Here is a 115,343-nt window from a genome sequence, read left to right on the forward strand (position 1 = left end):
TATCTGCCAATGTTTGCAGTGTTCGATAAGTTAGGCTAATCGATAGAGATGCCGTTTGTTTGGGCTATCTAAAATAAGAAAAGAATTTGGCAAACCATCGCAGTTCCAATTAGGAAAATGTCGCAGCAGATTCATTACGAAGAGTTACTTGCAGAGTATAGTAGCCAAATAGGGGCGATCGAGCTACTGAAGCAACATCGACCCTATTTTGAGCTAATTCCTAGTCTGCGCCGACCACAAGAAAGTTTAATCACTATCCCTTTGCCGATCGTAAGATTAAGTCAAAATATCTTATCGACAAAACATAGTGGTGTAATAAAACCAGGACGAATTGCAACTTGTTTACCCTGCGATTTAGCAGTTTTAATGTGTGACCCGGAATGGAAAATTAAAACGGGTGCAGAAATTTTAGTATTTATCCATCGTCCTGATGAAGAGTTTTCGGAATTACTAAATCGGTGGCGACAAACTCAGGTTTATTTGGATAATGGTTACGAGTGGGTGATGCCCTCCCGATACAATCATATTTTGAGTGAGGGCGCTGATAAAGTACATCCACTGTTTGTGATTTATGCGGAAACTCCAGAGCGAATTAAGTCGGGTTTAAAGGGTGCTTATTTGCCGTTTGTGGTGCAAAATTTGACTGTAACTCAGGAGGAAATTCCGCCTGCTTTATCTCCTGAAACTCCAGCAAGTTAGGTGTTCTTGGAGCAGGGGAGAGGATTAAAGCAATTTGTTCTGTTTTGCACTCGTAGGGGTAATTCATGAATTACCCCTACGCCGTGATTTCATGCTCCATTGAGATAAGAGGACTTACGTTGCCAGATTAGTTTGTTGAGTTATACTGCGTAAGTCCTCAATAGTTTGTAGTTTTTGGAGCGGGTTATAATGGCGCAGGATTCGGTGGTGGCATGGCAAAAGTTAATTGAGGTGGTGGCGCAGTTGCGATCGCCTAATGGTGGTTGTCCTTGGGATTTAGCCCAAACTCCTCAATCTTTAATTCCCTACGTAATTGAAGAAGCTTATGAAGTTGTAGATGCGATTAGGTGTGAAGATAAAAATGCGATCGCCGAAGAGTTAGGAGATTTACTGTTACAAGTAGTTTTACAATCACAAATTGCTAGCGAATCTGAACAATTTACAATTAAAGAAGTGGTTGAAGGAATTACCGAAAAGTTAATTCGCAGACATCCTCATGTTTTTGGTGATGTGGCTGTGGAAAGTGTTGAGGAAGTGCGGCAAAATTGGTCACAAATTAAAGCGGCTGAAAAGGGAGAAACTCCAAAGCAGCAAGAGTTACTTAGTGCAAAAATTAGCCGTTATGCTCGGACTTTGCCACCTTTAACTGCGGGAATGAAAATTTCCCAAAAAGCGGCGGCTGTGGGTTTTGAATGGGACAAAATTGAGGATGTTTGGGAAAAGTTTAATGAAGAATTGGCAGAGTTTCGCTATTCTATTCAACATGAAAGTAAGGAACGGCAACAAGAAGAATTAGGCGATTTGTTATTTGTAATTATTAATTTGGCGCGGTGGTATGATTTAGATCCGGCGGCAGCTTTGCAGGGAACAAATCAACGTTTTATTCAAAGAATTGTGAAAATGGAGGCAGCGACAGACCGCCCGCTTTCAGATTATTCTTTAGAAGAGTTGGAGCAACTTTGGCAACAAGCAAAGGCTAAGTTGGCGGCGCAAAAAAATGGCGATCGGACTGATAAATAATTTTTTGTTTATAGATAAAAAATAAAATACTTCTGTAATAGCTAAACTTACTATTGAATAGTTTCAGTAGATTTGCGGAGAAGCTATGTTAAATTTTGTATCAAAAAACCTGAGATTATCAGCTGCTACTATCAGTATGGTGCTGGGAATCCCAGCGGTTGCTCAAGGCGCTTACTTAAAGCTGTGGGATAATGGCCCATCAAGTAACCGAGTGGATATAGTTTTTCTGGGAGATGGGTATACAGCAGCAGATATTAATACCACCTACAACAGGGATATTAATGCGATGCTCAATTGGATGTTTTTTGGCAATGAAAATCCCTATCCCAGGTATAAAAACTTTTTTAATGTTCACCGTTTGGATATTATTTCCCCGGAAAGGGGAGCAGATATTCCTCCTGCAGGTATCTTCCGCAATACTGCATTGGATGCGAGTTACTATTTTGACGGAGTAACCGATCGTTTACTTTATATTAATGAAGCCAAAGCTAAGCAAGCTTTAGTAAATAACTTACCCGATCCTTCGCTAGCAGAAGTTCGCTTAGTCACTGTGAATGATACTAAATATGGAGGGGGTGGCGGAAATTTTGCTGTTTATGCGGGTGGAAATAGCAATTCTACAGAAGTTGCACTCCATGAGTTAGGACATAGTTTTAATAAGTTAGCTGATGAGTATGATTATAACGATTTAGCAATTTATAGGGGTCTAGAACCCACAGCAATTAATATTACTAAATCTGCTACTGGTAATAAGTGGTCGCAGTGGTTAGGTTATGTTCAGCCGGGTATTGGAGTTATTGGTGCTTATGAGGGTGCTGGTTTTTACCAAAGAGGTTTGTTTCGACCTTCTATGAATTCAAAAATGCGGAGTTTAGGTCAGCCTTTTGATGCGGTAAACCGAGAAAAGATTATTTTAGATATTTATGATTTAGTAAATCCTTTGGACAGTTGGCTGGACAATACTATTACTTTATTTAATCCCGATCGAATTTGGGTAAAGCCTATAGATCCCAATGTGATTAATGTTAACTGGTATGTGAATGATATTTTAATACCTGGTGCTATAAATCAGTGGTTTGATTTGGCAAATTATGGTTTCGATCCAGGTTTTTACAAGATTACAGCTAAAGCTTTTGATCCTACAGATTGGGTAAGAATTAACCGCGATCGTTTAGAGCAAAGTATTACATGGAATGTGGAGGTTTCTGTTTCCAAACGAGTTCCTGAACCTGGAACTTTGTTAGGGTTATTTAGTATGAGTATTTTCGCTTTGGTTAGTTGTGCTAAAAAAGGCAAAGATTTATCTTAAACTGTAATGTAGAGACGTTATATATCTTGTAGAGACGTTATATATAACGTTTCTACAAGGTTTTGGATGAAGGGTATTATGGTTGGCGCAAAAGCTGGATAATAGCCAAGCCTAAAATAATTGCGCCACTGCCAAAAACTAATGCCCAAAAACGATGGTAACTTCTAACAATTGTGCCGCTGGTACTTTCTAAACTGATTAAATCCATCCAAGATCCTATACCGCGACGGAACCAACCTAAAGTTTTCACTTCCGATCCAATTAGGCTTTTAACTCGTTTCATGCCGAACAAGAAATTACCGATCGCACCAAACCGAGAAGCATAATGTAAATACATTAAACCACTGCGTTCTTGCAGCATCAAATCTGAACCAAAGGCGTAACCTGCGTCGCCTCTGCCGATCAGTTTGCCTTGTAATTTTGCAGGTTTACCACGCAAAGGACTGTAGTAAAACTTTAGGAAACGGGATTTTACACCAAACTGGGGGTTGTTAAACTGACCATATCTCGATAATAATCAATGACTTCACTGGCTGAACCAATACATTTGATTTTCCCTTTATCTAACCAAATTACGCGATCGCAAAATTGCTCAACTAAATTCAATTCATGGGATACCAGTAGAACTGTAGCATTAGCATCCCAGAAATTTTTTAAGCGCTGTTTGCATTTCTTTTTAAATCTTTCGTCACCGACAGCTAACACTTCATCTAAAATTAAGATATCTGGTTCGATATCAGTGGCGATCGCAAAACCCAACCGCGCTACCATCCCCGATGATAAACCTTTTAAGGGTACTGAAACATATTCTCCTAATTCCGCAAAAGCTAAAATCGAATCGATTTTTTGGCGCATTTGTTTTTGAGAAAATCCCAGCATTACCCCATACAAAATGATATTATCAATCACCGATAAGTCTGGATCGAAACCTGCTTCTAATTCAATCATCGGCGCGATTTTTCCCCAGACTTTTACCTGACCATGTGTGGGTTTTAAAATTCCACAAATCACTTTTAGCAGGGTGGATTTTCCTGAACCATTGACACCAATGATGCCTACTTTTTCGCCTGCTGTTATGGTTAAATCAACCCGATCTAAGACTAACTTTTTGATGGGTTTATGATATTTGCCTTCCAGAACTGACAAAATTGTTTTCTTCAAGTCATAAGAAAATTCTTCTTGGGTTCTGCGCCATAAGGATACTTGTTCTAAGCAGATTGCTTGCATTTATAATAAATCCATAAATTGCGATCGCCAACTATCAAACAATTTACATCCTACAGCTAAAACTACACAACTAGTGAACAAAGAAGTGCCAATTAAGCTGAAGTCAGGCAAATCTCCCGACAAGGCAATCTGACGAATACTGCCAATAATCCAAGTGAGGGGGTTAAGGGCTAAAATTGGTCTAATATTTGCCGGAACAATCTCTATTGGGTAAAATATGGGAGAGCTAAACCACATTAGGGACACAACTAATTCATAGAAATATGGCAAATCCCGAAAGAAAACAAATAGCGCACTGACAATCAATCCCACTCCTGCACAAAAGCAAACTAACGATAACAATGGCAGGATCAAAGCTAACACATTAATTAAACTTTGGGAAGTTACTAATGTGGCAATTACTAAAAATGGCAAGGAACCGCAGACAAACTGAAAGACATTCGCAGCAATCATGGATAGGGGAAAAACATTGATTGGCAAGCGAATTTTATTCAATAATCCCCCGTTGCAGACTACACTAGTTAATGCTTGGGTAGTGGCAGCGGAAAAAAAGTTAATTACCACTAAACCAGTAAACACTTCTAACATATAAGTGGCAAGGGAATTTTCGTAATATCGTAAAAATGCCATGCCAAAAATTGTGGTATAAGCTGCGGTCATTAGTAAGGGGTTTAACAATGACCAATAGATGCCTAAAAAGGAACCGCGATAACGGACTTTAAGATTTCGCGTTACCAATACCTGCAACAATTCCAGATAGCGGACTAGGTTAGCATTCTGGAAAATCGATATTTTACTCACTCGCACCACTCTACACCTGTCTCTGAAAGACCAATCTTGTACTAAGCTTGGACTATACGCCGCAAATCGAGAAATGTCCATGACTGTTTCCCAAATAGCTACGAGTTCGCTAATTGAGATTGCCCAAGTTACCCGCTCTGCAGCAAGAGAGTTGGCGATGCTTTCTGCTGCTGCTAGGAATGATGCTATTGAAGCGATCGCCCAAGCTTTAGAATCGATGATGCCTGAGATTTTGACTGCCAATAGTGCCGATTGTCAAGCAGCTGAGGCGGAAGGAATCTCGAAATCCCTTTATGCAAGGTTAAAGTTGGATGAGACTAAGCTCAAAGGTGCGATCGCAGGGGTACGCGATGTGGGACGTTTACCCGATCCTGTAGGCAAGCTGGAAATTCATCGCCAGTTGGATCGGGGATTAATTTTAAAACGAGTTAGCTGTCCTTTGGGCGTTTTGGGGATAATTTTTGAAGCCCGTCCTGATGCTGTGATGCAAATTACTAGTTTGGCAATTAAGTCTGGGAATGGGGTAATTCTCAAAGGTGGTAAAGAAGCAATTCGTTCTTGTGACGCTTTGGTAAAAGCGATTCGTTTAGGTTTAGAAAAAAGCGAAGTTTCGCCAAATGTGGTGCAGTTACTCACGACGAGAGAGGAAATTTCTGCATTATTAAAGTTGGATGAATATGTAGATTTAATTATTCCCAGAGGTTCTAATAGTTTTGTGCGGTTTGTGCAGGAAAATACCAGAATTCCAGTTTTAGGACACGCTGAAGGAATTTGTCATTTATATATAGATGCGGCGGCGGAAATTACCAAGGCGGTGGATATTACTGTGGATGCGAAAACTCAATATCCGGCGGCTTGTAATGCGATCGAAACTTTGTTGATTCACAAGTCAATTGCCCCAGATTTTCTACCTTTAGCAGCAGCGGCTTTACAAGGGCGAAATGTGGAATTGCGGGGGGACGATCGCGCTAGGGAAATTGTGGATATGTTCCCGGCAACTCAAACAGATTGGGCAACGGAATATAGCGATTTAATTCTATCAATTAAGATCGTGGATTCTTTGGCAGATGCGATCGCTCATATTAACACTTATGGTTCTCGGCATACTGATGCGATCGTCACTGAAAATAACGAAGCTGCCAAAGTTTTTCTCGCCCAAGTTGACGCAGCTGGAGTTTACCATAATTGTTCCACTCGTTTCGCTGATGGTTATCGTTATGGCTTTGGCGCAGAAGTAGGAATTAGCACCCAAAAAATGCCTCCTCGCGGGCCTGTTGGTTTAGAAGGTTTGGTAACATACAAATATCAATTAACTGGAGATGGTCACATTGTCGAAAATTATAGTGGTAAAAATGCTAAACCTTTCCATCACCAAGATTTGCCCCTAGAGTGAAAGAGGCAGAGGGGCAGAGGGGCAGAGGGGCAGAGGGGCAGAGGGGCAGAGGTGAAATTTAATTCTCCATGTCCTCTTGTTTTCTGTTCGCGTTCACGATTCAATAAATTTCATGAACGAAACGATGAGTTGGTTTCAAATGGCTTTGCAATTAAAAGGTTCGGTGGCAATAAAAGTGCTACCTCGTGCTTTTATTTGCAGCTTGTTTGGACTATTAATTTCCTTAATTTATGACTCGAAATTACCCTTCCCTTGGCATAATTTGGGAACCATTACTACTAATGTAGTATTCAGTTTAGTATTAGGTTTGTTGCTGGTTTTTCGGACTAATACAGCTTACGATCGCTTTTGGGAAGGGCGCAAAGCTTGGGGTACATTAGTAATCAATATTCGCAGTTTAGCTAGACAAATTTACACAGGTGTTGCCGCAGAGTCAGAAACAGATAAAACCGAGAAAAATCAAAAATTAAAATTATTAGTTGCTTTTGCTATTGTGACTAAATTGCATTTGCGAAGAGAACCTGTAACAGAAGAATTAGAACCCTGGCTAACTCCCACAGAATTAGTCAAGCTAAAACAGGTAAAAACCCCACCATTAGAAATTATTTGTTGGCTAGGAGAGTACCTGGAAAAACAGGGGAAAAAGGGTTGTTTAAATTATTATCAGCTAACAGCGATGAATCAGTTAATAGATAAACTAGTAGAAGGGTTGACTAGCTGCGAACGGATTTTAAATACTCCGATTCCTTTAGCTTATGTGATTTATTTAAAGCGATTGTTGCTGATATATTGTTTCTTTTTGCCTTTTCAGTTAGTGAGTAATTCCGAATGGTTAACCGCTTTTCTAGTATTTTTAATTAGTTTTGCTTTGTTTGGTATTGAAGAGATCGGTAATGAAATTCAAGAACCATTTGGTTACGATCCAAATGACATACCATTAGACCAAATTTGTCGGACAATTCAAAGTAATATAGAAGATTTAATAGATTTGTCCGATAGTAATAATTTAGAAAAAGAACTAGAAAATTTAGGTTAGGTAATTTTTATGGACTCTATTGAAATTACTGGAATTCGTTGTTACGGTTACACGGGTTATTTACCGGAAGAACAGGTTTTAGGGCAATGGTTTGAGGTAGATGTTACTTTGTGGTTAGATTTAACGCAGGCGGGGAAAAGTGACGCTATTGGCGATACTCTGGATTATCGCACGACAATTGAAAAGATAAAAAATTTGGTGAAGACTGCTAAATTCGCCTTGGTGGAAAAATTGGCAGAGGCGATCGCAGCGACTATCCTAGAATCAGCTAGGGTGAGCCAAGTTAGAGTAAGATTAACAAAACCTGCTGCGCCAATTCCCGATTTTGGCGGTAAAATTACGATCGATATTACCAGGGTGCAACACTACTAATTTAAGGAAAATAAAAAGATGCCTTTTCGGATATTGAGTTTGGATGGAGGAGGAATTCGCGGTGTTATTGAAGCCGTTATTTTGGCAGAAGTAGAGAAGATTGTCAAAGTACCTTTAAATCGTTACTTTGATTTAATTGCAGGTACTTCTACTGGGTCAATTTTAGCAGCTGCGATCGCATTAGGTAAAAGCAGCGAACAAATTATTCAACTGTATCGCCAAAGAGGGAAGATAATTTTTCCCTATACAAATATTTTTTCACCCCAACGGTTGAAGTTAATCCTAGAATATGGACTTTCTGCACCTAAATACTCAGATCGAGGTTTAATAGAAGTGTTACAAAGAGAATTTGGTAACACCAAATTAGGAGATATAAAATCACCAAAATTGTTAATTACAGCTTACCATACGATCGATCGACAATTCATAGTTTTTAAGAACTGGCAAACCTACAAACCCTGGATCAATAATCCCATCTGGGAAATATGCGTTTGTTCATCATCAGCACCTACTTTCTTTCCCGCCCATCTACTCACAGCTGAATCAAAAACCTACTCATTAATTGATGGTGGTATTGGAGCAAATAACCCTTCAGCTTGTGCAGTTGCAGAAGCATTGCGACTAGAAAATCCGATCAAAGATATTGCGGTACTTTCTATTGGTACAGGAGATGCTACTCAAACTATTCCTTTTGCCAAAGTTCGCTCCTGGGGATTAATTCAGTGGATTTGGCAAGGGCGTTTAATTGAAGTACTTATGGACGCTTCTGCTGATGTTAATGATTACATTAGTAGGCAAGTTATGAATCCTCCAGAAATGGGAAATGAAGCCTCGCCTCGTTATTTTCGCCTGCAACCCAAAATAATGAAAGGTGCCATAGATGATGCCAGTGATGGAAATATTAATCGGTTAATCACACTGACACAAACCTATGTCCAACAGAATCAAGGCTTACTCACAAGCTTTTTGGAAAAAATTAGTTCTTAGGAAATTAAATTTATTAATTTCAAAAAACAGTGCAGAATGTGAATATTAAGTAAATGATGAATCAACTGATCCTATCATGGAGGTTTTGTTATGTATTGGCATTCACAATATATTAGTTTGGTCAGTACTATATTTTTCCTCTGGTTGGCAAATCTTTCACAAACCAATAAACTATATGCACAAACGAATTTACCACCATCACCCAGTCAAGCTTTAGAGGGTAATATTTTACGGGAGGATGAGAGACAAATTAATCAAACTCAGTTGCCTTGGGTAATAGTTTCTAATCAACCAAATCTAGTAATTCCTTTTGCTGTTACTAACAAAATTTCAGCTTTTTTCACTAAAGAAGGTTTAACTCCTGTTTCCTGTAGTACCAATCCAGTAGTCGTAATTTCTGTTAATAATAAGTATGTAGCTTGTAGCTCACCGACAACAAAATTTCCCCCCGGAACTTATAATACAAATATACCTGATTTAGAAACTTCTAATAAGTGAATTATGAAATATAAGTTGGTAATTTGTCTTGCCAAGTACGTAGTTGCGCTTGGGCGCCAATAAGAGCGCCCAAGCGCAACTACGTACCTATAAAGACTCATAAGTGAGTTCCTGATTAGCCCAATTAGTTTCTTGCAAAAATTCCTTAAAAGTAGTCAACAAACCGGGAAATTCCTCTTCTCTTAAATACTTAACATCCGCTTGATAACCTTTATTTCGATACCACTGAATTAAATCAAACAGTTCTTTTCTGAACAAGAGTAAGAAAATCCAAGGAGGTATTTCTTTATGAACTACAGGAATTCCTTGTACTTGGGAAAATTCTGCTGCCATTTGTTTTGGTGTTAGCATATCCCCAGCAAGTTCAATCTCTTTACCAATATATTTTTCGGGATGTTTCATGACATAAGCAGCAACACGACCCAAATCTTTGGTTGTAATTAAATGTAATGGTTTATTTGGCTGAATAGAAAAGGGAAAACTACCTTTGAGAATTGATGGTCTTGTGTATTTTTTCCAAAATTCTTCCATAAACAAACAAGCACGCAACATAGTAGTTGGTAAACCTGTTTCTTGCAAAATTTGTTCTACTTTATATTTCTGTTCAATATGACCAATTCCTGAATTTCTTTGAGCCCCACCTGCGGAATTATAAACAAAATGTTTGATGTTATTTTGCTTAGCAATTTGGGCAACTCGCTTTGCTCTTTCAATTTCTAAAGGATCGGTTTTAGACAAATCAGCTGAAGTGGCATGACAATAAACATGAGAAATTCCAGTAAAAGCAGCTGCTAAAGATTTTTCCTCATCTAAATTAGCCTCAAAAAGTTCGACTCCGGCATCATTTATTTTGGCTAAAGAAGGGCGACTCAAGTCAATTTTCCGGGTAGTAACACGCAGATTGGTTATTCCTTGTTCCAAAAATCCCTTGACTACGTTTCCACCAGTGCCGCCTGTAACACCAATTAGCAACACTTTATCGATGTTAAAATTAGGAGAATTCATGAGTTTCACAGTGATTCTCAACAGGGAAATTTTAATTATTTCTGAGTGCGATCGCATACCTCTAAAGAATTATTTTACCCAAATCGAGAAAACTCTTGACGAAACATACTTAAAAGTATGCCAATATAGCTAAAATTGAGAAAACATGGGAGACAAGATGATGAACAGTGAATTACCCTTAATCATTGAATGTCGCTGCAATGATATGGATTACCGGAAAGATAATTCTGAATTTCCTTACAGTCCAAAAGAAATTATTCGCGAAGCTGTTCGCGCTTGGGAAGCAGGGGCATCAATTTTTCATTGGCACGGACGCGATACTGTTAGCGGAAAATGGTTAAATGATGTAGAACTTTATTTAGAAGTTATCGAAGGAATTAGGGAGAAAACTGATTTAATTGTCGATCCTACTTTGGGCTACGTTACTACTAAAAATAGTGCGTCAGAGCGCGTCAGACATATTCTTGCAGCAGTGGCAGATCCGGCTTTAGGTGTTGACATGGTGCCATTGGAATTTGGCTCTTTTAATGTAGATTTTTGGGAACCAGAAACCAAGCAATTTACTACATACGATCAAGTTTACAGTAATTCACGCGATCGCATTCGAGAAGTGCTGCAAAAATTGAATGAACATAATATTTTTGTTAGCACAGTTTGCTGGGATATTGGACAAATTCGCACTGCACTTTGTTTTCAAGAAATGGGCATTCACTCCAAAAATACACTGTGGGAATTAGTATTTACTGGAGAAATTATCCCCAGTGGATTTTTGCCCACACTCCCCAATTTACAAGCAGCAATTAGTTCTATTCCCTCTGATGCTCAATGGTTAGTAATGTGTTGGAATGGTGATGTTATGCCTTTAGCTTCTTGGGCGATTACTTTAGGAGGTCATGTTGGTATTGGACTAGGAGATTGGCCTTATAGTCGCTTTGGTAAACCCCATAATGGTGAATTAGTAGATAAGATAGTAAAAATGGCAGAAACTTTAGGTCGGGAGGTAGCAACACCAGCACAAGCGCGGGAAATTTTGAAAATGCCTCAAAGGTCAAAATTGCAACCTTTAACTGTGTAATTACCAAAGTTTTTTGATGTCTGACGTTAGCATTATTATTCCTACTTTGAATGAAGCAAGCTGTTTAGGTCGCACTTTACGAAACCTCAGCTTGCTTGATCCTTCACCTAAAGAAATAATCATAGTTGATGGGGGAAGTAAAGACGAAACGATCGCCATTGCGGAAGCGGCAAATGTGCGGGTAATTACTTGCGAAAAGCGGGGACGTTCTCGACAAATGAATCAAGGTGCTTTGGTTGCTACCGGAGATTTTCTCTGCTTTTTACACGCTGATACTTTAGTTCCTGATGACTTAGTTACAGTAATAGAACAAACTTTAACTAACAAAAATATTGCCTGTGGTGGTTTCATTTCTTTAATGACAGGTGCTACTACAACTCGTTGGGTAATTTCTCTACATAACTATCTCAAAACATATTATGCACCGCTAATTTTTAAACCCCATTTGTTTGTTAAAGGTTTGCGGCTTTTGTTTGGCGATCAAGTGATGTTTTGCCGTCGCAGTGATTTTTTAGAAACAGGGGGTTTTGATGTTAATATTGCGATTATGGAAGAAGCAGATTTGTGTTTGAAATTGGTGCAGAAAGGCAGAATTAAACAAGTAAATCGGATTGTGCAAAGTAGCGATCGCAGAGTCGCCCATTGGGGTTCTTTAAAAGCGACAGCTATCTATCTTTACATTGGTATTTTATGGGGTTTAGGTGTCTCGCCTGAATATTTGAAAAAGTTTTATCAAGATATTCGCTAAAGTTTTACCTATTGTTCGTTTAAACTCCAATCATAATGTAAATAAGCAATGGGAGTTTTAGCATCGATAGGTAAATCAGTTTTTACATAAGTGCGAAGCAAAAGTTGATCCCAAATAGTGAAGTCAATCATGATTAAAGTTAAAATAGCGATCGCTTAAACAATAAACATAGCAGAGATAATTGACAATGGTTAATCCACAGCCAAACCTAGATAACGCCGTAGTATTTACACAGCTTTGGCAAATTACCAACGAACTTCGCCAAAAAATAGAAGCACGTTTTACACTACATCCAGATCCTTCGACAAAAGATTTAGAAGATTATACTGGACTCGATCCTAATGTTAAAGGTTCAATGAAAAATTTTTCGGGATCGGAAATTGATTGGTTGGTGCATTCTTGGCTGCGTAACACCAAAACTGGTTTTAGCATTGTGCGTCTAACTAATTGGTTAAAACCTCATATTGCTGTTCCCCATTTAGCGTTTGAATTTAGCACTTTTGGGAATATTCTTTTTTATATTGATTACGTTCCTCGCCACGATCTTTTGATGAATTTAGATGATTTAGAACGCTACTATGAACCAGTTAATCAATCATTTTTAACCTTACAAGCTGATTCTCGTCTGTCTCCATTTATCAGTAAAAGTTTGCACGTTCGATTATTTCAGTCGCCAATTAGTTTATGTTATACTTGTCCGCCTACAGAAGATTTGTTGGCGCTGATTCGCACAATTTCTCATGAAATGTTAGAGCGTTGGTTAGGTTGGATAGATGTCGCTGAAGCTGTTCCCGAATCAATGCAAAAAGCTTTGTTTGAACGCGATTTATTTATCCGTCGTAGCAGTGCTGAACTCGATCCAGGTAACAAAAAGGCGGCGCAAATGTTAGGAAATGAATTAACAGATAAGTTGGTAAAAGCGCTGTGGGGTGGCGATCGCATTCTCCGTTAAAATTTTTCTTGATTCTGCTATTAAATTAATAGCAGAATCACAGCTAATCAAAAGAAAATACAGACAAACTCAAAATAAACATCTATACTAGTATTTTAAGGATATTTAGTATTTGGGTGTGGATACTTATTAAGACATTGCATGAGCAAAAAGCAGGAAAGATTCAATGAATCTCAAAATCTTTTATCATCCGCAAGTATTTGGGCAAAAAATACAGCAATTAGGCGAAAAATTTCAACAAACATTGCTGAAACTGCTCTACAAACGGACTATTTTAATCTTAGCAGTTCTTTTCTGCACGGGAGTAGCAGGCGCATTGTGGAATGTCTCTCGTTTATCATGGAATTTAATCGAGTCTCAAGCGCTGGAAAATGCAGCTTTATACGCACAAACTATCCAAACAGCACGCACACTTTATAGTTCTGAAGCTGTTAATCGAGTCAAAGAAATACACGGAGTTACTATCACCCACGATTATAAAAATAAAAAAGGCGCAATACCTTTACCAGCTACATACTTAATTGAACTTGGTAAAGAAGTAATTGAAAGAAATGCCGGAATGTCGGTTAGATTATACAGCGATTATCCATTTCCTTGGCGAGAAGCAGAAGGTGGTGCAAGAGATGAATTTGAATTACAAGCATTACGTTATTTAAGATTACACCCCGATCGCCCTTTTTTTCGGTTTTTCAAATCAAAAGGTAGCCTAAAATTGCGATACACCCAAGCCGATATTCTGCAACCTAGTTGTGTAGATTGTCATAACAAACACCCCAGTAGCCCGAAAACAGATTGGAAAGTTGGGGATGTGCGAGGAGTGTTAGAAATTAGTAGTTCTTTAGATAGTTTAATGCAGAAAACTAATGAAGGTTTGCAAGGAACTTTCATTACTTTGGGAATGCTCTCAATGTTTGGACTTCTTGGGTTAACTTTAGTAATTACTAGATTGCGCGAAACTTCCAAAGAATTAGAGTTGCGGGTGATTGAGCGCACTTCGGAATTACAAAAAGCTAACAATCAATTAGCAAATGAACGAGAAAAATCAGAGCGTTTATTACTAAATATTTTACCAGAACCGATCGCTAATCGCCTAAAAGAGGGACACAAAAGTATTGCCGATGGTTTTAGTGAAGTCACCATTTTATTTGCAGATTTAGTCAACTTTACTGAACTTTCAGAAAAAGTAACTCCTTCTGAACTTGTATCCTTACTCAATGAGATTTTTTCGGCGTTCGATCGCCTCACAGAGAAGCACAGTTTAGAAAAAATTAAAACAATTGGTGATGCTTACATGGTAGCTGGCGGTATTCCTAAACCCAGGAAAGATCATGTGCAATGCGTAGTAGAAATGGCTCTAGATATGCAGCAAGAAATTTTAAATTTTAATGCCAAAAACGACTATAATTTAAGTATCAGAATTGGAATTAATACGGGTCCCGTAGTAGCCGGAGTAATAGGCACAAAAAAATTCATCTATGACCTTTGGGGCGACACAGTTAATGTTGCTAGCCGCATGGAATCTCATGGTATAGTAGGAGAAATTCAAGTTACAGAAAGAATTTATGAAATGTTAAGCGGTCGCTACCATTTCCTGTTAAGAGGCTCAATCCCCGTTAAAGGCAAAGGAGAGATGATTACCTATTTACTTATAGGCAGAAAAGAGTAATATTATCTTAAATCAACTACAGCCAAAAATATGGAAGCCGCCAATAAACAAGACTCCTTTTTTGCTTTAGCACTTCAGGTAACTTGTCATGCAGTTAACCAAGTGCAGGATCGGAGTGAGGCGCGATCGCTAATCCAACAATCAATTAACCGCATAGAAAAACAGATTGCTGGTAGCATCGCCTTTATTGGTTCTGATTGTAAACTAATAGTATTGCCAGAATATTTTTTAACAGGTTTTCCGATGGGAGAGTCGATAAGTGTTTGGGCAGAAAAAGCTTGTTTAGAAATGGCTGGTGCAGAGTATGAAGCATTAGGAAAAATAGCGCAAAAGTATAAAATATTTCTCGCCGGAAACGCTTACGAACTCGATCGCAACTTTCCTAAATTATACTTTCAAACTTGTTTTGTAATTGACCCTTCTGGCGCAATTGTTTTAAGATATCGTCGGTTAAATTCAATGTTCGCTCCCACTCCCCACGATGTTTGGGATAAATATTTAGAATGTTATGGATTAGAAGGAGTTTTTCCTGTTGCTAAAACAGCAATTGGAAATTTAGCCGCCTTAGCTTCCGAGGAAATTTTATATCCCGAAGTTGCCAGATGTTTGGCAATGCGAGGCGCAGAAATTTTCCTGCATTCTACATCAGAAGTATTTGGCAAAGATCGATCGCCCAAAGAAGCCGCCAAAATCACCCGTGCAGTGGAAAATATGGCTTACGTCATATCAGCAAATACAGCCGGAATAGCCAATATTTCTATTCCCATTTCTTCCGTCGATGGCGGTTCTAAAATTATAGATTATCGGGGATTAGTATTAGCAGAAACAGGTGCAGGAGAAAGCATGGCTGCATTTGCCGAAATCGATTTAGCTGCTTTACGAAGATATCGCCGTCGCCCAGGACTAAACAATTTGCTGTCTCGCCAAAGATTTGAACTATATGCAGAAAGTTACTCGCAATCTCACTTTTACCCAGCTAATACAATGGAAAATGCAGAAATAGATCGGAAGCATTTTATCAAGACTCAACAAGAAGCGATCGAGCGTTTATCAAACTTAGGAATAATTTAAATTTGATTTCTGCCCTTTAATAGTTAATCACCAAAACTATGAAAGAGAAAATTGAAGTTCGCAATCCTCGCACAGGCAAGATAGACTATTGGATTACCCCGCCAACATCAGAAGAATTGGCTGGTAAATGCGCGAAATTGCGGGAAGCACAAATTAATTGGCAAAATGCAGGATTAGAAACAAGAATTGCCGCATTACAGCAATGGAAACAAGAGATTATCTCCAAAAAAGATCGACTGATTGAAGCTTTGGTAAATGACACAGGTAGATTATCAGTCACAATTTTAGAAATAGATTCTGTTATCTCTAGTATCGATCGCTGGTGTAAACTAGCCCCAGAACTACTATTAGAAACCGAAAAAACCACAGCCATTCCATTCATTAAACTGCAAAGTCAACTAGTTCCCTACTCATTAGTTGGTGTAATTAGTCCTTGGAACTTTCCCTTATTACTATCAGTAATTGATACAATTCCCGCATTACTAGCAGGTTGTGCAGTCATTATAAAACCCAGTGAAATAGGGTCTCGTTTCATTCAACCACTATTAGAAACCATTGCCTCTGTTCCCGAATTATCACCAATATTAACCTATATTGAAGGTGCAGGCGAAACAGGAGCAAATTTAATACAATTGGTAGATTTAGTATGTTTTACAGGTAGTGTTGCCACAGGTAAAAAAGTAGCAGAAGCAGCAGCCAAGCAATTTATTCCAGCTTTCTTAGAATTAGGAGGAAAAGACCCAGCAATTGTTACAGAAACCGCTAATTTAGAATTAGCAACGTCAGCTATTTTATGGGGTGCAATTGTTAATACAGGACAATCATGTTTATCGATCGAACGTATCTATGTTGCTGAAGCAATTTTTGATACCTTTGTTGCTCAATTGGTTGCAAAAGCCGAACGAATAAAGTTAGCTTTTCCCAGCATTGAAGATGGCGAAATTGGCCCGATTATTGCCGAAAAACAAGCCCAGATTATTGCGGAACAATTGGAAGATGCAGTTGTTAAAGGTGCGATCGTTCATTGTGGAGGTAAAATTGAGGAATTAGGCGGAGGTTTGTGGTGTAAACCCACAGTTTTAACCCAAGTCAATCACACCATGAAAATAATGACCGAAGAAACCTTTGGTCCGATCGTGCCAATCATGAAATTTAATCAAATTTACGAAGCAATTGACTTAGCAAATGATAGTATTTATGGATTAAGTGCCGCAGTTTTTGCAGATACAGAAACCGCAGCAATAGAAATAGCACAACACTTAAATGCAGGGGCAATTAGTATTAACGATGCCGGATTAACAGCTATCATACATGAAGGAGAAAAAAACTCCTTTAATTTTTCCGGGATGGGTGGTTCGCGCATGGGTGCAGCAGCAATTAAAAGGTTTATGCGAAAAAAAGCCTTATTAATTAAAACTCAATCAATTGCCAACCCTTGGTGGTTTAATCTTCAATAAACGGAGGAATTAACTATGTCAATACATGAAAAAATACCCATATTTGTAGTGTGCGTCAGAACAAAAATTTAGTAGCCTCACAAAAAATTATAATGTCTGACGCACCTTACTAAAATCTTAGTAATATTCAACAAATGGAGTGATTAACTATGTCAATACGCGAAGGAATGCCAGTACTAGCGAGACACGAAGGCGACTGGGTAGGAACATACACTTTAATTGACCTTGAAGGAAATGTCCTCGACAAACACAAATCCCATTTAAGCTGCCAATTTCCCGAAACAGGCGACTATCCTTACTATCAAATTAATCGCTATGAATGGGCTGATGGCAAAAATGAAGAACATCAATTTCTCGGCACATATCATGATAATAAACTGTGGTTTGATACAGAAAGAATTGAAGGGCACGCTTGGGAAGTAGATGACTCAACTGTTATTTTATGGTTTGGCTATAAAACCATGCCAGATATGCACTTATATGAAATGATTCAGATTAGCCCTTGTAATAATTATCGCGCTAGGACTTGGCATTGGTTTAAAAACAATCAAATATTTAGACGCACCTTGATTCAAGAAGAACGGATGAAATAAAACTTTTTAGTTTAGTAAAAATCAAATGCCAAAACCAATCAAAAGAGCATTTTTAGACACAGAAGACGGGCAAATTTTATATAGAATTGGTGGAGAAGGAGAACCCCTACTTTTACTCCACATGAACCCGCGAAGCAGTGACGAATATCGCGAATTAATGCCAATTCTTGCCCAAAAAAGGCGCGTCATTGCAATGGATCTAATGGGATTTGGAGACTCTGATAAACCACCCAGGCTTTACTCAGTTGCAGACTACGCCAAAACAGTCATCGCCCTTTTAGACGAATTAAAAATAGAAAAAACCTGCATTTTAGGCAACCATACTGGTGCTTTTGTTTCGGGAGAAGTCGCCGCAACTTATCCCGAAAGAGTAGAAAAGCTAATTGTTTGCAATGTTGCTGGTTTTGGAGAGGATGGAAAAGCTGATTTAATGAGGAGATTTGACGAAGGTTTTAAAATCAAAGCAGATGGTTCTCATTTAATGGAAAGATGGTTAGCACGTTCTAGATATGTCGGTTCTGCTGAGTTAAACCATCGCTGGGTTTTAGATGATTTAAAATGTTTTGGTCATCCTTTGTATGCAGTTTGGGCGGTAGGAAATTACTGTTTGGATGCGCCAGAAAGGTTTAAATTAATTAAATGTCCTGCGTTGATTATTTGGGGAATTGATGACATGGAAGAATTTGAAAGATTAGGTTTAGCAAAAGCTAAAGATAGATTCTTCCTTTCCCAAGCATTACCACAGGCGAAAGTCGTTGAATTTCCTGGAGGAACAATCTGCATGATGAATCAAATTCCTGAAGAAATAGCGCAAGCAGTAACGGAATTTTTGGACAGTCCAAATAATTTATAGTAATCCTAAATGAATCATAAGATACTTCTCACTTCTTCTTACCTTCGTGTCCTTCGTTTCTTCGTGGTTCAATAAGATTATTTACGTTTGCCAAGTATTATCAGAGGAGATTAATTAAGTGATTGTTACGTCAGATTTATTGACTTTTGATTTTGATGTGGTAACAGTTAATCCGCAAGGTGAAGAAGTCGAACGGATTCGCAGTTCCGCTAAATATCAAGTGGAAGAATTAGGACAGGGCGTAACTTTAGAAATGGTTGCTATTCCTAGTGGTACTTTTTTAATGGGGGCAACTAAAACAGAGGAAGGCAGGTTAAAAAATCAAAATCCCCAGCATTTAGTAACTATTCAACCTTTTTTCATTGGTAAATATCCGGTTACTCAAGAACAATGGGAAGCAGTAGCCAATTTGCCAAAAATTAATCAATTTCTACATCCTGACCCATCAATTATTAAAGCACCGGATAAACCTATTGAACAAATTTCTTGGGATGATGCGATCGAATTTTGTGCCAGATTATCTCAACATACAGGAAAACAATATCGACTTCCCAGCGAAGCAGAATGGGAATATGCTTGTCGCGCCGGAACTACCACACCTTTTCACTTTGGAGAAACTTGCACAACTGAGTTAGCAAATTATTCAGGAATAGACTGGGAATATATGGGAAAAATTTGCAGTCGTGGTGCTTATGGCGCAGGGCCAAAAGGACAAGATAGAAGAGAAACAACACCTGTAGGAAGCTTTCAGGTTGCTAATAGTTTCGGACTCTATGATATGCACGGAAATGTTAGAGAATGGTGTGCAGACTTCTGGCATGAAAATTATCAAGATGCGCCGACAGATGGTAGTGCTTGGGTGACAGGTGGAGATAGCGAAAAACGGGTGTTGCGTGGTGGTTCTTGGAATACAGGGCCAATCAAATGTCGATCGGCTTTTCGCAGTGTTTTAGAGGCAAATGCTTCCCTTTATGATGTCGGTTTTCGGGTTGCTTGTTCTTAGGATTAAAGATTATGAGTGTAAACAAATACCGAAAACTGATTGCTAAAAGTTTGAGTAATGATTTTAAATCTGCTATTCAAATTGTAGAAGCTGATATTCCCAATTTGTCGGCTAATCAAATCCTAATTCGTAATAAATACGCTGGCATTAATGCAGGATTTGATACATTAAGTTGTCGAGGTGAAGTTCCTTATGTTAACCTTACGCCACCTTTTGATTTAGGAGTCGAAGCAGTTGGGGAAATAGTAGCAGTTGGAAGTGAGGTTAAAGATTTACAAATAGGCGATGCAGTAGCAACAACTGTCAGGGGTGGCGGATATCGAGAATACCAAGTTTTAGATGCTAAATTAGCTGTGAAAATTCGCGAAGTTAGTCCAGAAATTTTAACTTTAATGCCTACAGGCGTATCAGCTTTAGTAGCGTTAGAAAAAGTCGGAGAAATGCGAAGTAATGAGGTAGTTTTAGTTACTGCTGCTGCTGGTGGAACTGGACATATTGCGGTACAATTAGCTAAGTTAGCGGGTAATCATGTAATTGGGATTTGTGGATCGGATGCTAAGGTAAATTTGCTGAAGGAGTTGGGGTGCGATCGCCTAATCAACTACCGCCAAGAAAACCTAAACACAGTTTTACAACAAGAATATCCCCAAGGCATTAACTTAGTATTTGAATGTATTGGCAAACAAACCTTTGATACTTGCGTAGACAATTTAGCAGTGCGCGGAAGATTAGTAATTGTCGGGTTTATTTCCGAATATTTAAATGATTTTGAATTGGTAAATCAACCCAGAATTTATAGTAAAATATTTTGGAAAGCTGCTTCAGTGCGAGGTTTTCTGATGCCGCATTATGCAGAGTTTGGGGGGGAGGTGTGCGATCGGCTTCTCAACCTCTACTATTCCGGCAAAATAAAAGTAACAGTTGACCCCACCGAATTTAAAGGATTAGAATCAATTCCAAATGCCGTAGAATACCTACTTAGTGGAAAAAACTGTGGCAAAGTAGTAGTTAGTTTTTAATCTGAAAAAACAGCAACACATTTAATTTCTATAATCAACCCAGGAGTAGACAAAGCAGTAATCCCAAAACCAGTCCAAGTCGGAAAATTCTTAGTAAAATATCTATCCTTCACTTGCATAAACAATTGCAAATGTGGAATCGTAAAATTTTGTTGTTCGCCTGGAATAATAGGCGGTTGTCCAGTAACATGATAAGTAACCATTTCTACCACATCATCAAAAGTTGCACCTGCTGCCGTCAACACCTTTTTCACATTCTCAAAAGCTTGGACAAACTGCGGTTCAACTCCCTGGACAACTTGCATATTTTCATCTCTACCTACTTGACCAGAAATGTATAATGTATTATTAATTTTGATACCCGGACAATAATGATACTTCTCATACAAAATCTCCATTCCTTTAGGGATAATGACTTCACGCTTAGACATATAACCAGCAACCTAAAAATTGCAAACCCAATTAATTAGATCCCCCTAAATCCCCCTTAACAAGGGGGACTTTGAATCCGGTTCCCCCCTTGTTAAGGGGGGTTAGGGGGGATCAAAACGACAATTTGTGAACTACTAAATTGTGTTAGATAGATTCTACAATAATTGACTAAAGGAGGAAAGGTAAATGACAGAACAACAGCAAAAAACATTGGAAGTTGGTAAAAAAGCATTTTCTCACTTAACTCATGGACTGAAAACCGGAGAATGGGACGATTTTTTAAATATGCTAACTGATGATTTTAGCTTTTGGTTTCCAATGGGTAAATATCACGGATTAAATGAAGGTAAACCGAAAGCCAAAGAATTTTTAGAATACGTTTCTCAATCCTTCGCTGAAGGACTTTCCATCACTTCTGTAGAACGAGTAACTAGTAGCGATACAACAGTTGTTTTTGAGTTCTTAGACGAAGGAAAATTGCAAGGAGAACCTTATAAAAATCGGGTTGCAGCTTCTTTCGATATTCGGGGAGATAAAATTTGTGGATATCGGGAATATTTCGGTAGTGATGGGAAATCGAATTAGGTATGGTAAAACTTCTAGATTTGCTCTATTTAATACAGTAAATCATGGTAATGCTCAGATCTTGCACCAGTCCCAAAATCCGCCTGCGAATTGATTCGCAGGCGGGCTCGCATCGCAGGTGCAAGATCTCAGTAATACATTGCTTTACTAAAGGCTAAATCATCTAATGGGCTGGGTAGCACTTGGAATAGACATCTCCAAAAAACAATGTAGAGACGTTGTATACAACGTCTCTACATTCATTCCAGGTAACGCACCTTGAATTTCTGGAAATTTCTAATGATATGTCACAATTAAATCTATGAGTTTCGACCTTACACGCAATGGCTTGGAACAGAGGGGATACATTAAAAGATGGTAAATACACCATCCGGGAAGTGCTGGGAAAAGGGGGTTTTGGCATCACCTATCGCGTTAGAGATGAAAATGGGCGACAGTTTGCGCTGAAAACTCTCAACGATGATGCAATTGCTGAACCGAATTTTGCTAAACTGCATGAAGATTTTATGAATGAGGCGCTACGGTTAGCGAAATTTAATCATCCTCGTATTGTTAAAGTTTATAAATTACTGCAAGAAACGGTTCGGAAAAATAATTTATTTTCTAGCATTTCCCTCAGCTGCATTTTGATGGAATATATCGAGGGAACAACTTTAGAGAAATTGGTGGAAAAGCGAGGTGCAATACCCGAAGCAGAAGCGGTACGATATATTCAGCAAATTGGTGATGCTTTGACGGCGATACATAGCGAAGGTTTGCTGCATCGAGATGTGAAACCAAGTAATATCATTTTACGGGCTACTAATTCGGAAGCAGTGTTAATTGATTTTGGCATTGCACGGGAGTTTACAGGAAACCGAACGGTAAAACATACTGAATTTGTCACGCCTGGATTTGCACCCATCGAACAGTATGATCCAGATGCAAGGCGGGGGGAATATACTGATGTTTATGCTTTAGCGGCAACGCTGTATTATTTGGTAACAGCTACAGTGCCAACTACTGCATCTTCTAGGGTAATTAATGTTCCTTTAAAACCAGTAAAACAGATTGTACCGAGTTTGAGTGATAATCTACATAATGCAATTGTTTGGGGGATGGAATTGTTACCCGAAAAACGTCCTCAGTCGGTGCAAAGTTGGTTAAAATTATTTAGCAAATCTGCCGCAATTCCTCAACCTCAATCTGCAAAAGTTTCTCCTATTCCTCCTGCGGTTAATATTTCTTCTCCCCGACAACCTCAAGTACCTATCTCACCACCACCCGCAGATGATTTAAGTTCGGAAAAAGGGGTAGATTATCGGAAATTGCGAGATTTATTGAAAGCGGGAAGTTGGAAAGAGGCGGATGAGGAAACGGCGAGGGTAATGCTGAAGGGGGCGGGAAGGAAAAAAGAATATTGGCTCAGAGAGGAAGATATCGACAATTTTCCTTGCACGGATTTGCGTACTATTGACCGACTTTGGGTAAAATACAGTAATGGGCGCTTTGGCTTTTCTGTGCAGAAGCGCATCTGGGAAAGCGTCGGGGGGAAACCCGGTCAGTACGATTACCAAACTTACAAGAAGTTTGGCGAGAAAGTAGGTTGGTATGAGAAAGAGAAACACGACTGGAAATTAGAGCGTGACCTCACCTTTTCCATGAATGCCCCACAGGGGCATCTCCCCAAGGTGTGTCCCTTGTCATCAACCAAGTGGGAACCAAAGTGGTGGGTCAACCCGTCATACGGTGGTGCATCTCCCTTCGATGAGTCGTGGGGGGCGGTCTCTTCTCTCGCGTCGAGACTTGTAAATTGTAACCTATAAGGCTTTCCGAAAATTTTTAACAATTGCAACAGAGGGAATTTCCTCGAAGCTATGAGGATTCTGGGTTTCCGATACCTGGCTCCGAGGTCAGATAATTGAAATAGATGAGGATAGAATCAACTTTAAAAGGTTTGCTAAATTTCTCTAGTCTAGTCTTTAAATAAATAGTAAAAACATGGTAAAAACACCTTCAACTTGGAAACCTCGCCCCATTCCTGAAAAATATAAAAAACCGCCTCTTTCTCCCCAAGAAAAAGCAAAACAGGAAGCAGAAAGCGAAGCACGTTGGCAGCGTTGTCGTCCAATATTTGAGCGAGTTCGTGATGAATTAATGGAAACACATTACAACTGGTACATTGTTATAGATCCGAACACTGAAGAGTATTTCATTGAAGAAAATGAATTAGTTGTTATGCAAAAACTTCTCGAAAATCCTCCTCAAGAAGAAGCTGTGATCCGTCGTTTGAATGAAACAGGAACCTGCGGCAGTATATGATTGAAGGCAGGTTTGATGAGGAAGGCAAGTTACTGTTTGAAATTGGTTTAGTAGCTGCTGATGGGGAAATAATAATAACTGATGCGCTACTGGATACAGGTTTCACAGGTTGGGTAGCAATAAATTCCCAAGATTTAGATTAATGAGAAAAAGTTTTGATTAGTAACAAAAATTTAAAATAACTTAACCATCCCGTAATTTTTATTCTTACAAAAGTAACAACTATCAACAAATCCCCGTATCATCTAATACGTTTTTTCCCAAAGGATTATAGTTTCATAATCACCATAGCAATTTGTTAAATTGCCCAAAATCACCCAAATTCATCATTAATAATCATGTCAGAACAAACTCCAGAACAGCGCCAAGAAGAATATCTTAGTGTTATCGATCGACTATTAAAATGCCCCAACGGACAAGAACCGGAAATATTAGATGCACACTTAGACTTAATCGATGAAAATTTCATCAACACAATGGTACAAGTGGCAGCCGGATTCGCACATAATAATAATCATGATGCAGCTAAATTCTTAATTCATGTCGCCCGTGAATTGGCGAAACAATTGGGTTTATATCCCGAACAACCAACTACTGCTGTTGCTAGTGAAGCATAATTAGGGGAAGCTATGACTGGGGAAGAAGCAGGAGAAATTGCTCTGGAATTTCTTATGACAGATTGGGAAATTCCGGCAGAAGATTGGGAGTGGTTTACTGTTTTGAACTCTCGCTATGTGAAAAACAGTTGGTTCGTGGTAGAAGTTGGTATTGAAGGATTACCTGATAAATGGGTTCTTCAGGTTTACGAACATGGAGAATGCGACCCAAATTATACTTTTAATACTCCAATGAAACCCGGATCGGAAACTACTGAACTGGAAGAATTTCCCGAATCAGTAGCAGAGATGATCGCCAAAGAACGCAATGGCGGAATTGTAAGTATAAGTGCATAATCTAGATCCCCTTTCTAGATCCCCGACTTCTTCAAGAAGTCGGGGATCTGGGGATTTAGGCGATCGAAAACTTGCGATGAACATTTTCCTAGTGCTACCTTCTTATAGCTAACTGGAAAAAGGAGTTATCTGACTCAAATTCATCATGAAGCGATCGCTCATCACACTTCCGCTCACATTAATCCTGCTAGAATCAACAATGCCCTTGGCTCTAGCCGCACCACCGAGACAACCAGACAAAACCGAAGAATGCGAACTTTTGATAGTTGGCGGAGGACTTTCTGGTTCTGCTGCGTCTTATGAAGCCTTACTCGCTGGGAGAACAGTTTGTTTAACTGAAATTACCGACTGGGTAGGCGGACAAATTTCTTCTCAAGGAACCTCCGCACTCGACGAAAAAGCTACCCAACGACGACTACTATTTTATCCTCGCGGTTACTTAGAACTTCGCAAACGAATTGAAGAACATTATGGTAGACTCAACCCTGGAAAATGTTGGGTGAGTGAATCTTGTTTTTTCCCTTATGACGGGCACAAAATCCTGTTTGATATCTTAAAAGATGCTGCCAAAAAAGGTGATGGAAAACTTAAATGGTTTCCTGCAACAGTAATTAAAGAACTTGATATTAGTTCTGATGGTAAACAAATTCAAAGTGCGATCGCAATTCAACACCAACCCGCCAAAAACACACCACCATTAAACACCCTTCCTCTATCTCGCACAATTGAAGAAGCTTATCGCTACGAAAATTCCCCCCAATTTGATAAAACGATCATTCGTTTTGTCCCGAAAAAATCCAAAAAATTAAATCAAAAACCCCGTCCCACAGACTGGTATGTAATAGAAGCCACCGAAACCGGAGAATTAATTGGTTTAGCTGATGTTCCTTATCGTTTGGGTATCGATCCTCGTTCCTATTTAGAACCTTCATCCTCCACAGAAACAGGCGACAAATTTTGCACCCAAGGCTTCACCTACACCTTTGCAATGGAAGCAACGGAACAGCCACAACCGCAAACAATGCCTTCATTTTATCCCCAATACGAGCCTTATTACAGTTATGAATTACCTCGTTTAGCCAGCTTCAATTTAGTATTTTCCTATCGTCGCATTTTCAGCGCCAAACCAGACCAACCATTACCAGGAGACTTCAAACAATACCCCATAAATCCTGGTGATATTTCCATGCAAAACTGGACTTGGGGAAATGATTATCGTCCCGGAACTTCACAAGATAACCTCATTTATACGAGGGAACAATTGCAAGAAACCGGACAATTAAACCCTGGTGGATGGATGGGAGGACTTCGCACCGAAACCTTACGCCGAGGTGAAGAAAATGCCCTTGGTTTTTATTATTGGTTAGCCAAAGGAACCACAGATTCCCAATTAGGTGCTAACGTCAAAACACCTTATCCAAACTTGCGTTTAGTCAGTGGGTTAAACTCACCAATGGGAACTGTACATGGTTTATCCAAATATCCTTATATGCGCGAAGGAAGACGCATAATTGGAAGACCAAGTTACGGACAAGCAGAAGGTTTTACTGTTTGGGAAATTGATATTTCTCGCAACAATTTCCGCCAAGAATTTTACAGCCAAAACCTTTCCACAGAAGAGTATCGCCGTTTATGGGCAACTTTATCCGGTTTAAATGCTGCTGCTGTAATTGCAGGTGAAATATCTCCAGAACAAGTGAAACCCCGATCGCGTTCTGCTATTTTTCCTGACTCGGTAGGAATTGGATTTTATGCGATCGACTTTCACCCCTGCATGGAAAAAAGTCCCCCAGAAACACCCGGAAACAGAGAACGAGAAGGTACCAGAAAAGCACAAGGCGGAACTTACCCCTTTCAAGTACCTTTAAGAGCAATGATTCCCCAAAAAATCGACAATATGTTAGTAGCAGGAAAAAGCATTGCCACCAGTCACACCGCAGCCGCAGCTTATCGCGTCCACTCCTTTGAATGGTCAGTAGGTGCAGCAGCAGGAACTACCGCCGACTTCGCTTTAAAAAATAACATTCTTCCCTATCAATTAGTAGATCAATTACCTTCACCAGAACCACAATTAGAAGCATTGCAACGCCGTTTAGAACAAAACAAAAACCCCGTTGCTTTCCCCAACACTTCAATTTTGAATCAATCCTGGGAAGACTGGAAGTAAAGTACGTTGTTGCGCTTCAGCGCTATACTTTAGCGCTGAAGCGCAACAACGTACCCTAGTCTCTATCCGTAGGGTGCGAAGCGTGATAACGTAACGCACCATATCCCAAGCTAAATAGGGCTTGCTTCAAAAATGTAAAAGGTAAGATATGCAAAGGTTTTACCCATTTTTTGCTCACAATAAATGCAAGGCTATCACAATCTTTTAGTGCAAAAACCTTGCCTTTTTGGGGGAAATTGTAGGGACACGGCATTCAAAAGATAACGCAGGAGTTGCAAATATTAATGATGCCGTGTCCCTACCCTCACCAACAGACTTTTTCCGCAAGTCCTAAATAGACCTCTGGCAAAAATAGACAATCTTTATGTTTTATCTGTGTTTATCTGTGTACCCTTCGGGAAGCTTTTCGCCAACATCTGTGGTTATCTGTGGTAAAAAATCCTAGATTTGGGACTTTTGCCAGCCCGATCGTATAATTTCTGCTTGATTACCCATAATAATGTAGAGACGTTATATATAACGTCTCTACAAGGTTTTGGATTCAGGATATATTACTCTATTTGTCGGGTGCGTTAAGTAGCTGCAAATAAATAAAGTAATAATAGTTATCTAAGGATGGGGCGGGCAGGATGCCCACCCCACAAGATTTACAGCTTTTTTGTGGGGGGGCGGGGCTCTCCTGCCCACCCCACAAGATTTACAGCTTTCTTGTGGGGCGCGGGCTCTCCTGCCCACCCCACAAGATTTACAGCTTTCTTGTGGGGCGCGGGCTCTCCTGCCCACCCCACAAGATTTACAGCTTTCTTGTGGGGCGCGGGCTCTCCTGCCCACCCCACAAGATTTACAGCTTTCTTGTGGGGCGCGGGCTCTCCTGCCCACCCCACAAGATTTACAGCTTTTTTGTGGGGGGCGGGCTCTCCTGCCCACCCCACAAGATTTACAGCTTTCTTGTGGGGCGGGCATCCTGCCTGCCTTGGTTTTCGCACAAATTTAGATCATTGAGAATAAATCAGAGCGCTGTAAGGTGCAAGCGCAAAACCTGCACTATATGCCATTCCATCTTTAGGTGAATATTCAGCACTAACCGCATATCCGCCAAAATTGCTGAAGTCATTACTGTAACCTTTCCAATCGCTAGAAAAGCGACACCACCAGGTACCCAAACGAGGTAAACCTACTCGGTAAGAATCCCAATAGCGATTAGAAAAATTCAAAATCACAATTACATCATCACCGGGTCCACCTTGATCCCAACGATGATAAGCAATCACCTTATTCAAATTATCAACTAATTGACAATTAATATGTTGTCCTCTCAATCCGCGAGTGTTATTTTCCCAATTTCGCCGCAACTGACAAAGACGTTGATAAAGATCGTGAATACCAGCAAAGCGATCGATTCTATCCCACTCTAATGGGTCTTGATCGCTAAAACTATCCACTTCCAGAAACTCTTGACCTTGCCAAATCATGGGAATTCCAGGTGCAGTGAGAACTATTGCTGCGCCTAAAGTCGATCGCTTTTTCGCCACCCAAGACTCAGGGTTATTGGGGTCTATTTGTCTGTTGACGCGAGTTTTCCCATTAGCAGTTTCATCGTGAGATTCTGTGTAAATCACTCGCTTAAAAGCATCGCCATTGTTACGAGCATAAAGTGCAGTGGCAATTTCGTTCATATTGCGATACTCATCCAAAGGATTTTCTAATTCATGGCGAACACTATGAACAAACCAATGCCATTCCGCATCCATTCCTGCACCCCATTGAGAAGTTGATTTAGTCAACCACCCATCGTTATTCCAGTCTTCAGCAATCACAATTTTGTGTCTGGGATATTTAAAAAAGTGTTTAACTTCATCGCTAATCCAACGTAGCAAATTGAAGCCATCATTATTCCATCCTTTACCATTATCAAATCCCCAAATGTTGCTGGTACTATCTAATCTCAATCCATCACAATGACACTCATCCAACCAAAATATCGCATTGTCTCGGAGATATTGGCGCACTTCTGGTCTGCCAAAATCAGGTCTAGTATCTCCCCAAGGCGTTATGGCACGCCCATCATTATAGAAATAAATACCACCCCATTTGTCTAAGCCCCATCCATCAAAACGCCACAATCCATCCCCTAAATCACTAGGCCCAAAATGGTTATAAACGCAGTCCATAATCACAGCAATACCATGATTATGAGCAGTATTAACAAAATGTTTGAAATCATCTAAGTGACCGTAGGCGGATTCGAGAGCAAATGGAAAAGCTGGGTTATATCCCCAAGAAAAACTTGCCGCAAATTCACCAGTCGGCATAATATTAATGCAGTTAATTCCCAGATCTCGCAAATATGGTAGTCGCTCGATCGCTTTTGCTAAAGTTCCCGGTTCTCCTTGAGGCGTATCATTAAAAGTTCCCAAGTGCAACTCATAAATCACCAGAGAATTGTAATCCGGCATCCGAAAGTCTCGATCTGTCCAACCAAAATCAGAGCGACTAACGATCGCTTTCCCAACAGAATTTGTTACATCTTTAGCATAAGGATCTATTTTCCAGAGAACCTCGTTTGAACTATTATTAACTAGTCGATATCTGTAAAGTTGACCCGGTTTAATCCCTTCTACATCACCTGACCAGTAACCATTTCCCTCAGAAGCTAATTCTACCAGCGTTTGTGGCTCTGATTCTTTTTGATTTTCATCTTTGTAAAAAGCAACATCAACTTGCTTGGCAAATGGAGCCCAAACTCTAAAGGCAGTACCATTCTCAAACACAATACTACCCATGCCTTGATGTTTACTAGTTACAGGAGTTTTTGCAATTAATGAAGAAGGTTGTACGTAAACCATATTAATTTCGTCCTCGAATTGACAAAGGATAAGTTGATAAATTTATGAGATACTGTGAGGCTGTTTTCTTTGAGACGTTAACTGAGGTAAAACAACCTTAACCAGCTAGAGCAAATTTTTAAGCCCTACGCATAAATATCTACTCTTCTTCTTATTAATACAACTCTACCTATAGTATGATCCGAAAATTTTACGAATAAAGGAAAAATAATTTGCCAAAAGTTGTTAGATTGGCAGCGGATGTAGAGATAGCCAGCAACCTCAACCTCACTTTGAGCAGTCAGGTAATTTTTACTCAACCTCGACCATTGTCCATTAATATAGACATATAACTAGTTGTATCAATTTGTTAAGTTAATTCGGGAACTGCACTATGACTAAAACACTTTCAGCAGCAATCTTTGGGATGGCAACCGCGCCGACTCAAGCTCCTGAACGCTCTAGTCAAGTTACCCGCAAGCTTTACCCCAACTACAAAATAATTGTGCTGGACGATGACTTCAACACCTTTGAGCACGTTCATGATTGTTTGGTGAAGTATATTCCTGGGATGTCGAGCGATCGCGCTTGGGAACTCACCAATCAAGTACACTATGAAGGTCAAGCTATTGTTTGGGTTGGCCCGCAAGAGCAAGCGGAACTCTACCACCAACAGTTGAGTCGCGCCGGATTAACTATGGCTCCCCTAGAAGCAGCATAAAATTATGAATAATTCCCCTGGCGGTAGGTTAGTTCTCACTCATTCCACCCATATTCCCGGTTTAATAGCCGTTTTGGATCGTCTCACTAAATATAATGGCATTCAAACCATTACTCCGGCAGTAATTGGTAGAGCCAAAGGACATTCCCCACGCTTGCAATTAAAAGTTTCCGTACCAATCCGAGGTGGATTTAAATTAATCGCCCGTCAGGGTAAAACTTTCCAAGAGGTTTTTATTATTACTAGCTGCCCAAAAGATGAGTTAGAAGCAGCAATTTTTCAAGCTATGAAATGATAGCGAAAATTGTAGATTATCAATTGATAGTCTGCTATTTTTTAATTAACTCAGATCTTGCACCAGTTTCAAAATCCGCCTGCGAATCAATTCGCAGGCGGGCTAAAACCACAGGTGCAAGATCTCAGTTAAGTTAAACCCATATCTTACCTCCGATCGCGCTCCCAGCGATCGATCGCACTTTGCAAAAGGTCGGCACGGCTGGAATTTGGGCTGCGTCGCCGTTCGTAATCAATCAATCTGTCTACCTGTTTGCGATCGCCTTGGCTTCTTTGCAGCAGTGAATTGTAAAGCTGTATTTCCTTACCATTACCAGTATTTTTGTCAAGCTGCGTTTTTTTACTAATACCTGTGTTTGAAGACTCTTGAAGTGCATACTTAGCTAATAACAAAATTATGATAAATGCGAATATTAGATAAAGTATTTTATCTGTAAAGTGCGTCACAAAGTAAACTGACAGCACGAATATTACTATCCCAGCTATTAACTTATTAAGCGAATTAAGCGAAGGTTTATACATACTACTTGTTGCGATTTGGTTTCCGGGCTATTATATTTTTGTATTTAATTTTGATCCTAAAGTTTACAATTATTTGTTGTCATCGGTAGTTTCACCCAGTTAATTAAAAAATTGAGGATTATATCTAATGTAAATCAGCTGTTAAAGCGAAGATAGGAAATAGTTAATTGGCTATCTCCTATTTAATAGACTTATTACCTGTTATAGTTAACCATTGCTCGTCAGCGTCATAACTCTAAATTTTAAGTATTAATACTGATTTTATTAAAGCGATCGCTGCAATTCCTAAGTATTAATACTTTTTTATTTATTACTTAAAGAATTCGGAAATCAAAACATCGCGATTGAATTACATAAATATACTAGGGTGTTTTCTCAGAGCTTAATTTATATGAAATCCGCTTAAAGTCTTGTCAGAAAAATAGATACTACTCCTCGCGTAGAGGTGCTTTAAAAATAGGTATTTAATAGGATTTCATATTACTCTGTTTGATTTCAAATTACTCAGTTTGTTTGAAAATAAGAAGGATGTTTTACTATGGAAACCATACCTTTAGTAGAGGTACCAGTAATTGATGTACCCATTTCTGAAGTGCCTATTTTTACTCCAGATCTCCCTCTATTTATAGATGAAGACCGCGATCTTGGTGTAGTGAATGACCCGCAAAAGGTAGTAGGTTATCTCAATGAAACCGATACTACTGATGTTTTTTCTTTTAGCCTTAATGCTACTAACAATCTCAATTTAGCACTGACTAAAATCACCGCAGGTGATGATGCCGATCTGTCTCTTTATAAAGATGTAAACGGCAATGGTGTACTTGATAAAGGTATTGACTCATTCATAGGAAGTTCCTCGCGTGGTAGCAACGCAGATGAAGCGATTAACTTGCAAGCTCAAACAGCTGGCACTTACTTTGCTGAGGTCATGCGTTACGCTCCGGGTAGCATTGGTTCTGTGCGTTATAATCTCAGTTTATCAGCCACACCACCTGGGCCTTTTACTACATCGCCGAGTAACTTGTTGCCTACAGAAGTTGAGGTGGCAAATCTGAGTGATAGCAGTAAAACTCTTTATGGTTCAGTAGGCAATAGTAACACTGCTGATGTTTATCACTTTAGCTTAGGGCCTTCTACTTATGGCTATTCGTTCCGGCTTAACCTCAGTGGGTTAAGTAACGATGCTGACGTGCGACTGATAAAAGACTTCAACAGTAATGGTATTGTTGATGTAGGTGAGGAACTGGCTCGCTCCCAACAGGGTGGCACCAGTCCTGAATCAATTAGCCAGAAATTGCTTCAAGGTGACTACTTCGTTCAGGTTTATCAATACAACGGTGATACCAGCTATCAGTTAGATATGAGTGCTAGAGGTATCATCGGTTAAGCAGTTCAGTTGTCTTCAATTTAGAAATAGTTGGCAAGATAATCAACGAGATTAAAATTGCAGATTGTCAATTGACAGTCTGCAATTTTAGAATTAGCCATTACTTTGCGACTTGCTGTAAAGAAAAGCGGTGTAAAGGGAGAATGATTACACAACAAACAGTCAAAAAGTAAGAGATAGCTGCCGTTATTTGCAGGCTCATCACTAAAATATCCCAATTAGGTAATTGCAGCTTTTGAGAAAAATCAGCAACGCAATAAACTATCCAGTAGGTGAAGATCATCAAAAATAGCGATCGCTCTGTCTGTTCTGTCTCATTTACCTGAGTTTGCTTCTCACTATTAATCAACCAAAGCCCAGCAATAGAGCCAATCAAAGAAGCTAAAAGTAAATAATCATGCCAGTGCAAATTTTCGATTTGCATATCCTGTTTATTCCAAAAATTTTAATTGGACATCAGTCTAAGGGATTACAGTTCGTAAAACAAAGCAATAGTTACAAAAATAAATACCCCTTAACACTTTGAAATCTAAAGCGGGTTCCCCGATTTCTAAGAGAAGTGGGGGAACTCCTTTGAAGTTTTCTGAGCTTTGGTTATCAGAAATCCGCCGTAGGGGAGCGTCAAAAATCAAAAGTTGCTGTGACAGGTGCATGATCTGAGCTAGGTTTGCCGCGTCGTTGCGTTGGCTCATCGTTGACAGAAGGTAGTATGTTTATAAAATCGACATAGCTATCTACTTCCGGCAATTTCCGAGGCTGACCAAACAATTCCTGACTGACAAGAATATGATCGATTAATTCTTTATTGTTTTGATAAATCCGGGAATAACGTCTGTTTTCGGGAATCAATGCAGCTAGATTAAATAACCTAGTGTCATCTCCCTTGTCTGGGATATTGAAGCCGCTTGTACCAATTTCACTCCCAGTTGGGCCTTGCAAAATTTGAGTAGTTGCCGCAGATGGCACGTCATTCAAATCCCCTAAAATGATTAGTCCCTGTTTATTATTGTTCTCCAGAATCTGGTTTGCTTTAACACGCAATGCCACAGATTCGGCTGTCCGCCTTAAAAGTGCTAATCCAGCAACTTGGCTACGTTCGTTCTCATTTTTAGGAGCGAATCGTGCTTTTCCTGTTGATGAGGGAAAGGTCAGCAGTTTAGATTTTAAGTGTGCATTGATCAGATGAATGGGGATACTTTGTTTAGGTTTAACCAATATCCGAAGTGCACCCCGACCCATTTTATTAATTTCTGTTACGCTTTCTTCAGTCACAAAGCCAAGTACTTTGATCAAACCACCTTCAGGAAAAGCTTCTATATCTTCATTTTCCTCAATTTCTAGTTTGGAAATAAAGCTAACACGAATTCCGCGAGCATCTGGCGATGTAGATACACTCTTGTATGGATAACGTCCTTTTAAAAGAGCAACAAGTTCTTCGAGCGCTTCCAAACTGCCTATTTCTTGAAGAGCCAGTACATCAGGATCGAGATCCAAAATCACATTAGCTAAACTGATTAGCTTTTGCCTGTATTCTTCTTGTGTTTTGGGGCCAAAGTCACTACCGACTAGAAATAGATTCTCTACATTCCAAGTCATGACTTTAAACTTAGCCATGATTACCTCCAAATATTTTGAGCTTTTTTTTGCTAAGTATATTTACGCGCTCATTTGTTAAACGATCGCGATGCCTTTGATTATGTGTACCACACAGGCGATGCTTTAGATAGCAACGTCCAGCGGCAAAAACCCCAATTTCAAAGAAAAGTATGTCGAAGCTAGATCTCATCTTAGCAGCTTTCACCATGTAGGTCATGCGATCGCTCTAATTTTACCAAGTAAAAATTAGTGGCAAGGTTTAATTAATTTCTCTGTTCATTGGCGCTGGCATCACTAAATCTTTCAATTCCCTATTTTGATTTCCTTCCTCTTAATTACCCATTGTTTTGGTGAGGAAAATTTGTTTGGCTTGCTGATAGTATCGATCGCCATTGTCGATCGCATTCCCCACCCCTGCCCTTTTTTTATCTATTAAAGCATGAGCGATGGCTGTCCGAATCGGATTTACTTGAAAGTAAAGTTGCGCTAGTTCTCGATTTCTATTATCAGGATGATGTAAGAAATCTTTCATGGCGTTGCGATCGTTTTCCGAACCCGGATTTTTTCCTTCTAGTTCACAAAGATAAGTGATGATGGCTTCGGCAAGTGTTATATAGCCTGTGGCATAGCGTTGATTTTCAAAGTACCAACCTGCTAATTCTAATTGATATTCAGCTTCAGAAATGGTACTGCGGGTAAATTTTTGGGCGAATTTTTCTAAGATTCCTCTGAGATAATTAAAGGGCTTGCTTTGCGAGGGTTTGGCTAGAGAAGTTTTTAAGGCTGTACTATTTTGTTTGATAGCGTTGACATAATTGATATTAATTGATTGGGATAGTAAAGCAATGCGATCGGCTAAAGTAGTTTCTCCCTGTTCCCTCAGAAGTTCGGCAATTAAATCGCCATTACCATAGTTTTTTAAGCTATATGCTCCTTTAATCCAAGCGGTGATTTCAAATAAGGGATTTAAGTCTACTACTGGTGTATAGTTTAGTTCCGCTGTTACGTCGAGCATTCCATAAAAAACTCCGGCTATTTTTATTTGCTTTTCTGAGAGCAGTTCTTGGATAAATGTCACGGTGAGAAATTGGAAAACTGATAAGGAACGAAAGGAATGGGTAATATCAAGGTAAAGTTCATCTCCGGTTTCTAGGGAATCTATTACTTGAATGATTTTGTCGAAGTTTGACCATAATTCGGCTTGGTCTAGTCCATAATTGATCAAGATACAGCGGGATTTGGCTCCTAATACTGATTCGATTAAGGATAAGTCTAATGAATCAAGGGGACTGCGATAATCTAGTTGGGCGATTTTATCAACTAATTGGCAATAGTAATTTTCATCACAGTTGACGTTTTTTTCTTGGCAAAATGTCTCATAAACTTCTTCCCACATTGATTTGACCGTGCCAATAAAGATGATTCCGTCTAGCTTTAAGTGTTCGTAAAGTACTGAGGCGATAAAGCTTTTTTCGTAATCTTTGCCTTCGATTCGATATGTAGCGGTTCTGTATTTTCGGGTGGCTGAGTTGTTTCTATTCAGTGAGCCACTTCCTAGCGGTGAGATTAGTATTTTAGCCATTGGTTGTCCTAGAATTTCGTTTTTTCGGTGGATGTTTGAGAGTAGGGACACGGCATCATTAATATTGGCAACTCTTGCGTTATATTTTGAATGCCGTGTCCCTACAATTTCCATGAAAAAGGCAAGTATTTAACGCAAGTTTGTCCTGTGCGTCAGACAGAAAAATTTGGGCAAGTAACAGTAATTTTTAGTTCTGACGCACCCTACGGATGATAACTGTTGGTGATGAATTAGTCATACCTCAGCTGATTCAGTACTATTTTCTGTAATTGGCTGAGTTAGTAACACTTCATCAACTCGATCGTTAAATGCTGCCGCTAGTTCTTTGCTATTAATTGCTATAGCACTTTCCTGCCATTCATGAATCAGTGCTTCGAGATTATCCCATGCTTGAGGGTCTGAACTTGCAAGGCGGTAGGCATTCTTTACTTCTGCGATTAGTTCGCGCAGTTCGTCATTATCAAAAGCTTTTACCCATCCTAATGGATGTTCGGAACTGATTTGCTCTCCTAAACGCGATCGATAAGCAACGTCGATTAGCTCAATCACAACTTGGCTCATCTTAGCAGCTTTCACCATGTCGGTTATGCGATCGCGTCGCAGCAAGGCAAAGTGTTGCTCGTTGCGAGTGATGGTGACAGGACGTTCCCAAGCTTTATCTAGAACTCGTCCCGGTTGCTGATTCAATTCTGTTGCTGTGATTAATTCATCACCGTAAACACTAGCTGACGCTTCAATAAGCATAGTCGGGCTGCGAAAAGGTTTTTTTATCGATATATGTAGATTATACGTAGTCATCGATCTTCAGTAACTCGAATCGATCGAACCTGTTCCTAGCGGTGAGATTAGAATTTTAGCCATTGGTTGTCCTAGAATTTCGTTTTTTCGGTGGATGTTTGAGAGTTTTTGACTTGGCTAATCTGGGTTTTTCCTGGGGTTGGGAAATTTAGATTGCCAAGTCTTTTGAGTTGATTTAACTCAGTCGTTAGAAGAAACTTCTTTCTGGACTGAGATCTTGCATTTGTGCTGTTAGCCCGCCCGGAAATCAATTCCTTAGCTAATAGCTCAAGTCCATTAAAATGGACTAAAAGCATAAGAATTCTTAAATATTTAGTCCTATGATAGAGGAGTTTAGCTATTAGCCTGCGAATTGATTCGCAGGCGGATTTTGGGGCTGGTGCAAGATCTGAGCAGTCCAAGCTTGAGGACTGGCAGATCAAGGTTTCCAACAAAGCAACTTGACCCAGTTGCTGGGAGGAATCGGGAGCGACTCATTGTTGTTGGCATCTCCTACGTTTCCAACAAAACGACTTACCCCAGTCGTCGGCAGTTAGTTAACAACTTCCGTGACGGCAAAGACTTTTTACGGTTTCCAACAAAACGACTTACCCCAGTCGTCGGGAGGATCGATAAAATCCTCATAAACCAGATCAGATTCAAGTTTCCAACAAAACGACTTACCCCAGTCGTCGGGAGTTAACAATCACAAATCGTTGATTATCTTTGCTAACTTGTTTCCAACAAAACGACTTACCCCAGTCGTCGGGAGTGCAAATAGAGTAGCGCTGGAAGCTAATCACAAACCGGTTTCCAACAAAACGACTTACCCCAGTCGTCGGGAGAGATAATTCAGCCTACTATCAACTTTTTAGTGCAAGTTTCCAACAAAACGACTTACCCCAGTCGTCGGGAGACTTAACCGTGCAAAGGTTGGTTTCTGATGAATGTTTCCAACAAAACGACTTACCCCAGTCGTCGGGAGATAGATCCAAATATAATTGTTAGTTTTACCGAAGCCTTTGTTTCCAACAAAACGACTTACCCCAGTCGTCGGGAGAATAGATATTTACTACGCTGGCGACCAAAGATGGATGGGTTTCCAACAAAACGACTTACCCCAGTCGTCGGGAGTTAAGTCCAGAACAGGTAGCGAACCTATTACCTAAACTTCCCGTTTCCAACAAAACGACTTACCCCAGTCGTCGGGAGTAATTTATTTTGTTCTTGTTGCATCATCAAGCTTTGAGTTTCCAACAAAACGACTTACCCCAGTCGTCGGGAGAAAAGATTACCTACCCCCCCATAAAGAGATTAACTCTATTAGTTTCCAACAAAACGACTTACCCCAGTCGTCGGGAGACCTTAACACCTTTTGGTATTGGCATCCTCTCTGATTTAGTTTCCAACAAAACGACTTACCCCAGTCGTCGGGAGTCCTTAGATTCTGCGCTTTTAGAAACTGTCCCATTAATAGGTTTCCAACAAAACGACTTACCCCAGTCGTCGGGAGTCATAAATGATAAATTAAGTATTATCTATGATTTATTATCGTTTCCAACAAAACGACTTACCCCAGTCGTCGGGAGAGCGAAACGGGTAGCTGAAAGCATTAAGACCCAATTGGTTTCCAACAAAACGACTTACCCCAGTCGTCGGGAGTGCATCCCCGTCAAATTTCAATGGAACGTAGTTGTTGTTTCCAACAAAACGACTTACCCCAGTCGTCGGGAGAGCTAATCAATAATTTAAAAGGCGATCGCCACACAACGTTTCCAACAAAACGACTTACCCCAGTCGTCGGGAGCCGCAGCAGATGCTTACGATCGTTTAGTTGAGCAAGGTTTCCAACAAAACGACTTACCCCAGTCGTCGGGAGTGTTAGCAGTTCCTACCGAAGAAATCCCCCGGCATTTCGTTTCCAACAAAACGACTTACCCCAGTCGTCGGGAGTGCTATCAATAGAACCCTTACCCAGCATACCATTGAAAACCGATTTGCGAACCCCCCAAAATTTGTGACCACAAATTAACGAAAACGCCGAGAAAAAATCGCTCAAACCCTTACCAGACAAGGCAGCGACCGCCTCAACGAAAGAATCGCACTTTCCGGGATTTTCTCACCCCCTCGCCAAAAACTTTTTAGTCGATCGCAATTCTTAGAGTATAAAGGGGAACTCTAGAAAAAGACAAGGTTAGCCTTATTCACCTAACTTTTTTTTGGGAAAACCCCTCTTCCAGACCACTGTTAAAGTAGCAAGACCACTAAAAAACCAAAATAGCAAACCAGAAAAAAATCAACTTCATGTCAGACACCACCTACACCGCTATTACCTTCGCCCCAGTGCAAGGTTTTATCGAAAAATCCCGCAAACTGCGAGACTTATACGGTAGTTCCTTTATCCTTTCCTACCTTGCTTATGCTTTGTGCAAAACTGCCGAACAACAAAATTATCAGGTAATTTCCCCAGCGATCATTAATGTAGTGCAGGGAACGCCTAACCAGATTATCATTGCTGGAGATTTCTCGCGCCCGGAAGCAACTGCTGTGTTTAACCGCGCTTGGAAAACACTTACTTGCACTTGTCAGCATTGGATCGAAAAGCAGATTTCCCAAAAATATCAATGGCAGCGAGAATGGGATTTATGGACAAATCATGCTTGGGAGTTCTTTTGGGCACAAGGGGAAACTATCAGCGAGGTGCGGAAAAATTTAAACAAAATTAAGCTAAAACGGGATTGGATTGGGATTAATTGGATGGGCGAAAGTTCGACTTTATCGGGTACAGATGCGATCGCCTATCCCGCTATGAGTCGTTCTATGAATGCACGCGATCGCGATCTTAGCGCTGAAGATCAAGAAATTCGCCAATTTTATCAGCAACTTAGTGAATTAAAACCATTAGGAGAAGCTTTTGTCGAAGAAAGGGAACAATTGAGTCTACCCGAACTGATTAAGCGACTGATTACTTATCATATTATTGCCCGACAACTTAATCTTAAAACTGAAGAACTTCCTAAAGTCGAAATTCCAGACAAATTTACGGATCTCGATCGTCATCAAGATAATCGATGGACAGGTTGGTTTCAAGGGGATGGCGATAGTATCGGTAATCATCTGCAAACATTTAAGGAAAAGAATGACGAAGCGGAAAAGTTAAAAGAATTTAGTAAAGCGATGTTGGAATGGGCAGAAAACCAGTTAAAACCTTCCCTTCCTGAAGATTTAGGTCGGATTATTTATGCAGGTGGCGATGATTTTCTGGGCGTTTTTTATCGTAACGATGGTAACTTGTCAGCGCAAAAATGCCTGGATTGGTTTTATCAATTCCCTCAAGTTTGGCAGAAACACGGAGTACCAATTACCGTCAGCGTTGGTTTTGTTTGGGCGGCGGGTGGTGTACCGCAGCGAGATATTTTACAACACTGTCGGGAAGCGGAAAAGTCTGCGAAAAAACACGGACGTTCCCGCCTTGCTTTGCGGGTAGTTTTCAATGGTGGTAACTGGATAGAATGGGTTTGTCCTTGGTGGTTTTTGCCAGAAGTGTTGGGGGGATATGGCGATCGCAATGATGGAAAAAATTGGACACATATATATAATGATGTCGCAGTTTTAGCATCCCGTCACGCCTTCGAGGGAAATCAATCTCAAGTAGCTTTAGGTTTGTTTGAAGTTTATTTTGGTGCCAAAAATCGCCAGAAATTATGTAAGCATCTCTGGGATTTAGAAAAAGATAAAACTGGAATTTTGGGGAATCGAAAAGAAGATTGCCCAAATGTTGATGCTGCTTTGAATGATTGGATCGTTAACCTTGCTAAAGTAGGTTTTCACTTATGTCAAGAACTTTCGAGTATCTGATTATTATCGAACCCCTTGGTTTTCTATATGGTAGCGCCGGAAGGTTTCTTTCTCCAGAAAACTTAGTCGGTCGTTCTGGTAATAGTTTCCCTCCCTCTGCTGCTACAGTTTCCGGGTTATATGCTGCTAATTACCATCAAAATGAATTGTCAAATTTGCGAATTGCTGGCCCTTTTTGGGCATTTAGTAATAATTTGCAAAACTTTTTTGTTCCCGTTCCCTTTAACTTTTTAGTAGCAGATGGTAAAATAAAACATCAGCTAAATTGGTATGCAAATCTGCAAGAGTGGCAAACAGAAACAGGTGAGTCACCCATTGGCAAATTTGACAAACAAGGTAGTTGGATCGGCATTAAAGAATGGCAGAAACCGCAACAGGTTTTCGGCAAACCTTGGGAATATTTACCCCATTTACACCCGCGTTTGGAAATAGGAGAACGCAAGGTAGATGTAAATAGCGATCGCGGTAGTCTCTTCCTAGAAAATGCCGTGCAAATGAATCCGAATACCTGCTTAATTTACCTTAGTAATACCGAACTAGCAAAAGGTTGGTATCGTTTCGGTGGGGAAGGACATTTGGTAAATGTAGACTGGGTGAAAATAGATGAGGATACGAAACAATTACTCAACCAACCAGTAGGCGATAAATTTGCTTTAATCACCCCGGCAATTTGGGGTTCCAATCGTCTATCATACCGCGAACCAATGATTTTTCAAAATCACCAAAGCGAGGTAGCTTGGAAAAGCGAAACCTTTTTAACCGATCGACCAATTCCCTATCGCTATCGACTAGGCGGAAAAGGCAAAACTAAACGCTTATCTCGTGGTCGTTACGCTGTCCCCGCAGGTACAGTTTACCTATTAAAAGAACCCCTGAAAGAACCTTGGCATAATTGGCCGGAAACTTGGTTTCCCACTGAAGGTTATTCCTTCCAACGTTGGGGTTGTGGTTTAGCATTACCACTATCTATAAAATAGGGAAAACTGTAGTTGTAGGGTGCGTCAGACGATCGATCTACTCGACAGCACCAAGGTTTGAAAATTTGACGCACCGCTATAAAATAGGGAGAAAAATCAAATGGCGTACAGTGATTTTACCTTAGAAAAAGTACAAAAAGCTTTTGATTTAACTATTTCGGAAGATGTAGATTTGTTTGCCAATGTTCCTCAGTTAGAACCTAGTCCGTTACTTGGAGAATTTTTACAGGACAATGCACAATTAGCTCTAAAAATTAATACGGAAAAAGCGCGATCGGAAATGATTATTGCGCCAATCTTACTGGATTTAAGAAAACAGCTTGCCTCAAAAATCAGCTTGTTTTCAGGAGTAGATTTTAACGTAGATTTAGCACAGGGTTTAAACGGAACCTGCGACTATATAATTAGTAATTCTCCCGAACAGTTATTCGTAAAATCGCCTGTAATTGTTCTGGTAGAAGCTAAAAAAGAAAATATTGTCGGAGGTTTAGGTCAATGCGCTTCTGAAATGTTAGCGGCTCAAATTTTTAACGAACGGGAGGGAAATGAAGTTCCAGTTATTTTAGGAGTAGTTACTTCGGGAAATATTTGGAGATTCTTGCAATTGTCAGAAAAACAATTGCGAGTTGATGCCACAGAGTATTATCTCAAAGATGTCAGTAAAGTTTTAGGAATTTTTGCCCAAGGAGTCCAATAAATGTATCACAAAGCTTACGGAATTATTGAAGCATTAGCACCCCTTCATATAGGTGCAACCGCCGGAGAAGAAACGGGAAATTTAAACTTAATTTTCCGCGATCAGTTTACACAAACTGGGATTATTCCTGGTAGTTCAATTCGGGGAAGATTTCGGGCGGATATGCGCGGAGAACCTGCAAATGGCGATGTTGCTATTTGGTATGGACATGAAGCAATATCGGGACAAAAAGATGGCGGAACAACCGAAGCTGCGGTTAAATTTGAATATGCTTCTTTAGTGTGGTTGCCTGTATTTTGTCCAGGTCAACCTGTGGTTTGGGTAAGTTGTCCGTCACTGCTGAAACGTTACAAACAAATTACTAAAATTGATGCAGAAATACCGAAACCTTATACAGCTGATTTGGAGTTACAAGCGCGAGTTGTACCGGGAACAACTGAAAAAGTTTTGTTCTTTAACTTGGGATTTTTGGGAATTGAACATCAGGAAAATTTAGCAGTTTGGTTGCCTGTGGGAACTGATTTACCAAAGAAACAATTGGTGGTAGTTGATGATAACGACATTTCCATGTTACATGATATGGCTTTGTATCGCCAAAGCCGAATTAAAATGCTGGATGATATGAAAAAAGTAGATACGAAAACAGGTGCTTTTTTTAATGTGGAAGCTTTACCTGTGGGTAGTATTTTGGTGTTTCCCGTAGCTTTGAAACAACTAGGTTGGCAACCCTTTGGAGAACAGAAAGCTAATCAACCTTATGCCCAAGAACTTTATTTTGGCGGGTTGGAATCGATCGGGTTTGGCAGATGTCAAGTGACGCTAGCAGGTGAAGCTTTTAATCAGAAAGAAATGGCTATTTCAACACAGGAGGTTAATCAATAATGGCTTGGAAAACTTATCGTTTGCAATTAGAAAATCGAGAATTGCATAGTTTGGATGAAATTGCCCAAAAGTTGGTTTTAGATGCTAGGGAACGCGATCGCGATTCCTTAAATCAATCTTTTAAAATGCGGGAAGCAGTTGCTTATGGTTTAGAACGTTTTTGGGGCGAACATTTGCGCTTATTAGCTAAGTCCAAGCGAAACAATGATGAATTTGATTGTAAGGCTAAATATTGGCTAGCTACTTGGAATGCTTTAGTCGGAATTATGCACCAAACTGGGGTAATTATTCCTAATGATGCAGTGAATATTGATGATGTCAATTCTGTGAAAACAATGGCGGGGAAATTGTGGACTTTGAATTTAGAAGACCAGCGAATTACTTTAGCGGTGTTGACTCAATTGTGTGATGCGATCGTCTGGTGGACGCAACGTTATAAAGGTTCTAAAACTTTGGTTAACGATCTGGATGATGGAGAAAATTAATTATGGTAAATATCAAGAATGCTGCTAACTTAGTGCCATTGATGTTTCAGGCGCAAGTGAAAGGGCGATCGCAACTTCAGTACATTGATTCAAACAAAGCACCAGAAGAACAAGATTCTTATAAATGGGCAGAACAATGGACAGAAAAAGCTTATCCCCAACCGCCAGAATTTGGGGAAAAAACTTCGACAAACACCTATCAAATTCAATGGCGTTTTGTGACTAATGGCGGACAATTTGAAGGCATAATTTTTCCGGCGCTTGGTGCTTTTGGCTTACCTTTTTATCCAGGTAGTAGCATGAAAGGTGCGTTTTGCCAAGCTTGTACAGAGGAACAGAAAAAACGCTACCGTTTGACTAAAAATGGTGATGAACCGAGTTTATTACGGTTTCATGGTGGTTATCCGATCGATGATTGGAAGCAAAATTTAGTTGATATTGTTCATCCTCAACAAAAATGGCAGGTGAAAACATCCGATACTAATCAAAAGCCTAGTGGTGAGACAGGTTTTGCTTTGATTTCTTTAGATCGACCTGCGATCGAATTTGGGATTTCTAGTTTATTACCGGAAACTGATTGGCAGGAAATTTGGCAAATTTGGGAAAAGGCATTAGGTTATGGAATTGGTTGTCGTACCAGTAGCGGTTATGGAATGCCGAAAGCACGTTTAAATGAACAGGGAAAAGTTGATTCTCCGATACCAGTTCAAGGAGAAGTACTCTATAAAGTTTACTTAAAAGGACAGGGACAAGCGCCAACTTCGATCGATAAAACTCCTGAATTTCGTCCGAATATTTTTCGGGGTAGTTTGCGGGGGCATGGTTTGCGAATTTTTGGGGGTTTAACAAATTCCGAAACCGCAGAAAAGTTAGTGGAAAATTTGTTTGGTGGGGTGGAAGATGGGGGAACGCAGGGTTTATTAACTTGTGTTTTTCAAGAGTCCAATTTGCAAATAAATCGGTTTAGTGATGGATATGATGAACCAATTTACAACGTAGAAGGGGAGTTGCGTTGGTTATTAATGCCTCCCCGGAAATTAGATGAAACTAAAAAGGAGGTGTTGCAAAATTTATTAAGGTCGTTAATGCAGTTTGCCATGCTGTTTGGTGGGTTTGGTAAGTCATGGCGACGATCGGACCATCGTTTATTTTATCAGGATTACTATCAGGGCGATCGCGCCAAACCTCTGATTGGTTGTCATTGGAGTTACGATAAAAAGTCTTGGCGAAATGGGGCAAAAATTTTTAATTTGAATCGCGTTGCGCCGTTTATTGATGAACTCAGAGATTTGGCAACTCAATGGATGCGTCTGCATAACCTAGAACCCGATCCAAATCGCTACTCAAAATGGCGGGAAGTATGGCATCCTAAAAATGTGCAAGTTTGGGGACGGTTAGCTGAAGGGAAAGATTCCGAGGCGATTCAATGGCTACACGAACCTTATCAAAAAGCGAATCGGCAATTTAAGGAAGTTGAAAGGAGTATTAAGCAATCTTCTGTGACTGGTCAAATTAGTCAAGTTGGTCGGCTTTGGCATCGGATGTATCCTGTAGTTAAGCTGGTGGAAGATCCCAATAATCCGGGGAAAAAGATCCCCAAGTTAACTCCTAATTATCTGGAATTGTTGACGATTTTTCCTGATGATTCCCCAGAGTGCCAAGATTTTCTCGATTTTCTCAAGACTAACCCAGAAGGGTTTCGCCAGCTTTGGCCCGTTTCGTAAAATCCAGCTGTGCTTTTCAGGTGTGTCGATCGCTCAACTCTGTTTCTCCATCCGCTAAAATTGCCCCAAATCCTTACCAGATCTAGTTTTGTCTGCTTTGCTGAAGTTAGCTACTGCGATCGACGCACCTATTTACCCCCCATCCTCGCTGTTTGAGTGGAGGTGTGCAGGTAGGTCTAAAGCACTGACTTCCAGAGGAATCGAAAGCGCTCAAACTATTGTTCTATCTAGCTTTTGGTAAATTTGGGGAGTTGAGGATAAGCGATCGACACACCTCTGTCTATTCCCAAAACCCACAAAAAATCGTTAACCTGCGTCGATGCCTTGTCTGGGCTGCATTTGAGCTATGTTATTGACTCCACTTTTACTGCCGATCTACAATCTTTTTACTAGGTGCGTCGATTTGAGGTCCCAAACCCTCTCTGGGTAAAGGCTCTGCGGCGAACTCCCCACCGATTGGGTTAATTCGGATTAGTTGGAAACATAATACCGATTTAGCTCATCGCTGTATTTAACTCCCCACCGATTGGGTTAATTCGGATTAGTTGGAAACCAGTACTTGTTCTTCAAGCTGAGAAAGCTGTTCCCCACCGATTGGGTTAATTCGGATTAGTTGGAAACACTAATTGCCAATCATTTGGGTCAATCTCTTTGGTGAACCCCACCGATTGGGTTAATTCGGATTAGTTGGAAACCGTTTGACAACTGTTCAAAAGCCAAACAGTTGTCAAACTCCACCGATCGGGTTAATTCGGTAGTATCGAAAAAGAATACCGTGCCGAAGCTTGGAGATTTGATTTTTACAAACCACAAGAATTGCTGTTACTGCGGTTCGATCGCTATTTCCATTCTCGTTACATTGAGGGAACGGAACGGGACGAATTATTTACGAAAATACCTTATAACTATGCTGAATCTCAGATTATCAATGCACGAATAGACTCAGAACAAAAGTCAGAAATTTTAAAGGTTTTCTATTCTCGTTCTCCTGAAGATATTTACTGCCGAATTAATTATCGCACTGACGATAATAAGTAGGTAGATGTAAATAAAGTGAAAACCAGGGCGGGCAGGATGCCCACCCCACAAGAAAGCTGTAACTCTTGTGGGGTGGGCATCCTGCCCGCCCCATCCTCATATAACTATTATCACTTTATTTATTTGCACCTACTTAATGTAATTAAAGGAAACGGGGTTTTCCTATTGTTAGGTTTTGGCATTCACAATGCGAAGGTGAACTAATTTAACCTCCCGAAAATTCAATATGGTTGACCATCTTTATGAGTAAATTGCCATTTCCCATCTACCAGCATCGCTTGTAGATCGTCATCAGGATAAGTGACTACATCACCGGAGGTGCGATCGCCAATTTCTAGGTAAACAACTTCCTCATTGGTATTGTTGATTAAGTGATGGGCATTACCAGAACCAGCCGGAAAACCTGCACACATACCAGGGGCTAGCTGTTGTGAGCCTTCATTTGTAATTAATGTGGGACAACCTTGCAAAACATAGATAAACTCATCTTGGGTAGTATGGGCATGGCGAAGAGCAGATGATGCCGATGGCTTTAATCGTGTGAGGTTAACACCAAAATTCTTTAGACCAAACAAATCGCCCAAAATGCGTTTCTCTTTTCCTTCCATTCGGCTAGCAAATGGTTCTGGGTAAATACTTTTCTTCGCACGGGGATCTACTTCACTGGCTGTAATTGCGATCGGATAGTTGCAGTCTGACATATCATTATTTGTAAAAACAGATAATTTGTTCAGTATATAACAGATTTAAAAGTAGATATTCTCATCAGTTAAAAGATAAAACATAAACTAGCATCGCCACAGCTAAGAGGCATAAACTAAACTTACTTATTTGTTTATGTACCCGGATGAGAAACATGAATAAAAATTTAGCTGTTATCTTGGGTGAACTCCAAGCACAAATATATTGGTTGCATGATGCTCTTGAGTTTACAGAATTAGCAACCGCCGCCGCTAATATCTATACAAAACTTGGCTATAGTCAACAACAGTCAGCAACCGCAGGTAAATTAATCAGTGAAGCATATCAATTAGCTGATGATGCCGATCGCGCTTATCAAGCAGGTGATTACGATCGAGAATTGCAGTTTTATGAAGAAGCTAAAGATAAATTGACTCAAGTAGAAACTACGCTCAATTACCCAAATAGTATTGCCATACATCAAATGCAATGGTGGCGACACTTTCGACATAAACAGAAATTACAAATTATTCTACACTTGTTTTTACAACACTTAAAGGCTGTAGGGTTTGTTCATTTATTTACGGCGATTAAACTGACATATTTTCTTATGGAAATATGTAGAGTTCACAAACAGCGCGATAAAGAAACCACCAAACGCAATGCGATAAAATACTGGGAAGAACTACTGAAAACTAAACCCCAACAATACCCTTATCTTGGGTAAATTTTAGTTGTTAACAGTTAATTGAATGCGATCGGATCGGTTACGCCAGAACCAGAGCGATCGCAAAAGTTTTCGATTTACTGAAACTGTGATTAACTGCGATCGCATTCCAGTATTTTGGTCATCAACTAAACATTGGAGTTTAGACTAAATAGCCTTTTTAGCGGGTTTTAGTTCTCTCGGACTCTACCAATAGAGTTTTTGTCTACCAAAGAACCTCTACTGGTAGCTTCCGGGAGAATTACTCTAAACTCCAGTAACTATGGGAAAGCCGATTCGATCGTCTTTATGATGGTGAGATTGGCAGTCGGATGCAGAACTCGGTTTTGCAACCAACTGTTGACTCGACTTCGATCGTCCCCTGATGTTTTTCGACGACGATTTGACGAGCGATCGCTAACCCTAGCCCCGTACCTTTGCCGACAGCTTTGGTCGTAAATAAATGGTCAAATATTTTGGCTTTGACTGCCGATGTCATCCCTTGACCATTATCAGCAATCCGAATTTCCACCTGGTTATCTACTAAGGATGTTTGAATGCTAATTTGATTGGGACTTGCCTTGATCTGTGCAAAAGTTCGTCCCATATTTGATTCCTCTACCGCATCGATCGCATTAACAATAATATTCATAAATACCTGATTTAATTGACCGGGAAAGCATTCAATGTCAGGTAAATCACCGTAATTAGTTATTACTTCAATCGCTGGACGTTGTTCGTTGGCTTTCAAGCGATGTTTGAGAATGAGAATGGTACTATCGATACCAGCGTGAATATTAAATGGCACTTTTTCATCTCGATCGGCACGCGAGAAAGTGCGTAAACTGGTGCTGAAATTTTTTAATCTGTCGCAGGCTATAGACATGGAATCTAGCATTTTGGGCAAGTCTTCTAAGCTATATTCCAAATCAATTTCTTCAGCATGATCTATAATTTTATCAGTTCGATCGGGAAAACTTTCTTGATAGAGTTTTAAGTGTTCGATAATATCTATGAAGGTGGGTTTAGCTTCTTGGAGACTCGCAGAAATAAACCCCAAAGGATTATTCATTTCGTGAGCGACACCAGCAACTAAGTTACCCAAAGTAGACATTTTCTCGCTTTGTACGATCTGTAATTGAGCTTGTTGCAAGTCTTGTAATGCTTGTTGGGATTTTTGATAAAGTCGGGCATTCTCTAATGAAATGGCGGCTTGGGTGCAAAGTAGATTCAGGATTTCTACCCGATCGCTAGTAAACGCACCCACTGTTAAATTATTTTCGAGATATAAAATGCCCATCAACTTCCCTTGGTGTAAAATTGGGCTGCACAAAATACTCTTAGGTTGCTGATGAATAATATAGGGATCGTTGGCTAAAGTTGGCTCTGCTGTCGCATCCACTAGCACCACAGTCTGCTTGTTGTGCTTGACTTTATAAATGAGCTTCAGGGGAATTTCCTGACTATCTTCAACCGGAATCCTTTGCAATACTACTGGGTCGCTTCCCTCAGTAATTGTTCCTTTAATTAGCAGGCGCTCATCTCGCCACAGCATTAACACGCATTTATCAGCCCCCGCATTTTCCATGACGATTCTCAGCAACGATGACAGGAGTGTTTCTAGTTCGATTTCGCTGGAGATAGTTTGGGAAGCTTTAAGAATGGCAGCTAAATCTAAAGCCACAGAAACACTAGTACTGGATGTGGCAGTACTCGCAGAGGTGACGGTTTCCATAGCGAAGATAGTTTCGTCGGTGGAAAGGGTCGAACGGCTTTGCTGTAATATAGGGGCGAGTAATTGGGAATAGCGTTTTTCTAAGTCGGCGACTTTGGCTTTGGCACCCCAACGGGCATAACAATAGTAGGCTTCTTGCATATATATTTGAGCGATTTTTTCTTTATCCCAATTGAGATAAAATTTAGCGGCTAATTCATTTGCTAAAGCTTGTTCTTGAATATATTCGTTTTCTTTGGCTCCCAAAATTGCCCGATCGTATAGCTCAATGGCTGTGGATTTCTGTCCTAAAACTCGACATTTTTCGGCTTCTACGAGATCGACCTTATGCTGGTGATTCATGGGAGCATAATCCGCCCAATGCTGTAACTTATTTTGGTTTTCTGCCACCCGTTCTAATAGAGTCGATCCTTCCGATGACGGTTGACTCAATAGTGCTAGAGCTACCAAAGAATCATAGAAATAAAACCCAGGTTCGGCAACTGTTCCCGCACCCGCCATAAAATATTTTCTGCATTTAAAGGCATAGTTATTAGCTGGCTCAACTTCCCCAAACAAAAAGCAAAGCATCAACTTATACGAATAGAAAATATATAATCCACATATATCGTTTGCAGACTGCAACCGGGGGAGAAATTCTGTCTCTTGAAAAGCCGATCCAGACAAAATGGTGGGATGCTCTGCCAAACCGAGTAAATTTAAAATAACTTGCCAATAAATCAGACAGTAATTAGCTGTTCCCAATTGCTTTAGTTGCACTAAAGCATGGTAGTAAGTGCGTGTATCTTCCTCCAAGTTAGCCAGCGGTTGACCGCACCAAGAAGAAATCCAACAGAAATTGTGAACCGCATATCCAGAGTATTCCAGGTTTCCAACTTCTAGCCCAAGGGTATAACTCTCACTCAAGAGGGGTAACATTTCTTTGAGGTGAGATTTGCGGTGGAGGATATAACTTGCCAGCAGGAAAAATACTTCCAATTTAGTTGCTTTATCATCGAACTTTTCTGCCACATTCAATGCCAAATTTCCAAACTGTGCAGCTAAATCTATATTCTGCATATTACAGAGAACTAAGCTGTAACAAGTATAGTTACTAGCAGAAAGAGATATATTGCCATGTCGCAGGAATAATTTGACTAACAAGGTAGCTAGTAATGGATACAAAAGAGATCCACGGGTGTAAGCTGCTCCCATGATGCTGCTGGCAATCTGGGTAATGGCGATTTTATTTGCATCTGTCATCACAGGAAGGTAGACAAAATCTGCAATTTGGCGATCGCCAATCAATTCCCTAATTTCTTGGATTGATTGTTGAATATCTTCGGGTGTGGGTGATTCGGTAATGTTTGCGCCCAACTGTTGCAAGATATTGATGCCGATCTCCAGCACTTCATTGAGTTGGCGTTGGGAAGTCTTACCTTGAATCCTAATGCGGTAAACATTGACTTGTTCTAGCAACGAATGTGCCTGTTCGGTGACAATATCGATCGACTTTTCCATCGCCTCAAAGTCACCGCATAGCATGGCAACTTCCGCCGCTAATTCATGAAAAGCAAGGCTCATTTCATACTGCTGTTGCCAAGGATTTTCTCCCAATAAAGACAGTCCCACTGTGGCATATTCACGCGCTGCTTGATAGGCGGTGGCAGTTCTAGCTTTGCGACAGGCGGTGAGGTTAAGTCGTGCTAGTTCATTTCGTTGTGTTTGTTCGCTAATTAAAGAAGTTCCATAATTTAATTGATTGACTATTTCAAAAATGCGTTCTTCTCTGGCTTCTTTTGAAACTTGTTGCAGGAGTAGTTGACCAATTTGGTAATGAGTTGCCTGTTTTTGGCGATCGGGAATCAGAGCATAAGCTGCTTGTTGGACGCGATCGTGTAAAAATTTATATGTAACAGTTTCTTGATTTTCTGATGTAGTTTTTGTGGTTTCCTGCCAGACGTAAAACTTATAAAAATCACCGATCGGTACGATAAATCCTTCTTGTAATGCTTTCCATAAACTGGCTGCTGTTTCGATTTGAGATTGTTCTGAAACAATTGCCAAAGTTGCTAAATCAAAAGTGTTACCAATGCAAGCTGCTAGCTGTAAAATCTGTTGAGTTGATGGCTGGAGTTTGCGTAATTGAGAACTCATAAAAGCTACAACGTCATCTGTCACTGCTTGAGTTCTTATTTGCGTGATGTCGCATTGCCAACAGCCTAACTCAAAATCAAATTGAATCAGTCCATCTTGATACAATGCTTTGAGAAACTGGGTGGTAAAAAAAGGATTGCCTTGAGTTTTTTGATATATTAATACCGAAAGATTACCAGCTATATCTTCTGAAGTTTTGAGCGTGTCAGCAATTAATTTATTTACTTGTACTTGACTTAACGGTGCTAAAGTAATCGTATTAATTGTCGATCGTGATTTAGCAATGTCACTCAAAGTTAACATTAATGGATGACCTGGGTAGACTTCGTTATCGCGGTAGGCACCAATGATGAAAAGATAACCCGTATCAGCCATTAATAGCTGCATTAAGTTCAAAGATGCTGAATCTGCCCATTGCAAATCATCTAAAAATATCGCTAAGGGATGTTCTACTCTGGTAAAGACTTGGGTAAATTTTTGAAATAATAAGTTAAAGCGATTTTGCGCCGCCGTTCCTGATAATTCTACTACTGCTGGTTGCGGGCCAATAATGCTTTCTAATTCAGGAATTACTTCAATAATTACCCGTGCGTTTTCTCCCAGAACTCCTAAAATCTGTTGTTTCCATTGTTGAATCTGGGCATCGCTTTCGCTTAATAATTGTCCCATTAAATCTCGAAAGGCTTGGACAAATGCCGAAAAGGGAATATTGCGCCCAAATTGGTCAAATTTGCCTTTGATAAAATATCCTCGCTGTCTGACAATTGGTTTATGCACCTCATTGACAACAGCAGTTTTCCCAATTCCAGAAAACCCAGCAACCAGCATCATTTCTGTTGCGCCAAGGCTGACTCGATCGAATGCTTGAAGGAGGATTTCTACTTCGGTTTCTCTGCCATAGAGTTTGTCAGGGATGATGAAGCGATCGCACAAATCCCGTTGCGCGATCGGGAAGGTTTCAATTTTACCTTTTGCTTGCAATTGTTGCCAGCATTGTTCTAGATCCCATTTCAGTCCTAATGCGCTTTGATAGCGGTCTTCAGCATTTTTCGCCATCAATTTGGCTACTATTTCTGATAGGACGGCAGGAATGTCTGGATTGATTTGATTAACTAATTTTGGCGGTTTGGCAATATGACAATGCACCAACTTCATAGGATCGTTTGATTGAAACGGTAACTCTCCTGTCAATAATTCGTAAAAAGTTACACCTAATGAATAAAAATCAGTCCGGTAATCAATTCCCCGATTCATTCTGCCAGTTTGTTCGGGTGAAATATAAGCTAATGTTCCTTCTAGTACATTCGGGTTTAATAGGGTTTGGGTTTCTCTGGGTAACAGGGAAGCAATACTAAAGTCGATTAATTTAACTTCTTTGGTTTGAGGATTAATCAGAATGTTGCTGGGTTTAATATCTTTATGAATTACCCGTTCTCGGTACAACAGATCTATGGCATCGCACAGAACTAGGGCGATCGACAAAAATTCTGGCAGCAATTGGGCAGGTAATTTTTCCCGAACTTGGAAATAATCAGACAAAGAAACTCCCCCAAAGTCTTCCATTACCAAGGCATAACCATTTTGGTAAGTTTGTAAACTATAGGTTTTGACAATTCGGGGAGAATTTAAATTTTTGGCAATGGTATACTGATTGCGAAATTGGACTAATTCACTGAAATTTGGATAAGGATTTTTCATTAATTTAATGGCGACTGGTAAACCATCAAATTCTCGTTCACCTCGATACACAATAGTTCTCGAACCATTGTACAGTTGTTTGTTGAGTTGATATCCTGTTAGATTCATTATGATTATTCTCTTACTTGCCAATGATTTATTTCTGAGATTTACTAAATTTGAAACCTAACAAGTTAGGGAGATAGATTAACATTTCTTTTTTGATTACCTGGATAACTATTATACAAAAATTTTGGAAAAAAGTAGTGAATTTAGCTGTTTTATAGTGGATGGCAAGCAAACAATGTCCCGACCTGCGATACTCAACAGTTTTGCTTGTCTTAGTAACGTTTGCTTTTTTATCTTAAAATTGGATACCAATGAGCGATACGCTCATCGGCACGCTACGCGATCGCAGTGCACGTCAAAGCTTACGTCCATCACAAATTCGGGTGTTGGAGCAATTTCTGATTGCTCAAATTCCAAGCCGTGATTTGCAGGTTATTAATCAACTATGGCTGAGTGCTAGTAATGGAAAATTCGGCTTTTCGGTACAAAAGGAAATCTATCAATCTGTGGGTAAAGATTATCAGCAATTAGGCGATCGCGTTGGTTGGAGAGTCAACCGAATTTGGCGAGTCAATACCAAGTTATATGTATCCACGATATCGGGATTGGATTGGTACATTGCTTGAGCGTGTCGATGCTTGTGGAATGTAGGATTAAAGGCTATTAATTAGTATTAACAAAGTGCGATCGTAGATCCATATATTCGCTGCTGTTTACCTAAATTCAGTACTGATTTTTAAGCGTTTAGCTAAAAAAGTGTCAACTGAGTGTATTTTTTATCTTTAAGGTCTAAAAAGCGCTGTATTATTTTATCCCACTTTCTTGCTAATTTAGGGATTTTAAGGGTAAGGACTTTTCTGGCAATAATTTCTGCTCGTCTCCCAGAGACACCGTAGATTGCAATTCTTTCTTTTGCTCTAGCTTGTGAACCTTCACGGCCAGAAATTGGTGGTGCTATTTGATCGCAAAGCTTTTGAATCCATACCATCATTTCTAGAGTACCAACGAAAGTTAAATTAATCCGAAGCCCTCGTCCCTTTTCAATTAAACTGACACAACCATCTCCATCAAAGTAACCTGTCATAAAAGCTAACGATTGATTCAAGTTGAGGCTGGCGGGTGGCTTAAGGGTTAAACTCTTTCTCCTAGTAATATTGAAATTTCGGTATAGTAACTTACTTTCCGAAGAGTACCCTTAAGGGTACTGTCTCATCGATTAAATCTTTTATAAGGTGAAATTGTCAAACAAATTGTGTGGTGAGGGAAAAACCTTCTAAGAAATTGCATAAGTAAAACTTGGTTTCACCTATTAAATCAGAGGAAGAGTTCATTTGACTGACATTTCTTCTCACACATTTTTTATTTTTGCTGACAACAGTTTAATGACATTTAACTGATGAGGGATAACTCGTTGAGGCTGACTATGAACGAAGAACAATACCAACCCTATCTCAATCTGATTGATGTTCTACTGAGATGTTCCGATGGCGAAGAAGCAGCGATTTTGAATGCTAATCAAGACCTGATAAATGCTGAGTTAGTGCAGATAATGCTACAAATTGCAGCCAATCTGAAAGTGCAGGGAAACATAGATGCTTCTAATCGCTTAAGGAACATCGCTGTTCAGCTATTAGTTGCTATGGGAAATTATTTCTTACAGAATCAGAATCTTTCGCAAGCTAGAGAGTTCTATGAGCAAAGTTTGACTATTGTTAAGCAGATAGACACCAACATTGGTAGGTTTCTACAGGTAGACATTCTGAATAATCTGGGAAACTCTTACCATCCCCCGCATGACTGGAACTTAGGCAAAGCAATAGACGTTTGCAAAAAGAGTTTGGACATTGCTAAGGAGATAGGCTATCGCCACGGAGAGGCAATTGCTCTAACCTGTATAGGAAAAGTTCATTATTCGGCTCCTAGAGAGTGGAGGAATTTTCCTGAGGCAATTAGGTGTTATGAGCAGGCTAAAACTATATTCCAAGAGACAGGAAACCTCCAAGGAGAGCTGAATGCTCTGTACCATTTGCAAGATTCTTATAATTACACGAGCAATTATGCCCAGGCAATAGAGTGCAACCAGAGGCGTTTATCCATTGCGCGGGACTTGAACGATAGCCTTTTAGAGGCTGGAGCTTTATTCGATCTGGGAAGGAGTTACGATGCCTTGGGTCACTTGCAGAAAGAGAAAGCGAAAAATTACTACGAGCAGAGCTTGGAGATTGCCAAGATTATAGACAGTGAATCTTGCTGGTTGCAGATACGTAGTCTGCAAGGTCTGGGAAGCTATTACAGGGTTAAGGGGTATTTAGCTGATGCAAAAAAAAATTACCAAAAGAGTTTGGAAATTGCTGAGAATATAGGCGAAAAACAGGGACAAGCCAATGCTCTACAGGATTTGGCTGAAATTTACTATGATGAAGGAAATTTAGAGCAGGCGTGGAATTACAACGAACAGAGCTTGGAGCTTAAGCAGAAACTCGGGGATCAGATCGGTACAGGGAACTCTATAGGCTTTCGGGGAAGCATTTGTCTTGTACGAGGCCAATATATCGAAGCGTTGAAGCACTTCGAGCAGAGTTTGATAATCATGGAGCAACTCAAAAACTTCTCTGGAAAAGCAAGTACTTTGACTGATATAGGGCTTGCCTACCTATACTTAAATCAAATCGAGGAAGCAGAAAATAGGCTACGCGAGGGAATTGAACTTTGGGAGCGCGTTCGGGGAAGATTGGGCGAGCGTGATGACTTTAAAGTGTCAATCTTTGAGCAGCAAGCTAGAACCTATCATTTACTGCAAGCTGCCCTCATTGACCAAGAGAAACCCTTGGCAGCTTTGGAAATTGCTGAACGTGGTCGAGCTAGGGCACTGGTGGAGTTATTGAGCAAGGAGTTAGAGGGGCAACTCGCTGAAAAAACAGAAATTACTTCTCCCACTCTCCAGCAGATTCAACAAATCGCTAAAGAGCAAAATGCCACCTTGGTTGAATATTCAATTTTGTGGTCAACTTTATTTATTTGGGTTATTAAACCCACTGGCGAAATTGCCTTTCGCCACGTTAACCTCAAACCTCTATTGCAGGAATTTAATACTTCTCTAGAAGATTTGGTTGCGATCGCCCGTCAATCCATTGGTGTTAGGGAAACGCGCTTTGTTGGATCGGCTGAGAAAGAAGTGTATAGCGAGGTCGATCGAGAAAAACGATTAGATCAACTTTATCAAATACTCATCGAACCTATTGCTGACCTTCTGCCAAAAGATGCAGATGAGCGGGTCATTTTTATCCCGCAAAACAGCCTGTTCCTCGTTCCCTTCCCAGCCCTCACAGATGCTTCTGGTAAATATCTGATTGAGCGACACACTATCCTTACGGCTCCTTCTATCCAAGTCCTAGAGCTAACTCGCAAACACCAACAACGAGTTCAAGAGGTAACCGGGAACGATGTACTGCTAGTCGGTAATCCTACTATGCCGTTTTTTAAGTCTCACCAGTTGAGTTCTCTTCCAGGAGCACAACAGGAAGCTGAAGACATTGCTCCGCTTTTGAAGACTAAAGCGCTTATAGGTGATGAAGCTACCAAGGTTGCCATTGTCGAGCGGATGCCAACAGCAAGAATTATTCATCTAGCAACTCACGGGTTACTTGATGAGGCTGAGGAATCAAAGGTGCCAGGAGCGATCGCCTTAGCGCCCTCACAAACAGATGATGGTTGGCTTACGGCTACAGAAATCATTAACTTAAAGATGCTGAAAGCTGAGTTAGTTGTTCTGAGTGCTTGTAACACTGGACAGGGAAGATTAACAGGAGATGGTGTGATTGGGTTATCTCGCTCCTTTATTTCTAGAGGCGTTCCCAGCGTGATTGCCTCCCTGTGGTCAGTACCAGATGCTCCCACTGCCTCCTTCATGGTTGAGTTTTATCAAAATCTGCAACGTCGTCTAGACAAAGCCCAAGCATTGCGCCAAGCAATGCTAACGATCAAGGCAAAACATCCCAATCCAGCGAATTGGGCTGCTTTTACGCTCATTGGTGAAGCCGAGCAAGCCCTTTTCCAGGAAACTGCATAAGTTGCGCTGCGCTTGGTGTCATTTATTTTCTTAGTTCAGTAGAACGGTCAAAGCAGAGAACTAGGAACAGCTGTTAATACCTACAAATTTCAGGAGATGAATTATGGCTGCACAACAATCTAACATCCCAAATGGTTCTTCCCTATGGGCGCTATTAATTGGCATTGATGAGTACCTGAAGAAAGAGGACAACCTGCGTGGCTGCGTCAATGATGTTGAGGCTATGCGGATCTTCCTCATAAATCAACTGGGCGTTCCCGAAAATCACATCCGTCTATTAACTAATCAAGAGGCGACCAGGGCAAATATCCTTCAAGCCTTTGAGGACTTAATCAACAATCCAGACATTCCGCCTGGAAGCCAGATTTTCTTCCACTACAGCGGTCACGGTTCTCAGATGCCTGACCCAAAAGAGCCTGATGGACAAAAAGAAACTATAGTCCCCCATGACAGTAGAGTAGATGGAGTTTTTGATATCCCTGACAAGACTCTTGCCGCCTTGCTAGATAGACTTGCAGAAAGAAAGGGCAACAATATTACCGTAATTCTCGACTGTTGCCATTCGGGTACTGGAACTCGCGATCCAAATCGCAACCCCAATTTAGCTAAAACTCGCAATGTTCAACCTGATAATCGCATCCCACCACCAGACTTGGATACTGACATCCGAACAGGTGTAAAAAGTCGAGGGAAAGGTGCGAGTGGCTGGGCTACTGAAGGGATCACCCATGTTCTTCTGGCAGGTTGTCGCGACGACGAAAAATCGCAGGAGTATCTCAGCCGCGATCAAGGGAAGGAGGTCTGGCATGGTGCTCTAACCTACTTCACGTTGCAAGCCCTGCGTCAAATAACCCCCAACACAACCTATGCCGACCTCTACGAACAGGTAGCAGTTAAGGTAAATAGTTATAATGATAAGCAGATGCCGCAGTGCGAGGGCGATCGCGATCGTGTGGTCTTTGGAGGGGTGCGGGTCGAGCGAGACCCTTTCATTATTGTGCAGAAGGTAGAAGGAAATGAAGTTACTCTAAGCTCTGGTCAGATTCATGGATTGCTTCAGGGTACTGAAGTAGCTCTCTACCCACCCGAAGTGCGTACTAAGAACGATTTGCCTACTCCTTTGACTACGGTCGAAGTTACCTCAGCGTTGGCAACCACAGCCATTGCCAAAATTAAGGAGGGTATGCCAATAGTTACTATTCCCAAATTCGCTCGTGGTCTAATTACCAAACACATTTATGCTGGACTGCGCCAGACGGTAGCTTTGGAGGCAGATCTAGGAGAAGAAAACGAGTTGGCGATCGCACATTTGCGTCAAGCCATTCAGGGAGCAAGCCCCGATAGCGGTTCACCTTACCTGGAGGTGCTGGAAAATCCCGATCAAGTAGCCGATTTACGGGTGAAAGCGGCTAATGGCAAATTAAGCATCTACAACAGCACAGGTGAGCAGCTGGTTGTTCCAGAAGATATCAAAGATGAGGGTGGTAATGAGATAGCTGTACTTCATTCTCTAGAAAGTATTGTTCGCTACCGTACTCTCCAGAAACTTGTTAATAATGAGTCATCGGAGCTAGTGGGCAAAGTGAAACTCCGCCTACTTCGCTATATGTACGACGGTTCTCTGACTGAAGAACTTCCGGCTGGAGCTGTTGGAACTGGAGGGGAAATCACTCTCACCTTCAACCCCGAACGTGAAGAACTCAATGACTACGTTCTGGAGGTAATTAACGAATCGTCGCAACCTATCTATGCTTACCTTTTGCTCCTGAATCCTGACTATAGTATTACACTTCAGTATCCGCAATTGCGTCAACAAGATGAGATCAAAGCAAAAGGTGGAAAACTTACCATAGGTTTTGATAACCGGAAGGAACGGTTAAATTTTAGCTTGCCTGAAGGGTGGGATTCTTGTCGGGATTATTTGAAAGTTATCGTTACCACCAACCCTACTGATTTCAAGTTGCTGGAACAGAAAGGGTTAAACGTTCCACCTCCTCAAAAAATGAGAGCAGCTTCTTCTGCTCTAGAGCAACTATTGGACTGTGTTCTCTCTGGCAAACGCTTTGCCAGCTCTGCGGCAAAGAAAAACCTAGAAGACTGGGCAACAACGTCTCTTTCTGTTACTGTCGTGCGTGGCTTTCAAAGAAAAACGTTGAAAGCCTCCGCTGAAACTATTACTCTGAACGACGGACTAACTTTAGTCAAACCTGAAGGTTTTCAGGGTGAAGTGTCTGTGACCACCTTGAGCCAAGGAACTCGGAGTATAGAAGGCGATCCCAGCTTGAAATTACCACCAGGTCTCGATCGCTTTCCAGACCTCTTCCAGCCTGTTGGACGTACAGGAACTCGCAGTGTTGAGAGCAGTTTCGGTTCAAGAGCACTCGTCATCGCTTTTGATGTAGATGAGGCATCGCGCCAAAGTATAACGCCGGAAAACCCACTCCGCTTGGAACTGCCAGCCGTTGCTAACTCTGAAGGGGCAGACCTTTTGCCCATAGCTTTCGATGGCGAGGACTACTTGCTAGTCGGCTATGGAGCCCCTGGCGGAAACGCGGTGGACGTGGTAAAGTTGCCATCACCTGTTGCACCCGGTAAACGCGGCCTTGGTCGTACCCTTCAATTGTTCATTTATAAGAAGATGGGGCGTTACACCGGAGATATAGGTCTGCGGCGTGCAGAACTGGTTAACGGCAAGGTTGAATACCGCGATATTCAGCGCAACGAGTTCAAACCTGGGGATAAGGTAGCTCTTTTTGTCCACGGCTTTACTGCTGACACACGAGAGATGGTTGAGACGTTTGCTCCCTTTTTGCGCGATCAAGTTCTCCCTTATGACCATCTATTAACTTGGGACTACGAGACTTTTGGCTCCAGCGTTGAAGAAAATGGTAAACAGCTAGCCCAGGACTTACAACAGAAATGTGGCTTTGGCTCTGACGATCAAATTACTGTACACATTTATGCCCACAGTATGGGTTGTCTGGTTTCTCGTTGTGCGATCGAGCTTTCAGGCGGTCACGAGTTTGTTGACAAATTGGTAATGGCGGGTCCTCCCAATAAGGGCTCAACACTCGCCACTCTTGGTCGAGGAATAGTCTACCTGTTTACGGTACTCATCAATCGCGCCTCGGTTATTGCACCTTTGGGGATGTTTAACTATTTGTTAGAGCAGCTTTACCAGCAGGGTATTGGTGCTACCGATTTGACAGTCAACTCCCCGATCCTGGATCGGCTCAACGCTCTCAAAGAACCATCAAATGTTCCATACCTGGTGTTAGCGGGAGAGAATCAGTTGAGCGAGGAAGAGCACGATCGTCTCAACCGACTTGCTCAGAAACTGCTCGATCGAACTCTTGATAACTTATTTGGGGAACAAAACGATATTGCAGTTGGGTTATCTAGTATGCGTGGTGTCAGGGGTGGAGCATATTCCAACTTGAGAGTTGAAGTTTTGGATTGCGATCACTTCCATTATTTCCAAACCCTCCAAGGGCGGGAAGCAGTCAAGCGTTGGGTAATAGGTTAATCGGTCAATGTTAGCACTGGTGGCACGTTATCAGTAACTTGCTACCAAAGTTAACATTGTAGATGTGAATGGATTTCAGAGTATTTGACGAATAATCATAATGTCAGTAGACCGAAAAGTTTTCGGTCTACTGAATGTTAGTCAGAGCGATCGCCAAGTTCTCTGTTAAGAAAATTTTCCCGCTCTCAAATACGTTTCCCAAAAGTGGATTTAGCCCTGAGATTTAGTTTTATTACCCTTATTCATGCTCCTATCAATAGGAGCTTTTTTATTCAGCAGCACCTCCCCATTAAGGAATACCAAACCATCCTCCCGTATCCCCTCCTGCCCAACAATCTCCTTGACAAGCAGAGAAGGTTTCGTCAGCCAGTTGCTTAAATTCTTCTAGAGCACTTATATCTTGTCCCTCGTATCCCGCTGGGTGAAAAATCCTGCCAACATACTTTCCTTGCAAACGAATTTGTCCAATGACATAAATGCCTCCTCCAACGCTGTAAACCCCATGAACAGGATTACGGGAGTAAATAGCAATATAACCTCCATCCTTACCTTGATAACGATTTACCGTAGGCAAAATCCGCTCTTGGTAGCCAGGGACGGGATGATTAATCACACTTCCCTCACCCACATATACTCGAAAATCTTGAGGAAGCATCGGGTATTCCATCTAATGTCTCACAATTATTATGGTTTATTTCAGTTTATTCTTTATAGCCCTTTACAGGCTACCTCATCTACTCACCAGCCCAGTTGACAACTATCACACTGAAAAATCAAATCAAACAGTTCTAGTTCAAGATCACATCCAGACAAACAACCCCAAGGACTTGACTGAAACTTTCGGTTGTTGCTAGAGATCGCATCTCTGGTCTGAGGATTATTTGAGACTTTTCCATTCTGATGTTGTTGTATCAGACTCAAACAGTTCCCATAAACCAACCGTACCCACAAAAAAAGTATAAACGCCATATTGAATCGGCTGGTGTTTTTTTGCTGGTGCATAAATAGCCGCAACAACTGCCTCGATTAAATGAACTGCAATTGCGAAATGTCCTAACCACAGAATTGGCATCAAGCTGCTCTTGAACTGATTGGTCGTTAGTCTGGCTTCAAGATTCCATAATTCTAATGCGATCGCAGCGACTATCACAACTGGAGATATTACTTTGAGCAGACTGACAAGTTTTTTCTTGCCTTCGTTTAAAGTCAGGGGTTTCATTGCAACATTTTCGGGAACAACTTTTCTATCATGAACCAGGCGATCTTGCCTGTAAAATTCCACCTCCAAACCAAATCGTACTCTTGCTCTACCATGACTCGATTTGTTTTATGTACCTGACGCAAAAGAACCAAATCAGAGAACTGAATAAGTCTGAATTTGTTGCTCTGCGTGAGTTGTGCCGACTGAGCAAGAACCTCTACAATGTAGGTTTGTATGCGGTGCGGCAATACTTTTTTCAGGAACAAAAGCACTTGCGCTATGAATCTGCCTACCATCTGTGTAAAACCAATGAGAACTACAAGCTTCTCAATACAGATATTGCACAGCAAACATTGAAAGTGGTAGACAGAACCTTTAAAAGCTTCTACGGATTGATAAGTGCAGTTAAAAACGGGAGTTATCACCAAAAAGTGAAACTTCCTGATTACCTGCCTAAATATCGTTATTTCTTATTGAACTACATTGAACAAGAGGAATCTTACACCTCTAAAGCAAGTGCAATAGACGGTGATGAGATACCGATTTACAATGCCGACAATCCCAAAGAATACCAGTTTTCTGGTAAACGAATTAAGCGCGGATTGTATAGGACAAAAGAGGGATATTTGGTTAACGCGGATCTAAATGGTTCGCTAAATGCGAAACTCCAGATTATAATCCCCTTTTCCTTGGATAGCGTCTTCGATTGCAGTTTCAACTTTTTTTTGATCGTCGGGATGTATTGCATCAAGGGAGTTACGAATCCGGTTGGCAATCTGAGCGACTAATTTTTCCCGTTCTGCCTTAGTTTGAATCGAACGCTGAAAAATTCGGTTGGCAGCAAAAGTTTTATCAACAAAAATCAAACAGAGAAGTGGCAAGCGCACCACTGCCTCATAAATAAAAAATCCCTACGATCGAGGGATTGTCCAGGGTGTTTAAGTGGCTATACGGCACGCTACGCGATCGCACTGCACGTCAAAGCTTACGTCCCTCACAAATTCGTGTGTTAGACCAATCAGAAATTGCTCAAATTTCTTGTCTCATAAGTTGAGAGTGGTGTAATCCATTGCAAGGACTGGATTTCAACCCAATCTTGTTTCAACAATTCAGGATAGTTACTGATTTCTGGCAAGTCACCGATCGCTTCCCATACCGTAGGCGGCATTTTGCCAAAAGGCTGGGGCTGATGGCAAAGCAGATTTGGTGGGTTCCGAGATGCCACTTAACGCAAATCCAGCCGCATTCATGTCGAACAATTCCCAAACAGCAGCCTTTTTGTCTTTGCTTCCCAAAAACCAAGTTCGCAGATTTTCGAGCGAAGGTTGGTCATATTTCTCAACTTTGCAGCAATAGGATTTATTACCGCCTTCACCTTCTTTGATGCCTTTGAAGTCACAGCGAAACGCAACCAGACTGCGCCAGCGATCGTTCTTTCCACTAGCCCGCAGTCCCGTAAATTTAGAGAATGCTAACTCAGCAGCGGAATAATATTCATCAAGAGCGTCTGTGAGACTCCACAAAGCGACATTTCTGAATCTGACTCGGATAGGTCAGATAACGATCGGGAGTAAGGGATGACCAAGGCTAAAAGGCTTGCTGTGAAAGGGATTGAGGGAATGGACACAACTGGGCTCGAACCAGTGACCTCTACGATGTCAACGTAGCGCTCTAACCAACTGAGCTATGCGTCCTCAGATTTATCACTATAACACAGATTCTCCAGTTAATACATAAATTTCTGAAAAACGCTTCGCGGGATTTCTGTAATTAATCCTACCAATTAGCAATGCAAAATGTGTCTTCTATAACAAGGAATAAAAAGGATATTCCTTAAGATAGATTTAAGATTTACCATTAAATTTGTTAAATAGATATTTAAGATTTGTAAATACATACTCGATCGATCGTTAAATAAAACTAGTAAGTCACCGCTTACACAAGCATTACACCTACTGAGTCGAGTTCCCTAGCCCAAATTTTTAGCCTAAAAACTATGCCATTAAAAGGATATACCCACAGCCAGGAAAATAGGGTTAACCAGCCCCAAGAAATTCCAGGTGAACAAAAAGAAAGCCATAACGAGACTAATAACAATCACCGTCATGGCAAAGTCGTACCACTACAAAATTTCCTCTTCCGAGAAGTACATCAGGCAGTTAAACTTTTTGCAGGTGGAGAAGAAGCTTTACTTCGGCAAATCATCAGTAAAGCGCCTGTATTTTTTTACTCTTTGGATGGGAACGGTGTGTTTACTCTTGCTGAAGGTAAAGCACTAGAGACTTTAGGGTTAAACTCACAGCAAGTAGTCGGGGAGTCAATATTTGAGATTTTTCATGATTTACCCGACTTTTTAGCTAATGTTCGGGCTTGTTTAGCGGGCGAGGAGATTGTTTGGCAATCAACGATCGCTAATATGGTGTATGACAATCACGTTACACCTTTAGTGCAGGCAAACGACGAGGTAGTTGGTTTAATCGGAATTTCTGTACTTAATATCACTAAACATCAGCAAACAGAGGAACAGTTACGACTCTTAGCCGAAGCAGTTAAACATACTGAAGATGCGGTGATCATTACTTCTACTGACTTGGAACCTCCGGGGCCCAGTATAGTATTTGTTAATCCGGCATTTACTAAAATGACGGGTTATACTGCCGAAGAAGTGATGGGTCGAAATCCGCGTTTTTTGCAAGGGCCAAATACTGACCGGACTGTTTTAAGTAGATTGCGAAAAACTTTAGAGGGTGGCGAAGTATTTTACGGGGAAGCGATTAATTATCGCAAGGATGGTACAGAATTTTATAACGAATGGCATATTGAACCAATTCGGGATGCCCAAGGTAGAATTACACATTATTTGGGAGTACAAAGAGACATTACTGAACGGAAAAAATCGGAAGCGCAATTAATTCATAATGCTTTGTATGATAGTTTAACAGGTTTGCCGAATCGGACATTATGGGCAAGGCGTTTAGAAGAAGCAATTGCTAAAGCTAAAGAATGTCAAGATTACTTGTTTGCTGTGTTATTTTTAGATTTAGATCGCTTCAAGTTAGTGAATGATAGTTTAGGGCATTTAGCCGGAGATGAATTGCTTAAAACGATCGCCAAACGTCTGCAATCTAGCCTGCGACCTAGTGATACTGTAGCGCGATTGGGTGGGGATGAATTTGGAATTTTGCTCACCAATATTCAAGAATTGGAAAATATTACCGCTGTTGTCAACCGCATTCAAAATAGCGTTAGACAACCGCTAAAATTAGAAGGACAAGAGGTATTTACTACTGCTAGTATTGGCATTGCTTTATCTTCGGCTGGCTACGATTCTGCCCAAGATTTGATGCGAGATGCTGATATTGCTATGTATCGGGCTAAAGTATTGGGTAAAGCTCGTGCTTGTCTGTTCAACAAAACTATGCACCAAATAGCGGTGAATAGATTACGTTTAGAAACAGATTTACGCAGGGCTTTAGAACGACAAGAATTAAGATTACATTATCAGCCAATTGTTTCTCTGACCACAGGCGAAATTACTGGGTTTGAGGCATTATTACGTTGGTCACATCCCGAAGATGGTTTAATTTGCCCATCCCAGTTTATTCCTGTAGCTGAAGAAACGGGATTAATTAATCAGATTGGTTGGTGGGTGTTGCGGGAAGCTTGCCTAAAATTACGAATTTGGCAGTTAACTTTTGCCAAAGAAACGCCTTTAACCATGAGTGTAAATCTTTCGGGTAAACAATTTGCTCAACCTGGATTAATTGAAAAGGTAAATTTAATTTTGCAGGAAACTGGGTGCGATCGCAATTCCCTAAAACTCGAACTTACCGAAAGCGCCATCATGGAACACAGTAATGCTAATTACGTATTGGAAAAGCTGCGGAGTTTAGGAGTCAACTTAGATATAGATGATTTTGGCATTGGTTATTCTTCTCTCAATCGGTTGTATCAATTTCCCATCAATACTTTAAAGATAGACAGATCTTTTGTTAGTCGGATTGATGCGGGTGGCAGAAATGTAGAAATTGTCAAAGCTATTGTTACTTTAGCTCATACTTTAGGGATGAATATAGTTGCAGAAGGAGTAGAAACTGTCCAACAAGCAAGTCTATTACAAATCCTTAATTGTGAATTTGCCCAAGGCTATCTTTTCTCTAAACCTTTGGATGAAAAAGCCGCCGAAGCATTATTAAAATCTCAACCAAATTGGTGTTATAAAATTAAACCAGAAGATAGCTGCCAGTTGCCGCAATCGGCTAATCATATTAGTTCGGTATGCAAAATAGCTACATCACCACAGATTCAGTCAATTCAAGCTGTCAGTTAGAAGTTTGTAGGACTTACGCACTGGCGATCCCCCAACCCCCAAAACACAAGGGGGCTCTCTTAAATTCCCCCCTTGTGTTTTGGGGGGCTAGGGGGGATCTGGGTTTGGGCAAGAGAGTGCGTAAGTCCTAGTTTGTTAGTGGATTTTCAGGAAGAAATTCTCAGGAAAGTAAGGTGGGCTATGCTTACCTTACTATCTGAAAAATCACTTAATTGATGTTAAGAACTTAAGCAAAAGTTGAGTTTCCTAAATCTGGGGGTACATCTTGGTAACGCCCAGAACCTACGGCTTGAATTGCTTCTTTGAGTGAAACATCTCCAGTATATATGGCGCGTCCAACGATCGCACCTCGCACGCCCAAAGGTTCTAAAGCGAGTAAACTGAAAAGGTCAGTTAAAGAACTTACGCCACCAGAAGCTATTACGGGAATGGAAAGATTGCTGGTCTAATTCTCGCAATGCTTCTAAATTTGGCCCTTGAAGAGTACCATCCCGATGAATGTCAGTATAAATAATTTCCGCTGCACCCATTTCGGCCATTTGTTGGGCTAAATTTTGGGCGGTAACTTCGGATGTTTCTAACCAACCTCTGGTGGCAACTTTACCATTCCGGGCATCAATTCCGACAATGATGTTACTGGGGAATTCTTGACAAAGTTGTTGGACTAATTCGGGTTTTTCTACGGCAACGGTTCCCAAAATTGCCCAACGAACTCCGATATTTAATAGTGTGGCAACGCTGGTGCGATCGCGCAATCCCCCGCCAACTTCTACGTCGATTGGTACTGCTTGGACGATCGCTTCAATACTTTTTAAATTAACCGATTCTCCGGTTTTTGCTCCATCTAAATCTACTAAATGTAATCGAGTTGCCCCTTGTTCTACCCACTGTTTAGCAACAGCAACCGGATTTTCATCAAAAACTTGCGACTGCGAATAATCTCCTTGATACAGTCGCACACATTTACCATCTAATAAATCAATCGCTGGGATTACTTCCATTTCTAAGAGTTTTGAATTTTGAGTTGGGATTGGGGACTCGGAAGAAGGGGGGGGGGTGGGGAGGTAGGGGGGTGGGGGGAGTCGAAGAGGTAGTTAAATTGTTTCCCCCCATCTCCCCATCTCCCCATCTCCCCATCTCCCCATCTCCCCATCTCCGAGAGTCCCTAAGAAGGTGGTAGTTCTGATAGAATTGTAAACCGGATGTGATTTAGGGCTAAATCTCCGATCGAAACAGATTCTTTATTCAAAAGTACACTGTTAGAAGTGATATTTTCAAAAGAGATACCTTTGCCAATTTCTACATGATACCAAGATAAGCCCATAAAAAATCTAGTGGGATATGGGCCTCCTTCTACTGTGTCATCGGGGTTAGATTCCATTGGCAACCAACCAAAACCAGGGACGTAGAATTCCATCCAAACATGATTAAAATCGGGGGACAAAGGTACATTTTGATATTCGGGATTTTTCGGACATTTGTAACGTCCGACTGTGCGACAGGCGATCCCATTTAAGCGGGAAAGGGCTAATAAAATCCCTAAATATTCGCCGCAAGAACCAACGCCTCTTTGTAAGGCGACATCTGGGGGATCGATGTGAGGTTTGATGCCGTAGGAAAGTTTATCATAAACGAAGTTGCGAATTTTATAGATTTTCCGCATGAGATTTGTTTCTGTGCCGATCGCTTCTTTGGCAGCATTACGGATAATCTGTGTATCCATTGCCAAATCGTCATTATCTACCAAATATTTCTCTTGAAGTTCTGGTGCTAATTCTGGCAATTTTTCTACATCTCTTGGGGTCAACCGATATTTAATGCTGTAAACTTCTAGCAGTGCTTTCCACCCAAAAATGTGCCTTTCTTGTGGTGTAAGTTTGTCAAATTTAAACACTGCTACCCTTTGTCCGTTAATAATTTCTTCGGTAAAGGGACGACCTATGGGGTAAATTTCCCTAATTTTTTGGCGCAAGGTTTCTGATGGCAGGGCGATCCGCCATTCTAAGTTTTCTAAATGCACGTCTTCTAGTTGTGAGAGTTCTTCAACGTAGCTGACTTCCATTAAATAACCATTAGATAAGGCGTAATTTCCTTCGGGATAATAGTGGAAATAGAGGGGATGAATGAAGGTGCGATCGCGATAATCTAATTCTTGTGGTGGGTCGGAGTTTGGGTCATCTCTAACGTAACATTCTTTATAGGCATAAGCAACATAAAGTACTTCTTTGTCAGTTTCGGGATCGTGATAAAAAGCTAACCCTGTGGGATTTTCAAAAGGTGTTAATAAGCTAAATTTAATTTCCCCTGTCGCCCGTTCTAAACAGAATACTGTTTGTTCTTCGTCATCAGCGACCCAAATTTCTTCGCCTTTAATTGTCAAATGTTCTCGACCGATTCCCGGTGTATAGAATCTGGTAATTAAGTTTCCTTTTTGAGCATCATAAATGTAAATGTAACCCGTTTTTTGGCAACTAACATAAAGTGTTGATTCCCAAACTGTTATGCCATTGGCGGTGTAAGGCAAACTTACAAAATGTTGGGGCGTAAAGTCTGTCAAATTACAAAAGTAAACATCTTCATCTCTAGTAAACCACAGCTTGTCTTCCCAAACAGCAAACCCCGTAGCATCTAAGAATTCCCCAACCCGATCGGGATTTAAAATAGTGGTGTCGTCATTTTTTAGATTAACTTGTAAGAGATATCCGGTTGTATGATCTAGGGCAATTAAGCGATCGCCCAAACAGCTAATATCTTGAATTGCATAAGCTGCGAATGGTCTAATTGTTCTAAACATAAACTCTTGGGTTGAAGAAACCATAGCCTGATCGGGTAAAAGTTGGTTAGTTAGCGCCCCTTTGTTAAACTCTCAACTTGGGAAAGGTGGCATCCAAGTCCAAGTTTGAGCATGGCTTGCTCATGGTTAACAGTTAAATTTGTTACAATAAACTATTGACCAGTAGTTACCTTAACAAATAAGCTAGATAGCTCTGTGAGCAGAACAAAGCCAGATCAGATTTTATACAACTTTGTGGCTTTTGAACTGCTCAGATGGAACACCAAAGGGAAGAGATATCGTTTCTCGTTAATTTTGCTAACAGATGATTCAAACTCCAGATAGGGGATATTCCTGATGCGGAGATTGCTCCTAAGCATTATTGTAGAGAATAGATATTAAAAGATAAATCAGTCGAGTAGCTTAATTTCCAGAGTGTGTTTCATTTGGGTTAAGACGAATGAACTGCCTGGGAGTAAGTCGCTACTAAAAACTAGAAACTCTAAGTTAGATTCACTCGTCTGTTACTATTAAACCTTTGCTCAGTACTTTAGGGGTACTGTTATTTTAACTATGATTCGGATTTTACAGTTTACTAATCCTTGGATCTTATTATTTTTGGCTTTGGCGATCGCTTCTCCCGTCCCCCTCCGAGTTGCTGCACAATCACCAAGACCAAATAACCAAAGTTTACCAACAAATTGGGGCGCTTACGAACCAGATGGTAATATTGGTAGTCCTGGGAGGCGAGAAGGTGGAGGCACAAGAGGCCCTTGTGTTCAGAAAAGTGCCAACGATAAAGTCATGCCTTTGGTGCCAGTTAACGGTTTTGGTACTACCACAGCCGAGTATCCTACTTTCTCAGTTTATCTGCCTCCCCTATTACCAGAAAGTAACCCAGAGATAGAATTTGTGCTAAAAACACCTGCGGAAGAGGAAAAGAAGATTCCGGCAAAGGAGATTTACAAAACTAAATTTAAGATTAATCGAGGAGCGGGAATTATTAGTTTTAGTCTTCCTAATACTAGCAATTTACCAGCTTTGGAATTAAATAAAAATTATCTCTGGTCAGTGACTTTAATTTGCGATCCAGAGGCGGTAGATTCCGGTGATTTAACTGGTAACGAAGTAGCATCAGGGGCGATTCGCCGGGTGACTCCAAAACCTAATGTGCAACAAGAGTTAGCCACAGCAAAATCAGCGATCGATCGCGTTACTATCTATGCAAAAGCCGGGATTTGGTACGATGCTTTAAGTAATTTAGCCGAACTCCGACGGCGCAATCCCAACGATCCAATGGTCATCAGAGATTGGCAAGAATTGTTAAAGTCAGTGGGTATGGAAAAACTTGCCCAAGAACCACTATCTCAACCTGTGGTAGGTAGAAATCAATTGAATTCATCGGTGTCTGGCGATAATTAAATTCAGCTAATGGAGGAGTTAAAATATCTCTACTCACAACTAGAACACCGATTCAGTAATAATCAAGAACTTGATTTTGCGCGGGCTAGGAGAGCCCACCCCACAAGAGTTACAGCTTTCTTGTGGGGTGGGCTCTCCTAGCCCGCCCCATCCGAATATAACTCTTATCACTTTATTTATTTACACCTACTTATTAATTTCTACCTAAAGATTGATGTTTGTCTAAGAATTCATCTTTAAAAAGCCACAGCAGGCTTTCTAACTCTAGCCAGATGCCTAAAGCTACTAGTTTTGGTTAAATAATTTAAGAAAAGGTGTTAGCAACAATACATACTTTATTATTGGCGAAAACTTTTACTTAGAAATCTGGCAATGCAAAACTCAATGTTGAATAATGACCCCCTTTGGTTCAAAAATGCCATCATCTATGAAGTACCAGTGCGTGCTTTTGCCGATAGCAACGGTGATGGAATTGGTGACTTTCGGGGGTTGACCGAAAAACTAGATTATCTGCAAGATTTAGGAGTTACAGCATTATGGATCTTGCCATTTTTTCCTTCACCATTGAGGGATGATGGTTACGACATTGCTGATTATACAAATGTCAATCCTATCTATGGCAACCTAGCAGATTTTCAAGAGTTTTTAGCAGCTGCCCATCAAAGAGGCATTCGGGTAATTATCGAGTTAATCATTAATCACACTTCCGATCAACATCCTTGGTTTCAAAGAGCCCGTAGAGCACCCAAAGGTAGTAAAGAAAGAGATTTTTACGTCTGGAGTGACACCCCAGAAAAATATAAAGAAGCAAGGATTATTTTCCAAGACTTTGAAACTTCTAATTGGACTTGGGATTCACTTGCCCAAGCTTACTATTGGCATCGGTTTTACTCCCATCAACCCGACTTAAATTATGATAATCCAGCAGTGCAACAAGCAGTGTTTGAAGTATTAGATTTCTGGTTGGCAATGGGTGTAGATGGACTGCGGATGGATGCGGTTCCTTACCTCTACGAACGAGAAGGAACGAATTGCGAAAACCTCCCAGAAACTCATGAGTTTTTAAAACAACTTCGTCGCCATGTAGATGAGAAATTCCCGAATCGAATGCTGCTTGCTGAGGCTAATCAATGGCCCGAAGATGCAGCACAATATTATGGATATGGCGATGAGTGCCACATGAATTTTCATTTCCCCTTAATGCCGCGTTTGTTTATGTCATTAAGGATGGAAGATAGCTTTCCAATTTCAGATATTTTACAACAAACTCCGACAATTCCAAATAATTGTCAATGGGCGTTATTCCTGCGAAATCATGACGAATTGACCTTGGAAATGGTAACAGATGAAGACCGGGATTATATGTATCGGGTTTATGCCCAAGACCCGGAAATGAGAGTAAATTTGGGAATTCGTCGGAGGTTAGCGCCACTATTAGGAAATGACCGTCGTCAGATTGAATTATTGAATAGTTTGTTGCTATCTCTTCCAGGAACTCCTGTGCTTTATTATGGTGATGAAATTGGCATGGGGGATAATGTTTTTGTGGGCGATCGCAACGGTGTTCGTACACCAATGCAATGGAACGCCGACAGAAATGCTGGGTTTAGTCGGGCAAGTGCTCATAAACTTTATTTACCAGTGAATGTTGATTCAGAATATCACTATGCCACAGTGAATGTAGAAGCACTAAGGGCAAATCCGAATTCTTTGTGGTATGCAATGAAACGCCTAATTTCTACAAGAAAACATCTGCAAGCATTAGGTAAAGGTAGCTTTGAATTACTCCATCCTGAAAATCGCAAAGTGTTGGCTTTCACCCGCACTTATGAAGATGAACATATTTTAGTAGTGGCGAATTTGTCTCGGTTTGTGCAAACTGTAGAATTGGATTTATCGCCATTTGAAGGCATGGTTCCTGTAGAAATTTTTGGTAGAACTCAGTTTCCCCAAATAGGCAATTCTCCCTATTTTCTGAGTATTGCCCCTTACGCTTTTTACTGGTTTAGCCTGAAACTGGAACCAAGCTTAATTCCCTTACCAAAACGGCAGAAAAATTTAACAACTTTGGCAGTTAGTGGCAAGTGGCAAAACATCTTTTCCCAACGGGATTTGAAAAATACTTTAGAGTTAATCCTCTCCGATTATTTGTACAGTTGTCGCTGGTTTAATGGTAAAAATCGCACGATACAATCAACACAAATTACAGAAACTATTCCTGTAATTTACAAAGATTTATCAGCGCAGATTGTTTGGTTAAAGGTGGATTTTATTCAAGGAGAACCAGATACTTATCTGTTGCCTTTAGCTTACAGGGAAGGAGAAGAAGCTAGAGAAATTGAGGAAGAAATGCCCCAAAATATAGTCGCCCGTTTGCAAGAAGACGGGAAAGAGGAAGCGGGGATTTTGTTTGATGCGATCGCAGATAGTAACTTCCTAAATACAATGTTAGATGCGATCGCCAATAATCGTTCTTACAAAGGAATGGCAGGAGAATTAATTGCCTCTACTACTGATATCTTCCCCGCAGAAATTACCCCTTTAGATCCCGTTTTAATGAAGGGAGAACAGAAAAACACTTGTGCTATTTACAGCGATCCAACAAAAAGCGGATCTGCCTTACAAAATCGCCTGATGTTAAAGATTTATCATCAAATTGAAGAAGGTATTAATCCAGATTTAGAAATCCGGCGTTTCCTCAGCGAACAAAAAACTTTGCAACACTTTGCCCGCATTGCAGGTGCATTAGAATACCGCAATGGTAAAGGTATTCAAACTGTAGGATTGTTGCAAGACTTTATCTCAGATGCGAGGAATACTTGGGATTATACACTTGATAGTTTGCGCGACTATTTTGAACGGATTACAGTTCAACAAAATGAACTTTCATTGGCGACAATACCATCTAGATCGCTGTTAGATTTACAACCGGAAGATCTCCCAGAATTAGCACAGCAAACAATCGGTTCTTATCTAGCAAGCGCTAGTTTAATCGGTGAAGTTACCGCCGACTTACACATTGCTTTAGCCGCTAATGCTGAAGATCCAAATTTTGCGCCGGAACCTTTTTCTTCTTTCTACCAACGTTCAATTTACCAGTATGCGCGTAACCTCACAGGACAGGTTTTACTGGACTTGAAAAAGCAGCTAAAAACCTTATCACCTGAGACACAACAATTAGCCAAAGCTGTGATTAACCGCCAAGAAGAATTTTTTGGACGCTATCAATTAGTTCTCAATCAAAAAATCACAGCCAAGAGAACTCGTTATCACGGAGATTATCACTTAGGACAATTGCTTTACACTGGTAAGGACTTCATTATCATTGATTTTGAAGGAGAACCTGGGCGGAGTTTAAGTGAAAGGCGGATGAAGCGATCGCCTTTACGAGACGTAGCCGGAATGTTGCAATCTTTCAATTATGCCGCTATTCAAGCCCTTCATAATGAAGTGGAAAACGGCACAATTAGTTCTGAAAATCTTCCTTTAATGCAACAATGGGCTGAATTTTGGTATCGCTGGGTGAGTGCAACTTTCTTAAATAGTTATTTGAAAATTGCTAGTCAGGATTCTTTCTTACCAAAAACTAAAGCCGAATTGCAAGTACTTTTAGATGCTTACTTGTTGGAAAAATTGATCTACGACTTAAGTTATGAACTGAAAAATCGACCAAATTGGGTAGGAATTTCTTTACAAAGATTGCTGCAATTTTAGTGATGAGTTTAAAGCTGGTTTGTTGTATCGACTTTAGTCGTTTTCTTTAGGAATGTACGACTAAAGTCGCTACAACGAACCTAATCAATGGTTTGTTGTATCGACTTTAGTCGTTTTCTTTAGGAATGTACGACTAAAGTCGCTACAACGAACCTAATCAATGGTTTGTTGTATCGACTTTAGTCGTTTTCTTTAGGAATGTACGACTAAAGTCGCTACAACGAACCTAATCAATGGTTTGTTGTATCGACTTTAGTCGTTTTCTTTAGGAATGTACGACTAAAGTCGCTACAACGAACTTAATTCACTACTAATTAACCATGATTCAACTAACACTCAACCACAATCAACAGGAAACTACCTTGGATCATGTCAGTTTAATTACTGACCATGATATTTATTTGTTCAATGAAGGAACCCACTATCATTTATATGAAAAACTGGGTTCTCATCCATTAGTTGTTAATGGTGTAGAAGGCACTTATTTTGCAGTTTGGGCACCTAACGCCGGACAGGTATTTGTTAAGGGTGATTTCAATGATTGGAGTGATGAAGGTTTTTCTCTCACTTTAAGAGGACAATCAGGAATTTGGGAAGGTTTTATTCCCGGAATGACTAAAGGTAGCCTCTACAAATATCGCATTATTCACCGTTACAATGGCTATGCAGTAGATAAAGCCGATCCCTTTAATTCCCATCAAGAAGTTCCCCCAAGAACTGCATCAATTGTTTGGGATACTGAGTATCCTTGGCACGATCGCGAATGGATGGAAACTCGCGCCAAAGCTAATTCTTTTGATGCGCCAATTTCGATTTACGAAGTACATTTAGGTTCGTGGATGCGGATACCGGAAGAGGGAAATCGCTTTTTAACTTACCGGGAAATTGCTACTAAATTGGCGGAATATGTGAAGCGTTTGGGCTTTACTCATGTGGAATTAATGCCAATAACAGAACATCCTTTTTATGCTTCTTGGGGATATCAAACTACTGGATATTTTGCCCCGACTAGTCGCTACGGAACTCCCCAAGATTTCATGTATTTGATCGATCATTTGCATCAAGAAGGTATTGGCGTAATATTAGATTGGGTGCCTTCTCATTTCCCTACAGATCTACATGGATTGAATTATTTTGATGGTACTCACCTTTACGAACACGCCGATCCTAGACAAGGTTTTCACCCTGATTGGCAGAGTAGCATTTTTAATTATGGGCGGCGTGAAATCAGCAGTTTTTTAATTAGTAGTGCCTTCTTTTGGTTGGATAAATGTCATATTGATGGACTGCGGGTAGATGCTGTTGCATCGATGCTTTATTTGGATTATTCTCGCAAACATGGAGAATGGGTTGCTAATAAATATGGTGGGAGAGATAATCTAGAAGCGATCGACTTTTTAAAACAATTCAACCAAGCAGTTTATCAACACTTCCCCGATGTCCAAACTATTGCCGAAGAATCAACCGCTTGGGCAAAAGTTTCGCGTCCAATTTATGATGGTGGATTAGGTTTTGGTTTAAAGTGGGACATGGGTTGGATGCACGATACTTTAAAGTATATGTCCCTCGATCCCATTGCTAGAAAACATCATCATAACCTGCTAACTTTCCGAATGCTTTATGCTTTTAATGAGAACTTTGTTTTACCACTTTCTCACGACGAAGTTGTGCATGGTAAAGGTTCTTTAATTGGCAAAATGCCGGGAGATTATTGGCAGAAATTTGCTAATTTACGGGTGTTATTTGGCTATATGTATGCCCAAGCTGCCAAAAAACTTTTGTTCATGGGCGGAGAGTTTGGACAGTGGCAAGAATGGAGTCATGACAGAAGTTTAGATTGGCATCTTTTAGATTACCCAATGCACGCAGGTTTGCAAAGGTGGGTAACAGATTTAAATCACATTTATCGCCAAGAAAAAGCTTTGCATGAACTAGATTTTAGTTGGGAAGGTTTTGAGTGGATTGATTGTAATGATTCACAACAAAGCGTAATGAGTTTGATTCGTAAATCAAAATCAACCGATGAAATTATTTTAGTAGTGGCAAACTTTACTCCTGTACCTCGCTACAATTACCGTTTAGGTGTGCCGAATAATGGTTTTTGGCAAGAGTTACTCAACAGCGATTCGGGGGATTATGGTGGTAGCGGTGTGGGTAATTTTGGCGGTGTTACAGCAGAAGAAATTCCCTGTCACGATCGCGCTTTCTCACTCAACATTCACTTACCACCTTTGGGAATCCTGTTTTTTAAATTAAAAACCGATCTCCCAGAAAATTCTGTAACAGAAAATGCTTTTGTGTAAAACAAAGTAGAGCTTTTCCCAAAGTCAACTTAGCCAATTGTATCAGTAATCACAAACTTAATTTCCCTGAAGAACCTATCTTTAGGGAGATTTTTTTAGACATAAAAAAAGATTACCTTCACTATTGTCTATCCCATGATTTAACCAACTCAATATAGCTTACCTGGAAAGCATGATTCTGACTTTTCCAGGTAACTATTCCTATTTGAAAAAAGTAACTTTACAAAAATTTACCTCTTGTGACAGATGGTAGGAACCGATATATTTCTTTACATTGTGTAAGCAATAGGGAAAACTAATCAGCAGATCGTTTATCAAAAGTCATGCACTCAACAGCAAAGTCAGCAAATTGTAAGTAAAAGTTTGTTTTTCAATTAGCTTCAAAAAGCTACAAAACTATTTTCTCAAAAAAGTTCAGAAAAACCATTAGCATTGATTTAGGATAATCTATGTACGTAGCACTTTGGCCTGGAAATGTTTATCCTTTAGGCTCATATTGGGATGGCAAAGGAACAAACTTTGCGTTGTTTAGCGAAAACGCTACAGCTGTTGAGCTTTGTTTGTTCGATCGCAACGACAAAGAAACGCGCATTAAACTAACAGAACTTAACAACTTTGTTTGGCATGGTTATTTGCCAGGAATTGGCCCCGGACAACGTTACGGATTTCGCGTACATGGCCCCTGGAAACCGCAAGAGGGTCATCGTTTTAATGCTAACAAATTGTTAATTGACCCTTATGCCAAAGCAATTGATGGCTTACTTCGGGGTAATGGTGCGGAAATATTTGGTTATTCTTGGGAAACGGAAGAGGCAGAGAAAGATTTAGTTTTTTCTGAGTTAGATGATGCTCATTTAGTGCCAAAATCTGTAGTAGTAGACCAGTCTTTTGATTGGGAAGGAGATCAATTATTAAGAACTCCTTGGCACGAAACTGTTATCTATGAAACTCACGTCAAAGGTTTTACCAAATTACATCCAGATATTCCCGAAGAACTGCGGGGAACTTATGCCGGAATTGCCCATCCAGCCGCCATTCAACATTTGCAACAGCTAGGAATTACAGCCCTGGAATTAATGCCAGTGCATCACTTTATAGCCCTACCGGGATATCTCACAGATAAAGGGTTAACTAACTATTGGGGCTATGATTCAATTAATTACTTTGCTCCCTTTTCTGGTTACAGTGCTAGTGGTACTTTGGGACAGCAAGTAACCGAATTTAAGAAGATGGTGAAAGCGCTACATCGGGCGGGAATTGAAGTTATTTTAGATGTGGTTTATAACCATACTGGTGAGGGAAATCATTTAGGTCCAAGCTTGTCTTTACGAGGCATTGATAACACTGTTTACTATCGGTTGATAGACGATGATAAGCGTTTGTACATGGACTTTACAGGCTGCGGAAATTCTCTTTATGTTGGTCATCCGCAAGTCTTAAAGTTAATCATGGATAGCCTACGTTATTGGGTGACAGAAATGCACGTTGATGGCTTCCGATTTGACTTAGCAGCGGCTTTGGCAAGGGAGTTATTTGAAGTTAATAGTTTATCAGCTTTCTTCGATATTATTCACCAAGATCCGGTGTTAGCAGATGTGAAATTAATTGCTGAACCTTGGGATTTAGGAGAAGGTGGTTATCAAGTAGGTCAATTCCCTGTTCTTTGGTCTGAATGGAATGGCAGATATCGCGATACTGTGCGCGATTTTTGGCGGGGTGAAAAGGAGACTTTAGGGGAATTTGCTTACTGTTTTACTGGTAGTCCAGATCTATATTCGTTGAATGGAAGACGACCAAATGCTAGTATCAACTTTGTCACTGCCCATGATGGTTTTACCCTGAATGATTTAGTTAGTTACGAAGAGAAACATAACGAAGCAAACGGGGAAAACAATTGTGATGGTGATGAACACAATCGTTCTTGGAATTGTGGTGTTGAAGGCGAAACTGATGACCCAGAAATTTTGGATTTACGGGAACGATTAAGAAGAAATTTCCTAGCAACTTTGATGCTGTCTCAAGGTGTCCCTATGCTGCTAGGTGGGGATGAAATGGGGCGGACGCAGAAGGGTAATAATAATACTTATTGCCAAGATAATGAGCTTTCTTGGTTTGATTGGAATTTAAATCAAGACAATGAAGAACTGGTCAATTTTACCCGTGAATTAATTTATTTCCGTCGTCAACATCCCGTATTTCGGCGGCGCAAATGGTTCCAAGGTCGTCCTATTCACGGCAAGGGTGTTAGTGATATTGCTTGGTTCAATCCTGATGGCACTGAGATGACAGATGAACAGTGGAATATTGGTTACGCTAAGGCGATCGCAGTTTTTCTAGATGGCGATCAACTTGCCTGTCCTAGTCCTAGAGGTGAGCACATTAGAGATGATAGTTTCCTGATGTTTTTTAATGCTCACTCTGAAACAATTGAGTTTAATTTACCTACTGTTTTTGGGCTAGATAAGTGTGATTGGTCTTTGGTAATTGATACTAAGGAACCGCGCTTTATTCGGGAAGAAAAAATTTACACTGGCAACCAAGCTGTGCCTGTGGTTGGGCGATCGCTAGTATTGCTGCGTCGCTTGGAATAAAAAACACAATCAGGATTTATGGATTTACATGATAGTCAGGATTAATTTTAGGATTGATGAGGATTAATCCTGTTTATCATGTCAATCCTTCTTTACCAACAAGTGACAATTTAATTATGATTGGGGACGATTAGGATTATGTTTAATATTGGAGATTATGTCCAAAACCAAAAAAGTAAAAACTTGGGTAAAGTAATTGGTTACGGACATCAAATATTGGATAGTGGTTTTACAACAACAGTAAAAGTATTGGTGGAAAGAAATCGCTAATTACAAAACACCGATCGAAGGATTGTTTTTAACAGGTGCAGGAACTCATCCAGGGGGAGCAATTTCGCGAATACCAGGGCGTAATTGTGATCGAGTTTTCTTACGCGATCGGCATCCGATAAGTTCTACTTTGCAAGACACCGGAAATACTATTAAAACCGGAGTTAAGTCTGTGCTAAACGTCTTCTCTTAGATTAGGTTAATTGTGATAATATGTCCGCTTATTTAGACATATTATCCTAACACAAAACCTTGTAGAGACGTTATATATAACGTCTCTACATTATGTCTAATTAACCTGATCGTGATATGAAGAATAAATTTTGAATATTTAATTCGGAAAAAAGTCCTCACTTACTTAAATAGTGAGGACTCGAAAACTGTTACCACCAAACTCGATTTCCGTTTTCGTCAACTCTCGCTTGTCTGATTACATCGGAGATTTCTTCTGCATCTTTTACGTGGTGGAGTGCTTCTTTGTTACCATCGGAGTCTTCGACAATAAAGTAAGTCGGAACTGTAATATGATCCCCAGTAATATCAGGCGAATCAACAGCAACTTGTTTCGCTTTTTCTTCAATGGATTGAGGTTCGTCAGAGATGCGATCGCCCGGATTAGCTGTTAAGTTTTTTTCCTTTGCTCTGGGTTCTTCTTTAGAATGCCAGTCTACACTTACAGGTTGTTCTATCTGCTTCTCTTGTTGGTTATCCATGATGTTTTTCCCATTTAAACAATTTATTCTTTACTAAACTCAGTCTAGAAAACTGAAATTGCCATATACTCTTTCAAAGGAAGTAGTTTCGGCAGCTACAAGTGGTATTTAAGCTGGAGAAAAAATCTGCCTATTGTCTGGACTGGTTGTTTATTTGATTGTTTGATTTAGCTCTTTCTTTAGTGAGAGATCCAAAAAAATACCTTATTTCTTTAGCTAGTAGTTTTACTTTGATTTTGATGATTATGGTCCCTCACTAAACGGCCATTAATTCAACACAGCATCAATTTCTGATTCATTTAGCAAAATTGTTGTTTCATAACCAATTCTGCCAAAATCTGGTTCTGGCCCCAACTCCATTTGTACAGCATATTGCCAACTATTAGGTTCAGGGTAATAATTAATTATCTTTCCCATACCTCCAAGGAAAGATACCATTTGATTTTTGGGATATCTGGGTAAACCTGATAGGTGAAGCTTCATAAAATTACCACCTTTACTAATAAATAGTGTTCTTATTCAACAAAATAACTAACCTAAAATAATTCAACTTCTAACTGGAGTAAGGGTGTAGTTTCTATCACAAGGATTGGCTTTATGTAAAATATATTTGTAACGATAAATACTTGCCAACAAAAAACCCCAGTTGCTTTCCTGGGGTGAAAATTAAGATTATGTACGTTGTTGCGCTTCAGCGCTCTTATTACTTTTGGGATAAGAGCGCTAAAGCGCAACAACATACTTTAATTAACTAGGTAAATTATTGCTGGCATAAGCATCCATGCTGTAAGCAGGAACGCGCTCGTTGTAATTAATTTGAGTTCCAGTGACGGACTCAGCTAACTTTTCAAAAGACTCAGAACGCCAGTTGCGATCGTGAATGGGTTTAGACTGTTCGCCACGAAAATAAGCTTGAGTACCAATTACAGAAGCAGCTAACCAACCAACGATAAATAAAGCAATCAGGATAGTCATGATTTATAGTTCCTCTTGTTTGTTTCCTTATGTAAACTAATATAACAGATTATTACAAGATGTAAAGTAAATCTTGACTAAAAAAGGTTAATTAGGTATATAAGCGCATTAAATATCTATCTGTAGGGTGCGTTAGTAACGCACCATTCCCGCTGCTGGGGTGATAACTGGTTAGTCCTGAATCGGCTAAACTGGCGTAGTAGGTAATTGATGGGCTTTCCATGCTGATTCGCCCTGCGAAACAATCGGATGTTCCAGCGGTTTTGCCGATGGTGGGCAAAATTTGTGCTTTGCATGAAACTTGGGATGAGGCGAAGTACGGGTTTTTGCCTAACCCGGCTCAACGTTATGATTGGTGGTTGAGTAAACTGGTGAAAAGCGATCGCGCAGTCTTTTTAGTAGCAGAAGACCAAACCAAAGCGCAATTAGCCGGATTTATAGTCGCTACGATCGAGCAAGAAATACCCATTTATCGACTCAAAGAATTTGCCTTTATTCAGGATCTTTGGGTAGAACCAGAATATCGTCGTAGTGGTGTGGCGCGACAGTTAGTAACCCAAACAATTGAGCAATTTCAAAAGATGGGAATAACACAAATTCGCCTCGATACTGCTGCAATTAATGAACCTGCGAGAAAGTTATTCTCAGAGTGTGGTTTTCGTCCTAGCGTTGTGGAAATGTTGATAGAGTTAAAGTGAAATATGAAACCGAAATTATTAATTACTAAAACTATTGCCTTTCTGACCTTCTCCCTTCTGCCTTCTACCGTAACATTGGGAGGAACTTGTGCAGGTCGAAGTTGTCCACCACCGCCCATTGGTTTTACACCCGGACAATGGATTAATTATGAAGTAGTTAATCGTACAGGCTTCATTGTTGAATTACAAAATGTACCAAGAACTCCTGTGCTTTTTTTACGTCCGGGAGAACAAGTTAGGTTTGCCAGACAAGCAGCAACAGAACCAAATCTTTCTTCATTATCTTGGAATGCTGTACCTTATTTATTAAGAGCAAGACTTTCTAAACCTAATGCCAATACGCTACGAGTGGAGATAGCACCAGGGGGACTTCCGGGCGATCGCGCACTCTACATCCGCGATGATGGTCGAGTAATTATTCTTTAGAGAAGGCGGTAATTTGGCAAAACAGTTGGTTGTTCCCTCTTCCCTGTTCCCTTTTTTGATGAGATAATACTTTCGCTTGCAGAATCACCTTTTGCCAAAAACAAAAGCACCTAAGTAGGTGAAATTATGTATAAGAAATTACTAAGAATTTTAGGAACAACTTGCTTAGTTCTAGCTGGTATTATCATCACAACGGAAACTATAGCAGGGCCAAAATTTGTCAAGACTGGGAAAACGCTAAAACAAGATGATTTTATTACCTTGCAGGTAAGCAATCAAACTGCAAATCCGATTAGTATGGAAATTCCATCTTATACTGACCAAATTACTATGCAGCCGAAAGAAAGGCGGAAACTTCGCTTTAAACTGCGGAACAAAGAGTATGGTCTTTCAGTTTTATATTGGAGTCCCACAGGCGAGCAAGCATTATTAGGAAAAGTCAACAAACCGAATTCTCAAACAGTGCTTTTAGACTTACAACCTGGTAATTTTGCTCAAGAAGACGATCGCGCAATTTACGACACAGAAAGTCCGGGTCAAGTATTGGTTTTTTAAACACCTAATGTATCGATTACCTTTGCAACGTTGGGAATTTTACCCAGAAAGACCGCAACAAGTTAAAGAAATAGCCGAAAAGTTCCCTGTTTCTCCTTTATTAGCGCAAGTACTAATTAATAGAGGAATGGAAACACCAACCCAAGTCAGAGAATTTTTAGAGCCAGAAACGCAATTTTTGCCTGAGCCTATCGATGAATTTCCTGACTTGGGAATTAGTTTAGAATTGTTAGAAAATGCGATCGCTTCCCAAGGCAAAATTGCCATTTGTGGAGATTACGATGCTGATGGCATGACTAGTACGGCTTTGTTGTTGCGATCGCTCCGTACTTTAGGTGCTGATGTCGATTATGCCATCCCCAGTCGCATGACTGAAGGATATGGAATAAATTGCCGAATTATTGAAGAATTTCATAGAGAAGGCGTACAATTAATTTTAACAGTAGATAACGGCATTGCCGCATTTGAACCAATTCAAAGAGCCAGAGAATTAGGTTTACAAATCATCGTTACCGATCACCACGATATCCCACCCAAATTACCACCAGCTAATGCAATTCTTAATCCAAAATTAATTAGAGAAACGTCACCTTATCGAGGAATTGCTGGCGTAGGAGTTGCTTATATTGTAGCAGTTTGTTTAGCCCAAAGACTTGGGCTTGCTAAAGGTTTAGTCAAACCAATGTTAGAGTTATTCACATTGGGAACAATTGCCGATTTAGCACCTTTAACCGGAGTCAATCGCCGTTGGGTAAAACGCGGATTACAACTCTTACCCTACTCTCAATTAGCCGGAGTACAAGCATTAATTCAAATTTCTGGAGTAGAAGGTAGCCGTAATTCAAAATCTGCAACTCAAAACTCCCTAAATCCAGAGGATATCGGCTTTCGACTTGGGCCAAGAATTAATGCAATTGGCAGAATTTCCGATCCACAAATCGTTATTGAACTGTTAACTACTGATAATATGGGTGTAGCTTTAGAAAGAGCTATGCAGTGCGAACAAATAAATCAAAAGCGTCAGCAACTTTGTGAAGAGATTGAGCAAGAGGCGATCGCCTGGTGCGAACAAAGTCAAATCGATTTACAACAAGAACGAGTTTTAGTTGTTGTCCAACCAAACTGGCATCATGGCGTAATTGGAATCGTCGCTTCTCGGTTAGTTGAACGCTACGGAGTTCCGGTTTTTATTGGTACTTACGAAGAGGAAGATGAAGAACGCATTCGCGGTTCAGCTAGGGGGATTCCCGAATTTGATGTTTTTGAAGCCTTGTTATCTTGTGAAGATTTACTAGGGAAATTTGGCGGACATAAAGCAGCAGGCGGCTTTTCTTTACCTGCAAAAAACCTAGTAGAATTTCAGCGCAGGCTGAGTAAATTTGCTCATAAATTACTTCAACCAGAACACCTCAAACCTTTATTAAAAATTGATGCCAAAGCAGAAATTACGGATATTAATTTAGAATTATATCAACAAATTCAGGCTTTACAACCTTGTGGCATTGAGAATTCAGCACCAGTTTTTTGGATGTCTGATGTACGAATTGTGGAACAACAAATAGTTGGGAAAGGTCATTTGAAGTTAACAATTTCTCAGTTTAGCTCACCGGATAAAATAAAAGCGATCGCATGGCGTTGGCGCGACTATTTTCCCCTACCCACCAGGATTGATATAGCCTATAGACTCAGAGAAAACAATTTTAACGGCAGCAAAACGGTAGAATTAGAATTATTAGGTGTCAGACAAGCAAAACCATTATCTTGGCAAACCTTCACCGCAGAAAATCTTCCCTTGAAAGCAGAGTTTTATCACAATCAAAAACGTTACACTTGCGGATTATATCCCAATGATTCCTTAACCGAATTAAGAATTAGAAATGCTGAAGGCAAAGTTTTAGCCGTTCCTTTAGGAAAAACCACAGGTTTGTTAGGTATAACTCGTGAAGACGCAGTAGAAGTAAACATTTTTCAACCACCTTTCTCGACTTTAGTAGAATCTGCACAAATAGCCTTAGAAAAAGCCAAATAAATTATCATAATTGTTTGTTGTAGCGACTTTAGTCGCACATTCCGAAAATAAAAGCACGCTCAGTGCTCACAACGAACCTGGTTTGTTGTAGCGACTTTAGTCGCACATTCCGAAAATAAAAGCACGCTCAGTGCTCACAACGAACCTGGTTTGTTGTAGCGACTTTAGTCGTACATTCCGAAAATAAAAGCACGCTCAGTGCTCACAACGAACCTGGTTTGTTGTAGCGACTTTAGTCGTACATTCCGAAAATAAAAGCACGCTCAGTGCTCACAACGAACCTGGTTTGTTGTAGCGACTTTAGTCGCACATTCCGAAAATAAAAGCACGCTCAGTGCTCACAACGAACCTGGTTTGTTGTAGCGACTTTAGTCGTACATTCCGAAAATAAAAGCACGCTCAGTGCTCACAACGAACCTGGTTTGTTGTAGCGACTTTAGTCGTACATTCCGAAAATAAAAGCACGCTCAGTGCTCACAACGAACCTGGTTTGTTGTAGCGACTTTAGTCGTACATTCCGAAAATAAAAGCACGCTCAGTGCTCACAACGAACCTGGTTTGTTGTAGCGACTTTAGTCGTACATTCCGAAAATAAAAGCACGCTCAGTGCTCACAACGAACCTGGTTTATAGCCCAAAAAATTAAAGGGGGGATTAACTCCCCCCCTTGTTAATTGTTAAGGACTGAACTCGCAGAAGCTTTTACAGATTGCCGTTGCGAGAAGCTAGTACTACAATCACGGCTGGTCCAGCAAGCATAATTAAAGCTACCAGAGTCAGCTGAGCAATCACTTCCCAGTTAATGCTGGTAACAACACTGGTAACAGAATTAATAACCGATCCCATTTCTCCTCCCGAACTAACCCAGATAGGCTTGAATCGCTACATTAAAATCCGTCTCTTATATTACCTGTCTACAGTCCACTTCTTTTAAGCAACTTAACAAAACTATAAAAAACTATAAACAAAGATGAAGCGCTCAGATCCCCGACTTCTTGAAGAAGTCGGGGATCTAGGGGGATCTAGATTCAATAGTTGCTAGACTCTAAAAGCATTGACACAAAGGAATTTGGGAAAATCATGGCGACTTGGTGTTGCGTCAAAGGATGTGGTGCTTGCTGTTATCTAGAACCATCTGAGCGTCCCGACTTAGAAGAGTATCTTACCCCAGAAGAGCTAGAGCAGTATCTTGGCATGGTAGGGGAAGAGGGATGGTGTATAAATTTCGATCGCACTACCCGCGAATGTCGCATCTACTCAAATCGTCCGCGATTTTGCCGCGTCGAGCCAGCAACATTTCAGGATATGTTCGGCATAGCAGCAGAAGAACTCAACGATTTTGCCATTGAATGTTGTCAAGAGCATATAACAGACATTTACGGCACTGATAGCCCGGAAATGCAACAGTTTAATCAAAAAGTTGAATTTTAGCTTATCATTTTATCTAAATGTCGCAATTCATCTCCCGTTAAAACGAAGGAGAGACGGTGAGATGAATTGCGACCAACAACTCAGATTGAGCGAACGCAAATCCATACAAAACGATATCATAAGACTTTACTATTCTACTATTTGTATAGTAAGATTTAGGAAATTAACTTTTCTCTCACATAATGTTAAAGGCATTTAAGTACCGAATCTACCCAACAACCGAGCAAAAAGTCTTGTTAATCAAGTCTTTCGGTTGTTGCCGTTGGTTCTACAATTATGCCTTAAACTTAACCACCACTACTTACAAAGCTACTGGTAAAGGGTTGAGTAAAGCACAAATGATTAACCTTTTACCGCAACTCAAAAAAGAGCATGAGTGGCTGACAGAACCACCATCTCAAGTCTTGCAACAAGTAGCTTTAGACCTGTCTAGTGCTTTTCTGAACTTCTTTGAAAAAAGAGGGAATTATCCAAGTTTCAAGAAGAAACATGGTAAGCAAAGTATAAGATTTCCACAGCATATTAAACTAGATGGAAATCAGATTAGCTTACCCAAGCTAGGAAAAATTTACTGCAAACTGTCGCGAGTTCCCTTCGGTGAACTGCGAGCGATTACTGTCTCTATGACGGCAAGCGGTCAATTCTTCGCTAGTTGTCTCTATGAAGATGGTAAAGATAAGCCAGTTGCCACAAAAGAAGGAAAAGCAATTGGCATCGATCTAGGTATCACTCACTTTGCTATTACTTCCGATGGGACGAAGCATGGTAATCCTAAGTATTACCGCAAACACGAGAAAAAATTAGCTAAGTACCAAAGACGTAAGGCAAAAAAACGGAAAGGTTCAAACAACCGTAATAAAGCTAGAAGAAAGGTAGCTAAAGTCCACCAAAAAATTACTAGATGTCGAGAGGATTTTCTCCACAAACTAAGTCGTAAATTAGTAGACGAAAATCAAGTCCTGGTGGTAGAAAATCTGGCAGTGAAAAACATGGTGCAAAATCATAGTAGGGGCGGGTTTAGCCAAAAAAATTTCAGCCAAAACAAGAGACTTAAAAATCAAAACCCGCCCCTACAGTCCATAGCTGATTTAGGATGGGGGCAATTCTGCACCATGCTTAAATATAAAGCGGAATGGGATGGAAAAGTTTACATAGAAGTAGATCGGTTCTTCCCCAGTTCCAAAACCTGCAATCACTGTTTACATCAAATCGGTGAATTACCTTTAGATATTAGAAGTTGGCAGTGTCCGAAATGTGGAACTTTGCATGACCGTGACATCAACGCTGCTAAAAATATCAGAGATGAAGGTTTACGAATGTTAGAGGTAGGGCATACCTCGGTAGCTTCTGGAGAACGAGTCAGACCAAGCAAAGGCACTGCTTTTGTGAGGCATCGTTCTGTGAAGGAAGAATCTCCCGTCACAGCGTAAGCTTGACGGAGAGAGTGTCAATTGATGTATTCTTTCGATGAGGTAAACTTAGGTGTTTTATAGGAGTGGCTCGTGCAACAAAGATCGCAAAGCCCTTATCAACAGCTAGCTGATCTGGAAGATAAACTCAAGCGTGCGAATGAATACATTCAACGGCTTAGGCAGGAGAACAGCAAACTCCAACAAAATGTCATTTCATTCAGCCCAAAACCTGCGATTACCGGACTCAAACCGGAGAACAGCAAACCTCAACGACAAGTTGGCAGGTTTGAGCAGGGAAATCAAACTCAGTCTCGGATGAAAGCTGGTGATTTTTCGCTTTTGCCTTTAGAAAAAGTCACACCTAGAAGAAGAAGACGTTCCTCGAAAGATCGAGATTTAGAAAACACAAGTTATCTGAGAAAGCGGAGAACTCGCAAAGGCTGGAGGAAATCTTATCAGTTAAGATTAGCGGCGCTGTTCTTAGCAGCAGTGACAGTTTTGTGGATTATTATCTCCGTTATTTCTTCAGTTGTGCAGTTATTTAATCGGAGTACAAGCACATTTGCTCAAGAGAATACAGAACTGTTAAAGCAGCTACCTACGACACCTTTGCTACCACCAGATATTCCTCCGAGAACTAATGCGATCGCACTGCCAACACCGATAAATCATAGTTTAAAAGAAACTCAATTAGTTTATAACGTCACGACTCCTGCTAACTTAAAACCAAGTCAACAATTACAAGGAATTGTTGATGAAATGGTGCAGTTAATTCAATCCAAAAGATTACCCACACAACCGCTATCTATCACCTTAATTAATGTGAAAACCGGAGAAACAGCAGGATTTCAACAAAAAAACCTTCTGTATCCCGCAAGTGTGGTCAAAATGTTTTGGATGGTCAATGTTTTTGCAGAAATGCACCAAGGGATTTTGCCCAATGAACCTGTTTATGGTGCTGATTTGAATCGGATGATTCAACAGTCTTCTAACGATGCTGCTAGTCGATTAGTTGATGCTGTCACTAGTACTGACTCTGGTTACATATTGCGGGGCGAAAAGTATGATAACTGGGCGAGAAAACGCCGCAAAATTAGTGAGTTTTTCAGCCAAGCTGGATACGAAGGGATTGCGCTCCATCAAAAAACCTACCCGATTAGTTATTTGCGCCATAAAGAACCAGAGGGTAGAGATCAGCAAATGTGGAACGATCCTAAAGAGTTAAGAAATCAAATTTCCAGCGAACACGCCGCTAGATTAATGTATGAAATTGTTACGGGAAAAGCAGTTTCCCCAGAAGCAAGTGCCAAAATGGTGCAGTTCTTGGCAAGAGATTTACGATTGTCAGCTTGGCGGGAAAATACCGCCAGATTTGGTGGATTTAACCCAGTTCGGGGCTTTTTGGGGCAAGGATTACCCGCTGATGTCGATTTTGCTTCTAAAGCAGGTTCGACGGAAACAGGTCGTCATGAGGTAGCTTTTGTCAGAAGTCGGGAGGAAGATGGCCCAATTTATATTGTGGCGATTTTGGGAGCAAATGAAGGTTATTTTAACGACTGGGAGCTATTTCCGACGCTATCGCGGCTGGTGTTCGATCGCATGAGTGGAAAAACTCCCGAACAACAGCAGTAAAAATTACATCAAAATGCCCTCTTGGGGATAAAATGAAAGAAATATGAAAACCACCTAGTACTTTACAATTGCCTGTGAAACTATCTTCTGCACCGCCAACTTTGTCTGCGCCTGAGTCAGTTAATCAGACTAGGGATGCACAGTTAACTGTCATGGAGTCAACGCTCTTAACCACTGATTCCGTGAAACTGGCGAAACCGACACAACAGCCAAGCCAGAATGTCAGCAAAGGAGCATTAGCAGTTTTTGCTTCTACTTTTGTAACTATCTTCTTGTCAGAAATGGGAGATAAAACTCAAGTAGCTACTTTGCTGATGAGTGCAGAATCTCAGTCTCCTTGGTTAGTTTTTGCTGGCGCATCTTCAGCGTTAATAGCAACAAGTTTGCTGGGAGTTTTACTGGGTAGGTGGTTAGCAACTAAGGTATCTCCGCAAATTTTAAATAAAGCCGCTGGCGTAAGTATGCTAGTAATTACTATGCAGTTAGTTTGGGAAATTTTCCATTCTTAAATTGGGGACTGGGAATGACAAGCAAGATAATTGGGGACTGGGAATGACAGGCAAGATGCCTGTCCTACAGGACTGGGGATTGATTAAGAATTCCCAAATCCCAAATTTAAAAATCCTTTCATCCAAAATCTAAAATCTAAAATCGCTATGATTGACTGGCATCTTTTAGGACTAAGTTTTATTACTGTGTTTTTGTCAGAATTAGGAGACAAAAGCCAACTCGCGGCGATCGCTCTGAGTGGAAGTACAAAATTTCCCCGTGCAGTGTTTTTGGGTACAGCTGGAGCGTTACTACTCACAAGTTTTCTAGGCGTAATTGCTGGCGAAGGTGCAGCACAATTGTTACCTGTACATTGGGTAAAAGCGATCGCTGCGATCGGTTTTGCCATCATGGCTGTCCGCCTACTTTTGTCAAATCCTGCCATAACTGAAGACGCTGAATAGATTTTATAAAATTAGGGGTAGATCTGACGATCCACCCCCAATTAAATTATCTAAATCCTCGACAATTAACTGGAGCATCACCAATTACTTTTCTCGGTAAAAGAAACTCAAAAGCGTGCCACCAGCGATTAACTTAATTACTTCCAAAATCCAGTAAGTTTCATGTAACAAACCCATACTAGCAGGGACAGAAGCAACTGGATCGAAAACTTCTAGATTTAACCCCAAAGCACTCATCTGTGGTGTTAAGACATAAGTGAAAATCAGACCAATAGTTAGAAGTATCATTGCTAAACCAATTGCATTGCGGCTCTGACTCACTAAAGTATTTTGCGTGCGTTTGAGAACTAACACACCCGTCAATACTAAAGCTGCACACAACAATTCAATGCGGTTAAAAATCCAGAAAATTAAATAACCTGCTGTGGCAAAACCACTTTGGGACATCATTCCCGAAGCATACAAACCAGGCATAATTACCAAGTCCAAAACCAGGCTAGTACTGAGCCAAAAGGTTAAGGTAAAAATAACTACAGTTTGCCATCCTGGTCGCTTTAACTGAAGACTAGAGATTGAAGACATATAATTCCACCTGCTTTTGCATTACTTTTAGTTTAACTAATTTTTCTTGTTAAAAATATGAAATATCTTTGCGGTTTGTTGCAGTTATTTTGATTAAAATTAGTTAATAATTGCCAGAGTTTTTTAAATTACGGGATAGCAAAATTTCTTTTCAAATCTTAATAAAAACTCATGAAAACTTCTCGAATTCTCTGGGCAACATTAGCAGCCACAGTAGGTATTTTAGCTGGCTGGCAACAGGGAGAGGCAGTACAACTAGCAGATGGTACAGTTTATTTTGTTCAGCCTCCCAGTTTATTAGCAGCAACTACCACTTTTAACGATGCTTGTGTATGGTCAGCAACATATTACTTTACAGTTAACCTACCGGAAAATGCCGGAGAGCCCTTGCAACGAGTGGTGATTAACCAACAGGAAGGAGGAGAGGACGTAGATTTTCGCTTGAAAGAAAGTCGTGCTTTTGTAGGAGTTCGGCGTAAAAAAGGGGAAGATTTGCCAATTCAAGAAGTGACAACAGATGAAAAAACTCGTTCTATTGCGATCGCTTTTGATCCCCCTATTGCTCCGGGAAAAACTGTAACTATTGCTCTTGAGCCTGTGCGTAATCCTTGTTTCGGAGGAGTTTATTTGTTTGGGGTGACGGCTTTTCCGCCGGGAGAAAAAGTACATGGTCAGTTTCTCGGTTTTGGACGGTTCCACTTTTATGAGCGCAGAAACTTCTTTTGGTAATAGGTAATAGGTAGTAGGTAGTGGGTAGTGGGATTCATACTACTTACTACCCATTACTATTAGCAACTTGAGTTAATTAATATACAACAATAAAGTATAAATTAAACATAAAATTTTCGGTATTTGAAATTTTAATTACACAACTTAAGAACATTAAATCAATCTTTATAAAAAAATAATTAAATTTATCAAATTTAATCAATCTAAATTAATTAATAATAAAGTATTTTGGCAATTTGATTTAAGTATTGTTGCCACTTGACGATCGCTATAAAAACCATGCCAAGATTGACAAAGAAAAATATGGTTGCTAAAAACAAGTATTTTTCAACATAAAGGTAAAAATTACAACTTAGAATTTTCTAAGGCATAGAACAATCATGACAACAACTCAACTGAAAAGCGCCTATATTATTGGTCAAGAAAACTTTCAAAGCTGGAGCCAAGGATTCGACCAAAGTAACTATTTACGGGTATTACCTCACCCCGATCAAAAAGTCCCTTTTAAAGACCCGTTTCGAGATTGGCAATTAGACCGTCCCGGTAATTACATTTCCAGTTGGGGGCCGCAGGAAGAACTAAACGCTACCCTAAGAATGGAAAATATTGATCAAGTTCAAATTGATGGGTTTGGCATTCTTAAATCAGGAGATGGAAAAATTCCTTGGCTCCCTGATGCTAAGAATCAAGCTCAAGCTAGCAATACTCCCTACGAACAATTAAAAGGTTATAACGGCACAATACCAGGGCCATTTTTAATTACAGAACCAGGAGACACGCTAAATCTATGGTTAGAAAATAACTTAGACCAAGTAACTAATCTCCACACTCATGGACTTCATGTTTCACCAAAGGGACGTGGTGATAATGTGCTGCAAGCAGTCAATCCTGGAGAAAGTTGGAATCAAATTATTCAGATTCCTGATAATCATTTTATTGGTCCTGATTGGTATCACCCTCATTTACACGGATTAACAAATGAACAGGTTTCTTCAGGTTTAGCAGGTCAATTATTAATAACGGCTCCATATAATTTGTCGGATTTAGACAAATTTAATCCCAAAGAAAGGCCATTTCATTTTATGGCACTTAATACTTTTGGGGTGCAACAGGTAAACAGGCAAGGAAGCCCAACCGATCCGTTAAATCAAAACCCAACAATAGCCCTTCCTGCTGGGACACCATTGCAAGTTTTGGGGACAGAAAATGGGCAACCAGTTTATGAATTGTCCGATGCAGTTTTCATGGGTTACAATGCCAAACCCATACCTTACGATCCAACAAGACCTACAGGTGGTGCGCCGGGAATTTTCTCATACGGCGGTGGGCCATTAGCTGAACCTGTAGAAAATGTAATTCACACAGTTAATGGTCAGTATAATCCCACAATTGAAGTAAAAACTGGTGAATGGAATTTGTTCGCTTTCACTAATATGAACAGTAATGCTTTTCACATTATTCAACTGTTCAAAGAAGAAGGGGACAAATTAATTCCTCAAGAAGTAACATTGGTGGCTATTGATGGAGATGCTGCGGGAGCAGTAGCTTCTAATAGTAGAAAGATTAGCGAACTGCCTGTTCTTTCTCCCGGACAAAGATTAACTATTCAAGAATGGTTTGAAAAACCTGGGAAATATTATTTCCTATCTAATGGAACTGAAGAAATTATCGGCAATAATACTTCGGCTTTAATTAAAGGAAAAGATGGATTTGCTGATGGTCACTTGATTTGGGGTTCGCAAGTATTAGCAACTGTGGAAGTGACGGGAAATGAAGTACCAGAAGGTGCGCCTCCAGAAGCTTATAATACTTTAATTGAACAAGCCCAAGAAATTGATGAAAAAGTTGCAACTGCAAAAAGCGGAAATTTCGATCGCCAACGCACATTTACTTGGTCAGCCAACCTGGGGAATGCGCTGGCAATAGGTAACACTCCTGACGATTTAGAAGTTCCTACTTTCGAGGGAACATATCGAATTAACGGACAATATTTTTCTACCGAATTTGGGAAGAGTCAAGTTCCTTTGGCAATGCCAATGATAGGCACAACCGAAGTTTGGAGTATGAAGAATACCTCTGGTCAGAGCGATCCTAATCTTCCTCCTCAAATAGATATTCCTTTGCCGGAATGGCATCCTTTCCACATTCACCAAAATGATTTTACGGTTCTAGAAATTAACGGTATTCCAGTTAGTCAACTGAAAAGTGCTTATCTAGATGGTGTGTTGAGCGATACGATCGGTCTACCACCAACTTACGACCCCAGCCAACCACCGAACGCAGAGAACCCTTACGGCATACCTATGGTAAATGGGGAAACTTCGGAAGTTAAAGTGGTGATGCAATTTGAAGATTTTCCCGCTAGTTATGTGAATCACTGTCACATTTTGTTCCACGAAGATGCCGGAATGATGGCACCTGTGCGCGTGGTTTTGAATACGGACAGTACTTGGTTAGGTTTAGCTGGTCAACAAAGTAATGGAAAATTGGATTTATATCGGGCGAGTAATTTAAACCAAAGCATTAATTTATCGCCTTATGGTGCAGCATTTACAGGTGCGATCGGTCTAGCAATTGGTGATGTTAATTACAAACAAAAAGATAATCTGAACAAAAATGTTACAGATAACGTCACTGATATTATTACTATTCAATCTAATGTGGATAGTACAACAAATAAATTCACCGTCAAAGTATTTGATGGTCAGACATTGATCGATCGGCAAAAACAAGGCATTACCCAATTTGACGGACTGAACCAAGAATTACTACTTACTCAATTCTCTCCCTTCGCCAACCAAACATTTACACCTAATGCCAAAGCATCAGTAGCAGCCGGAGATATTAACGGCGATGGTTTTTCTGACATCATCGTTGGTGTAGGTGGAACTGCTAATTCTTCAATTGAAATTTTTAGCGGTTTAGACTATCACTTAATCGCCAGAATTAATCCATTCCATCATGAAACCGGATTCACAGGCACAATTAACCTAACTTCTGGTGATATTGACGGAGACAACTTTGATGATGTCATTGTTTCTCAAGGTAGTGGAGGACGAGGATTAGTAGAAGTTTACAGTGGACGTTCCATTGAAACAAAAGGCAGTTTGAATGGTAAAGATACAGCACATGACACTGAATTATTAACCCAAACTTTCCAACCTTATGGTGACTTCAATGGTGAAATAAAAGTAACTTCTGGTTATGTTTTACAAAGACCAGATGTTCCCAATGGTCAAGCCATTCAAACTTACCACGCCAACCTCACTACAATGGCGGTTGGTAACGTACCTCAAGGTCAAGAAGCAGTTAAAATCTTCACCTATTTGGGTGGCGCACATCAAGATCATGCAGCAACAGATAATTCTGAAAACTCTACCGCAGGACAGACAATGAACGAACCAGAAGTTCGTTTAGATGCTCAGTTTACTCCCCAAGGTAATTTAACCGGAATGTTAGGAACTTTTGCAGATATTAATGGTTTATCAAGAGGTGAACCATTAATATTTACTACCGATGCTTCTGGCAAAGCAGGATTAATTCGCTTGCAAGAAGGAAATCGCGTAATGTCTGTTGCTGCTGGCGGAAATTTATTTACTTCCGGCAATGATTACTATTACGGAGATACGGGAAATAACACCTTATTTGGCAGTTCTGGTAATGATTCAATTTATGGTTTGAGTGGCAACGATCAAATCTCTGGCAATGAGGGCAATGACTTAATTGCTGGGGGTGATGATAACGATACATTGTACGGTGGCAAAGGTGATGACGTAGTTTCTGGCAATCAAGGTCAAGATTTATTATTTGGAGATTTGGGTAATGATACAGTTCATGGAGGCAAAGGAAACGACCAAATTTATGGCAATCAAGGACAGGATGTTCTGAGTGGAGATTTGGGTAATGACACTGTTTTCGGTGGCAAAGATAATGACTTAATTTATGGCAATCAAGGCAAAGATGTTCTGTTCGGTGATGGAGGAAATGACACTATTTACGGTGGCAAAGATGATGACTTAATTTATGGTAATTTAGGACAAGATTCTCTGATCGGTGATGATGGTAACGACACCATTTATGGTGGTCAAGAAAATGATACTTTGAATGGAGGAACTGGGGATGATTGGTTAAGTGGTGATTTGGGTAATGATGTGTTGCAAGGAGGGGGTGGGAGCGATCGTTTTATCCTCGCACCAAAAGCAGGAAGTGACACCATTATTGATTTCCAAAATGGCACCGATTTCATCGTCTTAAGGGGCGGTTTAACTTTCGCTCAACTAACAACAAGTGAAAGCAGCGGTTCAACTTTAATTAGGATTACCAACACCAATGAACTGTTAGCAACTCTCAACGGTATTCCAGTTGCTCAAATAGGAACCGAAGATTTCATTACCTCATAAAGTTCGTTGTTCCCACTTCAGTGGGAGCAGCGCCCAAGCGCTCACAACGAACCAAAAAACACGGTTCGTTGTTCCCACTTCAGTGGGAGCAGCGCCCAAGCGCTCACAACGAACCAAAAAACACGGTTCGTTGTTCCCACTTCAGTGGGAGCAGCGCCCAAGCGCAACAACGAACCTAAGTTAAACTCATCAAATTACACAACTTATAAACTGTTCTTGCACCAACATTTCCATCCCATTCATCATCACCAACTTCCACAACATCAAAACCAATAATTTCCCTACCACTATGCACAACTTCCCGGAATAAACAAAAAGCTTGTTCTAATTCCAATCCTCCCGGAACAGGAGTTCCCGTATGTGGACAAAGTTTCGGATCTAAACCATCCACATCAAAACTAATGTAAACTTGTTGTGGTAATTCTGCCACAATTTGTTTACATAAATCAAACCAAGTCACCCCAGCATAAAGCTTTTGCTTCAACATCGGATCGTAGTATGCTGAAACTCGCCCTTCCGACTGTTTAATTAAATTAACTTCACCCTCAGAAATATCCCGAATTCCTACCTGAACTAACTTAGAAATTTGCGGTATTTGCAAAGCATTAAACATAATCGAAGCATGGGAAAACTCAAATCCTTCATAAGCTTCTCGCAAATCAGAATGAGCATCAATATGTAAAATGCCAAAATTAGAATAACGTTCCGCCAATGCTTGCATATATCCTAACGGTACACTATGATCGCCCCCTATCACCGCGACTTTTTTACCCTGATTCATCGCAGTTTGTGCTTGCTCAAAAAGCCATTGATTAAGCGCTTGTGACTCGGAGTTAATCTCTTGCAGAATTTGCACCATTTCTGGCTCATCTTCCAGAACTTTACCTTGTTCTAAATACTCAATAATTCGGGTAGCTTTCTGCCTTAAATCGTCGCTTTTTTGCTGAATCTCAGAAGAGATTACTGCCATAAAAATCCCTTGTTCCCAACCATCTGGATTATCAAAATCAAAAAGATCCAATTGGCGAGAAGCTTCTAAAATTCTTTTTGGCCCAGAGGCGGTTCCAAAACCATAAGAAACGGTGACTTCCCAAGGAACACCAAACACAATAATATTAGCAGATTCATAATCAAAAGGAAGCCCTAATAAATTGCCGTTATCAATGCCAATTCCGTTAGGATCAAAGTTTTGCAAAATTTCTTCTCTAGTAACCATTGGGTAATTCCTAAAATTTTCAGGTAGGTTAGAAAAAATTGTCTCAATTAATGTTAATCTAGCGGCACCTGTTTATTTAACGCAAATTGTTAGTGTTCAGCTTAAGTGTTTTTGATCCCCCTAAATCCCCCTTAGTAAGGGGGACTTTGAATCCAGATCCAGTTCCCCCCTTGGTAAGGGGGGTAAGGGGGGATCTAACCGAGATCTTTGTAACTAACAACTTGAGTTATTTAGCAAACAACTGCGCCGCATTTATGATAGCGAGAAACACTATGAAATTTACTCCTTCTTTGTTGATATTTTTCCTCTTGCTATTGATTTCAGGTTGTAATCAAAATCAGAAGTCAACGGCAGAAGTTATCAAACCAACTTCATCGGAATCTTCACCTGAGTTAAAGCAAGTCAAATCTTATACTAAGGAAGCGAAGCTTGTTGCGGTTGGCGATTTGTTAATGCACATGAGTTTAACTCGTTCTGGTTACATTCCCGAACAGAAAACCTATAATTTTGATGGGTTTTTTACTGAAGTTAAGCCGATTATTTCTCAGGCTGATTGGGCGATCGCAAATGTAGAAACCACATTAGCAGGCGCAGAAATGGGTTACTCAGGCTATCCGTTATTCAATGCTCCAGCACAGTTAGTAGATGCGGCAAAAAAAGCCGGATTCAATATTTTAACAACTGCCAATAATCACTCATTAGACAAAGGCGAAAAAGGAGTAATTAACACTATTAATAATATCCGATCGCGTGGAGTAGTGTCAACAGGAACAGCTAGATCTGCGAAAGAAGCAGCACAGATTTTAATGGTGAATAAAAATGATATTAACATGGCGATTTTAGCTTATACTTATGGAACAAATGGCATCCCCATTCCCAAAGGTAAAGGTTATTTAGTATCGCTAATTAACGAAGGTAAAATTATTAACGATATTGCTAAAGCCAGAAAACAGGGAGCCGATGTAGTGACAGTTGCCTTACATTTTGGCAATGAATATCAACGCCAACCTGATGCAAAACAAAAACAATTAGTAGAAAATTTAATTAAAGCAGGCGCAGATATCATTCTGGGTAATCATCCCCACGTTGTTCAACCTTACCAAGTGTTTAGAGTTAAAGGGAAAGACGGGAAGTTAAAAACTAGAACGGCGATTTATTCACTGGGTAATTTTATTGCGGCTCAAAATGGCAAATACCGAAATTTGGGAGTGATATTTTCTGTGAAAGTTCGCAAGAATTTTCCGCAGAAAACTGTAGAAATTGCACAAGTGGAAGCTTTGCCAACTGCGATCGACAAATACACCCTAAACAACAAACTCAACTTTCGCGTTTTACCCCTCAGCGCCACCTTATCTCGCAAAGAAGTTCCATTTTTATCACCTCAAGAACGCTTGGTTTTAAAAGATCAACTGTTTGAAATGAAGAGTCATGTAAAATCAATGGGAGAGTACAAAACAATTACAGTAAAATAGAACCAACCCGCCAAATTCGCCAATCAGCAATTATGGTAAAACAACTACCATCCGACACCACACCCGCCATTATCTACCCCGAAAGTGATGGACAACCAATGGCAGATAATACCAAACAATTTCGCTGGATTGTTACAATTAAGGAAAATTTAGAACTCTTATTTGCTGAAGATGCTAACGTCTTTGTTGCCGGAGATTTGCTTTGGTATCCGGTTGAAGGAGATAACAAAACACGCCAAAGTCCTGATACAATGGTTGTGTTTGGTAGACCAAAAGGAGACAGAGGTTCTTACAAACAATGGGAAGAAGATAACATTGCGCCACAGGTAGTTTTTGAGATTTTGTCTCCAGGGAATCGTCTCAAAGCAATGGCTCAGAAATTAAAGTTTTACGAACGATATGGGGTAGAGGAATACTATGTTTATGAGCCTGATGATGTTGAGTTAATTGGGTGGGTGCGTTCTGGAAATGAACTAGAATTAATTGACGAAATGAATGGTTGGATTAGTCCTCGTTTAGGAGTAAGATTTGAGATGATAGGTGATAATTTGGAAATTTTTACGCCTTCAGGAGAGAGGTTTTTAACTTTTGTAGAATTAGGACAATTAAAGGAACAAGAAAAGCAACGTGCTGATGAAGCAGAGAGACAGTTGGAAGAGGAAAGATTGAAATATCAAGCTTTGCAGGAGTTGTTGAGAGAGAGAGGGATTAATTTGGAGGAGTTGTGAGGATGGCGTAGCGACTCCATTTTTCAAACTACTAAGCAGGGGAATAGGCGATCGCATTTTTTCTGGTTGGGGGGAGTGCGATCGCTACAATGATATAGCAAGCAACAATTTTCAATTGCAAAGATAACCGTTGTAAAAACAAGTATCAACCAATAGTGCGCCATCCATTATCAAACCTCTGATGTAAACTTATGCGTTCAAGAAGTTTATGATAAAAACAATGATGAAGAAGATAATAAATGCTAACACTATAACAGGTAAAACAGCTTTAGGTTTCATAAATTTCTTAACAGTTAGTTTGAAATAAAGCTATTGACAAAACTTACAACAGTAAAAGCCAGTGTTTATTTAGTTGTAAAAACCTATCCAAAAACAAGAGTAGTTTTTAGTTGCAATAACCATTTTGGGAGGTTTTTGGATAGGTACTAAGGAAAGCTATGTGTACATATTACGCATAGCTTCTAAGCGAGCCTCTTGCACTTTATCTTTTCCTACCTCATGAATCACCTCTGTAAGTCTGTGATTTGCTCTATGACAAGCTTGTTCGTGTGTCATACCTTTGTTTCGTGATCCGGCGTAGGTTCCTGTCCAAGCTGCTGCACCACCGACGGCAATGGTAGTTACAGTAATTACGGGGTCTGTACCATGACTCATGTCTTTCTCCTTTAGTTGCTTATATTCTCGGTTAAACTAGATCTAACCTAAACTAGAAAAAGTAAAATTGGACATATCTTAAGCTAGAAGAATCTAGGTTGTCAACAAGCCAGCACTAGAAATAGAATAGGATTAAGTTAGGAACTTTTCTTGAGAATTCACCTTATGGCACCTGTACACGATCCGTTTTCAGAAGCAGCGATTAACTGGAATTTAGAAAGGTTGTATAAAGACCTTAGTTCTGCCAAAGGAAAACCCCTAACACCTGTTGAAGAACTACGTCTACGCGGTTTACTATGTGGTTATAGTCCAGCTGAAATTGCGGAAACACTGGATAAAGATATCAAGGGAGTTGGAGTAGACCTTAGTAAGACAATATACAATTACGTTAAAACGCTTCTTGGCAAAAATAGTGATGAAAAAATAGATAACTGGAGAAATATTACACAATGGTTGGAAGAAGCAGGGTATAGAACTCAGGTAGCTTCTGAATATCAGTTAAATGATGGGGTATCTTTAAAGCTTTTGGTTAAACAGGCTAATATAACTCTAGAAAAAAATCAATTAATTCTTGATATTAATCTCAGGATAGTAACTCCAACGACTTCAGAGTCTACAATATTTCAAGATATACAAGTACAAAACCGAGAAAACAACGGGAAAGAATAAGATTGCAAAATAGAAATGTTTATATCTGTGGTGTGAGGTGCGATACGTGCTACGCACACGCTACGCGCTCGCACAACCAAGTCAGGAGGTTTTGAGTGCCTGAAAATATTCGAGTCTACGGCTATCACGGCACAAGTGCAGAAGCAGCAGAGGTAATTATTCAGCAGGGTTTTAATGTCAGTTCCAATGACTACGACTGGCTAGGAACGGGAGTATACTTTTTCCAAGATGCACCTGTACGCGCATGGGAATGGGCAACCCAGCAACATCCGACAAATCCGGCTGTAATTCGTTCTACAATTCGCTTAGAAGACTGTATTGATTTACTGGACATTGAATGGTTTCCCATCATCAGGGAAGCTTATACTGTATTTGTGGAGGAGTTCAGACAAGCAAATAGACCTTTACCTCGGCAAAATCCTGAAAGATCTAAAGCGCATAGGTTAGACTGTGCTTACTTCAACTATCTAGTTGAACAAATCTTAAATCCACAAGTAGAAAGTATTCGTGTGATTCGAGGTATTTTTGTGGAAGGTGAGCGTATTTTTCCTAATTCTGCTGTTTTCGATCGCGCTCATATCCAAATATCCGTCAGAGATATATCTCTGATTGAGGAGTCTTATTTGATAGATTCAGAAGGAGAACTTTTATAATGGCAAATCCAAAAAGGGCGGCTGAACTGATTCGCAAACATTTTACAGAAGTTACACCTGAGCAGTTTTTGGAAAATCTGAAAAAACACTGTCCAGAAATTTTTGAGGATGATATTGTTGACTCAGCAACATCTGAATCAGAGACAAATGAATCAAAAGATGAATTGGAAGAGAAGGCAGCAAGGACATAGAAAATAGCGTTGGGTGGAAATGTTTAGGTTTGTGGTGTGAGGTGCGATAGGTGCTACGCACACGCTATGCGATCGCATAAGGAGAACTTTTATAATGGCAAATCCAAAAAGGGCGGCTGAACTGATTCGCAAACATTTTGCAGAAATTACCACTGAGCAGTTTTTGGAAAATCTGAAAAAACACTGTCCAGAAATTTTTGAGGATGATATTGTTAACAATTAGTCCTCTTCAGAGGACTTAAGCTATTAGCCTGGGAATTGATTCCCAGGCGGGTTATGCAACTTGTACCAAATTTCAATAAAAATAATCCTCAATTAACAAACTCAATTCCTCTCAAATTACCTGCTTCTTTTTGTAAACTTTTCAGCATTCGAGATTCTCCAACCCACTCATCAAACTCCATATCTAATCGATGTTGAAATTCATCATTTTCAAAGCGTCGCAAAAATTCTTCTGTAGACATCTGATATTTTGCTTCAAATTCTTGGATTCGTTCTTCTGTTCGACGGATACCAGCTTCTAGCGATCGCAATCTCTCCCCCACCTCTTCTTCTATAAATCTCTTTAACGAATCAGGATGCTTGCAGATAATTCTCAATTCTGCCATCTTACTTTCTCCATAATTATTAGCACCTTAAAAAAGGTGCTTTTTGATTACTATCTTACTCAACAACCGCAGAAAAAATTACCTTTGACGTGCATAAAGTCCGATTAATTCTGCTGCTGCCAAAATATGACCACTCATCGCTGCTTCTAATTGTGCTTTAGTCGCACCGGATGCTAATTCCAAAGTGCGATCGAGAGCGTACAATTTGAAAAAATAACGGTGCGTACCACTAGGCGGACAAGGGCCACCATAACCCAATTTACCGAAATCATTTTTCCCCTGAGTACCGCCATCTGCCAAAGTTGCATCACCGGGAATTGCTTCTGGTAAACTAGTAATTTCCGGGGGTAAATCGTAAAGTACCCAATGAACAAAAGTTCCCATTGGTGCATCTGGATCGTCAACAATTAAAGCTAAACTTTGAGTTCCCGTTGGTGGTGCATCCCATTTTAATGGGGGTGAAAAATCTCGACCATCGCAAGTATATTTAGATGGAATCATGCCGTTAGCAGAAAAAGCATCACTTTCAAGTTTCATAGTTTTCACCTTTGCTGGTAATTGACTATTAGTAGAAGGATTATTGATAGGTCTGCAACTTACTAGGGAAAGTCCTACTAATCCAAGTAAATGAATACTTTGTTGTAGGAAGTTTCGGCGTGCGATCGAACTAGACATAAATATTTTCTCATTATATGGGTAGAAGTGCTAAAATTACGCTAGTCTTTCAAACTACAAAATGAAAATTTAGGAGAATTGCGATGGAACTGGACAAAATTATCAAAAAATTGACGGGGTTGTATTTAGGTTCTGCGATCGTAGCGGTAGTCGTCGCCATCTTAACTCTGGGAGAATCTTTTGTCATACTTCTTGGCATAGGTGCGTTCGGTTTGGTAACGCTTTTAGGAGATGCGATCGCAGAATATGGCGTTGACGCAGTACTTATTGGCATCTACACAGAACGTAGCAAAAAAGAATCTGTGGAGTCTCTTCTCAAGGAAATAGACGGTTTATTGATTACAGAACCCTTAAAGTTGAAACTGAAAAATCAACTAATCGCAAACAATACGACAAAAAATTCTGAAACTGAAGCCGATAAAGTTAGAACAGTTATAATCGAGCATTAATATCAAATACGAAAAATAATGCTACAACCGGACATGATATTAACGATTATACAGAACCATAAAAGAAACCCGGTTTCGCAGAAGTTACCGGATTTCTGGAATCATTAGCTTTTTATTTAGGGTATTCGATCGGACATGATATTAAGCATATTCATCGCGATCTGATTCCCTTTATGCGAAGTAGTTCTCGGAACTCGTTTAACTGCTCATTAGTACTAAATGCACGCTTTGGCAACAGATTGAAACTTTGGTTGGATTGATAAAGCATCAAAAGTTTATTTGTCTCTACAAATTTCGTATAAACTTGCCACTTAATATTCGATTCAAATAGTGTACTTTTTAAAGTTATTCCCTCTTCATTTGCTTCGAGGGTAATAGGTTCACGTATGCTAGGCTGACTTTTCCATATACGGGCGAGATTATAACGCTCAATTAGCTTAACCAAGGGAATATAGCAAATGCCTAACACTAAAAAGATATAACTGCTTGGTTCAGCAGGAATGATGATAATAGATAAAAGTCCCAATATAAAAAAGAAAATAGCTATTATCCACATAAGGATTTTGCGCCATTTTGAATGATTTTGGTTAGCTTCCAGATAATCATTAAAGGTCAGTTGGTACTCAAGTTTCATAGGTTATAACCAATCTTTCGCAAAAGAGTTAAGTCAATATGTAAGATGGGCAAAAGCCCACCTTACTAAATTAAGCAGTGAAGTATTTCGCCACCGGATGATAAGTAATAATAGCCGTTGTAGACTGTTCAGGATAAAGCTGTTCGCTTTCATCCATAAACAGATTAATCCGTTCAGTTCCTAACAACTCCAACTGCTTATATTGATCCTGAATATTCGGACAAGCTGGATAACCAAAACTGTAACGAGAACCGCGATATCTTTGCGCCAAAATATCACGAATATTATCCGGTTCTTCCCCTGCAAAACCTAACTCCCGGCGAATTCTGGCGTGTACCCATTCCGCCAAAGCTTCCGCAGTTTGCACCGCCAAACCATGAAAATACAAATAATCAGTATATTGATTATCTGCAAACAACTTCTGGGCAAACTCCGTCGCAATATTCCCCACCGTCACCGCCTGCATCGGAAACACATCAACCTTCCCACTTTCCACAGGCGCAAAGAAATCAGCAATACACAAACGCCGCCCAGATTTTTGCCTTGGAAAATCAAACCTAGCTACCTCTCTTGTGGGGTGGGCATCCTGCCCGCCTTTCAACTCTTCCCAATCATAAATATGTAAAGAATTCCCCTCACTTTGACAAGGGAAATAACCATAAATCACCTGTGGATGCAACAAATTCTCCTCAATAACTCGCCGCTTCCACTGTTCTAAAATCGGGTAAACCTTCTCTGCTAAAAACTGATCGTACTCTTCCCGTGACTGTTCCTTTGGTTTGCGGAATTGCCATTGCCCAGCAATCAAAGCTTGCAAATCCAAATACCCAAAAACCTCCTCAATTGGTATCTCTTCCGGCTGCAAAAGTTGCGTACCCCAAAAAGGCGGAGTCGGACGTTCAATATCAACAGCAACCGCCTCAGAACGCCTAGTATCAACCTCTTTTACTTCCCCAGATACCACCGCACCATTAGACTTAGCAGACTTCTCCTCTCTTGTGGGGTGTTCTCTTGTGGGGTGGGCATCCTGCCCGCCCTCTACCTCATCCAAAAATCCCTGCAAATCATCCCAATTTCCCGCAACTTTCGCAGGCATTAACTTATCCATAAAATGCAAATCTGCAAAGGCATCTTTGCCGTAAATCACCTTACCTTTGTAAGTATTCTGACAATCTTCATGGACAAATTTCGGAGTTAATGCCGCACCACCTAAAATTACCGGAACTGTGATTCCCTTTTCGTTAAAAACCTCCAAATTCTCCTTCATAAAAGCAGTGGATTTTACCAACAAACCACTCATGGCAACGCAATCTGCTTTATGTTCTTGGTAAGCTTCAATGATGTTATCGACTGGTTGCTTAATTCCCAAATTCACCACTTTATAACCGTTGTTAGAAAGAATGATATCAACCAAGTTTTTCCCAATATCGTGAACATCACCTTTCACAGTGGCAATTACCACAGTTCCCTTAGAATTATTGCCAGCTTCTTGCTTTTCCATGAAAGGTTCTAAATAAGCAACTGCTGCTTTCATTGTTTCCGCCGATTGCAAAACAAAAGGTAATTGCATTTGTCCAGAACCAAATAATTCACCGACAACTTTCATGCCATCTAACAAGAAAGTGTTGATGATTTCTAAGGGTTTATATTGTTCTAATGCTTTCGCTAAAGCATCTTCTAAACCAATCCTTTCGCCGTCGATAATATGACGTTTTAAACGTTCTTCAACTGGGAGATTGGCATCCTCAGATCGATCGCGCTTAGTAGTCTTCCCTTCAAACAGCTTAGTTAACTCTGCCAAAGGATCGTAAACACAAATCTCACCATCGAATTCTCGTTCATCATAAATCAATTTCCGGCAAACTTCTTGATGGTCTGGTTCAATTTTTGCCAAGGGTAAAATCTTGCTGGCGCTAACAATTGCCGCATCCATTCCCACCGCCATTGCTTCATGCAAAAACATGGAATTAAGGACAATTCTCGCCGCCGGATTTAATCCGAAAGACACATTAGAAACGCCTAATAAAATATGACAACCAGGTAATTCTTCCCGAATGCGACGAATAGATTCAATTGTCGCTTTACCGTTTTCTCGATCTTCTTCAATCCCGGTAGAAATTGGCAATGCTAAAGTGTCAAAAAAGATTTCTTCTGGTGGGATACCATATTCTACAGCTTGACGATAGGCACGTTGAGCAATTTGGAATTTCTTCTCAGCAGTTCGCGCCATTCCCTCTTCATCAATTGTTCCAATTACTACTCCTGCACCATACTTTTTCGCTAACTCTAAAACCTTAAAGAAACGTTCTTCACCATCTTCATAGTTAGTCGAATTAAGTATACATTTACCCCCGGCAACTTTCAGCCCCGCCTCCATTTTTTCCCATTCGGTCGAGTCCAACATCAAAGGCAAAGTCACATTTGTTACTAGCCTTGATGCCAATTCCCGCATATCCCGCACACCGTCCCGACCCACGTAATCCACGTTGACATCGAGGACGTGCGCCCCTTCTTTGACTTGGGATTTCGCCAAAGCGACCAATCCATCCCAATCTTCAGCATTCAGCAAGTCGCGGCATTTCTTAGAACCACTGGCATTCAACCGTTCGCCTACAATCAAAAATGAGTTATCTTGCTCATAAGGTTGTGCAGTATAAATTGATGCTGCCGAATGTTCGTAATTAAAATGCCGTTCCTTTGGATGCAAAGATTTACCAATTTCTGCCAATTGTGCAATGTGTTCGGGACGAGTACCGCAACAACCGCCAATTACTTGCACACCCCAATCTTCGACAAACTTCATCAACGCCATGCGTAGTTCGATCGGCGTAAGTTTATAATGTGCATGACCGCCGATATTTTCCGGCAAACCTGCGTTAGGAATGCAAGAAACCACGAAGGGCGAACTTTGACAAAGATATTTGATATGTTCTGCCATGCGATCGGGCCCAGTTGCACAATTTAGACCTAAAATATCAATTGGGTAAGGTTGCAAAATTGTCAAAACTGCGCTGATGTCAGAACCTACCAGCATAGTTCCGGTTGTTTCCATTGTCACCGAAACCATCAGCGGACGGCGATCGCCTTTTTTGCGAAAAACTTCTTCAATTCCATTCAACGCCGCCTTAATTTGCAGCACATCTTGACAAGTTTCCACAATGAACAAGTCAACGCCACCATCAAAAAGCCCTTCCGCCTGTTCGGTAAAAGCGGCTTTCAATGTGTCAAAATCAATATGTCCCAAAGTCGGTAACTTAGTTCCGGGACCCATTGAACCAGCAACAAAACGAGGTTTTTCTGGAGTAGAGAATTCATTGGCGACACTTTTGGCAAGTTCAGCAGCGGTTTTGTTGAGATAGTACGCTTTATCCGCCAAATCATATTCTGCCAATACGACAGAAGTTCCGCCAAAAGTATCAGTTTCAATGACATCCGCGCCAGCAGCGAGAAAGTCGCGATGTACTTTCGCGACTGCTTCCGGTTTAGTGTGGACTAAATACTCATTACATCCCTCATATTCTGACCCTCCAAAGTCGGCGGCGGTGAGGTTTTGCGTTTGTAAGTTGGTGCCCATTGCGCCATCGAAGACGATGACAGGGCGATCGGGACTGTGAAGACGTTGGAGGAAAGAACTACTCATAATATAAACTAAGAGGTTTGTCAGAACAGGATATAAAGCTTAATCTATTTTGCAAAATTATTGAGTACAGGAGCAATAGCAAAAATGAACGTGCAAACAATTGTAGATGCAAATTTTTCCCCACCGCAAGTCGCCTCACCCCCGACTATTGTGATGAATGGTGTGAGATGGGAAACTTTTAAAGCGTTAATGGCAGATGTGGGAGATGGGAGAGCTTGGAGAATAGCTTACGATCGAGGAGTGTTAGAAATCAGAATGCCATATCAAGAACACGAACAACCGAAGATATTGCTAGGTTACTTAGTTACAGCTATAGCAGATGAGTTAGAAATAGAGACAATGGAACTGGGTGCTTTACTTTTGGAACGGGAAGATTTAGCCCGTGCAATTGAACCAGATACTTGTTTTTACATTCAAAATGAACCTTTAGTCAGAAGTAAAAAAATTAACTTACAAACCGATCCACCACCTGACTTAGCAATAGAGTCAGATTATACCAGTTCTTCAGTGAATAAATTTACAATTTACGCTTCTTTAGGAGTTCCTGAATTGTGGAGATATCGAAATGAAACCCTTGAGATTTATCAACTCATAGACGGGAAATATGAGTTAACTAATCAAAGTTTAGCTTTTCCATTTTTGCCACTGACAGAAATTCCTGGTTTCATTGAACAAAGTAGAACTATTGGACAAAGGTCAGCAGTGCGGTTATTTCGGCAGCGAATTCGCGAGATTTTAGCAAATAGTTTGTAGTAGGGACTTTAGTCCTAAGATGAAGGCAGTGTGGGACTAAAGTCCTTACTACGAACAAACTTTAATTTGCAAAATTATTGAGTACAGGAGCAATAGGAAAAATGAACGTGCAAACAATTGTAGATACAAATTTTCCCCAACAGCAAGTCGCCTCACCTCCAACTATTGTCATGAATGGTGTGAGATGGGAAACTTTTAAAGCATTAATGGCAGATGTGGGAGATGGGAGACCTTGGAGAATAGCTTACGATAAAGGAGTGTTAGAAATCAGAATGCCACTACCAGAACATGAAGAACCGAAACGGTTAATAGAAGACTTTGTAACAGCTATAGTAGATGAGCTTGAAATTGAGATCAGAAGTCTTGGTGCTTTACTTTTGGAACGGGAAGACTTAACTCGTGCTGTTGAACCAGATACTTGTTTTTACATTCAAAATGAATCGATAGTTAGAGGTAAAAGAAGCATTGAACTTCCCAACGATCCACCACCGGATTTAGTAGTTGAATCAGATTATACCAGTTCTTCTTTGAATAAGTTTACCATTTATGCTTCTTTAGGAGTTCCTGAATTATGGAGATATCGAAATGAAACTTTGCAAGTTTATCAACTTATTGAGGGAAAATATGAGTTAACTAATCAAAGTTTAGTTTTCCCATTTTTGCCGCTTACAGAAATTCCCGGTTTTATCGAACAAAGTAGAACTATAGGACAAAGGTCAGCAGTGCGGTTATTTCGGCAGCGAATTCGCGAGATTTTGGAAAATTATTCAGAGAGTTGAGTTATATTTGCTATTAAATCACTGTTGGAGAAATGACATGGAACAAGTAACTACTGAACAATATACTGCTGAGAATAGTTCCATCTTGAGAATGACAGCAGAAGAATTTCAAGATAAGTTTGAGGCAACGGTTAACCGTGTTACTGAATCTGAAGAAAGGGTGATTTTAACTAAAGATGGAAAGGATGTAGCAGCAGTAATTTCCTTAGAGGAATTTTGGTTTCTAGAGCGTGCGATCGCCCAATTGGAAGATGAAATTGATTTAGAAGCTATCCGTGCCGCTAGAACAGAAACAGAGGAAAATATCTCTTTAGCTGATATGAAGAAAGAGCTTGGTTTATAAGGCGGCAAGATGACTTATACTGTTGAAATCAAGCCTGCTGCTAAACGGCAAATTAAAAAGCTGCCTCTGACTATCCAAGCACAAATTATCCAGAAGTTGTCAGAACTAGAGTTAGATCCGCGTCCGATCGATGTGCGAAAGTTGTCAGGTGAAGAAAACGCTTACCGTGTTCGCGTTGGTGACTATCGCATTGTCTACGAAATCTACGATCGAGTCTTAGTGGTTGTTGTAGTAAAAGTGGGAAATCGCCGCGAGGTTTATCGCAGAAAATGATCTTAAGGAAGGTATGAAAAATGCAATTAGAAGATTACTTTGACTTTCTCGCACCAAATGACATTCGGATTAAGGGAACACGAGTTGGCATTGAAAGTATTTTATATGAATATATCCATCGAAAGTTGCCTCCAGAAGAAATTATTCCGAAGTTCCGCACTGTGACTTTGGAGCAAGTTTACGCGACAATTTTGTTTTATTTGCACAACAAAGAAGCTGTTGGAAAATACTTCGTTGATTGGTTGGAATGGGGACATCAGCAAAGAAAAAAACAGGAAATGAATCCTCATCCTGGGATTATTAAATTGCGAGAAAGGATAGCAAAATATGGAAGAGATCCAGAAGTACATAAAGCACTTCGCCGTCAACGCCAAATGCTTGCACCAGAAAACATAACAGAATTAGCTGAAATTAAGCCTCATGATTTGCTATCTGATGGATGAAAATGTGAATCCGCTTTATCAAATTCAACTCCAAAGGCGAGATCCTGATTTGGTAGTTTGGGCAGTGGGAGATGAAGGTACGCCTTCAAAAGGTACGCTCGATCCAGAGATTCTTATTTGGTGTGAGGAGTATGGATTTATTCTGGTGACTAATAATCGTACATCTATGCCTGTACATTTAACCGATCATATAAATCAAGGTCGTCATGTACCTGGAATTTTTATTCTAAATCCGAATATGAGTATAGGTGAAACGATTGAAGAATTAATTCTGATCGCGGGTACTTCGGATGATGATGAGTATCAGGATACTATTAGGTTTTTGCCGATTACTCAGTAGTGAATAAGGTGGGCAATACTCACTCTATTGGGTTCTTATAGAAACACGAACAGGGAAAACAATATAATAACCACGAAAGCTTCTACAAAACCCCTCACATGGATATCCTCTAAAGTCAATTCCTCCTGTAGATGACCAAATACGACCAAAACCAGGAGTGCGGTCATACTTGTGCCATGTACCTCCATAATTAGGAGAGCAACCTATACCAACATTAGGATCGTAATAATATGGTGATGCTGGATACCTTCCTATATGAGGTCTTGAACGCCACAAGAAGCTTGACTCTGTGCCTTATCAGTCGGCATAAAAACCAAACCCAATGGTAGCATCGCGGTGAGTCCAGCAGTAACCAAACGTTTAAAGTTCATAGTTTTTTCTCTAACTGAATCTCTAACCATATTTCTAATATATACTCAATGCTACAGTTTAGTTGCTACAAGTTTCTGAACTTACAGGAGTACTCGCCATTTTCGTTGTAAAATAAAACTTAACTAGCCCTATCAGTGGTTATCAATTATGACTCAAGAACTAATTGATTTAAGAGCCAGTATTTTAGAAGGACGCTATGAAGATGCTTTAGCAATTGTCGATGAATTAGATTGGATGAGTAAAAAAGCAACATTACTGGCTATAGAATCATTTCTACTCAGAATGCTTATTCACTTAATTAAAAATCAACTAGAACAGCGATTAACAAATTCTTGGGCGGCCTCGATTCGCGGTTCAATAGTTGAAATCAAAAAACGGAATCTGCAAGACAATAAAACTTCCTATTACGTTCAAACGGATGAATGGGAAACAATGTTGGAAGAGATTCTAGAACAAGCAATTAGTGATGCCAGCGTAGAAGTTTTTAATGGTGAATATACACCTTTTCAACTATCGGAAATGGTAGATAGAAACCAGATAATTGTCATTGCTAAAAACTTGCTATATTTGACCTATCAGCACTCAGCCAAGGAATTACCCGCAGTTATTAATGATTATTTAACGCGATTAACAGGGGGTGAAGATTGGCAGTTTGGTAGGCAAAGATAGGTAAGTTATTAAATTTATAATTGCTGAAATTGTGCTAATAACCAAGCACCAACCTGTGCTTGATTTTCGTCGCGACTGCGCTGTAAAGCTTCCTCTAACAAAGAAATCGGTAATCCTGGTAAAATTTCCGATCGAGTAATTCGTCTACTACCATTATTAGCGATAATTGCAAAAGCAATAATTTGGGCGCTTTGTACATCTACTACCCAGTATTCAGATACTTCTAATTCTTCGTAAAGTAAACGTTTCTTACCTAAATCATCAGCTAAACTTGTATCGGCAATTTCAATTGCTAAATCTGGTGGTGGAAACTGATCGAGATTAACTACTGTGCTTCCGGTTGGTGCTAATTGCGATCGATCTCCCACATAATAAGATATATCTGGTTGTGCTTCTCTTACACCTGTTTTTTGGTAGCTACAAATCATCGCTTACCTCTTGAATAAGATTTTAGGGCGATCGGTGCTAACTTACTATATATGATAAACAAAAATACTTCCTATTTGTTATCCCCACTCTCATCTTTTACATCCTCATTTGTCGCCTCTATTATCCCATTTCCTATTTCACATTGCTCAATTAATTCCTGCATACTTGCCGGAAAAGTGCCATTCAAAACCATCTTCTGAAAAACCGCATAACAATCATTTTTATCTCCCTCTTTCCGGGGATAACCTAACCATAAGATAACTATTTCTTTTTGTTCTTCCTGTTGGTATACTCTAAAAAACAATCGATACCTGTTTGGTAAACCCATCCCTTTCAAACGACTATATCCCCGCAGGTCATCTTTAAGGGCAAAACGAAGAGAAAAAGGATCTGAAGTAATTTTTTCTTCAATTCCCTGCTTCACTGCTGCAAATAACTTAACCCTTGGATGAGAGCGATATTCTGTAGCTAATAATCGTTGTTTTAGCTTGGTAGCATCCCTCAATAAATCATTCCATTGTTGTCGGAATAAAGGGTGGAAACGGATATTCCACCCGTTGAAAATCAGATAAGTCATTCTTCTACTATGACTCCTTCTAAAAGTGCATCTGCTTCTGCTTTCATCTCCTCTGTATAAGGTACAAGAATAGAGGGATCTTTAATTACATCTGCCATCAGCGCATCTAGGAATAATCGCAGCATTTTGGGATCTTCCTCTTCTTCATCATCCTCATCTTCAGACACTAACCTTACCAGTAGAGTATTGTCAGATAACACCTCAATTTTCACGCTGGCATTATCCCATTGCGGATGATCTTTATAGAATGAATCTGGTACTGGTATCCCCCGCAAAGAAGCTGTTTCGTTGGCATTTACAGAATAAATTTTGGCTGTCATAATCTCTGTTTCCTTTCTGCTAATACATCATACTTTAGCAAATGATAAGATTATCGATCGCTGAGTATATTTTAATCTATGCTTTTAGGTTCTATTTTAATGATGCCGTATTCCTACAGGATAATTGAATAAATGACAAACAAAAAAGAGCGATATTGCGATCGCTCTCTACAAAAAATCATCAACAAAAACCCATTAATTAACCTTAGCTACAGCAGCTAACATCTCTTTTGCTTGGTGAACATTTTGGCGCACAGATTCCGCTGAAATATGCAAAGCAGAAAGTTCTGATTCTGTGAGATTCAACTCCACAATACTTTCCACTCCCGCACATCCTAAACGGCTAGGAACGCCAATATAAATGTCTTTTAAACCATATTCACCTTGCAGATAAGTGCAAGCGGGAACTACACGCGACTGGTTATACAAAATTGACTCTACCATTAAACAGGTAGCAGAAGCCGGAGCAAAATATGCACCACCAGTTCGCATTAATTCCACAATTTCTCCGCCGCCGTTGCGAGTTCTTTTAATTAACCGATCGATAATTTCCGGTTCCATTATTTCGGTAATTGGCACGCCACTAACGGTAGAATAGCGAGGTAAAGGAACCATTAAATCCCCATGTCCTCCTAATACCGTTGTGGTAATATCTTTGATGGCAACTCCTAATTCCATTGCGATAAAAGATTGGAATCTGGCTGAATCTAAAACTCCTGCCATTCCCATTACTCTATTACTCGGAAGTCCACTAGCTTGCCATGCCAAATAAGTCATCACATCTAGGGGATTGGTGACTACAATTACAATGGCATTGGGGGAATGTGCGATCGCTCTTTGCGTCGCTTCCACTACAATTTGAGCATTAGTTCGCATCAAATCATCGCGAGTCATCCCCGGTTTGCGCGGAAGTCCCGCAGTAATCACCACAATATCGGAATTTGCCGTATCTGCGTAATCATTCGTGCCAATAATTTCACAGTCGTGCTGTTCTAAACCCCTCGCTTGGGTTAAATCTAACGCAATACCTTGAGGCATCCCCGCCACTATATCCAGCAACACCACATCCGCTAAATTTTTCTCAGCAATGCGCTGCGCCAGAGTACTACCAACTTTACCCGCACCAATAACGGTGACACGAGTAGAAGCGCAAAGAGGCAGGGAGGAAGAAAATTTAATCATTTTGCAGATTCTAGCTGATCTAAACGCAGCCAGATATTAGGGGTGGGTACGTGCCCGAATTTCACTAGAGCATAATCGTTTCGTAAGTCTACAACTTCCCCTTTCGTTTCAAACATATAGCTGGGAAAGCGTGTATCACTAGCTTTCGCTTCTAGGCTATTCTCTAGTTTTTCCCGGACGGCGTAGACTAAATCTCCTCTTTTGATTGCCATAATTTTGCTCGCTTTGTCTCTCAATCTCTTATATAAAGAATTATCAACTATTGCGAGCATCTGTCACAAGTTATAGGTTTTGGGGACTGGGGATTAAGGACTAGGGACTGGGATTCCTTATGGAAAAAGCACTTTATTGATTCATCAGGTTTACTTTTTACCGTAAGTACGGAAGAGTCCTAGTGCAAAATCAGAAGTTTTACCAACTACCAACTACCAACTACCCACTACCAACTACCCACTACCACTTTAACTTTGACATTCCGGGCAAAAATGAGCCGATCGTCCCGCTAATTTTATTCTTCCCAAAACACTGCCACAAATTTTACATGGTTCACCATTTCGGTTATAAACCCAAGCTACCCCACCATAGTTTCCGTTGATCCCCTTAACATTGAGGAAATTACTAAAAGTTGTCCCACCCGCCTCAATACTCGTTTGCAAAACTTGGATTATCGCCTCGCGCAACCGAGAAATTTGCTCTTTACTCAAAGCTGTACACAAAGTCGTAGGGCTTATTTTACTGAGAAACAACGCTTCGTCGGCGTAGATATTGCCAATCCCAGCGATTAACTCTTGATCTAACAAAGCAGTTTTAATCGGTCGTCGGCGATTTTTCAGCTTTTCTACTAAATAATCTACTGTAAATTCTGGGTCAAAGGGATCGGGCCCAAGTTTTTTCACGCCGGAAATTACGCTTTCAGGAGTTTCGCTGGCTGGTATCCACCACATTTTCCC

Annotated in this window: 110 protein-coding genes, 1 tRNA gene, 4 pseudogenes and 1 CRISPR repeat array (2 of these 116 only partly in view); of the genes and pseudogenes, 75 read left to right on the forward strand and 40 right to left on the reverse strand. The window is 40.3% G+C overall.

The annotated features are described in order from the left end of the window. The 4 genes from ACE1CI_RS12835 to ACE1CI_RS12850 all read left to right on the forward strand — a co-directional run. Positions 1-39: the 3' end of a type II secretion system F family protein gene (locus tag ACE1CI_RS12835; RefSeq protein WP_413266750.1), read on the forward strand. Its footprint begins 1,206 nt before the window's first position; only the last 39 of its 1,245 coding nucleotides appear in the window; the start codon falls outside the window, past its left edge; it ends in the stop codon at positions 37-39. A gap of 78 nt (positions 40-117) precedes the next feature. Continuing rightward, positions 118-699 (forward strand): hypothetical protein, encoded by a 582-nt coding sequence (locus ACE1CI_RS12840; RefSeq protein ID WP_413266749.1) that lies wholly within the window; start codon positions 118-120, stop codon positions 697-699. Between the two features lie 189 nt (positions 700-888). Continuing rightward, positions 889-1,719, forward strand: a complete 831-nt coding sequence (gene mazG / locus ACE1CI_RS12845) for a nucleoside triphosphate pyrophosphohydrolase (protein WP_413266748.1) — start codon at positions 889-891, stop codon at positions 1,717-1,719. An 85-nt stretch (positions 1,720-1,804) separates the two neighbouring features. Continuing rightward, entirely contained in the window at positions 1,805-3,028 is a 1,224-nt protein-coding gene (locus tag ACE1CI_RS12850; protein WP_496615441.1) for a M64 family metallopeptidase, read from the forward strand. Positions 3,029-3,104: 76 nt separating this feature from the next. On the opposite strand, the pseudogene ACE1CI_RS12855 reads toward ACE1CI_RS12850, so the two are convergent. From ACE1CI_RS12855 to ACE1CI_RS12865, 3 genes and pseudogenes are all read right to left on the reverse strand, one after another. Next, positions 3,105-3,479, reverse strand: a pseudogene (locus ACE1CI_RS12855) (peptidase M48); the annotation flags it as partial. 20 nt (positions 3,480-3,499) lie between these two features. Then, positions 3,500-4,255, reverse strand: coding sequence for an ABC transporter ATP-binding protein (locus ACE1CI_RS12860; RefSeq protein ID WP_413266745.1), 756 nt, complete (start codon positions 4,253-4,255; stop codon positions 3,500-3,502). Next, positions 4,256-5,062, reverse strand: a complete 807-nt coding sequence (locus ACE1CI_RS12865; protein WP_459564128.1) for an ABC transporter permease — start codon at positions 5,060-5,062, stop codon at positions 4,256-4,258. A gap of 73 nt (positions 5,063-5,135) precedes the next feature. Here ACE1CI_RS12865 and ACE1CI_RS12870 point away from each other — a divergent pair, with 73 nt between their 5' ends. The 5 genes from ACE1CI_RS12870 to ACE1CI_RS12890 all read left to right on the forward strand — a co-directional run bounded on the left by ACE1CI_RS12870 (position 5,136) and on the right by ACE1CI_RS12890 (position 9,342). Continuing rightward, entirely contained in the window at positions 5,136-6,449 is a 1,314-nt protein-coding gene (locus ACE1CI_RS12870; protein WP_413266743.1) for a glutamate-5-semialdehyde dehydrogenase, read from the forward strand. Positions 6,450-6,561: 112 nt separating this feature from the next. Then, entirely contained in the window at positions 6,562-7,485 is a 924-nt protein-coding gene (locus tag ACE1CI_RS12875) for a bestrophin family protein (RefSeq protein ID WP_413266742.1), read from the forward strand. Between the two features lie 9 nt (positions 7,486-7,494). Then, positions 7,495-7,857: a dihydroneopterin aldolase gene (gene folB / locus ACE1CI_RS12880; protein ID WP_413266741.1), complete on the forward strand. Its 363-nt coding sequence runs from the start codon at positions 7,495-7,497 to the stop codon at positions 7,855-7,857. A gap of 18 nt (positions 7,858-7,875) precedes the next feature. After that, on the forward strand, positions 7,876-8,844 hold the full coding sequence (locus ACE1CI_RS12885; protein ID WP_413266740.1) for a CBASS cGAMP-activated phospholipase: 969 nt from the start codon (positions 7,876-7,878) through the stop codon (positions 8,842-8,844). 90 nt (positions 8,845-8,934) lie between these two features. Further along, positions 8,935-9,342, forward strand: a complete 408-nt coding sequence (locus tag ACE1CI_RS12890; protein WP_413266739.1) for a hypothetical protein — start codon at positions 8,935-8,937, stop codon at positions 9,340-9,342. 87 nt (positions 9,343-9,429) lie between these two features. On the opposite strand, the gene ACE1CI_RS12895 is transcribed toward ACE1CI_RS12890, so the two are convergent. Continuing rightward, the gene (locus tag ACE1CI_RS12895; protein ID WP_496615442.1) at positions 9,430-10,347 is read right to left on the reverse strand and encodes an NmrA family NAD(P)-binding protein; all 918 of its coding nucleotides are present in this window, start codon (positions 10,345-10,347) and stop codon (positions 9,430-9,432) included. Here ACE1CI_RS12895 and ACE1CI_RS12900 point away from each other — a divergent pair. Genes ACE1CI_RS12900 through ACE1CI_RS12910 form a run of 3 tightly spaced genes read left to right on the forward strand, consistent with a single transcriptional unit; the run spans position 10,346 to position 12,170 of the window. Continuing rightward, positions 10,346-10,480: a hypothetical protein gene (locus tag ACE1CI_RS12900; protein WP_413262350.1), complete on the forward strand. Its 135-nt coding sequence runs from the start codon at positions 10,346-10,348 to the stop codon at positions 10,478-10,480. The genes ACE1CI_RS12895 and ACE1CI_RS12900 overlap by 2 nt on opposite strands. Before the next feature lie 24 nt (positions 10,481-10,504). Then, positions 10,505-11,422: a beta-keto acid cleavage family enzyme gene (locus ACE1CI_RS12905; protein WP_413262351.1), complete on the forward strand. Its 918-nt coding sequence runs from the start codon at positions 10,505-10,507 to the stop codon at positions 11,420-11,422. 16 nt (positions 11,423-11,438) lie between these two features. Next, positions 11,439-12,170 carry a TIGR04283 family arsenosugar biosynthesis glycosyltransferase gene (locus ACE1CI_RS12910; protein ID WP_496615443.1) on the forward strand — a complete coding sequence of 244 codons (732 nt, stop codon included), beginning with the start codon at positions 11,439-11,441 and terminating at the stop codon, positions 12,168-12,170. 8 nt (positions 12,171-12,178) lie between these two features. Here the strand turns inward: ACE1CI_RS12910 and ACE1CI_RS12915 are convergent, their stop codons facing one another. Continuing rightward, a complete protein-coding gene (locus ACE1CI_RS12915; protein WP_413262353.1) occupies positions 12,179-12,301 on the reverse strand; it encodes a hypothetical protein in 123 nt (40 codons plus the stop codon). Between the two features lie 56 nt (positions 12,302-12,357). Here ACE1CI_RS12915 and ACE1CI_RS12920 point away from each other — a divergent pair, with 56 nt between their 5' ends. The 8 genes from ACE1CI_RS12920 to ACE1CI_RS12955 all read left to right on the forward strand — a co-directional run bounded on the left by ACE1CI_RS12920 (position 12,358) and on the right by ACE1CI_RS12955 (position 20,784). Beyond that, on the forward strand, positions 12,358-13,122 hold the full coding sequence (locus ACE1CI_RS12920) for a hypothetical protein (protein WP_413262354.1): 765 nt from the start codon (positions 12,358-12,360) through the stop codon (positions 13,120-13,122). Between the two features lie 166 nt (positions 13,123-13,288). Then, the gene (locus ACE1CI_RS12925) at positions 13,289-14,788 is read left to right on the forward strand and encodes an adenylate/guanylate cyclase domain-containing protein (protein ID WP_413262355.1); all 1,500 of its coding nucleotides are present in this window, start codon (positions 13,289-13,291) and stop codon (positions 14,786-14,788) included. Positions 14,789-14,818: 30 nt separating this feature from the next. Beyond that, positions 14,819-15,859: a nitrilase-related carbon-nitrogen hydrolase gene (locus ACE1CI_RS12930; protein WP_413262356.1), complete on the forward strand. Its 1,041-nt coding sequence runs from the start codon at positions 14,819-14,821 to the stop codon at positions 15,857-15,859. A gap of 38 nt (positions 15,860-15,897) precedes the next feature. Continuing rightward, the gene (locus ACE1CI_RS12935; protein WP_413262357.1) at positions 15,898-17,316 is read left to right on the forward strand and encodes an aldehyde dehydrogenase family protein; all 1,419 of its coding nucleotides are present in this window, start codon (positions 15,898-15,900) and stop codon (positions 17,314-17,316) included. Between the two features lie 149 nt (positions 17,317-17,465). Next, entirely contained in the window at positions 17,466-17,909 is a 444-nt protein-coding gene (locus ACE1CI_RS12940) for a DUF3598 family protein (RefSeq protein WP_413262358.1), read from the forward strand. A 25-nt stretch (positions 17,910-17,934) separates the two neighbouring features. After that, a complete protein-coding gene (locus ACE1CI_RS12945; RefSeq protein WP_413262359.1) occupies positions 17,935-18,762 on the forward strand; it encodes an alpha/beta fold hydrolase in 828 nt (275 codons plus the stop codon). 118 nt (positions 18,763-18,880) lie between these two features. Further along, positions 18,881-19,765 carry a formylglycine-generating enzyme family protein gene (locus ACE1CI_RS12950; protein WP_413262360.1) on the forward strand — a complete coding sequence of 295 codons (885 nt, stop codon included), beginning with the start codon at positions 18,881-18,883 and terminating at the stop codon, positions 19,763-19,765. Between the two features lie 11 nt (positions 19,766-19,776). Then, positions 19,777-20,784 carry a zinc-binding dehydrogenase gene (locus ACE1CI_RS12955; RefSeq protein ID WP_413262361.1) on the forward strand — a complete coding sequence of 336 codons (1,008 nt, stop codon included), beginning with the start codon at positions 19,777-19,779 and terminating at the stop codon, positions 20,782-20,784. On the opposite strand, the gene ACE1CI_RS12960 is transcribed toward ACE1CI_RS12955, so the two are convergent. Further along, on the reverse strand, positions 20,781-21,215 hold the full coding sequence (locus ACE1CI_RS12960) for a RidA family protein (protein WP_413262362.1): 435 nt from the start codon (positions 21,213-21,215) through the stop codon (positions 20,781-20,783). The two genes, ACE1CI_RS12955 and ACE1CI_RS12960, sit on opposite strands and share 4 nt — an antisense overlap. A gap of 187 nt (positions 21,216-21,402) precedes the next feature. Between ACE1CI_RS12960 and ACE1CI_RS12965 the strand changes: the two genes are divergently transcribed. The 7 genes from ACE1CI_RS12965 (at position 21,403) to ACE1CI_RS12995 (ending at position 27,222) form a co-directional block, all read left to right on the forward strand. Continuing rightward, entirely contained in the window at positions 21,403-21,801 is a 399-nt protein-coding gene (locus tag ACE1CI_RS12965) for a nuclear transport factor 2 family protein (RefSeq protein WP_413262363.1), read from the forward strand. Between the two features lie 323 nt (positions 21,802-22,124). Then, positions 22,125-23,606, forward strand: a complete 1,482-nt coding sequence (locus ACE1CI_RS12970) for a GUN4 domain-containing protein (RefSeq protein ID WP_413262364.1) — start codon at positions 22,125-22,127, stop codon at positions 23,604-23,606. A 175-nt stretch (positions 23,607-23,781) separates the two neighbouring features. Beyond that, positions 23,782-24,102 carry a hypothetical protein gene (locus ACE1CI_RS12975; protein ID WP_413262365.1) on the forward strand — a complete coding sequence of 107 codons (321 nt, stop codon included), beginning with the start codon at positions 23,782-23,784 and terminating at the stop codon, positions 24,100-24,102. After that, complete coding sequence (locus ACE1CI_RS12980) at positions 24,099-24,245, forward strand: hypothetical protein (RefSeq protein ID WP_413262366.1); 147 nt, start codon at positions 24,099-24,101, stop codon at positions 24,243-24,245. The genes ACE1CI_RS12975 and ACE1CI_RS12980 overlap by 4 nt, the downstream gene beginning before the upstream one ends. 195 nt (positions 24,246-24,440) lie before the next feature. Next, positions 24,441-24,719 (forward strand): hypothetical protein, encoded by a 279-nt coding sequence (locus tag ACE1CI_RS12985; protein WP_413262367.1) that lies wholly within the window; start codon positions 24,441-24,443, stop codon positions 24,717-24,719. A gap of 12 nt (positions 24,720-24,731) precedes the next feature. After that, a complete protein-coding gene (locus tag ACE1CI_RS12990) occupies positions 24,732-25,055 on the forward strand; it encodes a hypothetical protein (protein ID WP_413262368.1) in 324 nt (107 codons plus the stop codon). A gap of 199 nt (positions 25,056-25,254) precedes the next feature. Continuing rightward, the gene (locus tag ACE1CI_RS12995; RefSeq protein WP_496615444.1) at positions 25,255-27,222 is read left to right on the forward strand and encodes an FAD-dependent oxidoreductase; all 1,968 of its coding nucleotides are present in this window, start codon (positions 25,255-25,257) and stop codon (positions 27,220-27,222) included. A 995-nt stretch (positions 27,223-28,217) separates the two neighbouring features. On the opposite strand, the gene ACE1CI_RS13000 is transcribed toward ACE1CI_RS12995, so the two are convergent. Beyond that, positions 28,218-30,068 carry an alpha-amylase family glycosyl hydrolase gene (locus tag ACE1CI_RS13000; protein ID WP_413267984.1) on the reverse strand — a complete coding sequence of 617 codons (1,851 nt, stop codon included), beginning with the start codon at positions 30,066-30,068 and terminating at the stop codon, positions 28,218-28,220. Positions 30,069-30,441: 373 nt separating this feature from the next. On the opposite strand from ACE1CI_RS13000, the gene clpS reads away from it, so the two are divergent. Both clpS and ACE1CI_RS13010 read left to right on the forward strand, forming a co-directional pair. Next, positions 30,442-30,768, forward strand: a complete 327-nt coding sequence (clpS, locus tag ACE1CI_RS13005; protein WP_459564160.1) for an ATP-dependent Clp protease adapter ClpS — start codon at positions 30,442-30,444, stop codon at positions 30,766-30,768. Between the two features lie 4 nt (positions 30,769-30,772). Beyond that, on the forward strand, positions 30,773-31,063 hold the full coding sequence (locus tag ACE1CI_RS13010; RefSeq protein ID WP_413267983.1) for a DUF2103 domain-containing protein: 291 nt from the start codon (positions 30,773-30,775) through the stop codon (positions 31,061-31,063). A gap of 146 nt (positions 31,064-31,209) precedes the next feature. Here ACE1CI_RS13010 and ACE1CI_RS13015 read toward each other — a convergent pair whose 3' ends face one another. Next, positions 31,210-31,527, reverse strand: a complete 318-nt coding sequence (locus ACE1CI_RS13015) for a hypothetical protein (RefSeq protein WP_496615445.1) — start codon at positions 31,525-31,527, stop codon at positions 31,210-31,212. A 595-nt stretch (positions 31,528-32,122) separates the two neighbouring features. Between ACE1CI_RS13015 and ACE1CI_RS13020 the strand changes: the two genes are divergently transcribed. After that, positions 32,123-32,971, forward strand: coding sequence for a PPC domain-containing protein (locus tag ACE1CI_RS13020; protein ID WP_413267981.1), 849 nt, complete (start codon positions 32,123-32,125; stop codon positions 32,969-32,971). A 100-nt stretch (positions 32,972-33,071) separates the two neighbouring features. Here the strand turns inward: ACE1CI_RS13020 and ACE1CI_RS13025 are convergent, their stop codons facing one another. The 4 genes from ACE1CI_RS13025 to ACE1CI_RS13040 all read right to left on the reverse strand — a co-directional run bounded on the left by ACE1CI_RS13025 (position 33,072) and on the right by ACE1CI_RS13040 (position 36,893). Continuing rightward, the gene (locus tag ACE1CI_RS13025; RefSeq protein WP_413267980.1) at positions 33,072-33,395 is read right to left on the reverse strand and encodes a hypothetical protein; all 324 of its coding nucleotides are present in this window, start codon (positions 33,393-33,395) and stop codon (positions 33,072-33,074) included. 197 nt (positions 33,396-33,592) lie between these two features. After that, positions 33,593-34,585: an endonuclease/exonuclease/phosphatase family protein gene (locus ACE1CI_RS13030; RefSeq protein ID WP_413267979.1), complete on the reverse strand. Its 993-nt coding sequence runs from the start codon at positions 34,583-34,585 to the stop codon at positions 33,593-33,595. A 313-nt stretch (positions 34,586-34,898) separates the two neighbouring features. Beyond that, positions 34,899-36,149 (reverse strand): TIGR02221 family CRISPR-associated protein, encoded by a 1,251-nt coding sequence (gene csx2 / locus ACE1CI_RS13035; RefSeq protein WP_413267978.1) that lies wholly within the window; start codon positions 36,147-36,149, stop codon positions 34,899-34,901. Between the two features lie 234 nt (positions 36,150-36,383). Next, entirely contained in the window at positions 36,384-36,893 is a 510-nt protein-coding gene (locus ACE1CI_RS13040) for a hypothetical protein (protein WP_413267977.1), read from the reverse strand. A 477-nt stretch (positions 36,894-37,370) separates the two neighbouring features. Beyond that, positions 37,371-38,879: a CRISPR direct-repeat array (repeat unit 36 nt; unit sequence GTTTCCAACAAAACGACTTACCCCAGTCGTCGGGAG). A 351-nt stretch (positions 38,880-39,230) separates the two neighbouring features. Here ACE1CI_RS13040 and ACE1CI_RS13045 point away from each other — a divergent pair. From ACE1CI_RS13045 to ACE1CI_RS13075, 7 genes are all read left to right on the forward strand, one after another. Then, the gene (locus tag ACE1CI_RS13045) at positions 39,231-40,784 is read left to right on the forward strand and encodes a Cas10/Cmr2 second palm domain-containing protein (protein ID WP_413267976.1); all 1,554 of its coding nucleotides are present in this window, start codon (positions 39,231-39,233) and stop codon (positions 40,782-40,784) included. Continuing rightward, positions 40,760-41,761, forward strand: a complete 1,002-nt coding sequence (locus tag ACE1CI_RS13050) for a type III-B CRISPR module-associated Cmr3 family protein (RefSeq protein ID WP_413267975.1) — start codon at positions 40,760-40,762, stop codon at positions 41,759-41,761. The genes ACE1CI_RS13045 and ACE1CI_RS13050 overlap by 25 nt, the downstream gene beginning before the upstream one ends. Positions 41,762-41,861: 100 nt before the next feature. Next, positions 41,862-42,458: a hypothetical protein gene (locus ACE1CI_RS13055; RefSeq protein ID WP_413267974.1), complete on the forward strand. Its 597-nt coding sequence runs from the start codon at positions 41,862-41,864 to the stop codon at positions 42,456-42,458. After that, positions 42,459-43,340 carry an RAMP superfamily CRISPR-associated protein gene (locus tag ACE1CI_RS13060; RefSeq protein ID WP_413267973.1) on the forward strand — a complete coding sequence of 294 codons (882 nt, stop codon included), beginning with the start codon at positions 42,459-42,461 and terminating at the stop codon, positions 43,338-43,340. Further along, complete coding sequence (locus ACE1CI_RS13065) at positions 43,340-43,825, forward strand: hypothetical protein (RefSeq protein ID WP_413267972.1); 486 nt, start codon at positions 43,340-43,342, stop codon at positions 43,823-43,825. Before ACE1CI_RS13060 ends, ACE1CI_RS13065 begins: the two co-directional genes overlap by 1 nt. 2 nt (positions 43,826-43,827) lie before the next feature. Further along, positions 43,828-45,549: an RAMP superfamily protein gene (locus ACE1CI_RS13070; protein WP_413267971.1), complete on the forward strand. Its 1,722-nt coding sequence runs from the start codon at positions 43,828-43,830 to the stop codon at positions 45,547-45,549. An 816-nt stretch (positions 45,550-46,365) separates the two neighbouring features. Continuing rightward, on the forward strand, positions 46,366-46,587 hold the full coding sequence (locus tag ACE1CI_RS13075; protein ID WP_459564159.1) for a WYL domain-containing protein: 222 nt from the start codon (positions 46,366-46,368) through the stop codon (positions 46,585-46,587). Positions 46,588-46,808: 221 nt separating this feature from the next. Here the strand turns inward: ACE1CI_RS13075 and ACE1CI_RS13080 are convergent, their stop codons facing one another. Next, on the reverse strand, positions 46,809-47,288 hold the full coding sequence (locus ACE1CI_RS13080; RefSeq protein ID WP_413264304.1) for a cupin domain-containing protein: 480 nt from the start codon (positions 47,286-47,288) through the stop codon (positions 46,809-46,811). A 155-nt stretch (positions 47,289-47,443) separates the two neighbouring features. Here ACE1CI_RS13080 and ACE1CI_RS13085 point away from each other — a divergent pair, with 155 nt between their 5' ends. Both ACE1CI_RS13085 and ACE1CI_RS13090 read left to right on the forward strand, forming a co-directional pair. Further along, entirely contained in the window at positions 47,444-47,995 is a 552-nt protein-coding gene (locus ACE1CI_RS13085) for a protein kinase family protein (protein WP_413264303.1), read from the forward strand. A 25-nt stretch (positions 47,996-48,020) separates the two neighbouring features. Next, a complete protein-coding gene (locus tag ACE1CI_RS13090; RefSeq protein ID WP_413264302.1) occupies positions 48,021-48,146 on the forward strand; it encodes a hypothetical protein in 126 nt (41 codons plus the stop codon). A 135-nt stretch (positions 48,147-48,281) separates the two neighbouring features. On the opposite strand, the gene ACE1CI_RS13095 is transcribed toward ACE1CI_RS13090, so the two are convergent. Further along, positions 48,282-53,651: a trifunctional serine/threonine-protein kinase/ATP-binding protein/sensor histidine kinase gene (locus ACE1CI_RS13095; protein ID WP_413264301.1), complete on the reverse strand. Its 5,370-nt coding sequence runs from the start codon at positions 53,649-53,651 to the stop codon at positions 48,282-48,284. Positions 53,652-53,902: 251 nt separating this feature from the next. On the opposite strand from ACE1CI_RS13095, the gene ACE1CI_RS13100 reads away from it, so the two are divergent. Continuing rightward, positions 53,903-54,217 carry a GUN4 domain-containing protein gene (locus ACE1CI_RS13100; protein WP_413264300.1) on the forward strand — a complete coding sequence of 105 codons (315 nt, stop codon included), beginning with the start codon at positions 53,903-53,905 and terminating at the stop codon, positions 54,215-54,217. A 122-nt stretch (positions 54,218-54,339) separates the two neighbouring features. Here ACE1CI_RS13100 and ACE1CI_RS13105 read toward each other — a convergent pair whose 3' ends face one another. Continuing rightward, positions 54,340-54,675: a hypothetical protein gene (locus tag ACE1CI_RS13105; RefSeq protein WP_413264299.1), complete on the reverse strand. Its 336-nt coding sequence runs from the start codon at positions 54,673-54,675 to the stop codon at positions 54,340-54,342. 339 nt (positions 54,676-55,014) lie between these two features. On the opposite strand from ACE1CI_RS13105, the gene ACE1CI_RS13110 reads away from it, so the two are divergent. Both ACE1CI_RS13110 and ACE1CI_RS13115 read left to right on the forward strand, forming a co-directional pair. After that, positions 55,015-57,660: a CHAT domain-containing protein gene (locus ACE1CI_RS13110; protein WP_413264298.1), complete on the forward strand. Its 2,646-nt coding sequence runs from the start codon at positions 55,015-55,017 to the stop codon at positions 57,658-57,660. 103 nt (positions 57,661-57,763) lie between these two features. After that, a complete protein-coding gene (locus tag ACE1CI_RS13115) occupies positions 57,764-61,186 on the forward strand; it encodes a DUF7379 domain-containing protein (RefSeq protein WP_413264297.1) in 3,423 nt (1,140 codons plus the stop codon). A 289-nt stretch (positions 61,187-61,475) separates the two neighbouring features. On the opposite strand, the gene ACE1CI_RS13120 is transcribed toward ACE1CI_RS13115, so the two are convergent. Next, positions 61,476-61,853 (reverse strand): hypothetical protein, encoded by a 378-nt coding sequence (locus ACE1CI_RS13120; protein WP_413264296.1) that lies wholly within the window; start codon positions 61,851-61,853, stop codon positions 61,476-61,478. A gap of 210 nt (positions 61,854-62,063) precedes the next feature. Next, positions 62,064-62,405, reverse strand: a complete 342-nt coding sequence (locus tag ACE1CI_RS13125; protein WP_413264295.1) for a hypothetical protein — start codon at positions 62,403-62,405, stop codon at positions 62,064-62,066. A gap of 110 nt (positions 62,406-62,515) precedes the next feature. Between ACE1CI_RS13125 and ACE1CI_RS13130 the strand changes: the two genes are divergently transcribed. Beyond that, on the forward strand, positions 62,516-63,175 hold the full coding sequence (locus tag ACE1CI_RS13130) for a hypothetical protein (protein ID WP_459564051.1): 660 nt from the start codon (positions 62,516-62,518) through the stop codon (positions 63,173-63,175). Here ACE1CI_RS13130 and ACE1CI_RS13135 read toward each other — a convergent pair. The 3 genes and pseudogenes from ACE1CI_RS13135 to ACE1CI_RS13145 form a co-directional block, all read right to left on the reverse strand. Then, positions 63,101-63,277: pseudogene (locus tag ACE1CI_RS13135) on the reverse strand (hypothetical protein); the annotation flags it as partial. The gene ACE1CI_RS13130 and the pseudogene ACE1CI_RS13135 sit on opposite strands and share 75 nt — an antisense overlap. A gap of 246 nt (positions 63,278-63,523) precedes the next feature. After that, positions 63,524-63,937, reverse strand: coding sequence for a DUF5895 domain-containing protein (locus ACE1CI_RS13140; RefSeq protein WP_496615611.1), 414 nt, complete (start codon positions 63,935-63,937; stop codon positions 63,524-63,526). Positions 63,938-64,007: 70 nt separating this feature from the next. Continuing rightward, a tRNA-Val gene (locus tag ACE1CI_RS13145) sits at positions 64,008-64,081 on the reverse strand. Between the two features lie 302 nt (positions 64,082-64,383). Here ACE1CI_RS13145 and ACE1CI_RS13150 point away from each other — a divergent pair. Continuing rightward, complete coding sequence (locus ACE1CI_RS13150; protein WP_413264292.1) at positions 64,384-66,717, forward strand: putative bifunctional diguanylate cyclase/phosphodiesterase; 2,334 nt, start codon at positions 64,384-64,386, stop codon at positions 66,715-66,717. A 226-nt stretch (positions 66,718-66,943) separates the two neighbouring features. Here the strand turns inward: ACE1CI_RS13150 and hisA are convergent. After that, positions 66,944-67,718 (reverse strand): annotated as a pseudogene (gene hisA, locus ACE1CI_RS13155) (1-(5-phosphoribosyl)-5-[(5-phosphoribosylamino)methylideneamino]imidazole-4-carboxamide isomerase). A 164-nt stretch (positions 67,719-67,882) separates the two neighbouring features. After that, positions 67,883-69,511, reverse strand: coding sequence for a transglutaminase domain-containing protein (locus tag ACE1CI_RS13160; protein ID WP_413264290.1), 1,629 nt, complete (start codon positions 69,509-69,511; stop codon positions 67,883-67,885). Positions 69,512-70,063: 552 nt separating this feature from the next. Between ACE1CI_RS13160 and ACE1CI_RS13165 the strand changes: the two genes are divergently transcribed. The 6 genes and pseudogenes from ACE1CI_RS13165 to ACE1CI_RS13190 form a co-directional block, all read left to right on the forward strand. After that, positions 70,064-70,912, forward strand: a complete 849-nt coding sequence (locus ACE1CI_RS13165) for a DUF928 domain-containing protein (RefSeq protein ID WP_413264289.1) — start codon at positions 70,064-70,066, stop codon at positions 70,910-70,912. A gap of 372 nt (positions 70,913-71,284) precedes the next feature. Further along, positions 71,285-74,626, forward strand: a complete 3,342-nt coding sequence (treS, locus tag ACE1CI_RS13170; RefSeq protein ID WP_413264288.1) for a maltose alpha-D-glucosyltransferase — start codon at positions 71,285-71,287, stop codon at positions 74,624-74,626. Positions 74,627-74,946: 320 nt separating this feature from the next. Continuing rightward, positions 74,947-76,929, forward strand: coding sequence for a 1,4-alpha-glucan branching protein GlgB (glgB, locus tag ACE1CI_RS13175; RefSeq protein WP_413264287.1), 1,983 nt, complete (start codon positions 74,947-74,949; stop codon positions 76,927-76,929). Positions 76,930-77,378: 449 nt separating this feature from the next. Further along, positions 77,379-79,520, forward strand: a complete 2,142-nt coding sequence (gene glgX / locus ACE1CI_RS13180) for a glycogen debranching protein GlgX (RefSeq protein ID WP_413264286.1) — start codon at positions 77,379-77,381, stop codon at positions 79,518-79,520. A 138-nt stretch (positions 79,521-79,658) separates the two neighbouring features. Further along, entirely contained in the window at positions 79,659-79,790 is a 132-nt protein-coding gene (locus tag ACE1CI_RS13185; RefSeq protein ID WP_413264285.1) for a hypothetical protein, read from the forward strand. Continuing rightward, positions 79,780-79,983, forward strand: a pseudogene (locus ACE1CI_RS13190) (NAD(P)/FAD-dependent oxidoreductase); the annotation flags it as partial. The gene ACE1CI_RS13185 and the pseudogene ACE1CI_RS13190, both read left to right, overlap by 11 nt. Positions 79,984-80,173: 190 nt before the next feature. Here ACE1CI_RS13190 and ACE1CI_RS13195 read toward each other — a convergent pair. From ACE1CI_RS13195 to ACE1CI_RS13210, 4 genes are all read right to left on the reverse strand, one after another. Further along, positions 80,174-80,503: a hypothetical protein gene (locus ACE1CI_RS13195; protein ID WP_413264284.1), complete on the reverse strand. Its 330-nt coding sequence runs from the start codon at positions 80,501-80,503 to the stop codon at positions 80,174-80,176. 267 nt (positions 80,504-80,770) lie between these two features. Beyond that, on the reverse strand, positions 80,771-80,986 hold the full coding sequence (locus ACE1CI_RS13200) for a hypothetical protein (RefSeq protein WP_413264283.1): 216 nt from the start codon (positions 80,984-80,986) through the stop codon (positions 80,771-80,773). Positions 80,987-81,250: 264 nt separating this feature from the next. Continuing rightward, complete coding sequence (locus ACE1CI_RS13205) at positions 81,251-81,478, reverse strand: photosystem II protein, Psb35-related (RefSeq protein WP_413264282.1); 228 nt, start codon at positions 81,476-81,478, stop codon at positions 81,251-81,253. Positions 81,479-81,569: 91 nt separating this feature from the next. Continuing rightward, positions 81,570-81,701, reverse strand: a complete 132-nt coding sequence (locus ACE1CI_RS13210; RefSeq protein ID WP_413264281.1) for a hypothetical protein — start codon at positions 81,699-81,701, stop codon at positions 81,570-81,572. Here ACE1CI_RS13210 and ACE1CI_RS13215 point away from each other — a divergent pair. The 4 genes from ACE1CI_RS13215 (at position 81,700) to recJ (ending at position 85,186) form a co-directional block, all read left to right on the forward strand. Next, complete coding sequence (locus ACE1CI_RS13215) at positions 81,700-82,176, forward strand: GNAT family N-acetyltransferase (protein ID WP_413264280.1); 477 nt, start codon at positions 81,700-81,702, stop codon at positions 82,174-82,176. The genes ACE1CI_RS13210 and ACE1CI_RS13215 overlap by 2 nt on opposite strands. A 3-nt stretch (positions 82,177-82,179) precedes the next feature. Then, the gene (locus tag ACE1CI_RS13220; RefSeq protein ID WP_413264279.1) at positions 82,180-82,602 is read left to right on the forward strand and encodes a hypothetical protein; all 423 of its coding nucleotides are present in this window, start codon (positions 82,180-82,182) and stop codon (positions 82,600-82,602) included. A 126-nt stretch (positions 82,603-82,728) separates the two neighbouring features. Then, the gene (locus ACE1CI_RS13225; protein WP_413264278.1) at positions 82,729-83,157 is read left to right on the forward strand and encodes a hypothetical protein; all 429 of its coding nucleotides are present in this window, start codon (positions 82,729-82,731) and stop codon (positions 83,155-83,157) included. A gap of 7 nt (positions 83,158-83,164) precedes the next feature. Further along, positions 83,165-85,186, forward strand: coding sequence for a single-stranded-DNA-specific exonuclease RecJ (gene recJ / locus ACE1CI_RS13230; RefSeq protein ID WP_413264277.1), 2,022 nt, complete (start codon positions 83,165-83,167; stop codon positions 85,184-85,186). Between the two features lie 701 nt (positions 85,187-85,887). Here recJ and psb30 read toward each other — a convergent pair. Then, complete coding sequence (gene psb30 / locus ACE1CI_RS13235) at positions 85,888-86,031, reverse strand: photosystem II reaction center protein Ycf12/Psb30 (protein ID WP_413264276.1); 144 nt, start codon at positions 86,029-86,031, stop codon at positions 85,888-85,890. Positions 86,032-86,265: 234 nt separating this feature from the next. Between psb30 and ACE1CI_RS13240 the strand changes: the two genes are divergently transcribed. From ACE1CI_RS13240 to ACE1CI_RS13260, 5 genes are all read left to right on the forward strand, one after another. Continuing rightward, positions 86,266-86,616: a YkgJ family cysteine cluster protein gene (locus ACE1CI_RS13240; protein WP_413264275.1), complete on the forward strand. Its 351-nt coding sequence runs from the start codon at positions 86,266-86,268 to the stop codon at positions 86,614-86,616. 182 nt (positions 86,617-86,798) lie between these two features. Further along, on the forward strand, positions 86,799-88,046 hold the full coding sequence (locus ACE1CI_RS13245) for an RNA-guided endonuclease InsQ/TnpB family protein (protein WP_413264274.1): 1,248 nt from the start codon (positions 86,799-86,801) through the stop codon (positions 88,044-88,046). Between the two features lie 72 nt (positions 88,047-88,118). Then, entirely contained in the window at positions 88,119-89,660 is a 1,542-nt protein-coding gene (locus ACE1CI_RS13250; protein WP_413264273.1) for a serine hydrolase, read from the forward strand. A gap of 74 nt (positions 89,661-89,734) precedes the next feature. After that, the gene (locus tag ACE1CI_RS13255) at positions 89,735-90,169 is read left to right on the forward strand and encodes a TMEM165/GDT1 family protein (RefSeq protein WP_413264272.1); all 435 of its coding nucleotides are present in this window, start codon (positions 89,735-89,737) and stop codon (positions 90,167-90,169) included. A 150-nt stretch (positions 90,170-90,319) separates the two neighbouring features. After that, complete coding sequence (locus tag ACE1CI_RS13260) at positions 90,320-90,613, forward strand: TMEM165/GDT1 family protein (RefSeq protein ID WP_413264306.1); 294 nt, start codon at positions 90,320-90,322, stop codon at positions 90,611-90,613. Positions 90,614-90,697: 84 nt separating this feature from the next. Here the strand turns inward: ACE1CI_RS13260 and ACE1CI_RS13265 are convergent, their stop codons facing one another. Continuing rightward, entirely contained in the window at positions 90,698-91,195 is a 498-nt protein-coding gene (locus ACE1CI_RS13265; protein ID WP_413264271.1) for a hypothetical protein, read from the reverse strand. Between the two features lie 171 nt (positions 91,196-91,366). Between ACE1CI_RS13265 and ACE1CI_RS13270 the strand changes: the two genes are divergently transcribed. Both ACE1CI_RS13270 and ACE1CI_RS13275 read left to right on the forward strand, forming a co-directional pair. Then, complete coding sequence (locus ACE1CI_RS13270; RefSeq protein WP_413264270.1) at positions 91,367-91,924, forward strand: DUF2808 domain-containing protein; 558 nt, start codon at positions 91,367-91,369, stop codon at positions 91,922-91,924. A 380-nt stretch (positions 91,925-92,304) separates the two neighbouring features. Continuing rightward, a complete protein-coding gene (locus ACE1CI_RS13275; RefSeq protein WP_413264269.1) occupies positions 92,305-96,324 on the forward strand; it encodes a multicopper oxidase domain-containing protein in 4,020 nt (1,339 codons plus the stop codon). 175 nt (positions 96,325-96,499) lie between these two features. Here the strand turns inward: ACE1CI_RS13275 and ACE1CI_RS13280 are convergent, their stop codons facing one another. Continuing rightward, positions 96,500-97,540: an arginase family protein gene (locus ACE1CI_RS13280; protein ID WP_496615446.1), complete on the reverse strand. Its 1,041-nt coding sequence runs from the start codon at positions 97,538-97,540 to the stop codon at positions 96,500-96,502. 272 nt (positions 97,541-97,812) lie between these two features. On the opposite strand from ACE1CI_RS13280, the gene ACE1CI_RS13285 reads away from it, so the two are divergent. Further along, complete coding sequence (locus ACE1CI_RS13285) at positions 97,813-99,012, forward strand: CapA family protein (RefSeq protein WP_413264267.1); 1,200 nt, start codon at positions 97,813-97,815, stop codon at positions 99,010-99,012. Positions 99,013-99,044: 32 nt separating this feature from the next. Then, the gene (locus ACE1CI_RS13290) at positions 99,045-99,740 is read left to right on the forward strand and encodes a Uma2 family endonuclease (RefSeq protein WP_413264266.1); all 696 of its coding nucleotides are present in this window, start codon (positions 99,045-99,047) and stop codon (positions 99,738-99,740) included. A 435-nt stretch (positions 99,741-100,175) separates the two neighbouring features. Here the strand turns inward: ACE1CI_RS13290 and ACE1CI_RS13295 are convergent, their stop codons facing one another. Continuing rightward, positions 100,176-100,394 carry a hypothetical protein gene (locus ACE1CI_RS13295; RefSeq protein ID WP_413264265.1) on the reverse strand — a complete coding sequence of 73 codons (219 nt, stop codon included), beginning with the start codon at positions 100,392-100,394 and terminating at the stop codon, positions 100,176-100,178. 165 nt (positions 100,395-100,559) lie between these two features. Here ACE1CI_RS13295 and ACE1CI_RS13300 point away from each other — a divergent pair, with 165 nt between their 5' ends. The 4 genes from ACE1CI_RS13300 (at position 100,560) to ACE1CI_RS13315 (ending at position 102,130) form a co-directional block, all read left to right on the forward strand. After that, the gene (locus ACE1CI_RS13300) at positions 100,560-101,063 is read left to right on the forward strand and encodes a helix-turn-helix domain-containing protein (protein WP_413264264.1); all 504 of its coding nucleotides are present in this window, start codon (positions 100,560-100,562) and stop codon (positions 101,061-101,063) included. 95 nt (positions 101,064-101,158) lie between these two features. Then, positions 101,159-101,716: a poly(ADP-ribose) polymerase family protein gene (locus ACE1CI_RS13305; RefSeq protein ID WP_413264263.1), complete on the forward strand. Its 558-nt coding sequence runs from the start codon at positions 101,159-101,161 to the stop codon at positions 101,714-101,716. Continuing rightward, complete coding sequence (locus ACE1CI_RS13310; RefSeq protein WP_413264262.1) at positions 101,716-101,907, forward strand: hypothetical protein; 192 nt, start codon at positions 101,716-101,718, stop codon at positions 101,905-101,907. The genes ACE1CI_RS13305 and ACE1CI_RS13310 overlap by 1 nt, the downstream gene beginning before the upstream one ends. Positions 101,908-102,001: 94 nt before the next feature. Beyond that, entirely contained in the window at positions 102,002-102,130 is a 129-nt protein-coding gene (locus ACE1CI_RS13315) for a hypothetical protein (protein ID WP_413264261.1), read from the forward strand. 88 nt (positions 102,131-102,218) lie between these two features. Here the strand turns inward: ACE1CI_RS13315 and ACE1CI_RS13320 are convergent, their stop codons facing one another. Further along, positions 102,219-102,515, reverse strand: coding sequence for a hypothetical protein (locus ACE1CI_RS13320; protein ID WP_413264260.1), 297 nt, complete (start codon positions 102,513-102,515; stop codon positions 102,219-102,221). A gap of 78 nt (positions 102,516-102,593) precedes the next feature. Continuing rightward, the gene (locus ACE1CI_RS13325) at positions 102,594-103,190 is read right to left on the reverse strand and encodes a YbhB/YbcL family Raf kinase inhibitor-like protein (RefSeq protein WP_413264259.1); all 597 of its coding nucleotides are present in this window, start codon (positions 103,188-103,190) and stop codon (positions 102,594-102,596) included. Positions 103,191-103,273: 83 nt separating this feature from the next. Here ACE1CI_RS13325 and ACE1CI_RS13330 point away from each other — a divergent pair, with 83 nt between their 5' ends. After that, positions 103,274-103,639 carry a hypothetical protein gene (locus ACE1CI_RS13330; RefSeq protein WP_413264258.1) on the forward strand — a complete coding sequence of 122 codons (366 nt, stop codon included), beginning with the start codon at positions 103,274-103,276 and terminating at the stop codon, positions 103,637-103,639. A 151-nt stretch (positions 103,640-103,790) separates the two neighbouring features. Here ACE1CI_RS13330 and ACE1CI_RS13335 read toward each other — a convergent pair whose 3' ends face one another. Together ACE1CI_RS13335 and metH are read right to left on the reverse strand one after the other, a co-directional pair. Further along, positions 103,791-104,273 carry a YcxB family protein gene (locus ACE1CI_RS13335; protein ID WP_413264257.1) on the reverse strand — a complete coding sequence of 161 codons (483 nt, stop codon included), beginning with the start codon at positions 104,271-104,273 and terminating at the stop codon, positions 103,791-103,793. 70 nt (positions 104,274-104,343) lie between these two features. After that, positions 104,344-107,913 (reverse strand): methionine synthase, encoded by a 3,570-nt coding sequence (metH, locus tag ACE1CI_RS13340; protein ID WP_413264256.1) that lies wholly within the window; start codon positions 107,911-107,913, stop codon positions 104,344-104,346. Between the two features lie 153 nt (positions 107,914-108,066). On the opposite strand from metH, the gene ACE1CI_RS13345 reads away from it, so the two are divergent. From ACE1CI_RS13345 to ACE1CI_RS13375, 7 genes are all read left to right on the forward strand, one after another. Then, a complete protein-coding gene (locus ACE1CI_RS13345) occupies positions 108,067-108,666 on the forward strand; it encodes a Uma2 family endonuclease (protein ID WP_413264305.1) in 600 nt (199 codons plus the stop codon). Between the two features lie 170 nt (positions 108,667-108,836). Then, positions 108,837-109,445: a Uma2 family endonuclease gene (locus ACE1CI_RS13350; protein ID WP_459564050.1), complete on the forward strand. Its 609-nt coding sequence runs from the start codon at positions 108,837-108,839 to the stop codon at positions 109,443-109,445. 37 nt (positions 109,446-109,482) lie between these two features. Next, the gene (locus ACE1CI_RS13355) at positions 109,483-109,788 is read left to right on the forward strand and encodes a type II toxin-antitoxin system prevent-host-death family antitoxin (RefSeq protein ID WP_413264254.1); all 306 of its coding nucleotides are present in this window, start codon (positions 109,483-109,485) and stop codon (positions 109,786-109,788) included. Positions 109,789-109,797: 9 nt separating this feature from the next. After that, positions 109,798-110,061, forward strand: coding sequence for a type II toxin-antitoxin system RelE family toxin (locus ACE1CI_RS13360; protein WP_413264253.1), 264 nt, complete (start codon positions 109,798-109,800; stop codon positions 110,059-110,061). 20 nt (positions 110,062-110,081) lie between these two features. Continuing rightward, positions 110,082-110,504, forward strand: coding sequence for a DUF433 domain-containing protein (locus tag ACE1CI_RS13365; protein WP_413264252.1), 423 nt, complete (start codon positions 110,082-110,084; stop codon positions 110,502-110,504). After that, positions 110,482-110,844, forward strand: a complete 363-nt coding sequence (locus ACE1CI_RS13370; protein ID WP_413264251.1) for a hypothetical protein — start codon at positions 110,482-110,484, stop codon at positions 110,842-110,844. The genes ACE1CI_RS13365 and ACE1CI_RS13370 overlap by 23 nt, the downstream gene beginning before the upstream one ends. Before the next feature lie 519 nt (positions 110,845-111,363). Beyond that, the gene (locus ACE1CI_RS13375) at positions 111,364-111,885 is read left to right on the forward strand and encodes a hypothetical protein (RefSeq protein WP_413264250.1); all 522 of its coding nucleotides are present in this window, start codon (positions 111,364-111,366) and stop codon (positions 111,883-111,885) included. Between the two features lie 14 nt (positions 111,886-111,899). On the opposite strand, the gene ACE1CI_RS13380 is transcribed toward ACE1CI_RS13375, so the two are convergent. From ACE1CI_RS13380 to ACE1CI_RS13405, 6 genes are all read right to left on the reverse strand, one after another. After that, positions 111,900-112,313, reverse strand: a complete 414-nt coding sequence (locus tag ACE1CI_RS13380) for a Uma2 family endonuclease (RefSeq protein ID WP_413264249.1) — start codon at positions 112,311-112,313, stop codon at positions 111,900-111,902. Positions 112,314-112,384: 71 nt separating this feature from the next. Continuing rightward, entirely contained in the window at positions 112,385-112,891 is a 507-nt protein-coding gene (locus ACE1CI_RS13385) for a type II toxin-antitoxin system YhaV family toxin (protein ID WP_413264248.1), read from the reverse strand. Further along, complete coding sequence (locus ACE1CI_RS13390; protein ID WP_413264247.1) at positions 112,888-113,211, reverse strand: hypothetical protein; 324 nt, start codon at positions 113,209-113,211, stop codon at positions 112,888-112,890. The genes ACE1CI_RS13385 and ACE1CI_RS13390 overlap by 4 nt, the downstream gene beginning before the upstream one ends. A 195-nt stretch (positions 113,212-113,406) precedes the next feature. Further along, positions 113,407-114,393, reverse strand: a complete 987-nt coding sequence (mdh, locus tag ACE1CI_RS13395) for a malate dehydrogenase (RefSeq protein ID WP_413264246.1) — start codon at positions 114,391-114,393, stop codon at positions 113,407-113,409. Next, positions 114,390-114,605 carry an NAD(P)H-quinone oxidoreductase subunit O gene (locus ACE1CI_RS13400; RefSeq protein ID WP_413264245.1) on the reverse strand — a complete coding sequence of 72 codons (216 nt, stop codon included), beginning with the start codon at positions 114,603-114,605 and terminating at the stop codon, positions 114,390-114,392. The genes mdh and ACE1CI_RS13400 overlap by 4 nt, the downstream gene beginning before the upstream one ends. A gap of 249 nt (positions 114,606-114,854) precedes the next feature. Then, positions 114,855-115,343, reverse strand: partial view of a DNA-formamidopyrimidine glycosylase gene (locus ACE1CI_RS13405; protein WP_413264244.1) — the 3' portion only. 348 nt of this gene lie beyond the right edge of the window; only the last 489 of its 837 coding nucleotides appear in the window; its start codon lies off the right edge, out of view — the gene reads right to left on this strand; it ends in the stop codon at positions 114,855-114,857.

The organism is Floridaenema flaviceps BLCC-F50 (assembly GCF_041929275.2).
GTDB lineage: Bacteria > Cyanobacteriota > Cyanobacteriia > Cyanobacteriales > Aerosakkonemataceae > Floridanema > Floridanema flaviceps.

Bases quoted from the DNA above. Each gene is read 5' to 3' on its own strand.
- ACE1CI_RS13280 (WP_496615446.1), bottom strand. From the start codon at position 97,540: ATGGTTACTAGAGAAGAAATTTTGCAAAACTTTGATCCTAACGGAATT.
- ACE1CI_RS12925 (WP_413262355.1), top strand. From the start codon at position 13,289: ATGAATCTCAAAATCTTTTATCATCCGCAAGTATTTGGGCAAAAAATA.
- recJ (WP_413264277.1), top strand. From the start codon at position 83,165: ATGTATCGATTACCTTTGCAACGTTGGGAATTTTACCCAGAAAGACCG.
- ACE1CI_RS13220 (WP_413264279.1), top strand. From the start codon at position 82,180: ATGAAACCGAAATTATTAATTACTAAAACTATTGCCTTTCTGACCTTC.
- ACE1CI_RS12935 (WP_413262357.1), top strand. From the start codon at position 15,898: ATGAAAGAGAAAATTGAAGTTCGCAATCCTCGCACAGGCAAGATAGAC.
- ACE1CI_RS13160 (WP_413264290.1), bottom strand. From the start codon at position 69,511: ATGTTTAGAACAATTAGACCATTCGCAGCTTATGCAATTCAAGATATT.
- ACE1CI_RS13330 (WP_413264258.1), top strand. From the start codon at position 103,274: ATGGAACTGGACAAAATTATCAAAAAATTGACGGGGTTGTATTTAGGT.
- ACE1CI_RS13335 (WP_413264257.1), bottom strand. From the start codon at position 104,273: ATGAAACTTGAGTACCAACTGACCTTTAATGATTATCTGGAAGCTAAC.
- ACE1CI_RS13275 (WP_413264269.1), top strand. From the start codon at position 92,305: ATGACAACAACTCAACTGAAAAGCGCCTATATTATTGGTCAAGAAAAC.
- ACE1CI_RS12945 (WP_413262359.1), top strand. From the start codon at position 17,935: ATGCCAAAACCAATCAAAAGAGCATTTTTAGACACAGAAGACGGGCAA.
- ACE1CI_RS13300 (WP_413264264.1), top strand. From the start codon at position 100,560: ATGGCACCTGTACACGATCCGTTTTCAGAAGCAGCGATTAACTGGAAT.
- ACE1CI_RS13120 (WP_413264296.1), bottom strand. From the start codon at position 61,853: ATGGAATACCCGATGCTTCCTCAAGATTTTCGAGTATATGTGGGTGAG.
- ACE1CI_RS12940 (WP_413262358.1), top strand. From the start codon at position 17,466: ATGTCAATACGCGAAGGAATGCCAGTACTAGCGAGACACGAAGGCGAC.
- ACE1CI_RS13100 (WP_413264300.1), top strand. From the start codon at position 53,903: ATGAGCGATACGCTCATCGGCACGCTACGCGATCGCAGTGCACGTCAA.
- ACE1CI_RS13060 (WP_413267973.1), top strand. From the start codon at position 42,459: ATGTATCACAAAGCTTACGGAATTATTGAAGCATTAGCACCCCTTCAT.
- ACE1CI_RS13400 (WP_413264245.1), bottom strand. From the start codon at position 114,605: ATGGCAATCAAAAGAGGAGATTTAGTCTACGCCGTCCGGGAAAAACTA.
- ACE1CI_RS13130 (WP_459564051.1), top strand. From the start codon at position 62,516: ATGTACCTGACGCAAAAGAACCAAATCAGAGAACTGAATAAGTCTGAA.
- ACE1CI_RS13165 (WP_413264289.1), top strand. From the start codon at position 70,064: ATGATTCGGATTTTACAGTTTACTAATCCTTGGATCTTATTATTTTTG.
- ACE1CI_RS13200 (WP_413264283.1), bottom strand. From the start codon at position 80,986: ATGAAGCTTCACCTATCAGGTTTACCCAGATATCCCAAAAATCAAATG.
- ACE1CI_RS13045 (WP_413267976.1), top strand. From the start codon at position 39,231: ATGTCAGACACCACCTACACCGCTATTACCTTCGCCCCAGTGCAAGGT.
- ACE1CI_RS13050 (WP_413267975.1), top strand. From the start codon at position 40,760: ATGTCAAGAACTTTCGAGTATCTGATTATTATCGAACCCCTTGGTTTT.
- ACE1CI_RS13090 (WP_413264302.1), top strand. From the start codon at position 48,021: ATGCGATCGGATCGGTTACGCCAGAACCAGAGCGATCGCAAAAGTTTT.
- ACE1CI_RS13020 (WP_413267981.1), top strand. From the start codon at position 32,123: ATGGAAACCATACCTTTAGTAGAGGTACCAGTAATTGATGTACCCATT.
- ACE1CI_RS12955 (WP_413262361.1), top strand. From the start codon at position 19,777: ATGAGTGTAAACAAATACCGAAAACTGATTGCTAAAAGTTTGAGTAAT.
- ACE1CI_RS13085 (WP_413264303.1), top strand. From the start codon at position 47,444: ATGAATAAAAATTTAGCTGTTATCTTGGGTGAACTCCAAGCACAAATA.
- ACE1CI_RS13360 (WP_413264253.1), top strand. From the start codon at position 109,798: ATGACTTATACTGTTGAAATCAAGCCTGCTGCTAAACGGCAAATTAAA.
- ACE1CI_RS13290 (WP_413264266.1), top strand. From the start codon at position 99,045: ATGGTAAAACAACTACCATCCGACACCACACCCGCCATTATCTACCCC.
- ACE1CI_RS13385 (WP_413264248.1), bottom strand. From the start codon at position 112,891: ATGACTTATCTGATTTTCAACGGGTGGAATATCCGTTTCCACCCTTTA.
- ACE1CI_RS13150 (WP_413264292.1), top strand. From the start codon at position 64,384: ATGCCATTAAAAGGATATACCCACAGCCAGGAAAATAGGGTTAACCAG.
- ACE1CI_RS12875 (WP_413266742.1), top strand. From the start codon at position 6,562: ATGAACGAAACGATGAGTTGGTTTCAAATGGCTTTGCAATTAAAAGGT.
- glgB (WP_413264287.1), top strand. From the start codon at position 74,947: ATGATTCAACTAACACTCAACCACAATCAACAGGAAACTACCTTGGAT.
- ACE1CI_RS13115 (WP_413264297.1), top strand. From the start codon at position 57,764: ATGGCTGCACAACAATCTAACATCCCAAATGGTTCTTCCCTATGGGCG.
- ACE1CI_RS12910 (WP_496615443.1), top strand. From the start codon at position 11,439: ATGTCTGACGTTAGCATTATTATTCCTACTTTGAATGAAGCAAGCTGT.
- ACE1CI_RS12860 (WP_413266745.1), bottom strand. From the start codon at position 4,255: ATGCAAGCAATCTGCTTAGAACAAGTATCCTTATGGCGCAGAACCCAA.
- clpS (WP_459564160.1), top strand. From the start codon at position 30,442: ATGACTAAAACACTTTCAGCAGCAATCTTTGGGATGGCAACCGCGCCG.
- ACE1CI_RS13185 (WP_413264285.1), top strand. From the start codon at position 79,659: ATGTTTAATATTGGAGATTATGTCCAAAACCAAAAAAGTAAAAACTTG.
- ACE1CI_RS13205 (WP_413264282.1), bottom strand. From the start codon at position 81,478: ATGACTATCCTGATTGCTTTATTTATCGTTGGTTGGTTAGCTGCTTCT.
- ACE1CI_RS13245 (WP_413264274.1), top strand. From the start codon at position 86,799: ATGTTAAAGGCATTTAAGTACCGAATCTACCCAACAACCGAGCAAAAA.
- ACE1CI_RS13010 (WP_413267983.1), top strand. From the start codon at position 30,773: ATGAATAATTCCCCTGGCGGTAGGTTAGTTCTCACTCATTCCACCCAT.
- ACE1CI_RS12850 (WP_496615441.1), top strand. From the start codon at position 1,805: ATGTTAAATTTTGTATCAAAAAACCTGAGATTATCAGCTGCTACTATC.
- glgX (WP_413264286.1), top strand. From the start codon at position 77,379: ATGTACGTAGCACTTTGGCCTGGAAATGTTTATCCTTTAGGCTCATAT.
- ACE1CI_RS12965 (WP_413262363.1), top strand. From the start codon at position 21,403: ATGACAGAACAACAGCAAAAAACATTGGAAGTTGGTAAAAAAGCATTT.
- psb30 (WP_413264276.1), bottom strand. From the start codon at position 86,031: ATGGGATCGGTTATTAATTCTGTTACCAGTGTTGTTACCAGCATTAAC.
- ACE1CI_RS12870 (WP_413266743.1), top strand. From the start codon at position 5,136: ATGACTGTTTCCCAAATAGCTACGAGTTCGCTAATTGAGATTGCCCAA.
- mazG (WP_413266748.1), top strand. From the start codon at position 889: ATGGCGCAGGATTCGGTGGTGGCATGGCAAAAGTTAATTGAGGTGGTG.
- ACE1CI_RS12915 (WP_413262353.1), bottom strand. From the start codon at position 12,301: ATGATTGACTTCACTATTTGGGATCAACTTTTGCTTCGCACTTATGTA.
- ACE1CI_RS13055 (WP_413267974.1), top strand. From the start codon at position 41,862: ATGGCGTACAGTGATTTTACCTTAGAAAAAGTACAAAAAGCTTTTGAT.
- ACE1CI_RS13370 (WP_413264251.1), top strand. From the start codon at position 110,482: ATGATTTGCTATCTGATGGATGAAAATGTGAATCCGCTTTATCAAATT.
- ACE1CI_RS12900 (WP_413262350.1), top strand. From the start codon at position 10,346: ATGAGTTTCACAGTGATTCTCAACAGGGAAATTTTAATTATTTCTGAG.
- ACE1CI_RS13040 (WP_413267977.1), bottom strand. From the start codon at position 36,893: ATGCTTATTGAAGCGTCAGCTAGTGTTTACGGTGATGAATTAATCACA.
- ACE1CI_RS12990 (WP_413262368.1), top strand. From the start codon at position 24,732: ATGACTGGGGAAGAAGCAGGAGAAATTGCTCTGGAATTTCTTATGACA.
- ACE1CI_RS13350 (WP_459564050.1), top strand. From the start codon at position 108,837: ATGAATGGTGTGAGATGGGAAACTTTTAAAGCATTAATGGCAGATGTG.
- ACE1CI_RS13375 (WP_413264250.1), top strand. From the start codon at position 111,364: ATGACTCAAGAACTAATTGATTTAAGAGCCAGTATTTTAGAAGGACGC.
- ACE1CI_RS13345 (WP_413264305.1), top strand. From the start codon at position 108,067: ATGAATGGTGTGAGATGGGAAACTTTTAAAGCGTTAATGGCAGATGTG.
- ACE1CI_RS12960 (WP_413262362.1), bottom strand. From the start codon at position 21,215: ATGTCTAAGCGTGAAGTCATTATCCCTAAAGGAATGGAGATTTTGTAT.
- csx2 (WP_413267978.1), bottom strand. From the start codon at position 36,149: ATGGCTAAAATACTAATCTCACCGCTAGGAAGTGGCTCACTGAATAGA.
- ACE1CI_RS13355 (WP_413264254.1), top strand. From the start codon at position 109,483: ATGGAACAAGTAACTACTGAACAATATACTGCTGAGAATAGTTCCATC.
- ACE1CI_RS13285 (WP_413264267.1), top strand. From the start codon at position 97,813: ATGAAATTTACTCCTTCTTTGTTGATATTTTTCCTCTTGCTATTGATT.
- ACE1CI_RS13095 (WP_413264301.1), bottom strand. From the start codon at position 53,651: ATGAATCTAACAGGATATCAACTCAACAAACAACTGTACAATGGTTCG.
- ACE1CI_RS12895 (WP_496615442.1), bottom strand. From the start codon at position 10,347: ATGAATTCTCCTAATTTTAACATCGATAAAGTGTTGCTAATTGGTGTT.
- ACE1CI_RS13310 (WP_413264262.1), top strand. From the start codon at position 101,716: ATGGCAAATCCAAAAAGGGCGGCTGAACTGATTCGCAAACATTTTACA.
- ACE1CI_RS12980 (WP_413262366.1), top strand. From the start codon at position 24,099: ATGATTGAAGGCAGGTTTGATGAGGAAGGCAAGTTACTGTTTGAAATT.
- ACE1CI_RS13315 (WP_413264261.1), top strand. From the start codon at position 102,002: ATGGCAAATCCAAAAAGGGCGGCTGAACTGATTCGCAAACATTTTGCA.
- ACE1CI_RS13325 (WP_413264259.1), bottom strand. From the start codon at position 103,190: ATGTCTAGTTCGATCGCACGCCGAAACTTCCTACAACAAAGTATTCAT.
- ACE1CI_RS13295 (WP_413264265.1), bottom strand. From the start codon at position 100,394: ATGAGTCATGGTACAGACCCCGTAATTACTGTAACTACCATTGCCGTC.
- ACE1CI_RS12930 (WP_413262356.1), top strand. From the start codon at position 14,819: ATGGAAGCCGCCAATAAACAAGACTCCTTTTTTGCTTTAGCACTTCAG.
- ACE1CI_RS13390 (WP_413264247.1), bottom strand. From the start codon at position 113,211: ATGACAGCCAAAATTTATTCTGTAAATGCCAACGAAACAGCTTCTTTG.
- ACE1CI_RS13065 (WP_413267972.1), top strand. From the start codon at position 43,340: ATGGCTTGGAAAACTTATCGTTTGCAATTAGAAAATCGAGAATTGCAT.
- ACE1CI_RS13195 (WP_413264284.1), bottom strand. From the start codon at position 80,503: ATGGATAACCAACAAGAGAAGCAGATAGAACAACCTGTAAGTGTAGAC.
- ACE1CI_RS12975 (WP_413262365.1), top strand. From the start codon at position 23,782: ATGGTAAAAACACCTTCAACTTGGAAACCTCGCCCCATTCCTGAAAAA.
- ACE1CI_RS13025 (WP_413267980.1), bottom strand. From the start codon at position 33,395: ATGCAAATCGAAAATTTGCACTGGCATGATTATTTACTTTTAGCTTCT.
- folB (WP_413266741.1), top strand. From the start codon at position 7,495: ATGGACTCTATTGAAATTACTGGAATTCGTTGTTACGGTTACACGGGT.
- ACE1CI_RS12970 (WP_413262364.1), top strand. From the start codon at position 22,125: ATGGCTTGGAACAGAGGGGATACATTAAAAGATGGTAAATACACCATC.
- ACE1CI_RS13000 (WP_413267984.1), bottom strand. From the start codon at position 30,068: ATGGTTTACGTACAACCTTCTTCATTAATTGCAAAAACTCCTGTAACT.
- ACE1CI_RS13320 (WP_413264260.1), bottom strand. From the start codon at position 102,515: ATGGCAGAATTGAGAATTATCTGCAAGCATCCTGATTCGTTAAAGAGA.
- ACE1CI_RS13365 (WP_413264252.1), top strand. From the start codon at position 110,082: ATGCAATTAGAAGATTACTTTGACTTTCTCGCACCAAATGACATTCGG.
- ACE1CI_RS13210 (WP_413264281.1), bottom strand. From the start codon at position 81,701: ATGGAAAGCCCATCAATTACCTACTACGCCAGTTTAGCCGATTCAGGA.
- treS (WP_413264288.1), top strand. From the start codon at position 71,285: ATGCAAAACTCAATGTTGAATAATGACCCCCTTTGGTTCAAAAATGCC.
- ACE1CI_RS13125 (WP_413264295.1), bottom strand. From the start codon at position 62,405: ATGAAACCCCTGACTTTAAACGAAGGCAAGAAAAAACTTGTCAGTCTG.
- ACE1CI_RS12985 (WP_413262367.1), top strand. From the start codon at position 24,441: ATGTCAGAACAAACTCCAGAACAGCGCCAAGAAGAATATCTTAGTGTT.
- metH (WP_413264256.1), bottom strand. From the start codon at position 107,913: ATGAGTAGTTCTTTCCTCCAACGTCTTCACAGTCCCGATCGCCCTGTC.
- ACE1CI_RS12890 (WP_413266739.1), top strand. From the start codon at position 8,935: ATGTATTGGCATTCACAATATATTAGTTTGGTCAGTACTATATTTTTC.
- ACE1CI_RS13225 (WP_413264278.1), top strand. From the start codon at position 82,729: ATGTATAAGAAATTACTAAGAATTTTAGGAACAACTTGCTTAGTTCTA.
- ACE1CI_RS13380 (WP_413264249.1), bottom strand. From the start codon at position 112,313: ATGATTTGTAGCTACCAAAAAACAGGTGTAAGAGAAGCACAACCAGAT.
- ACE1CI_RS13105 (WP_413264299.1), bottom strand. From the start codon at position 54,675: ATGACAGGTTACTTTGATGGAGATGGTTGTGTCAGTTTAATTGAAAAG.
- ACE1CI_RS12840 (WP_413266749.1), top strand. From the start codon at position 118: ATGTCGCAGCAGATTCATTACGAAGAGTTACTTGCAGAGTATAGTAGC.
- ACE1CI_RS13030 (WP_413267979.1), bottom strand. From the start codon at position 34,585: ATGGCTAAGTTTAAAGTCATGACTTGGAATGTAGAGAATCTATTTCTA.
- ACE1CI_RS13110 (WP_413264298.1), top strand. From the start codon at position 55,015: ATGAACGAAGAACAATACCAACCCTATCTCAATCTGATTGATGTTCTA.
- ACE1CI_RS13215 (WP_413264280.1), top strand. From the start codon at position 81,700: ATGCTGATTCGCCCTGCGAAACAATCGGATGTTCCAGCGGTTTTGCCG.
- ACE1CI_RS13270 (WP_413264270.1), top strand. From the start codon at position 91,367: ATGAAAACTTCTCGAATTCTCTGGGCAACATTAGCAGCCACAGTAGGT.
- ACE1CI_RS13265 (WP_413264271.1), bottom strand. From the start codon at position 91,195: ATGTCTTCAATCTCTAGTCTTCAGTTAAAGCGACCAGGATGGCAAACT.
- ACE1CI_RS13080 (WP_413264304.1), bottom strand. From the start codon at position 47,288: ATGTCAGACTGCAACTATCCGATCGCAATTACAGCCAGTGAAGTAGAT.
- ACE1CI_RS13240 (WP_413264275.1), top strand. From the start codon at position 86,266: ATGGCGACTTGGTGTTGCGTCAAAGGATGTGGTGCTTGCTGTTATCTA.
- ACE1CI_RS12885 (WP_413266740.1), top strand. From the start codon at position 7,876: ATGCCTTTTCGGATATTGAGTTTGGATGGAGGAGGAATTCGCGGTGTT.
- ACE1CI_RS12905 (WP_413262351.1), top strand. From the start codon at position 10,505: ATGATGAACAGTGAATTACCCTTAATCATTGAATGTCGCTGCAATGAT.
- ACE1CI_RS12995 (WP_496615444.1), top strand. From the start codon at position 25,255: ATGCCCTTGGCTCTAGCCGCACCACCGAGACAACCAGACAAAACCGAA.
- mdh (WP_413264246.1), bottom strand. From the start codon at position 114,393: ATGATTAAATTTTCTTCCTCCCTGCCTCTTTGCGCTTCTACTCGTGTC.
- ACE1CI_RS13070 (WP_413267971.1), top strand. From the start codon at position 43,828: ATGGTAAATATCAAGAATGCTGCTAACTTAGTGCCATTGATGTTTCAG.
- ACE1CI_RS12920 (WP_413262354.1), top strand. From the start codon at position 12,358: ATGGTTAATCCACAGCCAAACCTAGATAACGCCGTAGTATTTACACAG.